Source organism: Poseidonibacter antarcticus (assembly GCF_003667345.1).
Lineage (GTDB): Bacteria > Campylobacterota > Campylobacteria > Campylobacterales > Arcobacteraceae > Poseidonibacter > Poseidonibacter antarcticus.
The window spans coordinates 1-95,186 of the sequence record NZ_RCWF01000009.1; the positions used below are offsets into that span (position 1 = coordinate 1).

Below are 95,186 nucleotides of genomic sequence, written 5' to 3' on the forward strand. Positions count from 1 at the left end.
TGTTGATTATGATTTAGAAGGTTCTTCTGCTTCTGATTATAAAGAATACTCTGCTACTTTAGCTTATACTTTTTAATTTTAGATAGTTTAGGAGTATAACTCCTAAACTATAAAACTAAATAAATTTTAATAATTTATTTAGTACTTTCAATCCAAGCACTTCCTATTACTTTTTGATCATCATAAAAAACTGCTAGTTGTCCAGAAGCAACACCAAAAGCTGGCTCTTTTAATGTAATATAAGCTTTTTCATTTTCTATTTTAACATCACAAGGAGTTGAATTTGATCTATATCTTAGTTTTACAGTTGCTGTAAACTCTTTATCATCAATAAACATATTAAGTCCACTTGTTACAACTTTATTTACTTCTAAAACTTCTTTTTTACCAACAACAATAGTATTTGTTTTAGGATTTAGTTCTTTTACAAAGTGTGGCTCATGAGCACCTTTTACAGTAAAGCCTTTTCTTTTTCCAATTGTATAGTGCATATAACCTTTATGCTCACCTATGACATTTCCTTTTTCATCTAAAACATCACCAGGCATATCAATATTTGCATGTCTAGAAATTACATCTGTATAAACCGTTTCTACAAAACAAATTTCTTGTGATTCATTTTTTTCTGTAATTCTTTTGTAGACGTTTGATAATGTTGCTCCAAATTTAACAATATCTTCTTTTTTATAAGTACTTAAAGGAAACATCATAAAAGGAAGTGCTTTTTTATCAACTTGTGATAAGAAATAACTTTGATCTTTAGTTTTATCATCAGCTTCATAAAAAAACTCACCATCAGTTTTTGCATAGTGTCCCGTTGCTAAAAATGAAGACCCATGTTCTTTAGCAAAATCAAGCATAGCACCAAATTTTATTTGTTTATTACATTTAACACATGGGTTTGGAGTTGTACCTTCTAAGTATGATTCTACAAAGTAGTCATAAATTTCTGCTGTGAATTTATCGCTTAAATCTAATAGATGATATTTTATATTTAGAAATTCAGCTACATCTTTTATATATCCAAGGTTTCTTTCGTGATATCCATCGTCTCTATTATGAAGTTTTAAATAAACACCTTCAACTTCGTAACCTTCTTTTTGTAGCATATAAGCAGTAACTGAAGAGTCAATTCCTCCACTCATACCTACCATTACTTTTGTTTTCATTTTAGTTGTAGTCACTTATAAATCCGCCACCTAGACAATATTTACCATCATATAAAACAAGACTTTGTCCTAAAGTTACAGCTCTTTGAGGCTTATCAAATTTAACTAATACTTTATCATCATTAGCTTCTACTACTGTACAAGCTTGTTTTTGTTGACGATAACGAACTTGTGCCATTAATTTATCACCAACTTTTGCAGGTTTTTCTAATACCCAATGCATATGAGTAGCTTGTACATTTTGGTTCATAAGTAAGGGGTGAATTGTATCTTGTACAATTGTTATAGTATTATTTTCTAAATCTTTTTTGGCTACATACCATGGCTCATGAATATGATTAGCAGATTCAGTCTCTTTAATACCACCAATACCAATACCTTTTCTTTGACCTAGCGTGTAACAAATTAGGCCTTTATGTCTTCCTATTACTTTTCCTGTTTCATCTATAAAATTACCAGGAATAGCTTTTAAATGTTGTGTTATGAATTCATCAAATTTTTGTTTACCAATAAAACATATTCCTGTACTATCTTTTTTATCACTTACGTGTAGTTTGTATTTAGTAGCTATTTCTCTAACTTCTTTTTTAGTTAGATCAGCAAGTGGAAATAAAGATTGCGATAATTGTTCACTTGATAATGCGTGTAAAAAATAAGTTTGATCTTTTGTATCATCTTTAGGAGTATCTAGTACATAATGGTCATCGTATTTAGCTATTTTTGCATAATGTCCTGTTGCAATCATATCTGCACCCATTTTTTTTGCTTCATTTAAAAATACAGTGAATTTAATCTCACGATTACAAAGTATATCAGGATTAGGTGTAAGCCCTTTTTTTAAACCTTCTAAAAATACATCAAAAACTTTAGTTCTGTATTCTTCGACAAAGTCTATACCTTTTACTTCAATTCCTAATATTTTACCAACTTTTTTTGCATCTTCAAACTCTATGCGATTTGGGCACTGGCTACCTTCTATTCCATATTCCCAATTACGCATAAATAAGCCTATTACTTCATATCCTTGTTCTTTTAGCAGTAAAGCAGTAACTGAAGAATCAACACCACCAGACATTCCTACAACAACTTTTTTTTTGTTCATGTTTTACCTTTAAAAAGTTCTTTTTTTAAGAACTGTAATTACAACTATATGTTGTTTTATATGTATTTTAAAGGAATAATCACTGACTCTCTATTTGCCCAATCTTTATGAGGGATAATTAATTTTTTTGTATTAATTTTTTTATTATCAAAAAATATTATATCTATATCCAAGGTTCTAGGCGCATCTTGAAAGGATCGCTTTCTTCCGAATTTATTTTCATATCTTTGCATTGCTTTTAAAAAGTCATTAGGACAAAGATTAGATTTAATCGCGATTATACCATTTAAAAAATCATTTTGTTCTAAAAACCCAAAGGGAGGATTTTTTAAAAGTGGTGAAGTTGAAAGTATAGTAAATCTTGAATCTTGTTTTAAACATAAGAGTAATTTATCAAATGTTCTTTTCATATTCCCAATATTTCCCCCAATACCAATTGTTACAGTATATTTTTTGTTTGAGGACTTTTTAAATATTTTTGGAAAATTAGGAGTATGGAAAAGTGTTAATTTATTAGTTAATTTTTTTTTCAAATTTTTCTCTTTTTATCTTGAAAAATTAAAGTTAACTTAAATACTCAAGTTTTATTTCTTTAATTTTTCTATATTTTCTAATTTTTAAAGTATTACAGCTTTTCCATTTTTCATGACAACCGTATCTTCAATTCTTACACCAAATTCTTTAGGTAAATAGATTCCAGGTTCAATTGTAAAAACCATATTATCTTCAATTATTACATCAGATTTAGAGTTGATATTTGGAAATTCATGAATATCAAGTCCTACCCCATGACCAGTACTGTGAATAAATCTATTTCCATATCCTGCTTTTTCAATTACAGAACGTGTTAGTGCGTCAATTTGCGAAGCTTTCATTCCAACTCTTGCATTTTCAATTGCATTTAATTGTGCTTTATAAACTAAGTCATATATTTTTTGATGTTTTTTGTTTTTAAACTTTTGTTCTCTTTTAAAAGTTAATTTTTCAAAGTTTGCAGATGTTACGCAAGTTCTATCTGAACAATATCTTTTATATTTAACTCCAGCATCAACTAGTATTAAATCATTTAATTTTAATCTTTTCTTTGTTGGAAGTGCATGAGGTTTTGCAGCATTTTCATTTATTGCAATTATTGGATCAAAGCTAAGGTCAAGTTTTCCACTTTGACTCATTTTTTCAATACCTTTAAAAAATAGATATTGTTCGCTTTGTTTATATCCATTTTTTCTTATAAACTTAGCTAAATCTTTAAAGCCATCACGGCCAAGTGTGGCAGCTTTTTTTAATAATTTTATTTCATCATCAGTTTTTATTATTCTTTTTTGTTTTGAAAAGTTTTCTTTTGGAACAAAAGTAGTTTTGATATTATTTGTCAATTTAATATATGTAGAGTATTTGAAATCATTTGGATCAAACATAATCTTTTTTATTTTGTTTTTTATTAAAATATCTTGTGCTGTTTGAATTAAGTTTGAAGACTCTATAACTTCACAATTTTTAGCAAATTCTTGTGCTTCTGTTGTATATCTAGCATCTGTAATAAAATAGTTATTTCCTTCAAGTGATATAAAAAGTACATTATCACAAGAAAAAGAAGCTTCAAAATATACTGCATTTTCATCTAGTAAAATAAAATTTTTCATAAATTTTTCATCCTTTGGTATGGTTTAACTTTAATTTTAATATAATCTTACCTAAATTTTATAAAAGGAATATAATATGAAAATAGCGGTAATTCAAGGACCAAACTTAAATATGTTAGGTATTAGAGAACAACACATTTACGGTCCAATGAACTTAGAACAAATTCACGATCAATTAAAAAATGCAGCAGCTCAAAATGGGGTTGAAGTAGAATTTTTCCAATCAAATTTAGAGGGTGAATTAGTTGATAGAATTCAAGAATGTTTAGGAACAGTTGATGGAATTATGATTAATCCAGCGGCATATTCTCACACATCTATTGCTATTAAAGATGCATTAAAAGCAGTTGAACTTCCAACAGTTGAAGTACATATCTCAAATATTTATAAAAGAGAAGAATTTAGACAAAAATCTCTTACAGCAGGATCTAGTACTGGTGTTATTTCTGGATTTGGACCATTTGGTTACCACATGGGATTAATTGCATTAATGCAAATTATTTCAGAAATTAAAGCTGTTGAAGAATCTCAACAAGAAGTAACTGAATAATTCAAAACAAATGAATATATTAAGTGCTAAGTGGGTTCTTACCTGCGATGAAAATTTTAGCATCATTGAAAATGGTGCTATTGTTTTTTCTGATGAAATAATTGATATTGATACAATCGAAAATATCCAAAAAAAATATCCCAATGAAGAAGTTTTAGAGCCTGAAGAGAATTCTGTTTTAATGCCTGGGCTTATAAATTCACATGTTCATTTAGAATTTTCTGCCAATTCAACTACTTTAAAATATGGTAATTTTATGGCATGGTTAAACTCTGTTATAAAAAATAGAGATACCTTAATAGAAAAAGCTACACAAAAACTTATCTCTACAAAACTTGATAGAATGAAAAAAACTGGAACTACAACAATTGGTGCAATTTCTTCATACTCTTTTGATATGGAAGCTTGTGTAAAATCACCTATTAATACTGTATTTTTTTGTGAAGTAATTGGAAGTAAAGCTGATATGGCTGATACACTTTTTGCAGATTTTAAAAGTAGACTAAGTGGAGCAAAACAAAATACTTCAAAAAGCTTTATTCCAGCAGTTGCTATTCATTCGCCTTATTCTGTGCATCCTTTTTTAGTAAGAGAAAGTATAGCTTTAGCAAAACTTGAGAATCTTGCAGTTTCAAGTCATTTTTTAGAATCACCAGAAGAGTTTGAGTGGTTACATAAAAATGAAGGCTTATTTATAGATTTTTTTAAAAACTTTTTAGGACAAAGTACAGCAGTTACAAAACCTATGGAATTTTTAAATCAGTTTTCAAATGTTAAAAATCTATCTTTTACACATTGTGTTGAAGCTAGTGATAATGACCTTGAAAAGATTAAATCTTTAAATGCTGTAATTAATCATTGTCCTACATCAAATAGGGTATTAAATAATTCTAAATTAGATTTATCAAGATTAAAAGATATTAAGTTTTCAATAGGAACTGATGGTTTAAGTTCAAATAATTCCTTATCTATGTTTGATGAGTTACGAACTGCTTTAATGATTCATTCAAATGAAAATGTAATTGAATTTTCTAAAACACTTTTAAAAGCAGCTACATTAAATGGTGCTATTGCTTTAGGATTGAATAAAGGAAGTTTAGAAAAACAAAAAGATGCAGATATTATATCTTTTAAAATGAATGATAAAATAGAAGATAAAGAAGATATTGCAATGCAAATTATTTTACATACAAAATCTGTAAATAAAACTATAATAGGAGGTAAAGTTGTTTGATTTTTTAAAGAAGTTATTTTCACCAATAATTGTTATATTAGATTTTATAACTAAATATTTTAAGACAATAGTATTTTTAACTATTATGTATTTCCTTGTTTATTCACCTAGTGATAAATTAAATGGAAATGGTACATTTGAAGTTGCTAACTTACAAAAGATAGAGCTTTTTGGTCCAATTTTGGATGTTAGTAATACGATGTTAGAAATAAAAAAAGCAAAAGATGATGAGAATATAAAAGGTGTTTTACTTGTAGTAAATTCTCCTGGAGGTGCTGTTGCTCCTTCTGTTGAATTAGCATATGCTATTAAAGAGCTTAAAGCTATTAAGCCTGTAGTTGTTTATGCAAGTGGAGTAATTGCTAGTGGTTCATATTATGCTTCTATTTGGAGTAATAAGATTATTGCAAATCCAGGATCTATGGTTGGTTCAATTGGTGTTATTATGCAAGGTCTTAATGCAGAAGAGTTAATGGAAAAAATTGGTATTTCTACACAAACTGTAAAAGCAGGAAAATATAAAGAATCAGGGACACCAACACGAAAATGGTTTGATTATGAAAAAGAACAATTACAAAGTGTTATAGATGATACATATAATATGTTTATCACTGATGTTGCTAATGCAAGAAAACTTGATGTGAAAAATTATACACAATTCGCTGATGCAAAAATATTTACAGCTTCACAAGCTAAGAAAGTTGGTTTAATTGATGAAGTAGGTACTATCTCAATAGCTGAAAAAAGTTTAGCAAAACTTTCTAACATTGACGATACAATTTGGAAAAAAGAAGATAAGTTTAATAAATTTATTAATAAATTTATTAGTGAAACTGCTTCAAAAGTTTCTATGAGTTTTATGAGTGGGTTGAAGGCGTATTAAACCTTTAATCTATTCATATTTTTAATAAATTATTCCCAAATGATTAATTGGGAATAATTATAAATAGTATCTTACCAACGTTTTTTAGTACGACGATTTGGAATTAATATAGGTAGTAATAATCCTAAAAGAAGACCTGCTCCAGCTACCATTCCACCATAAGTAAACCAACGCATCAATAGATCATTTTTTTTAGTGTCTAGTTTTGCATTTAAATCACGATTTAAGGCCTGAACTTCCTGTAATTGTTCTTTTAATGCTGCAGTTGTATTTTGCAAGTTAAGAACTTGATTATTACGAGCCTTTAAATTCTTTTCTAAACTTGCTTTATCATTATTAGCTTTATCACTAGCTTGACTTAATTGTAAGTTTAATTTTGCTAGTTCAGCTTCAAGTTTTGGTAGACGTTCTTTTAGACCTATAGTATTAGAAATATATTTTGAATTAATCCATCCACTTCTACCTTTTGAATCTTTTATTAAAGTAAAATCAGAATCTGCATTTTTTTTAATTACGTTAATATGCTCACCTGCATTAACACTACCAATGATTTTATATTTAGTACCAGGGCCTGAATGAATATAAGTATATAAATTGTCTGAGACATAACGAGTTGCTGCACTAGCATTTGAAAGTAAGCATAGAAGAGCTAATAATAGAAAAATTACCTTAGGCATCACTTAATAAATCCTTTTTGCATATTATAACTAATATAACATTGATGTTCAATCATAAACTTATTCTCTAGCTTTTGTCATCTCCTTTGGTTTAACATATTTTTCGAATTCTTCTTTTGTTAAAATATTTAAAGCAACTGCTTCTTCTTCAAGACTTGTATTATTTTTATATGCTGTTTTTGCTATTAATGCTGCTTTTTCATAACCTATATAGGGATTTAAAACAGTTACTAACATTAAAGAATTATTTAAATATTTTTCTATATTTTTTATATTTGCTTCTATTCCTATTGCACAATTATTGTTGAATGTTTTCATTGTATCACTTAATAGTCTAATAGATTGAAGTAGGTTATAAGCAATTACAGGTTTAAATACATTTAGTTCAAAGTTTCCTTGACTAGCAGCTATTGATATTGATGAATGATTTCCCATAACTTGAACAGCAACCATTGTCATAGCTTCACTTTGTGTAGGATTTACTTTTCCAGGCATAATAGAAGAACCAGGTTCATTTTGTGGAATACTAAGTTCGGCAATTGCACATCTAGGTCCACTTGATAACCATCTAATATCATTTGCTATTTTCATTAAATTTGAAGCTAATGCATTTAATGCTCCACTTAAAAATACTTCACCATCATGAGATGTTAATGCATGAAACTTATTTGGATGAGATTTAAACTCATATTTTGTATTGGTAATTTCATTTAAAACTTCACAAACCATAGGTGAAAAATCAGGATGAGAATTTAATCCTGTTCCAACAGCCGTTCCTCCAATTGCAAGTTCTTTAATGTATTTTATTGAATCATCAACTTGAGATAAGGCTTTTTCTAACATTTCAACATAAGCACTTATTTCTTGACCTAAGGTTAACGGAGTTGCATCTTGTAAATGTGTTCTTCCAATCTTTACAATATTTTCAAACTGTTTTACTTTTTTTTCAAATGTAGTTTTTAATATATTTATAGCAGGAATTAAATTATTTTGTAGTTCTAAGAGAAAAGCTATTCTCATTGCAGTAGGGTAGGTATCATTTGAGCTTTGACCTTTATTTACATCATCATTAGGATGTACGATTTTTTCAGTTCTAAAGTCATATCCTAGAAGTTCACTTGCTCTATTTGCAACAACTTCATTTACATTCATATTTGATTGCGTACCTGAACCCGTTTGCCATACGACAAGTGGAAAATTATTATCAAATTTACCTTCAATAATTTCTTCACAAGCTTTTGAAATAACTTCACATTTTTTATCATCTAATTTTATTAGTTTATTATTTACAATAGCACAAGCTTTTTTTAAATATGCAAAAGCTTTTATAATTTCTTTTGGCATTTTTTCATCACCAATAGGAAAGTTTTCTAAACTTCTTTGTGTTTGTGCTGCCCAATATTTATCATTAGGAACTTTAACCTCACCCATCGTATCTTTTTCAATTCTATATTTCATTTTAAATCCTTTCTTTGAAAATATACAAATATTAGCACAATTCATTAATAAATAATATCAATAATTTAAAAAGATTAAAAATAAAATAGATATAAAAAAAGCTAGAAGTAAAACTTCTAGCTTTTATATATTATCAAATTTAAATAAGATTATCTAATTTCACTAACAACTTTAAATGTGTCGTTTGCAATTACATATTCTTCATTTGTTGGAATAACAAAAATTCTTGAAGTAGAACTATTTGTAGCAATATCTCTTGCATCATGTCTTCTTTTATTATTTTTTGTTGGGTCTAAATTTAATCCCATACCATCAAGTCCAGAACAAACGATTTCTCTAATTAATGCAGAATTTTCTCCAATTCCACCTGTGAAACATAAAGCATCAATACCGTCAAGAGCAGCTACATAACCACCAACATATTTTTTGATATTATATGCAACCATTTCAACAGCTAATCTACATCTATCATCACCATTTTGCATACCCTCTAAAACTTCTCTTAAATCAGATGATTTTCCTGAAATTCCTAAGATACCAGATTCTTTATTCATAATATTTAATGCATCATCAATAGATATTTTTTCTTGAGTCATCATATATTGTAAAGCTCCAGCTCCAACATCACCAGATCTAGTACCCATCATTAAACCTTGAACAGGAGTAAGACCCATAGATGTATCAATACATTTACCATCTAATACAGCAGAAACAGAAGAACCATTTCCTAAGTGACAAACAACGATTCTAGTATTATATTTTTTATCTAACATTTGTCTAGCTTCATTTGAAACAAAGTAATGAGATGTTCCATGGAAACCATATTTTCTAATACCATGTTTTGTATACTGGTCATATGGTAGTGCATACATATAAGCATAATCAGGCATAGTTTGGTGGAATGCAGTATCAAATACAGCAACATTAGGTTTACCTGGCATTAATTCTTGACAAATTTCCATTCCTAGAATATTTGCAGGATTATGTAAAGGTGCTAGAGGAATTAATCTTTTCATTGTTTCAATTACTCTATCTGTTACAAGAACTGAACCTGAAAATTCTTCTCCCCCATGAACAGCTCTATGTCCAATAGCATCTATATCATTAATAGAGTCAATAACTTTACCTTCACCTGTAGTTAATGTAGATAAAACAGCTTCAATAGCTTCTTTATGTGTTGGCATAGAAACTTCTAATGTTAACTTTTTACCATCATTATATTCATGTTTTAATACACCATCAATACCAATTCTTTCACATAATCCAGAAGCAAAAACTTTTTTAATGATTGGATTCATTAATTGATACTTTAAAGATGAACTTCCTGCATTTAAGATAAATACTAACATATTATTATTCCTTTTATTAAGTTAAATTATTTAATTTGTGTTGCTGTAATAGCTACTAAGTTTGCGATATCTTCAATTGAACAACCACGAGAAAGGTCATTTACTGGTTTTGCTAAACCTTGAACAACTGGTCCATGGGCTGCAGCACCTGCAAATCTTTGAACTAATTTATATCCAATATTTCCAGATTGTAAATCAGGGAAAACTAAAACATTAGCTTTTCCAGCAACTTCAGATCCTGGTGCTTTTTTTGCTCCAATTGCTTCAACTATTGCTGCATCTGCTTGCATTTCCCCATCAAAAGAGAAGTTTACATGTCTATCTTCTAAAATATCAACTGCATATTGTACTTTATCAACTAGAGGATGATTTGCACTTCCTTTTGTTGAAAATGATAACATAGCAACTCTAGGTTCAAGTCCAACTACACTAGCAGCAGTTGCTGCAGTTGCACAAGCAATATCAGCTAATTGTTCAGCATTTGGTTCAGGAATTACTGCACAATCTGCAAAAAGAATTAATCCATTATCTCCAAATTTACCATCAGCAGTTTCCATAATAAACGCAGATGATACAGTATTAATACCAGGTGCAGTTTTAATTACATGAATAGCAGCTTTTAAAACATCAGCAGTTGGAGAATTTGAACCTGCAACTAAGCCATCAGCTTCACCAAGTCTTACCATCATACAACCAAAGAATCTAGGTTCAGTAGTCATTATTTCTGTAGCTTCTTCTTTTGTTAAACCTTTTTTCTTTCTAAGTTCAACTAATTCATTAATATATGTGTCAATATTATCAAATTTTTTAGGATCAATAATTGTTGCACCATCAATGTTTGCACCACATTTAATTGCATCTGCTTTAATTGTTTCTTCATTTCCAATCAAAATAACTTTAGCAGTTTTTTCTTCTAAAACTTGTTGTGTAGCTTTTAGTACTCTTTCGTCTTCTGGTTCTGGAAGAACTATCGTTCTAAGTTGTACCTTTGCTTTCTCTTTAATACTTTCAATTAAACCCATGTAAATTATCCTTTCTACTTATAACTTAATTTAAAGATTATAGTAAAAAAACATAGCAAAAACATAGCAATGTTTTTTATCTTTCATCAGTATATATTGTATATCTTTTTTTACAAAAAGTACATAAAATATACAATATATTTATAAAATAATAAAGATGTGAATTTTTGTAATAAAATATGTATTTAAAGGCTTTTTAGGATAGTTTTAATTTGTAGTATGTATAAAAATTGTACATGATGTATAAAAATAAGTGAAAATAATCTTTTTAACAAAAAGCTGTTTTAGCCTTTTGTTAATTCATAAGTATCTTTTGCAATAACTAATTCTTCATTAGTAGGAATTACATAGATTTTTACTTTAGAGTTTTTTGCATTAATTTCTCTACTTTTATCAGATTTAAGTAGATTTTTTTCTTGATCAATCAAAATACCCATAAATTCTAGTCCAGAACATACTTGTTTTCTAATTAGATCAGCATTTTCTCCAATTCCAGCAGTAAAACAAATTGCATCAACTCCTTCTAGTAATCCAGCATAAGAACAAATATATTTTTTAATTCTATTACATAACATTTTTATTGTAACTTGTGCTCTTTGATCATTTTCTAAGGATGCTCTTATAACTTCTCTTAAATCTGAACTAATTCCAGAAACTCCTAATATACCTGACTTCTTATTTAAATAATCAATTATTTGATGAGGAGTCATATGTTTTCTCTCCATTAAATATGGAATTACACCTGCGTCTATATCTCCACATCTAGTACCCATTACTAAACCTTCTAAAGGTGTAAGCCCCATAGATGTAGAAATAGATTTACCATCTTTAACAGCACAAACAGATGAACCATTTCCTAGATGACAAACAATAATTCTTGATTTTTCTTTTTTAAGTAATTTAATTGCTTCATTCGATACATAATAATGACTAGTTCCATGGAAACCATATTTTCGTAGATGATGTTGAGTATAATCCTCATGTGGTATAGCATATAGATAATTTTCTTCAGGCATTGTTTGATGAAATGCAGTATCAAATACGGCTACATTAGGAATAGTAGGCATAATTTCTTGACAGATTTTCATACCTAATATATTTGCAGGATTATGTAAAGGAGCAAGAGGGATAAGGTCTTCAATTTTTTTAATTACATCATCCGTAACAATAACAGATTTATCAAAATATTCTCCACCATGAACAACTCTATGTCCAATTGCATCAATTTCTTTTATTGAACTAATAACTTTAGTTTCATCATTTGTTAAAATTCTTAAGACTAGTTCTATAGCTTCTTTGTGTGTTGGAATTGGTAATTCAAAAGTTAATTTTTTATTTTCACCAATTTCGTGTTTTAAAACACCATCAATACCAATTCTTTCTACTAGACCACTAGCTTTTAATTCTCCACTTTGTGCATTAATTAATTGATATTTTAATGATGATGAACCAGCATTTAATACAAATACTAACATATAATTTTCCTTTTCTTTTTAAGTACTTAATGCTTTAATCTTAAAATTAAATTTATTTTTTATATTAAGCATACTTTATAAGTATAACATATTATCTTAAAACTAAATTTATTATTTTATTAAATTATAAGTATCCTGAGCAATTACAAATTCTTCATTTGTTGGAATTATAAAAATCTTAGTTTTCGAACTCTTTTTATTTATTTCTCTAGTCAAAGGAAGTAAAAGATTATTCTTTTCTTTATCTAATTCAATTCCCATAAATTCTAAATTAGCACAAACTTGTTCTCTTATTAAATTAGAATTTTCTCCAATACCAGCTGTAAAACAAATGGCATCAGCTCCACCTAATAATCCAGAATAAGCACATAAATATTTTCTAATTCGATTACACATCATATCTATTGTAACTTGCGCTCTTTGATCACCTTCACTAGCAGCACTTATAATTTCTCTTAAATCAGAACTAATTCCAGAAACTCCCAACATACCTGATTTTTTATTTAGATAATCAATTATTTGATGTGTATCCATTCCTTTTTTATCCATTAAATATGGAATGACACCAGCATCAATATCTCCACTTCTAGTGCCCATCATTAATCCACCAAGTGGTGTTAATCCCATAGTAGTATTTAAAGATTTTCCATCTTTCACTGCACAAATAGATGAACCATTTCCTAAGTGACAAACAATAATCTTAGTATTTCTTTTATTACCTAATAATTTAATGGCTTGTTGAGATACATAATAATGACTAGTACCATGAAATCCATATTTTCTTAAATAATGTTCTGTATAATCTTCATGTGGAACAGGAAATAAAAAATGAACTTCGGGCATTGTTTGGTGAAATGCTGTATCAAAAACTGCAACATTTGGAGTGTTTGGCATAAGATTTTGACAAATTTGCATACCTAAGATATTTGCAGGATTATGTAAGGGTGCAAGAGGAACAAGTTCTTCCATTTTTCTTAATACACTAGGCGTTACAATTACAGATTTATCAAAATATTCTCCACCGTGAGCTACTCTATGACCAATTGCTTTAATTTCTTTAATTGAGTCTATTACTTTTGTTTCCGCATGAGTTAATGTGTGTAAAATTAGATTAATAGCTTCTTTATGAGTTGGAATAGGACATTCAAAAGTTATTTTTTTATTCTCTCCAATTTCATGTTTTAAAATACCATCAATTCCAATTCTTTCAACCAATCCACTAGCTTTTACTTCTGCTGTTTGTGCATGAATTAATTGATATTTTAATGAAGATGAACCTGCATTTAATACAAATATTAACATATAATTTTCCTTTTAATTTTATAATTTATTTTAGTTTTACTTTTGAAAGATTTCTAAGTTTTACAAAAATCAATGAAGTCATTAATGCATCATTATAAGCATCATGTGTTCCCATCATTGGTATTTGTAAATCATTCATTATTGTGTTGAATCTTAAATCAATATTTGCTTGAGGTATTCTTTCAATTTTATAATCATAATAAATTGCTGATACTTCATAACATTTATTTGGTAACTTAATTCCGATTTTTGGTTTTAGATATTTATTTATCATTGCAATGTCAAATTCTAGAAAATATCCAACTAATGGTCTATTTCCAATGTATTGTATAAAATCTTCTATAACATTATCTATGTCTTCTGCTTCTTCCAAATCGCACTCTCTTATATGGTGTATCTTAATCGCATCAACAAGCAGTTTACTCTTTGGTTTTACAAATCTAACAAATTTCTTACTTGAAATTATTGTATTATTTTTAATAATAACAGCACCAATTGAGATAATATCATCAATTTTTCTATCTAATCCAGTTGTTTCACAATCAAAACAAACATATTCATCTTTATGAGGTTTATCAAAAAGATATAAGTATTTATCATATTTTAGATTTTTTTTATTAAAATAATTTGAGATACTCTTAAACATAATTCAACTTAAAATGATATTCTAATTTTTTCTTCAATTTATTTACAATTTTAAAAGAATCTTTTAATAAATCTTTTTCCATTGTATTTAAATCATTTGGATTAATATAATTGTCCATTTCTTCATTTTTATCTAGTTTCCCTAGATTGGATTTTAATCTTAAACTTGATAAAAAGTTAAATGACATTATTAATTCTTGTGCAGTTTCTTCTTCAAATACACCTTTTTTTGTTAATAATTCAATTCTTTTAGCTGTATCTGTTTTAAAAATTTTGTGCTCTAAACATAAAGATCTAATACTATGCACAATTAAAAAAATACCACCTTTTTTAATATTAAGCTCATTTTCGTGTTTAGTATCTTTCGAATCGAGAACAAAACCATCAAAAAACCCTAAAGGAACATCAAAATTTGTGATAACTTTTGCAAAACTTGCATTAAAAGTTTGTGAACTAGCACCAACTTTAAATAGATATTCTTTTAAGTCAATAATTAAATCTTCATTTCCTGATACACAATCAGCATCATAGAAAATTGCAGTATTCATTAAATTATCTGGATTTGCTTCGTTTACCCATGAATAAATTAAATCTTTAAATTCTGAAGTTTTCTTACACCAATAAGGATTTGAAACCATTATATTTCCTTCACATCTAGGAAAACCAAAATCAACTAATGTTTCAGTGAACAAATTTGTAAAAGTATATATTATTTCTATGTCTAATTTACAAACATCAGAAATAATTAAAGCATTATCTTGATCAGTTCTTAATATTTGTTCACCTCTTCCTTCACTTCCCATAACAACTAAACAAGAATTTTCAAATAATTCTTCTGGTGCTAATAATTTGTATAACTTATCTAATAATTTTTTATTTAATTGATTTATTAACTTTGAGATAAATTCTATTTTTACACCCTTTGCATTTAAGGATTTTATTATTTTAATAAAAGAATGAGATGCGATTTTTAGTTCTTCTACTGTTTCTGCTTGAACTATTTCATTTGAAACTGAAAAAATGTTTGTTGCAAAAAATGAAGACAAGGAAATTTGATCTAAAATTCCAATAATTTCTTCATCATCATTTTTTACAACAACTCTTTTTATTCCATATTTTGCCATTACTAATTGTGCATTAAATAAGAAATCATTTTCATTAACATAGATTAAACCTTTTGATGCAATTTTAATAACTTTTTCATCAAAGCTCATTCTTTTTAAAATTACTTTTTGTCTGAAATCAGAATCAGTAACAATATAAATTTCACCAGTTTCATCTTTTAAAAGTAAAGTAGGTACTTTTTCTCTTTTTATAATACTTGCAGCTTCAAAAATAGATTTTTTATAATCAGTAATTATTGCTTTGTGAATTTTTGCATCTTTTACTTTGGCAATCATAATATTTGCCATTTCTTTATTTTTTTCATTATCAATATTATTATTTAATTTTTGAGAAATAGTTTGAAAGAAGTAACTTTCTAATTCACTATTTTTATGTAATGTTTTAATAAATATCTCTTTTGGTAAAGAGTAGCAAATAGTTTCTTCTATTGTATAAAAGCTATTTTTTGAATAATTCTCAATCAACGAAACTGGATCAAAAATTTCGTTTACAGAGAACAATGAAAGTACTTCTTCATTGTTTTTTTCTTGAACAACACCTTTTAAAATAAAATAAAGATTTGTAGGATTAGTTGATTGTTTTTGTATTACTTCATCTTTTTTAAAATATACAATATCAATATTTTGGGCAAATTCTTCCAATTGAACTTTATCTAAATGTTCAAAAGGATGTATTTTTGTTATAAATGTTTTTTGTTCTAAAATACTCACTAAATTTTCCCTTAAGTTTAGTTACAATAATTATAATTAGAAATTATATATTAATATCTATTCAAAATAAGTAGTTTTAATATTATCAATAGCATTAAAATAGCAAAATAGATAATCTTGAGATATTATACATATATAAAATCGCAAGAAGTTTATAATATTAATTTAAATATGTAAAAGATATGTATAATTGTAGATTTGTAACAAAAAGTACTAATATAAATTATTTAATATAATATAAATTATTTATATTTATTTAAGATTTTAATGAATATAAATATAAGTAGTAATAATAAGTTTTAATTATATGTTACCAAAGAGAAAACTCTTTAGTAACATAGTTTATTTTTTAATGCTCAACTGCACCATCTGCACCAATACCAGTTTCTGCTCTGATAAGTTGTGCTTCATATGCATCTCTATCTTGTTTTGCTCTTTCTGAATTATCAGTAATTGAGAAGAACCAAATACTAATAAATGCAACAGTCACAGAGAATAATGCTGGATATTTATAAGGGAAAATTGCTTCTGCATTTCCTAAAATTTGAACCCATACAATTGGTCCTATAATTACAAGAACTACAGCTGTAGTTAATCCCATAATTCCACCAATAAATGCACCTCTTGTTGTTAATTTTGACCAATAAATTGATAAAAATAAAATAGGGAAGTTTGCTGATGCTGCAATTGCAAAAGCAAGTCCTACCATAAATGCAATATTTTGTTGTTCAAAAGCTATTCCTAGAATAACACCAACAATACCAATAACAATAGTAGCTCTTTTTGAAACTTTAATTTCTTGTTCTTCAGTTGCATTTGTATTGATAACAGATGCATAAAGGTCATGAGAAATTGCACTTGCCCCTGCTAGTGTAAGTCCAGAAACAACTGCTAAAATCGTAGCAAAAGAAACAGCTGAAATAAATCCTAAGAATATATTTCCACCTACCATATGTGATAAATGAACTGCTGCCATATTATTTCCACCGAATAATTTACCATCAACAAAGTATTCTGCACCTTCAGGAGAATTTAAAAATACAATTGCTCCTAAACCAATAACAGCAATAACTAAGTAGAAATAACCAATAAATCCTGTTGCATAAACAACTGATTTTCTAGCTTCTTTTGCATTCCCAACTGTAAAGAATCTCATTAGTACGTGAGGAAGACCAGCTGTTCCTAACATTAATGCAAGACCTAATGAAATTGCAGATATAGGATCAGAAATAAATCCACCAGGAGCCATAATCGCTTGTCCTTTTGTATGCGTTTCAACAGCTTTAGTTGCTAATGCTTCAAATGAGAATCCATAATGAGAAAGAACAATAAATGCCATAAATGTTACACCAGAAAGTAATAAAATAGCTTTAATAATTTGAACCCAAGTAGTTGCTAGCATTCCACCAAAAGTTACATATACAATCATCATAATACCAACAAGGATTACTGCATATTCATATTCTAAACCAAATAAAACTTGAATAAGTTTTCCTGATCCAACCATTTGTGCAATAAGATATAAAGTAACAACAGCTAATGAACCAAGTGCTGCTAAAGTTCTAATCTCTTTTTGACCAAGTCTATAAGCTGCAATATCAGCAAAAGTAAATTTACCTAAGTTTCTTAATTTTTCAGCCATTAAGAATAAAATTACAGGCCAACCAACTAAGAATCCAACTGCATAAATTAAACCATCATAACCGCTTAGATATACAAGTCCAGAAATACCAAGGAAAGATGCAGCAGACATATAATCACCTGCAATTGCCATACCATTTTGGAAACCAGTAATCCCTCCACCAGCTGTATAAAAGTCTGCTGCTGATTTTGTTCTCTTTGCTGCCCAATAAGTAATACCTAAAGTACCACCGACAAAAATGAAAAACATAATAATTGCAGGAATATTTAATTCTCTTTTTGTTGCTTCAAATGATGCATCCCCTGCAGCAAAAGCAGTAATTGCAAAAATAGAAATAAGTGCTAAAATTTTCAACATTATAATAAATCCTTTACGTCTTTTTTAATATCGTTTGTCAAGTCTTCAAATTCCCCATTTGCTCTTTTAACATAGATTAATGTAGTAATAAAACTAACAATAATAATACCTGCAGCAATTGGAAATGCTATAGTCATAACACCTTCTCCTGTTAACGTAGCTAAGATACTTGGATCAAATGCAATAGTTAAAATATATGCATAAAATATAACCAAAATAAAAATCGATAGTTTTAATGCAAAACCATTTCTTTTTGTAGTTAATTCCTTGTACTTAGGATTAGCTTTGATACGTTGTACTAACTCATCTTTCATTTTCTGCCTCCTTAATTTATTACTATAAATATAAATTGTACTAATACTTGATAAATAGATATTAGTAAAAAAGATATTATAATAAATGAATTTTATTATACTTATGTAAAAATTATGTTTAACTATGATTATGACTTTATAGGTGAATTTTAAGTGTAAATAATTTTATTGTAACTTTTTGAAGCGGTTTTTTTAAGATTATTTTATTTAATTGAGTAATTATTAATCAAGAGATTTTTAATTTGTATAAAAGGTTGTTTTTGCAGGAGTTAAATCTTTTAATTTCAAGAATATCATAGATGTCATAATTGCATCATTTAAGGCATCATGTTTCCCTAATCTTGGAATATCTAATTCTTTCATAATTGTATCAAATTTTAAATCAATAAATTCATATTCACTAGTTTTCTTTTTTGTTTTATAAAACATAGATGAAACCTCAATGCTTTCATTAGGAAGTTTAATACCAATATATTGTTTTGTATATTTTGAAATAATAGCAATATCAAATTCGATATAATATCCAACAATCGGTCTTGAACCTATGAAGTCTAATAATTTTAATATTGCTTCTTGTGGATTCACAGCATTTTCTAAATCAATAGGTCTGATATGATGAATTTTAATAGATTCTACACTAATATTTTTTGATGGTTTAACAAATATATTAAAAGTTTTTCTCATAAGAATTTTATTATTTTTTATATGAACAGCACCAATTGATAATATTTCATCTTTTCTTGAATTTAATCCAGTAGTTTCACAATCTAAACATACATATTCATTTTCTATTGATGTATCAAATAAAAAATCATATTTTTTATTTTTGAGTTTTTTTCTATTCCAGTTTTTAAAGAATTTATCAAACATTATAAAATCTTATCTATTTGAAATGAATAATTAATAAATTTTTTAAAATCATTTACAATTTTAAATGAGTCTTTTAATAAATCTCTTTCTATTTTCCCAAGAGTATGCGTATCAATTTCATTATTGATCTCTTTATTTTCAAGAATTTTATCTAATTGTGATTTTAGTCTTAATGTATTTACTACATCAAAAGCTTCTAATAATTCATCAGCTTTTTCTTTTTCAATAACTTGTTTTTGTTCTAAAATTTTTATTCTTTTTACAGTAGTTGTTTCTCTAATTTTTTCTCTTAATGCAAGCGATCTAATTCCTTGAACTATTGGAAATACTGCTGTTTTTTTAATATCAATATAATGAACTTTTGTCATAAAATTTGCAACTGTATTTGGTGTATCAAAAGCTAAAGTTGCTTTTGCAAAATATGCCATAAATACATCTTGATCATGAAGTTTTTGGAATAAATCATTTTTTAAATTAATTAAAAGATCTTTATCTCCAGCGACTGCAAATGAATCAAAAAATATTGCCAAATCCATATAATTATGCATATCAGGAGCTTCAATCCATCTTTTTGTTTCATTTTTATATTCACTTACTGTTTTACACCAAAATGGATTTGAAACCATTATATTCCCTTCACAAGGTGGATATCCAAAATCAATAAGATGTTCCGTTAATTTATTCATATATGGTCTATATAAATCAACATCAACACCATCTTTTATAACTAAAGCATTATCTTGATCTGTTTTTATTATTTGTTCATTTCTTCCTTCACTTCCCATTACAATTAAACATGCGTCATTTCTAAGTTCATTTGGTACTACAAGATCGTAAAGTTTTTGATAAACCTTTGTATTTAATTGACCAATTAAATTTGAGATATGATTTACTTTTACACCTTTTGCTTGTAAACTTTTAATAATATTAATTAAATCATTACTTGAGCTTTTTAATTCATCTATATTTTTAGCTTTTTTAATTTTTGTATCAACTACATAAGTATTATTAGCAAAATGTGATAAAACATCAATTTGTTCTAATACTCCAATCATTTCACCTTGATTATTTGTTACACCAATTCTTTTTATATTTCTTTTTATTAAAACTGTTAATGCCTCAAATAAATAATCGTCATTATATACTGTCATTAAAGGATAAATTGCTATATCATTTACAGGTATATCTAAAGTTCTACCTTCTAATAAAACTTTTACTTTAAGTAATGAATCTGTAATAATTCCATACGTATCATCATCTTTTTTTACAATAATAGTAGATGTTTTATAATTCATAGATTTTTCAATTGCATCAATTAATCTTGTATCTTGACTTACAATACAGGGCTCATGAATAATTGTATCATCTACTTTTGCAATCATAAAAGATGATAATTCTGAAGTATATTCTTTATCTTTTAATGTTTGTATCTTTTCTACAAGATTGTTTAAGAAGAAGTCTTTAAACTTTTGATTTTCTTCAATAAGTTTTAAAAAAGTAACTTTTTCCAGTTCATAACAGATTAAGTCTTCATGTACTTTAAAAGTATTTTTAGTTTCACTATATATCAATGAATTTGCATCAAATGAATCTTCTTGATGATAATCCATTACAACTTCATCATCAGAATATTCATAAACTGAACCTTTTATAATAATAAAAAAGTGAGATGATATTTTACTAGGACTTATTAATATTGAATTTTTAGGATAATATGCGATATCCATATGTTTAATACAGTTATTAATTTGATTTTTATTTAAAACTTCAAAAGGGTGTATATTAGAAAGAAAAGCTTCTTGATCTTGTAGGCTCATTTACGTTTCCTTGAGTTTAGTATTTTTTTATATTAATAAGTTTTAACATAAAAAAATACTAAAAGCATACCCAAAGGGTATACTTTTTAGTAAGATTTTTTAGTGATCAACTGCGTCACCAGCGCCTGAAGGAATTCTAATTCTCTCTACAAGCTCTTGAATTTCTTTAGGTGGTTCAGGAGTCATTCTAGAAACAATTAATGCTACTACTAAGTGAAGTAGTGTACCAACTGTACCAATACCTGTTGGAGCAATTCCAAATAACCAATCTTCTTTTACTCCGCCTAAGAATACAAAGTAGATAATGTAACTGAATGTGAAAATAAGACCAGTTAAAATACCAGCTATCGCACCTTCTTTATTCATTCTCTTATCAAATACTCCAAGGATAATTGTTGGGAAGAATGCTGCTGCTGCTAAACCAAATGCAAACGCAACAACTTGTGCAACAAATCCAGGAGGGTTAATTCCTAAGTATCCTGCGACACAAATTGCAGCTACAGCTGAAACTCTTGCCCACATTAACTCTGTTTTCTCATTTAATGTTGATTTACCAGTTTCTTTGTCTTTGTAAATAACTTGTCCAAGAAGATCATGTGAAATTGCAGAAGCAATTACAAGTAATAATCCTGCTGCTGTTGATAATGCTGCTGCAAGACCACCAGCTGCAATAAATGCAATTACCCAGTTAGGTAAGTTTGCAATTTCTGGATTCGCAAGTACCATGATATCTCTATCAACATATAACTCATTTGCAATTCCATTACCTTTAGCCATTTCAGCTTCATCTGCACCAGCTTTTGCATTAGTTACAAGTCTATGTCCATCTTCAGCTCTTTTATCACCATCAAATGCTGGTTTACCTTTAGCTCCGTCAAAAGCAGCTCCAGTAGCATATTGAATTTTACCATCGCCATTTCTATCATTCCATGCAATTAATCCACCATTTTCCCATGTTTTAAACCAATTCCCATCATTTCCTTCAATTTCACCATTTACAAACGCTTTATATTCAGTGTTTTGTAAGTTGTTAATTAAGTTAACTCTTGAGAATGCAGCAACTGAAGAAATAGTTGTATACATAATTGCAATAAATAATAATGCCCAACCAGCAGATATTCTAGCATCTTTAACAGTTGGAACTGTAAAGAATCTAACAATAACGTGAGGAAGTCCAGCAGTACCAAGCATTAAAGCTGTTGTAAGCATAAACATATTCCATAAGTTACCTGGCTGTGTATATTCAGTAAATCCAAGATCTGAAATAGATTGATCAAGTGCATGTAATAAATATGTTCCTTCAGGTATTACTGAAATTCCAGAATCAAATGCAAATGTAGTTGTTGCAAAAATACCTAATTGAGGTATAAATGTATCAGTAACTTGTAATGATAAGAAAATTGCAGGAATCATATATGCAAAAATCATAACAACATATTGAGCAACTTGTGTATATGTAATACCTTTCATTCCACCTAAAACAGAATAGAAGAAAACAATTGCCATACCAATTAATACACCTGTATTAACATCAACTTGTAAGAATCTAGAGAAAACGATTCCAACCCCTCTCATTTGTCCTGCAACATATGTAAATGAAACAAAAATAACTGCTACAACGGCAACTAATCTAGCTGTATCAGAATAATATCTATCACCAACAAAATCAGGAACTGTAAATTTACCAAATTTTCTCAAATAAGGAGCAAGTAACATTGCTAGTAGAACATATCCACCAGTCCAACCCATTAAATATGCTGAAGCATCAGAACCTTTGAAAGAAATAATACCTGCTAATGAGATAAATGAAGCTGCAGACATCCAGTCAGCTGCCGTTGCCATACCATTTGCAATTGGATGAACACCACCACCTGCAACATAGAAATCTTTAGTCGAACCAGCTTTTGCCCATAAAGCAATACCAATATAAACTGCAAAAGAAATACCTACAAATAGGTAAATTAATGATTGTAATTCCATTTTATAATCTCCTATTCGTGAACGCCGTATTTCTCATCAATTCCTGTCATTACTTTAACATAAACAAAAATTAATATTACAAATACATATATTGCACCTTGTTGTGCAAACCAAAATCCTAATTTAACACCACTAATCTCAATAGCGTTAAGTTCGTTAATAAATAAAATACCACAACCGAAAGAAACAATAAACCAAACTATAAGTAATTTGATAATCATAGCAATGTTTTCTTTCCAGTATGCTTCTGCTTTTTCTGGACTCATCCTGCTCTCCTTATTATTTTTATTAAATAATTTAATTATTTAATATTTTAACATTGAAAGTATATTAGTTGTAGATAGCAAAAAGGTAGCAATTGATTTTTTTTTGAGAAAGTTTTTTTTTAAGTTGGGTTGAGTATATAAAATAGTTTAAAGAACACCTATAAAATAGGTGTTCTAAACAGAATAATACCTATCAATTTTATAGCCTAATCCTCTAATATTTTTTATAAAGTCTTCTTTTAATGCTTTTTTCAATCGTGAAATTTCAGCTCTTATTGTTGGATTATCAATATTCTCTCCATCCCAGATATCAATTCTAAAACTTTCAAAGTCAACAATCATATTTATATTAAGGGCTAATATATGAATTATTTCCAATTGTTTTTTTGTTAAATTTTGTGGTTCACCATTAAAATATAAAGTTTGTGTATTTTTTGCATAAGAATAATTCTCAGAAAATCTTATATGTGACGTATTGCTTTGGTCTTTTTTTAATAATTGATTTATTTTTATTCCAAGTTCTTCAAGATGGAATGGTTTTTTAATATATTCACGACATCCTAAATCATATGCCTTAGAAATATCTTCAATATCAATTAATGCAGATATAAATATTGTTGGAATATATATCTTTTTGCTATTTAATTCACTTAATATTGTAAAACCATCTTTAGTTGGAACATTAATATCTAATATTAATAAATCAAATGAAGTATCAACTGAGTCAATAACTTCTTGTCCATCTGTAAAGCTTTCAACCATATGTCCAATACCTCTTAAATACTCACATATTGAGTTATTTAACATTAATTCATCTTCAAGTAGTAGTATCTTCATTTATTTTAAACCTATAAGTAAATTTTGTTTCTTTATCATTCGAATCTAATCTAATTGTAACTAAATTCTTGTCACATATCTCTTTTACAATTCTTAATCCCAGACCAAAACCACCTCTTGCAGAGTTTTCTCTATAAAAATCATCAAAGATTTTATTTTGATACTCAATTTTTTTTGAATGTGTAGTAATTGATAATTCAACTTCATTATCATTTAGATAATCTAATTTTACAAAAACAGGAGACTTAGAATAAGAATATTTAATCGCATTTGATAAATTATTGTCTATTACTCTTTGGAATTCTGTTTTATTAAATTTTATATATATATCATCTTTAATATTTCTTACTAAATATAATGAGTTAGATTTAGCAATTTCTGAAAAGAAATCTAATCTTTGTAGAACAATATCAGATAAGTTTAAATATTCTTTTTCATAAATCACACGATCTTTTTTTACTAGATAAGATAAATCATCGTAGATGTATTGAATTATCTTTGCACCTGATTCTATATGTGTTATATATTTATTTTCAGGTATTTTCATTTTAAGTAAATCAATATTTGTTTGTATTATTGATAAGGGTGTATTTATTTCATGAACAGAATGCTTTATAAACGTTTTTTGAGATTCTATAAGTTTTGTAAGTTCTTTTGTTTTTTCATCAACTTTATATTCAAGATTTTTATTTAAATCTTCAAGCATATGTGTTTTTAGTTTTATATTATTCATAGCATCTGTTGCATAATTTGCAATAACTTTAAATTCTCCAAAAATGATTCTATTTTGATTTATAGGTTCATCATTCTTTTGAGATTCTTTAAAATATTTTCCAATTTCTTTTACATCATTTAAAATAAGAATAGTTGCATTTTTATAAATAAATATAGAATAAAGAACTAGCATAATAGTTAGTGAGCTAATTTGTAATGTATAATCTGATATTTTTTGATTATATTCATTTTTTTTAGTTAAAACAAGTTTATCAATTTTATCTAAGTAAACACCTTTACCAATTGTCCATCCCCAGTTTTCATAAGAATTCGCATATGATATTTTTTTTACATGTTTTTTAATATTTTGTTTATACCAAACGTAATCTACATATCCACCTTTTGGTTTTTTAGAAATTTCTATTATCTCTTTTACAAGTTTTTTTCCATTGATATCAGTTAAATTAATTAAATTTTTACCTACTTTATTTTTATCAACAGGGTGATATAAAAATTTGCCTTTAAAGTCATAAATAAAAATGTATTCATTTCCATTGTCATTTATTCTTAATTTTTTTAATGCTAATAATATTTCTTTTTGTATTTGTTTAGTATTTTTTACATTTTTGTATTTTGAGTCATAATATCTAATAAAGTTGATTACAGAATTAACATCATTCTTTATTAATTCTTTTTGATTATTAGAATAATCAGATTTTAATGTAATAATCTTTTCTTGTAATTCTTCATGAGCATTGTCAATAATAATAAAGGTAAAAAAAGAAATTAATATAATAATAAAAACAATACTATAGACAATTAGATGATATAAACTTTTTGCTTTGAACATTTAAAATAATCCTAAATTTCATTTGATATATAAATATAGAGTATCTATTTTTTGTTAAAAAGTTACTTTGAAAAGATATAATTTGGAAGTTTAAAGATAAAGTTTTGGTGACCCGTGATGGATTCGAACCATCGGCCACCTCCTTAAAAGGGAGATGCTCTACCAGCTGAGCTAACGGGTCACAAAATAAAATAAAAAGGTGGCGCGGTAGAAGGGACTCGAACCCTCGACCTCCTACGTGACAGGCAGGCGTTCTAACCAACTAAACTACTACCGCGCTTAAAAATACTATAAAGATAAAATCTAAATAGATGTCACTGTTAAAATAAGATTTAAAAATCAATACCACTGTATTTTACGATTCTTAAAAATGGTGGTCGATAGAAGACTCGAACTTCTGACGTCTACCTTGTAAGGGTAGCGCTCTACCAACTGAGCTAATCGACCAAATAAATGTTAATGGTGATCCCTAGGGGATTCGAACCCCTATGGTAGGAATGAAAATCCTAAATCCTAACCATTAGATGAAGGGACCACAAATTTGTTTAACATTTATAAATGGTGACCCGTGATGGATTCGAACCATCGGCCACCTCCTTAAAAGGGAGATGCTCTACCAGCTGAGCTAACGGGTCACTTATATTTTAAGTTTATTTTCTTAAAATGGAGTGGAATTATAATAGATTTCTTTTTATTTGTCAATAGTTTTTTTAATAAATTTTAAAATTTTTAAAAGCCCCGTTTTTGCAGCTTGAATTTGTACTTCTTCTCGCGAGCCTTTAAAGTGATGAATATCAATTATTTTTTCACCAAGAGGACCGATACAACCGATTACTACTGTACCAACTGGTTTATCTTTTGAACCTCCTGAAGGACCTGCTATACCTGATACTGCTATTGCATATTGTGCTTCAAATTTTTTACTTACACCTTCAAGCATTTGGCTTACAACTTCTTTACTAACTGCTCCAAAGCTATTTAGTATGTTATTTTCTACGCCTAATTCTTGATGTTTGATATTATTAGAGTATGAAACAATTGCACCATTAAAAATATCTGATGAATTAGGTATTTTAGTAATCATATGGGCTATTAAACCACCTGTACATGATTCTGCTGTTGTAATTGATTGTTTTTTATCTCTTAGTATATTTTGAAGTTTTATCATATCTTCTTTATTAAAAATTTCATCATACATTCTATAATCCTTTAGAAGTAATTTATTATTTTGAAGTATATTTTAAATTTAGAATAAAGTAAGAGAGTATATCTCTTACTTTATAAGGGTATTATTTAGCTATTTCGTCTTCAGTTAAGTCTTTTAAGAATTGTTCTTCATTGAAATCTAAATTTAAGTAATCACAAACTACTTTTATATCTCTTTCTGCATTTCCTAAACAAGAAGTAGCACCTGGAGATGGAGTCATATTAAAGATAATACCATTACCTTCACTTAATGATGCTTCACCAAGCATTAATTTTTTCTCATCTTTATTTAGAACTTGAGGTCTAACACCACCAAATCCTTTTGCATATTCAATATCGTCTTTTGTTAATGATGGTACAATTTTTTTAGCATCTTTAACAAATAAACCTTTGTTTATACCTGGTACTTCAAATAAGAAGTTTTTAAATACATAATTTCTAATATCTGAATCTTTTAATAAATCCCAGAAGATTTTTAAAATACTTCCATCAAGATTTAATGTTTTTAAACATTGGAAGAATGATTTTCCACCTTTATATCTTTCTAATACTAGAAGAGCAAGAGCAGTTGGACCAAATCTTGTTTTACCATCTTCTAAAATATCTGGATCGCCATGAAGTGCAGCAAATGGTAATTTATCATTTTGAACCATATAAACTTTACCATTTAAGAATTTTCCACTTGTAATATAGAATGAACCTGCCATTGATAAAGAACCCATATGTTTACCATAACCCATTTTATGAGCTAAGAATAATGAGTGAGCACCTGCATTTACAACAACAAAATCTGCTGTATAAACAGTACCATTAACAGTTGTTAATTTATATTTTTCACCAACTCTTTCAATATCTTCTACTTCTGAGTTATAGAAAATATCTGTTGTTTTAGATTCATCAGCAGCTTGTCCTGCTTTTGCTAATTCATTTGTCATAGCTCCAAAGTCAACAGTAGTATATTGGTCACCTGTACCCATTGCTACAATTTCTTCTGGTCTATCAACCGTTTGAGCTTTATCCGCATAAACTAGTTTAGGCTCTAATTCTCTTAATTTTTCTTTATCCCATAATTCTAAATAAGGGAATAATTCTTTAAATTCATTATATCTATTAGTAATAAATTCAACTTCTTCTTTTCCAACACCTAAAGCCATTTTTTGATGTTTAAACATAATTTTATCTTGTAAATCATGTTGTAAACAGAACTTTTCAATCATTTTTGCAGTTCTTCTTGTAATTTTAGCTTTTTCTAAAGTATAGTTTGTTTCAATATCACCTACGTGAATTGTTTGAGAGTTACTAGTACCTTTTGAATTTAATGTAGCTAATGCTTCATACTTTTCTAACATACAAATATTTTTTGCCGTAGAATACTTTGCTAACTCGTAAAATAACGCCGCGCCAGAGATTCCTCCACCAACAATTACGACTTCATAATGTTTTTCGTTCATATATACTTCCTAATGTATTGTTTAATTATCGGAAAATTTTAGCACATTAAAGTTGTGCTTAAGCTAAATAAATATAGAAATTGTACAATAAATCAATAAAATATAGAGTTTGGTAACAGCAATTATTGTAATAAGAAATAGGGTAATGTACATTATTTATACATAATGTAAAATTATTGCACTTTTTACTATATTGGATTATATAAATTTTAATAAATTTTAGATATAATCGACGACTTAATGAAAAATAATAAATATGATAATTGAAGGTACTAAGAAAATGGATTATAAAGAGAGTTTACTACTACCAAAAACTGCGTTTCCAATGAGAGGGAATCTTCCTCAAAATGAACCAAAGAAATATAAACTTTGGGATGAACAAAATGTTTATGAAAAAATGAAAAAAAATAGAGTTGGAGCTCCAAGTTTTACTTTACATGATGGACCACCGTATGCTAATGGACATATTCATATTGGACATGCTTTAAATAAAATTTTAAAAGATATTATAAATAAATTTCACTATTTTGATGGAAAATCAATTAGATATGTTCCAGGTTGGGACTGTCATGGTTTACCAATTGAACAAAAAGTTGAAGAAAAAATTGGAAGTACAAAAAAGAAAGAACTTCCAAAATCTAAATTAAGACAATTATGTCGAGATCATGCTGGACGATTTGTAGATATTCAAAGAAATGAATTTAAACAATTAGGTGTTATTGCTGATTGGGAAAATCCTTATTTAACAATGGATTTTAAATTTGAAGCTAATATTTATAGAGAACTTTGTGCAATTGCAAAACAAGGTTTATTAATTCAAAGAAGCAAACCTGTTTATTGGTCATGGGCTGCACAAACTGCTCTTGCTGAAGCAGAAGTTGAGCATGAAGATAAAGTATCTCCATCTATTTATGTTGCTTTTAAACATGAAACTTTAGATGCAAGTATTGTTATTTGGACTACAACTCCTTGGACACTTCCTGCAAATGCTGGTATTTCACTTAATGGTGAAGAAAAGTATGTTTTAACAAGTGATAAATTTATTGTTGCTAAAAAATTATATAACTCACTTATTGAAAATGAAGTAATTTCAGGTGATATTGTAGAAACTATTAATCCAAATGATTTAGAAAATACTTTTGCAATTAATCCATTAAACGATAGAAAGTCTAAAATTATTTTAGGTGAACACGTAATGATGGATTCAGGTTCTGGAGCTGTTCATACTGCTCCTGGACATGGTGAAGATGATTATAAAGTAGGTTTAAAATATGACCTTGAAGTAATTATGCCTGTTGACGCTTTTGGAAAATATGACCAAACGATTGTAAGAGAAAAACTTTTTAAGAATACAGATAAATATTTAGGTATTAATGTATTTAAAGCAAATGAACCAATTTTAGAAGAGTTAGGTGATGCTTTATTAAAAAGAGTAGATATTACTCACTCATATCCACATTGTTGGAGAACGCATACACCAATTATTTTTAGAGCTACTAAACAATGGTTTATCTCTATTGATGATGAGTATGGAAAAGAAAAGAAAACACTAAGAGAAAATGCTCTTAAAGTTGTTGAAGATTTAACTTTCTATCCTGAATGGGGAAGAAATAGATTAAGAGCAATGTTAGATGGTCGTCCTGACTGGTGTATTTCAAGACAAAGAGATTGGGGTGTTCCAATTGCATTCTTTAGAAATAAAAAGACTGATACGATTATTTTTGATGAAGAAGTATTAACTCATACTGCTAAGATTTTTGAAGAAAAAGGTTGTGATGCTTGGTATGATTTATCAATTGAAGAGTTATTACCTGCTAATAGTGGATTAAATCCTGAAGATTTAGAAAAAACTTCAGATATTTTAGATGTATGGTTTGATTCAGGTTCAACTCAAAATGCAGTTTTAAGATCAGGAAATTATGATGCTGGTACTTTCCCTGCTGATATGTATTTAGAAGGAAGTGATCAACATAGAGGTTGGTTCCAATCTTCACTTTTAACAACTTTAGCTTCATCTGAAATTGCTCCTTATAAGTCAATTTTAACTCATGGATTCACTGTTGATGAAAAGGGTGAAAAAATGTCTAAATCAAAAGGAAATGTTATTGCTCCTGAAAAAGTTATGAAGCAATACGGTTCTGAGATTTTAAGACTATGGGTTGCTATGAGTGATTATCAATCAGATTTAAAAATATCTGATAATATTTTAAAACAAAATGCTGAACTTTATAGAAAGATTAGAAATACTGCTAGATTCTTACTTGCAAATGTAAGTGATTTAGAAGAAATTATTGCTGTTGATAAAATGGGTCCATTAGATAAATGGGTTCTTTCACGTGCAAAATCAGTATTTGATGAAATTGAAGAATCATTTAGAGTTTATGAATTTTCAAAAGGTTTAAATAAATTAAACAATTTCTTAGTTGTTGATTTATCTGGAATTTATCTTGATGTTTGTAAAGATAGATTATATTGTGATGATAAAAATGATATTCATAGACTAGCATCTCAAAGTGCTATGGCTTTAATTGCTAAGAAGTTAATTTCAACACTTGCTTGTATTTTAACATATACTATGGATGAATTATTAACTTATGCACCTGCTTTTATAAAACAAGATTGTGAAGATATTTTTGATTATAAAAAAGTAATTTTACCAGAAGTTGAAGTTTCTATTAATGCAGAAACATTATTATTAGCAAAAGAGAAATTCTCTGAAATAAAAGATGCATTAAGTAAAGAAAAAGTTATTAAATCAACACTTGAATTAGATATGTATACTAATAATGAAGATATTTTAAGTTTAAATAATACAGAATCAGCAGATTGGTTTATAATCTCTTCACTTTCTAGTGAAAAACAAGATAGTGAAGTATTAGGTTCATTTGAAATAGATGGAAGTATTTTTGAAGTTTATAAAGCTTCAATGCATAAATGTCCAAGATGTTGGAAATTCACTTCAACAAAAGAAGATTCTCTTTGTTCAAGATGTGAAGAAGTGATAAATTAGGAAATAATATGTTTCAAGAAGAAGTAACATTAACACTTGTATTCCAAACAATAGGAGTAATTTTAGCTCTTACTGCTGTTGGAATATATTTAGTTAAGAAAAAAGCAAAAGAGGTAAAATAATATGATGCCATTTACAGATGAGGACTTACTAGACCCTGTAAGTTCTATTATAAAAACAAAAATTGCTCCTATGCTAGCACGTGATGGTGGAGCTATTGAGTTATTAACTATTAAAAATGCAAGAGTATTTGTACAGTTACAAGGCTCATGTGTTGGCTGTAGTGCAAGTGGGAGTACTTTAAAATTTATTGTTGAAAAAGAACTAAAAGCTGCAATTCATCCTGACCTTGATATTGTAAATGTACCAGCTGGTATGGAAGATAAATTAGAGGAACTTTAATGATAAATGAAAGTAGATTATTAAATGAGGCAAATAGCTTTTTCTTACAAAAAGATTTTGAAAAAGCTTTATTTTTATATTCTCAATTATCATCAACTTTTAAAGAAAATAAAGAGTACCCAATTTATGCATTATTTTGTGATATTGCAAGTGAAGATGAAGAAAAAGCAATGTCACTTTATGATTATTTTTCTGTAGTTAAGGAAGAAAATTTAGATAATGCTATTGCTTATGTTGAAGATATTATTGATGCATATGATGGTGATATTGACAAAATGATGGAAGTTCTAAAAGAACTGAGTATTTCAACAGTTGATGCATTGGATGCTATTAAATATGAAGATTTTAAAAAACTTATAAACTCAAGAGGTTCTTTTAGAATCGCTTTTGAGGATATTATGTTTTCTACAAAAGTTGCAATTGAAAATAAAGATGATTTTTTTGATTTTGTTACTAAATTAATTGATAATGATTTTAATACTACAGCATATTCATATTTAGATGGTTTCAATGAATACTTTGCTTATGATGATGAAATTGAAAAACTATATAAACGATTAGAAGAGAAAAAAATTGCAATTAACAATCAACAATAAAATATTTACAGATAATTCAAATGAAGCAAATGAAAATGTTGCTTTTGTTCTTTCATCTCATAATGAGAGATTTAAACAAGGTGCAATTGATAATGGATGTAAAGAAATTATCAATTCATCTGATTTAAAAAATTATCTTGATATGTCAAGTATTAAGATTATTGGAATTACAGGAACAAATGGTAAAACTACAACAGCAGCTGCTATTTATTCTATTCTTTTAGATTTAGGTTACAAAGTTGCACTTCAAGGTACTCGTGGTTTTTATATAAATGATAAAAGAGTTGAAGAGTATTCTTTAACAACTCCAATGCAAATTGGAAACTTTGCACATATACAAAAAGCTATGGAAAATGATTGTGATTTTTTTGTTATGGAAGTTAGCTCTCATGCAATACAACAAAATAGAATCGAAGGTTTAAGTTTTGAGCTTAAAATTCATACTAATATTACAAGAGATCACTTAGATTATCATAAAACAATAGAAGAGTATATCAATATTAAAAATTCATTTTTTTCTGATGAGACTAAAAAACTAATCAATAAAGATGATAAAATAGTAAAATACAATGTAAAAAATGGATTTGCATATTCACTTGATGAACCTTCAACTTATAAAGTAGGGGCATATTCTTTTAAAAATGGAATGCATGTAATGTTTTCTTATTTTGGGGAAATGCATTCTTTCTCATCTTCTATGATGGGTATTTTTAATGTATACAATCTAATGGCAGCTTTAAGTGCTGTTCATATTACAACTTCTAAACCTTTAGATGAAATCTGTGAAGCACTTGAAAACTTTGCAGGAGTAAGTGGTAGAATGGAAATAATTTCATCTTCACCTCTTGTGATTGTAGATTTTGCACATACACCAGATGGAATGAAAGAAGTTTTACAAAGCTTTGCACATAAAGACATCATTTGTGTATTTGGAGCAGGTGGAGATAGAGATAAAGATAAACGACCTCTAATGGGACAAGTTGCTGCTAATTATGCAAAACATATAATCGTAACTAGTGATAACCCAAGATTTGAAGACCCTGATTTGATTATTGAAGATATTTTAAAAGGTATCAAAAACCATCAAAGCGTTCAAGTTGATGTAAATAGAAAATCAGCTATTAGAAAAGCAATTGATATGGCTGATGAAAATTCAGTTATTTTAATCCTTGGAAAAGGCGATGAAACTACTCAAATAATCTATGATAAAAAACTAGCATTTTCTGATAAAGAAGAAGTTTTGAAGTATTTGAATAAAGAGTAGAGGCTTTAGCCAGTTTTAAAAACTTTAATTTCAGCTTGAGCAAATACAACTTCAAGTGGTAGAACTTTAGTTTTACCACTTTTTAAATCATCTATTTTTTTATATACTCATAGTGGTTAAAATGATATTGTATGAGTTGTTGACTTTTTTATATATTAATTAACCCTTTATCTCAGATAAATTTCTAGTACATAATTTACCATTAAAACTATGAGTTTGTGTACAATATTATTTAAGATGACTATTGAATTGAAGCTCTAGTTTATAAAACACCTTTATTATTATTCTTTCATTTTTATTTATTTGAGGTATAAAAGCTCGAAGTTTTTACTTTTACACTTGTTTCTTCCATGTATTTTGTTAGATATATTAGTATATTATTTCAATAAATCAAAAAGTGTATTTTCTCCTTTTTTGATTTGTGAAACCCTACAATATTCATGTATGCTTTCAAGTAATTTATCTATATCATTGAAATAGTCTTTTACAAAATCATATCGCTTAACACTACTAAACTTTAGTATTATTTTACAAAATTCACTTGGTTTCATTCTCGATTTCTTCCATTCACTATATTTATGTTCATTACAAATAATGAACATCTCAATTTCAGGAGCTGTAATAATATTAATTACAGAAATCTTGTCTACATATGCTTTACTCAAGTTAAAATTTTCTTTTCTTGAATCCAAGATTCTTAATACAGTTATTTTTTCACTAAAACCTTTTCTTAAATATCTCTTTTCAAATTCTTTAGCAGCTCTACAACGAATTATCTCATTTTCTAATAATTGATCATTATTAAATATGAGCTTATTAGAATCTAATAATAATTCCATTATAGCCTGCTCTGCATTACCTTCACAAATACATGCTATATAGCCATCTAAATTCACGATTATTCTCCATATCTAATTAATGCTTTTTTAAACTCTATAAAAGATTCATATGCTGGTACAGTACCTTGTAGATACCCACTTTGATACAATTCACTTTTTTTGATGTCATTACGTTTTAATATATTAGAAAGATTTTCAACACTAATTCCACCATTATTTCTTGTGATATAAATATTGTCATTTCTCTCAAATTCATCTAATAATTCTGGGTAATGTGTAGATAATAAAATTACAGCACCTTTTCTATTCACCTTATGATTCATAAAAAATCTAACTAGTGTAACTGCAAGCTCTTTATTAAAATGATTTTCAATCTCATCAATAATTAAATATCCACCTTTAGCCAACACAAACATTGCATTAATAAAGACATTAATTCCTTTTATTGTTCCAGATGATAAATATTTTTGTAATTCAACTGGTGAGTTCATTAAAATTTCTTCTTTATTTTTAAATTTCAACTTAATTTCAACATCTTTACCTTCTTTTATAATATTAGATTTTAAATATTCAATACTTGAATCCAGAAATGTTATTAATTCATGTGGAAATTCTCCGAACATCCTAACTAAATTTATATTTGTCCAATTAATTAAATCCTCAAAATTAATTTTAATATTGTTCTTTTTATTTAAAGATATGATGATACTAACATCATCAGGTAAGTACTCTTCATCACCTTTTCTAAGTTGTATTGGTATTAAATCTGTGAAGTTAAATATATTTTTTTTTGTTTTAATACTCTTAATATCTTTTCTCCATAATTGCTCACTTTCAATAACAAATTTATCTTCAATTTCATCACTAAATTCACTCTTTATTATTGTTGTCTCTAATTTATATATAGAGTCTGAGAATATACTAAAGTAAATATCAAAAATAATTTTGTCTTTTCCTCTTAACCCATTTAATATACTATTGTTTTCTATCTTATTTATTGGTTCATTATTAAGCATTTGAATTATGAAAGAAATCACCTTTAATGTTGTTGTTTTACCTGATGCATTAATTCCAACAAATGCAATTGCATTATTTTGATAAATTTGTGGGGATATTTTATGCAACATTTCACTTTTATCATTCCTAACACGCTGTGTTGTCGTGAAATCAATTTCCAGATTTTTAGGAAATAATTTAAGACCATTTGCTTTTATTTTTAATATTTTCATAACTTAGAATTTTCCTTTTAAAACGAATAATATGTATTTATATTAAATGTAATGTAGCATATAAGTAAAAAGATTAAGCTTAAAACGTATATTATGTTTTAAAATAATTTTTGAGAAAACTAGAAATTATTTATAGACTATTATTCTGAACTAGGGAATTTCTTTTCTTTTAATAATGCCTAGTAAAAGAACATTTTTCTACTTGATAAAAAACCAAAGTATTTAAAAAATATTTTGCTAAGATATTCACAAAAAAAGGTTTAATCAATAAATATGTTTTCAAAATTTCTAGAATCTAACACAACATATCCAATTGCATTACAAGATTTTCCTACATGGCACAAGGGTATTGAGTATTTTGGTTTTTGGGCAATTGAAGTTTCAACTTTTGAGTGTCAAAATAAAATAAAAAGTTATCAGAATTATTTATCTTCTTTTTTACATCCTAATTATTTACGTCAAGCTCATATTACTTTGGTTGCTTCTGGTTTATTATCTGATGAGTATTTTTCTGAAGATTTACTAAAAAGACAAATCAACGAACTAGAAAAAAGTAATATCAAACAATTTTCTTTAAAATTAAAAGATTTTAATAGTTTTTCTACTTGTCCTTATCTTGCTATTGAGGATTCTTTTTCTAACTTGGATTTTATTCGTAAGGTTTTGAATAATACTTCAAAAGAGATTGATGCAGCTAATTATACGCCACATATTACTTTAGGGTTTTATAATAAAGAGTATAAAACATCTGAAATAGTTAAAAATATTTCTGATTTTTCTTTGCCTGATATTGAATTTAGAGTTGATAAAATAGTATTTGCTAAATATGAAACTAAAGATATTCAAGGTCCTTATGAAGTTTTACATCGTGTTAAGTTAAGTTGTTAAAACAAGGAATAAGTTTTATCTTATTCCTTTGTTTAAAATGAGTTAGTTTATTATAATTCGTGTTCCAAGTCAGATTCTGCTTTTGAAAGTAAAGCAAACTCTTCTTCTGCTGTTTTTGCAACTAAATGATTTTTACTATAGAAGAAGTAATATAAAGCTCCTAAAATATATAAAATAATTGTATAGTTGAAAGCTCTTGGATCAAAAGCATAAACTCCTGTTAATGCAATAATAGAAAGAACTAATGCAATAGATGATGTAAATACACCACCTGGTGTTTTATAAGGTCTTGGCATATCTGGATTTTTAATTCTTAATAAAATATGACTTAATGCCATAAGTGCATAAGAAATTGTAGCTCCAACAACAGCCATTCCTAAAATTAAATCACCTTCTTGTGTTAATGAAGCCAAAAATCCTATGATACCTGGAATGATTAAAGCCCAAGTTGGAGTTTTTTTCTTACTTGTAAGTGATAAAAATTGTGGTACATAACCAGCTCTTGAAAGTGCAAATACTAATCTACTATAACCATAAATAATAGAGAAGAAAGAAGCTACTAATCCTGCTAATGCAAGTACATTTACCATAGTTCCTAATGTTTCATTTCCTGTTGCATTTAATGCATCAACTAAAGGAACAGCACTTTTACCAATTGTATCAGCTCCTGCTGCACCTGCTACTAAGAATACAACTAAAACAGCTGTAAATAATAAGAATATCATTGCCCCAATAATACCTTTTGGAACATCTTTAGCTGGGTCTTTTGCTTCTTCTGCTGCCAAAGGAACACCTTCAACTGCTAAGAACAACCACATACCAAATGGTAATGCAGCCCAAACTCCATACCAACCCATTGGTAAGAATTCACTAGCACCAAAAGCTTCTGTAGAAACTGCTATATCAAATAAGTTTGAAGAATCAAAATGTCCAAAAAGTGAAACAGCTGTAGCAATAATTGCAAACACAGCTAAGGCACTAATAATCATCATAGTTTTTAAAGCTTCACCCGCACCAATCAAATGAATACTAATAAATACAATATAAAAAAGAGCATATATAATAGGTCCATTTATTCCTATGAGTGATTCAACCGCTGAACCTATAAAAATTACAATAGCAGCTGGTGCTAATGCATATTCGATTAATATGGCAAGTCCTGTTAGAAATCCACCTGCTGGTCCCATTACTTGTCTTGCAAAACTATATCCACCACCTGCTGCTGGAATTGATGCTGACATTTCTGCTAGTGATAATACTAAACATAAATACATTATTGCCATTAAAGAAGCAGCAATAGCAAATCCTCCCCATCCTGCTTCTGCAATACCAAAATTCCATCCTGCAAAATCACCTGATATTACATATGAGATTCCAAGCCCTGTTAATAATAACCAACCAGCTGTTCCTTTTTTTAATTGTCTTTTTTCAAGATATTCTTTACTTATGTGAGCTTTGCTCATTTATAATCCTTTATTTTATAAGAAAATTTTCATTATTGATACTACTTTCTAGTGTATCATCGCTTGTTCTATCTTTTAGATTTACTCCTGATAGTTCTAATCTTCTGGCTTCGTTTAATAAATACATTGTTTTTTTTACTGCCTCCTCATAAGACAATCCATCTGAACGAACATTTGATATACAATTTCTATTTGCATCTGTAAGTCCTACTTTTGGATTATATGTAAGATATAAACCAAGACTATCTGGGGAACTTAGTCCTGGTCTTTCACCAATTAATACTAAAGTCATTCTTGCTTTTAATATTTCTCCTACTTCATCTCCTACGGCTACTCTTCCTTGATGAACAATTGTAATAGGAGCTAGTTTCCATTGATTTTTATCTTTAGCTAGGGCATGAGATAAGATTTGAATATAATTTACTGCATTTTCTTTTATTGCTAAAGAAGAAAGTCCATCTACTATAACAATGGATAAATCATAAGGAACTCTTGTTTGATCAATACTTTTTGATAATAATTTACAAGAATTAGAATCTAATCTTCTACCTAAATCAGGTCTTTGTAAATAAGTAACTCTATTTACTGCTTGAGAATGTAATAAAATAGGAGAATATCCATCTTGAAAAAGCTCACTTGTATCTGTATTACTTAATAAATTAACATTTACAGATATTTTATTTAATTGATCAACAACGTGTTCTGTATCTAAGGGTAAATGAACTGCATCTTGTGCTTGCGCATGTGCTAATTGAAAATCCAATAAGTGATTTGTTGGAATACTAACTCCTGTTCTACCCAGTCCAATTCTAGCTTCTGTATGTTCTCTTAAAAAAGCCCATGGGTTTTGAATAACAGTTGTTTCTTTATCTTGTTTTATTAAATCAGACATAATTAATTTCCTATTACTTTTTGTAAAGAAGCAGAAAAACTTTTTGGAATATCATCATTTAAAATGTAATTATTTGCATCTTTAAAAATTTCCATTTTTTCTAACCAAAGTTTAAATTCAGGAGCAGGGTCAAGATTCAATACTCTTCTTGCATATAATGCATCATGAAAAGATGTTGTTTGATAGTTAAGCATAATATCATCAGACCCTGGAATACCCATAATAAAATTACATCCAGCAACTCCTAAAAGTGTTAATAAATTATCCATATCATTTTGATCTGCATCGGCATGATTTGTATAACAAATATCACAACCCATTGGTAAACCTAAAAGCTTTCCACAAAAATGATCTTCTAATCCAGCTCTTGTAATCTCTTTTCCATCAAATAAATATTCAGGACCAATAAAACCAACAACAGTATTTACTAATAATGGATCAAACTCTTTTGCAACTGCATAAGCTCTAACCTCACAAGTTTGTTGATCTAATCCAAAGTTTGCATTTGCTGATAAAGAACTTCCTTGTCCTGTTTCAAAATACATTACATTATTTCCAACTGATCCACGATTTAAAGATAAAGCTGCATCATGTGCTTCTTTTAGAATATTTAAGTTTACACCAAAGCTTGTATTTGTAGCTTCTGTTCCACCAATTGATTGAAAAACTAAATCAACAGGTGCTTTTTTGTTAATAGCTTCTATAGTATTTGTTACATGAGTTAAAACACACGATTGTGTTGGTATTTCATATTTGTTTATTACATCATTCATTAGATTTATTAGTTTGATAGATTGTTCTACATTATCTGTAGCTGGGTTAATTCCAATAACAGCATCACCATTTGCATATAATAATCCATCTAGCATACTAGTTGCAATACCCATCATATCATCAGTAGGATGATTTGGTTGTAACCTTGTAGACAAGTGTCCTTCTAGTCCAATTGTATTATTAAAAGATGTAATAACAGGACATTTTTTAGCAACCATTATCAGCTCTTGGTTTCGCATTATTTTACTAACAGCTGCTACCATTTCAGGTGTCATTCCTGGTCTTGCTTTTTTTATTAATTCTTTAGAAGTATAATCACTTAGTAACCAGTTTCTAAATTCACCAACATTTAAATCTGAAATTATTTTGAAAGCTTCTTTATCGTGTTTATCAATAATTAATCTTGTAATCTCATCGTTTTCATATGGAATTAAAAGATCTTCAAGAAAAGTTTTTAAAGGAACTTCAGAAAGTCTCATTTGTGCAATAGCTCTTTCTTGGGAAGAATCAGCACAAACACCAGCTAACATATCCCCAGCTCTTTTAGGTGTTGCTTTTGCCATTAAATCCGCTAAATTTTTAAAAAGGTAAGTTCTATTTCCTTTTTTTATTTTGTAAGAATGTTTCATGATTCTAATAAATACATTTTATACATATTTATTCCTTATTTTCATAATTTTTTATTAAGAGTGTAAGCATACATCTATTCTATAGCTTGAATATAGCATATAAATTATATTTTTAAAACATAAAAATAGTATGTAAATTATACAAATATTTGAAAAATGGAATTTGTAGTGAATTTTAACTAGTATTTACTAGTTAAATAAAATAGAGATTAAATTAAATTATTAGAATAGTTTTTTTACTTTTTTACTCTTTATTTTTTAAGTAAATAAATAAAATTAGAAATAATACAGCAAAAAACAGTGGATAAAAGAAGAGATAATCTTTTAATATTATTTTATTCTGGTCAATTTTAGATTTTTCAAGATTATTGATATTTTCATAAATAGCACTTAAATCTTCTTTTGAATAAGCAGTATATGATTTTGCATTTGATGACGATGAAATATAATTTAAAACTTCTTTATTTGAGTTTCCTATTCCTATTGTGTAAGCTTTTATATTATATTTTTTTAGTAGTTTCATTACTACTTTAAGTGGTATTTTACTAGCATTATCAGTTCCATCACTTAAAACTATAATTACATTTGATTTTGCTTTTTTATCTTTTAGGATATGTACACTTTTTGCAATGGAATCTATTAGTGCTGTTTGATTTCCAATCATTCCTACTTCTAAATAATCTATTATTTCTCTTTGTGTATCTTTATCAAAGCTTAGAGGACTTGCCATCATTACAGAATCACCAAATATTACTAAACCTATATTATCTGAGGGTCTTTTTTGCATAAAATCTTTTACAATCTCTTTTACAACATCAAATCTATTTTTTGTTTTATCATTTTTATCTAAATCATTATAATTCATAGAACCACTTGCATCAAGATCTAATAATATATTTATTCCATCATTTTTTATTAATTGTGTGTCATTTATTTTTATAGGTGAGGCTAGGGCGATTATAGAAAGTATAATAATTGAAAATTTTAATATACTCATTAGCATACTAGACTTTTGATTTGATTTTTGAAATATATTTAAATGTGGAATAAAATAACTAGGACTCTTTGCTTTACAATATATTGAACAAAATATAAATACTAAAATCAATAATAAGACATAAGGAAATTCAAAACTAATATCATTAAACATCAATTATTCCTAAAAGTGTATTTAGTTTGTTTTTTATATCTGTAGTTATATTTGGTACATTTTTTTTATATTTATATTCTTCAAGTTCATTTATTAGCTCATTTGCTAATATCTTCTCTCTTTTGTTTTGTGCTAGAATTCTAATATATTTGGTAATTGTATAAGCATCTTTTTTTGAATCTTTAAACTCTATATTTTTTAAAATATCAAAATAGATTTTTCTTTGATTTACTTTTTTATTTTTAAAATATTTGATAATAAAGATGATAATAATCAAAGTTAGTAATAATGCTACAAAAATTAATCCATAATAAATAAATATACTATTATCAGGAATTTTGACAATATCTTTTATATCATGTATTTTTGAAGCTATATCTTCATTCATTATCTTAAAAGTCCTATTAATTTTTTTGTAGCATCTTCATTTGTATAGATTTTGACAAATCTAATTGCATTATCTTGTAAATGAGTAAATAACTTGTGGTCATTTTCTTTTACTTTTTTTATATAGTTAATAATTGTATCTTTATTTAAAATACCTTCAAAATTTTGATTTGTAGCAGGGTCATTAAAATTTACATTTCCTAATTCATTTGGTTCTTCTTCAAACTTATCTCGAACTATAATTACAAATATCTCATGCTTTTTACTTAATAGTTTTAAATCAAGTTTTTCAATATCAAAAAAATCTCCAATAAAAAAAATGATAGATTTATGATGTATTTTTTTAAATAAATCATTTGTAAGATAATCATAATCAATATTTTTACCAATTACATTATAATCATAAAGTTGTTGTGCCATAAAATTTACATTAAATATTTTTTTTGATTTTTTAGTACAAAGTTCGCAGGTTTCATTTGCTATATATGAAGCAAAAGGGTCACCTTGTTTTACACAAATAAATCCTAAAATACTTGCAATTTCAGTTATAAGTTCTTGTTTAAACTTGTTTGTTCCAAAATAAGTAGAACCATTTAGCAAAGATACAATTTTTATATTTAGCTCTTTTTGTGAGTGAAAAACTTTGACAAATGGTTTTTGCATTTTGGCAGATATAACCCAGTCGATATTTTTTACATCTTCACCATATTCATACTCTTTTAGTTCACAAAAATCGTAACCTTCGCCTTTTTGAAATGAGACATTATTTCCTATGATTTCTGAAAAAACTTGTTTTTTAGTTTTTATGAGTATTTTTTTTAAAGCTTGATTCATTTTTATGGAATATTAACTTTCTCAATAATTTTTTGAATAATAGTATCAACATCAATTTCTTTCGCTTGTGCTTCATAAGTTAAAATAATTCTATGTCTTAGTACATTTTTTATAACCATAGTTACATCAAGTGGTGAAACAAAATCATTACCTCTTATAAATGCATTTGCTTTTACAGCTTTAAACATATCAATTGTAGCTCTTGGACTTGCTCCAAAGTGAATTAACTCGTCTAATTCTTCAAGCTCATAATCTTTTGGATTTCTTGATGCATCAATTATATTTACAATATACTCTTCAAGTTCTTTATCAATATGTATATTTTGAACCTCTTTTTTAAGTAGTTCTAGTGTTTGTTTATCCATTATCTTTTCTATTTTTTCAAAAGAGTTCATAGTAACTTTTTTTGCTATTTCATACTCTTCTTCTTTATTATTATAATTTACAACAATTTTAAACATAAATCTATCAAGTTGTGCTTCAGGTAAACTATATGCACCTTCTTGTTCGATTGGATTTTGAGTAGCTAGTACTAAAAATGGAGTATCAATTTTAAATGTATCATCAGCAATTGTAACTTGTCTTTCTTGCATAACTTCAAGTAGGGCTGATTGTACTTTTGCAGGTGCTCTATTAATTTCATCTGCTAATAAAAGATTTGTAAATATAGGACCTTTTTTTATTTTAAACTCAGCAGTTTTCATATCATAGATTTGAGCACCTACAATATCACTTGGTAATAAATCAGGTGTAAACTGAACTCTTTTAAAGTTTAAATCAATTGCATCTGATACAGCTTTTACAGCAGTTGTCTTAGCAAGTCCTGGAACACCTTCTAATAATATATGACCAGAAGTTAGTAATCCTATTATAATAGAATCAATCATCTCCTCTTGACCTATTACACCTTTATGAATTTCTTTTTTTAAGTTTATAAGTTTGTCGTGAAGACTCAAGTTACTTCCTTGATTTTTTTGATTTTCTATTCTATCGAATAAGTTATAAATAATATATTTAAATCTTTTATAATCTCTTATACTTTATTTTTTGGGAATATGATTTTGAATAAGGCACCATTGTTATTTACATATTCAAAATTACCTGCTAGTTGTAATTTTGAAATATTGTTTATCAATTTTAGTCCTAATGTTTTATTTTGATAAATATTTATATCACTTGAAATACCTTTTCCATTATCTTTTATTTCTAATATGTAAAAAGAATTATCTTCTTTTACTGAAATATTTAATATAGGATTTGGATTATTTACAAAAGCATATTTAAAAGCATTTGTTATAATCTCATTTAAAATTAATGCACAAGGTATTGTTTTTTCAATATCTAAAAAAATATTATCTATATTCAAAATAACCTTTACATCTTTTGTATTTTTGTATGTTTTTGAAATTTCATTTACTAAAGTATCAATATAAAATTTCATATGAATTTGATTAAAATTATTTGATTCGTAAAGCATTCTATGGACTAGTTCCATAGTGTAAATTCTTTCTTGAATATCATTTAAAATATTTTTTGTATTAGTGTCTTTTATTTTTAATTGTTGAAGTTTAATTAAACTAATTGTTAATGCTAAATTATTTTTTACTCTATGATGTATTTCTTGTAATAATATATCTTTATCTTCTAATGATTTTTTTAACTCATCTATTTTAAAAAGTTTTTTAAATAAAAAGTAAGTTACAAGAATTGTAAAAAATAAAGTCATTAAAAAAAGTAGAAAATTACTCAAAATTAACCACTTTTATTTTATATCCTAATTCATATAAGTTTTCAAATATATTTGTACCAAGTTTTATTTTTAATCTATAAATCAATGTTCGGAGTCTTCCTTTATCATAAATACTTTCTCTCCATATATATGTAGAAATTCGTTCAAAATTTACTATTTTACCTGGTCTCTCACACATAATTTCAAATAACTTTTTTTCATTTTTGGTAAGTTTTATTTGCTTATTGTCTTTATATAATTCTGATTTACTAATATCAAACTTAATATTTTCATCAATGTGTATGTATTTACTTTCTATTATTTTATAACTGTTTTTATTTTTAAAGAAAAAGTTATGTTTATGTATTGCCATATTTATTGTAATTTTTAATTCTTTATCTCTACATGGTTTGAGTAAATATCCATAAGGTTCACATTCCATTGCTTCTTTAATAGTTTTATCATTTGAATATGATGTAAGAAAAATTATAGGTATTTTTAATGTTTTCCATATCTCATTAGCGGCTGTTATCCCTGAACTTGACGCTAAGTTTATATCCATAAGTATAATATCAGGGATATTATTTCTTGCATGTGAAATTGCTCTTTTAGTATTTGATTCAATTCCACTTACCATAAAACCCATTTGGCTTAAACTTAGTTCTAAAGCCATTGCTAAAACAATTTCATCTTCTACTATTAAAACATTTATTTCATTATCAAGTTGTTTTAAATTTGTTAAATTATGCACTAAATACCTTTTTGTGATTATTTTGTGATTTTTATTGGTTATGATACTCACTATCATTTAAAAATTAGTTTAAATAAGGAAAAAAATGAAAGAAAATAAAAAAATTATATTAAGTTTATCGTTAGCTGCAAGTATGGCGATAAGTACTACACAAGCAAAAGCTGAATCTTTAGGAGAAGTTTCTGTAACAGATACAGCTTTTGAGTCACAAGTAAAAAGTATCACATCTTCTAGGTTAGAAAAGTTACAAGCAAATGATGTTAAAGATATTTTAAAATCACTTCCAAGTGTAATAGTAGATGGTAGTGCAAGATATTCACAAAAAGTTTATGTAAGAGGTTTAGAAGATAAATCTTCAAATATTACAATTGATGGTGCAAAAATGTCAGGACAACTTTTTCATCATTCAGGTGATCAAACAATTGATGCAGAGATGTTAAAAATTGGTTCAATTGAACTTGGTCCAAATTCTGCTTTAAGTGGAGCTGGTGTAATAAATGGTTCATTTATTTATGAAACAAAAGATCCAAGTGATTTTTTAGAAGAGGGTGAAACTTTTGGTGGAAAAATTTCTGCTGGTTATGAAAGTGGATATGAAAGAAAAAAAACAAGTGTTGCAGTTTTCTCAAAACTTAATGACAAAATTGAGTTTGTTGGAATCGGAAATATTACAGAAGATGGTGAATTACATACTCCTTCAAGTCAAACAATTACATCAAAAGAAAGTAAGCTAAAAAGTGGTTTACTAAAAGTGGTTTTTAAACCAAATGAATATAATACTATTAAATTAGCATATAATACATACAATGATGGTGGAGATAGACAACTTTCAGGTGAAAAACCAGGAAATGATGAAACTAATCCATATAATGAAATAACAAGAGATACTTATACATTAAATTATACTTATGCTCCTGATAATGAATTGGTAAAAATAGAAGCAAAAGCTTATTCAAATACTCAAAAGTTAGTTAGAGATTCATTAACAGAAGATTATAGTACAAATGGTGTAGTTGATGGAGATTTAATTCAACCTGAAAGAACTTATGAAAATAAAGTTGTAGGTTTTGATTTAAGAAATAGTTCAATTTTAAGTAATCATCTAATTACTTATGGTGTTGATTATTCTAAAGAAGAACAATCAAAAACAGCTGATGGTTTAGCTGTTTATTCAACAGGTTCAAGAGCAGGGGAAACTGAAGTTTCAAGTGTTGCTGGAAAAGGTGAAATTGAAGCTTATGGTCTTTATTTAGAAGATGAAATTGATTTAGATAGATTAGTTTTAAATATTGGTGCAAGATATGATGTTCATGAATTAGGTGGCTTTTATAGTGGTAAATTTGAGCAACTATCTCCAAAATTTAAATCTTCTTATCAAGCAACAGATAAATTAAAATTAAGAGCAGCCTATGGACGAATTTTTAAAGGTCCAAGTTTAGGTGAAACATTAATGTTGAATGATAATATTGTTCAATCTGATGATACTCAACCACAAACTGGTAATAACTATGAAGTTGGGTTTGATTATGATTTATCACATGCTTTAAATGCAGATAGTTCTATCTTTGGTTTTACAGCATTTACTTATAATGTAGATAACTATTTACATCCAACAAAAAATGGTGCTATAGAAGCACAATCAGATATGAAAATATGGGGATTAGAAACTGTATTTAAATATCAAAAAGACAAATTTGGCTTAAATGCAAGTCATACTTATACAGATGGTGAAGATAAATCTTTAGAAGATGGTTCAGTTATTGATCCACGAACTGCTAAAATTCATACATTTAAAGTTGGACTAGATTATCAAGCAACAGCTAATTTATTCTTAAACTACAGCGGTGAATTTGTTCCAGGGAATAAATATCAATATAAAGTTGATGAAAAAGTAAAAAGAAGTGGTTATGCTGTTCATAATGTAAGTGCAAGTTATGATATTACTGCAATAAAAGGTGCAAAAGTTAGCTTTGGTATAGATAATGTTTTAGATAAAAAATTCACTAGACATACAGCCTTTGGTACATATTTTGGTAATGAAGGTTATACTGCTTATGAAGTTGGAAGAAACTTTAAAGTTAATTTATCATATAAATTTTAATAAATAATAACAACAATATATTTATGAAAAAATGCGAATTCTCATAAACTAAACAATAAGTTTGCGATTTCTTATTGTTCTTCTATGGAAAACACTACTTATTTCCTTTGTAGTGTTTTCTTTATCTTTATTAAATATTCTTAAAATAAAAACTAAAGCTTTATATAGTAAAATCATTAAAACATAAAAGGACATATCATGCGTGAAAAAAAAAGTGATAAATTAGCTGTTTTAATTGATGCAGATAATGCACAAGCTTCAATAATTGCAGAACTTCTAGCTGAGGTATCAAAATTTGGAACAGCAAGTATAAAAAGAGCATATGGAGATTGGACAACACCAAATCTTAAAAAATGGAAAGAGTACTTACACAAATATGCAATTCAACCTGTTCAACAATTCGCTTATACAAGTGGAAAAAATGCAACAGATTCTTCACTTATAATTGATGCAATGGATATTTTACATGAGAGTGAACTTGATGGATTTTGTTTAATTTCATCAGATAGTGATTTTACTAGACTTGCTACAAGAATAAGAGAATCTGGATTAGTTGTATATGGTTTTGGTGAGAAAAAAACTCCTGAAGCTTTTATTGCAGCTTGTGATAAATTTGTATTTACTGAAATTTTAAGAGAAAAAGATGTTCCTACTCAAAAATCTGAATCAAATATATCAACTTTAAAGCCAATTATTGTTTCAGCTATAAATGCAGTCTCAAAAGATGATGGATGGGCTAGATTATCAAATGTAGGTTCATATATAAATAAAAATAATCCATCATTTGATCCAAGAAATTATGGATATGAAAAACTTGGTAAATTAATATATGATTTAAATTATATTATTGTTGATGAAAGAGAGTTTAATGATCACTCATCTAATGTACATATTTATATAAAATTACGATAATCTTTTTACTTAAACAAACTTTAAAATATCTTTAGGTAAAATCTCGGTTCTAATTTTATATTAGAAACCTCACATGTATCATTCCTGGTATGGGTTGTGACTAGATTTATCTAGACATTAAGGGATACAGAGGCTAAACCCAAATTTAAAATATACAAGGAAATTGTCATGGTTACAATGAAAGATTTATTAGAATGTGGTGTACATTTCGGACACCAAACTAGAAGATGGAATCCAAAAATGAAAAAATTCATTTTCGGTGTAAGAAAAAATATTTATATTATTGACTTACAAAAAACATTAAGATACTTTAGATATACATATAATGTAGTTAGAGATAGAGCTGCTGCTGGTGAAACAATGATTTTCGTAGGTACTAAAAAACAAGCTAGTGAAGCTGTTAAAAGAGCTGCAGAGAATTGTAATATGCCGTACGTTAACCACAGATGGTTAGGTGGAATGTTAACTAACTACGGAACAATTAAAAAATCAATTAGAAAATTAGAAATTATTAAAAAAATGAGAGAAGAAGGTCAATTAGACTTACTTACTAAAAAAGAAGCATTAATGCTTACTAGAAAAGAAACTAAGTTAGAATTATACCTTGGTGGAATTAAAGAAATGCACACTATCCCTGATATGATGTTCGTTCTTGATGCTGTTAAAGAAAAAATTGCTATTCAAGAAGCAAGAAGATTAGGAATTACTGTTGTTGCTCCTTTAGATACTAACTGTGATCCTGACTTAGTTGATTTACCAATTCCAGGTAATGATGATGCAATTAGATCAATTCAACTATTTTGTAATGAAATGGCTGCAGCTATGAATGAAGGTAAAGCTTCAAGAGAAGAAGAAGTTGAAGAAGAAGCACCTGTTTCTACTGACGAAGCAGCAGAAGTTGTAGCTGAAGCAGTAGCTGAAGGTGAAACTGAAACTAAAACTGAGGAAGCGTAATTATGGCAGGAGCTACTCCAAAATTAATTAAAGAATTAAGAGAAAAATCTGGTGCAGGTATGCTTGATTGTAAAAATGCTTTAAATGAGTGTGATGGTGATATTGAAAAATCAATCCAACACTTAAGAGAAGCTGGATTAGGTAAAGCTGCTAAAAAAGCTGGAAATATTGCTGCTGAAGGTGTTATTGCTGTTAAAGTTAACGCTGATAATACACAAGCTACAATGTTAGAACTTAACGCACAAACAGATTTCGTTGCAAAAAATGAAAACTTTTTAAACTTAACGCAAGAGATTGTATCTCATGCGCAAGAAAATAACATTATTGATGCTGTTGCACTTGCTGCTTCATCAATCAATGGTGTTGATTTCAATGAGTTTTTAAATGGTAAAATTGCAACAATCGGTGAAAACTTAGTTGCAAGAAAAGTTGCTGCAGTATCTGGTGATGTTGTAAACGCTTATGTTCATACAAATGGTAGAGTTGGTGTTTTATTAGCTGCAACTTGTGATGAAGCTGCTAAAGATAAAACTAAAGCATTATTAAAATCACTTGCAATGCATGCATCAGCAATGAAACCTACAGTAATTGCATATACTGATTTAGATCCAGAATTTGTTGAATCTGAAAACAGAGCAATTATTGCAGAAATTGAAGCTGAAAATGATGAGTTAGTTAGATTAAAAAAACCATTAAAAAACATCCCTCAATTTGTATCTAGATCACAATTGACTGAAGCTGCTATTGAAACTGAAAAAGCATCAATGAGAGCTAAATTAATTGAGCAAGGTAAACCTGAAAAAATTCTTGATAATATTATCAAAGGTCAAATTGCTAGATGGATTGATGATAACTGTCAATTAGATAATAGATTAGCTTTATTATCTCAAGCTTATGTAATGGATGATAAAAAATCTGTTGAAGAAGCAATTGCAGATGTTGATGCATCTATTAAAATCACTTCTTACATCAGATTTGAACTTGGTGAAGGAATTGAGAAAAAAGAAGAAGATTTTGCTGCAGAAGTTGCTGCACAAATGGCTAAATAGTATATTTAAACTTCTTAAAAAATAAAGGATCAGAACTATGAGTGAAAAGAATCTAGAAAAGTCACTCATGGATGATGACCTTTTATTACAAGCTAACAATATTTCTCACAAGTTCGATTATGAACTTTTTAATAATATAACATTATCTTTAAAAAAACAAGAATCAATTGCAATTATAGGAATGAGTGGTAGTGGAAAATCTACACTTTTAAATATTCTTAGTTCACTACTAAAACCTATTGAAGGTGAAGTATTATTCAATGACGAAGAAATTTATTCTTTAAAGCAAAAAAAACTTTTAAATATTAGAAGAAAAGATTTTGGTATTATTTTTCAAGCACATTATCTTTTTAGAGGATTTTCAGCAAGTGAAAATTTAGATATTGCTACACTTTTAAGTGGAGAAGAATTATCAAAAAAATTACTTAAAGATTTGAAAATTGACCATGTATTAACTCAAAGTGTTGGAGAATTAAGTGGTGGGCAACAACAAAGACTTTCAATTGCAAGAATTATGACTAAAAAACCAAGAATAATATTTGCTGATGAACCAACTGGAAATTTAGATAAAGATACAGCTAATATTGTAATGGATACACTATTTAATTATATTAAAAACAATGATGCGGGGTTAATACTTGTTACTCATGAAAGCGAATTAGCTGATAAATGTGATAAAGTATATAAACTAGAAGATTTAGTATTACAGGAGTTAAAATGAATTTATTGTTGATATGTGAAACGGCAATAATAGAGCAGATTTTTTCACTTGTTTGTAAAAAACTAAATATTGATTTGGTTATGAAAAAAACGAATGATGTTAATGAAAAGTTTGATTTAATTGTTGTAGATCAAAATTTTGTTGATGATAAATTTAATATAATTAAGCAGTTTTCAAAAAAATTAGGAGCCATTTCTAGTGAAGAATTACCTTTTGATAAAGCAAGAGATTTTATAATTCCTAGACCATTCTTACCTACTAAATTACAAGAAATATTAATAGAACAATTTGAAGAAATTAAAAAAGATGAACATTCTTCTAGTATAAATAATTATACTAATACTACAGCAAGCAATGATGAGTATGAAGAAGATGAGGATGTAACTGTACCTATTATTACAGATTATGTTGAATCTTTAGCTGAAGATGTTTATTTAGATATTGAAGAAGAGAATGATGAGAGTATAGTTAATATTGCATCTTTAAAAAATGGTGGAATTTTAGATGATTCTGAATTGTCTAAAATAAATAATATTTTAAAAGAAGAAGTAATTCATAATGAAATTGTTATGAATAAAAATGATTGGAAAGATATTTCTGATATTATTGATGATGCATTAGATGAAGTAAAAGAATATGAATTTGATTTAGATGAAGAAGCTAAAAACAATACAAATAATCAGTTAAAACTTGTTTTAACTGATTATAATATTAACGAACTAAAGCCTTTACTTGAAAAACTTAACCAAGAAATAATTGATAAACTTTCTCAAGGAGAGAGTATTGATATTAGGCTTATGTTAAAGGATGAAAAAGTTGATTAATGAAAAAAAAGGTGCAATATTAATATTATCAGGACCAAGTGGTTGTGGTAAATCTACTTTATTAAAAGAAGTATATAAACAAATTGATGATTATTATTTTTCAATTTCTACAACTACAAGACAACCAAGAGTTGGTGAAGTAAATGGAGTAGATTATTTTTTTGTGTCAAAAGAAGATTTTGAAAAGGATATTGAAAAGGATAATTTTTTAGAATATGCACTTGTTCATGGAAATTATTATGGAACATCTCTTACACCAATTAAAAAAGCGCTTGAAGAAAAAAAGTTAGTAATCTTTGATATTGATGTACAAGGTCATGAACTAGTTAGAAATAAATTAGACTCTATTGTTACATCTGTATTTATTACTACTCCATCTTTAAAAGTATTAGAAGATAGATTACATAGTAGAAATACAGATAATAAAACTGTAATTGAAAATAGAATTAAAAATGCAAAAGTAGAAGTTGAACATTTTAGAAATTATGATTATTTAATAATAAATGATGATTTGGAAGAAGCTTCAAAACAATTAGTTTCAATAGCTAATATTATAAGAATTAAAACTAAATTATTTGATAAAAACTCTATAGTATCAAGTTGGTTATAAAAACCTACTTGATTTTTTCATATGCTACAGGCTTATCAAAATAGTAGCCTTGGCAATAATCTATTCCTAACTCTTTAACTTTTTCATAAATTTCTTTACTTGATACATATTCAGCAACAGTATTTACTTTAAAATCTTTTGAAAAATTAACAATTGTATTTACAATAATTTCTAAATCTTTAGAAGTAGTTATATTTTCAATTAAAGATCCATCAATCTTTACAAAATCAATATTAAGTAGTGTTAATAAATTAAAGTTAGAATATCCAGCTCCAAAATCATCGACTCCTACATTACAATTAAATTTCCTTACATTTGTAATAAATTTTGTTACTTGATTAAAATCAGAGATTTCTTCAGATTCAAGAATTTCAAATTCTAATAAATGTGTATATTCTTTATTTTTTTCTAATATATCATATATAAAAGCAGTTGTTTCTTCATTTGCAATATCATCAAATGAAACATTAACTGAAACTCTTTTATTTTTATTTTTAATTAATTCAAAAGAATCATTAATAATTATCTTAATAATATTAGGATATAGTTTTGTTCTTTTAGCAACATCTAAAAAATTTACAGGAGCAATTTCTTCTCCTTCATGTGTTATATATCTTATTAAGGCTTCATATTTATATACTTCTTGTGTTTTTGCATTTACAATTGCTTGAAAGTATGCTTTAAATAAATTATCTCTAAATCCTACTTTTACTTGTTTAACCCATTTGATATTTTCTTCAAAAGATTGTTGAATATTAAATGATTCATTATATACCATGATTCTTTGAAGTTTTGATCTTGCATAGTTGATAACTCTTTGGGAATATTTATATGCTCTTGCTCCATCACCTGTTGCAATACCAATAGTAATATTAATATCTATTTCATCATCATTAATATATAAAGAATCTTTCTCTATTTTATCAGCAAAAGCACAACATAATTTATAAAAAGAATCTACGTCTAATTCTTGTTTTAAAGATACAATAGCAAATTTATCTGCATCCATTCTATATATAGTAAAATCAGTACTTTTGAAAAAAGCTTTTAGGGATTTGGCTAGTTCATATAATATTACATCACCATTTTTTTCACCAAAAAGGTCATTTATTGTTGAAAACTCATCAATATCTAAAAGACCCATTAATCCATACTTACTATTTTCAATATCTTTTTTTAGCCTATTTCTATTTGGAAGATTAGTTAAATTATCAATATATAAATCTTTTAATTCATGATAAAGTAAAGATTGTGACATAACTTGTAAAAGTTTTGATATATCTATTGGTTTTAAAACGTATTTATCTACACCTATATCAATAGCTTCTAAAAGATATTCTTTATTTGAAAAAGCTGTTGCAACTATAATAGGAATATTTAAATTTATTTTTTTTATTTCTTTAACCATCTCTAAACCATTTAGAATTGGCATATTTACGTCAGTAATAATTAGGTCTATTTCATTTTCATGCTCTTTAAATAAGTCAAGACCTTCTTGGCCATTTTCAGCAATGAATTGTTTTTTTGTAAAACCTTTTAAAATTTGATGAGTTACTTCTCTCAAATCTTTTTCATCTTCTGCGTATAAGATAGTAATATTTTTTAGTATTGATATATTGTTTATCATTAAGAATCACTCCAATGTTATTAGGGTATAATAACATATTCTAACATAATAAACTAAGTGTAATTTAATAAATAACAAAATAAGAATAGGAATCTCTCTGTGTCCCAAGTAAAATGTAATCACTGTCATCTAAGTTTTGATGAGGAAATAATGATAAAAGAAGGTGACTTAAACTTCTGTTGTAAAGGCTGTCAAGGAGTTTATCATATACTTCAAGATGATGGATTAAACTCTTTTTATGATAAATTAGGTAATAAAACCATCTCTCCTCCTCTTAATTTAGTAGATGATGATATTTCAAAATTTGATACAAAAAGTTTTATGAAGAACTATGTTCATACAACAAAAGAAGGATTTAATGAAGTTGATTTAATAATTGAAGGAATTCATTGTGCAGCTTGTGTTTGGCTAAATGAAAAAATACTTCATGATACAGTAGGCTTAGTTGATGCAAATATTAATTTTACAACTAATAAGGCAAAAGTCATTTGGGATGGCGATGAATTAAAACTATCAGATATTATTTTGAGAATTCGTGCCATTGGATATAATGCCTATGCTTATGATTCTTCCATAGCCGATGAAAAAGCAACAAAAGCAAAGCGTGAATATTTTATTAAAATGATGGTTGCAGTTATTGCAAGTATGAATATTATGATGTTAAGTGTTGCAAAATATACAGGCTTTTTTACAGGAATTACTCCTGAAGTAATGCATATGATTCATATTGGTGAATTTTTATTATCAACGCCTGTATTATTTTATTCTGGTTGGGTATTTTACAAGGGTGCATATTATGGACTAAAAAATAGAATCTTAAATATGGATTTCTTGGTAAGTTCTGGTGCAACTCTTACATATATTTACTCCTTATTTATTCTTTTTGGTGCAAAAGGTGAGAGTTACTTTGATTCTGTTGCTATGATTATTACTTTTGTATTAGTTGGTAAATATCTTGAAGTTATAGGAAAAAAATCTGCTGTTGATACTCTTGATAAAATAAAATCATCATTACCACTTGAAGCTACAATAATAGATGGTGATAATAAAAAACAAGTTGCTTTAAATAATATAAATATTGGTGATATTGTAGAAATAAAAACAGGTGAAAAAGTCCCTGTTGATGGAATGATTATAAAAGGTGAGGGTGCTTTTGATGAAGCAAGTTTAACAGGTGAATCTATTCCTATTTTTAAAAAAAGAGGTGATACTGTTTATAGTGGAACTGTAAATTCAAATAACTTAATTCAATTTGTAGTTACAAAAGATTTTAAAAACTCTACTTTCTCATCAATTGTTACGCTACTTGAAGACTCACTAAATTCTAAGCCAAAAATACAAGATACAGCAAATGAAGTTTCAAAAGGTTTTACTGTTACTATTTTAACACTATCTATTCTTACTTTTTTAGTTTGGTATTTCTTTGGATTAGATTTAGGTTTTGATTATGATGGAACAAGTCATTTTGAGAAATCTTTTATAGTTGCTATTTCTGTAATTGTAATAGCTTGTCCTTGTGCTTTAGCACTTGCAACGCCAATAGCTAGTTTAATTGGAATATCTGAGTTAGCAAAAAAAGGCTTGTTATTTAAAGAAGCTAAGTTTATTGAATCACTAGCAAAAGCAAATACAGTAGTTTTTGATAAAACAGGAACCTTAACAAAGGGTGAACTTTCTGTTGTAAAAGCAAATATCTTAAAAGATACTAGTGATAATTTGAATTTATTATATTCTTTATTAGGTTCTTCAACACATCCAATTAGTAAATCTCTTAAAAAGTATTTAGAATCAAAGTATGATTTAAAAGCAAAAGAATTATCTGATATAACAAATATTGATGCAAGAGGAATGAGTGCTATTTTCAAAGATGCAAATGAAAATGAATTTAAATTACTTGGTGGTAATTTAGATTTAATTGAAGATGAAAATATTAAGCATAATTTAAACCCACAAAATAGTGTATATGTTTTTGCAATAAATAATGAAGTAATAGCTACGTTTGAATTAATTGATGAAGTAAAAGATTATGCTCTTGATTTAGTAAAATATTTACAAAGTAATAAAATAGATGTTGTTATGTTAACAGGAGATAATGAAAATGTTGCTTCAACAATTGCAAATGAATTAAATATTAAAACTTATTATTCATCTCAAACACCGATATCAAAAGCAGATTTTATAAATAAGCTAAAAGAAGAAGATAAAATGGTAATAATGGTAGGTGATGGTGTAAATGATAGTATTGCATTATCAAATGCTGATGTTGCAATTGCAATGGGTACATCTGCTGATATTTCTATGGAAGTTTCAGATATTGTTTTATTAAACTCTTCTCTGACTTCGTTAAAAGATGCTTTTACAATTTCAAAAAGAACATATAAGTTTATAAAGCAAAATTTAGGTATATCTTTATTATATAATCTTATAACAATACCTTTTGCGATGTTTGGATATGTAATACCTTTAGTTGCAGCTTTATCTATGAGTTTAAGCTCACTAATAGTAGTACTAAATTCTCTTAGAATAAAAATGAAATAGGAATAAAAATGATAGATGATACACTTTTTTTTATGTTAATAGTTGGAATAATAATCTCAGCAGCGCTTCTTCTTATTTTTGTTTGGGCTGCAAAAACTGGTCAATTTGATGACTCTAATAAATTAATCGATGGAATGTTATTTGATAGTCCTGAAGATTTAAATGATGCAATTAAACAAGAAAAGAAAAAAGAAGAAGCAAAGAAAGCTAAAATATTAAAAATGAAAAAAAAAGAAGTTAGTCAAAAAGATGACTAACTTCTAAAAAAGAAATTATTTCATTGCTGAAATTTGTTTTGCTAAATCTTCGATATCAGCATCAGAAAGTCTTGCAACTTGACCTTTCATAACACCTTTCATAACACCACCGTAACTACCATCTTTATAACCATGTAATGCAGCACTAATTTTAGCAACATCCCAACCAGCAATAATTTGTGATTTTCCTAATGCTGGTTTTTCAGCTTTTTGCCCATGACACGCAGCACATGCAGCAAAAGATGCAGCAGATAATGTTAATGCCGCAGATGCAGCTACTAATGTAGTTAATACAAGTTTTTTCATTTTTTCTCCTTAAATTTGAAGCTATAGTTTAGCTTTTTATTCATTTTCCTTAGCTTAATAATTTATATTACAAGTTAAGTATTAGAAATATTTTTACAAGTAATTGTATAGTAATTGTGTATTTAAAAAATTTAGCTTTTGCAAATATAAAGGCATATTTTTATATAGTATCTTTTTAATTAAAGGTATCTTATTGAATAAAGAATTGATTTTAAATATTAAAAATTTAAATTTCTCATATAAAGAAAATATTCCAATCTACAAAGATTTTGATTTGTCTTTATACAAAGGGGAACTAGTTACTATTTTTGGGAAAAGTGGAAGTGGGAAAACTACACTTTTTGAGCTTATTATGGGAACGCTAAAACCTAAGAGTGGAAGTATTGAAAAAAAAGATTTAAGTTTGATATTTCAAGATCCATATAACTCTTTTCATCCAACATACACAATTATTGAACAAATAAATGATGTAGTACAAAGAGATTTTAAAGACGAGGTTGAAAGTTTTTTAATTGAATTAAATTTAGAAAAAAATTTACTTAATAAAAAACCTCATGAGTTAAGTGGAGGACAGTTACAAAGATGTTCAATTTTAAGAGCACTTTTGATGAAACCAAAACTTTTACTAGTTGATGAACCAACATCAGCACTTGATAATATAATTGCCTATGATGTAATGAAACTTCTTATAAAATATTTAGATTCATGTGCAATTTTATTAATAACTCATGATTTAGATATGGCAAAATGGTGTAGCGATAAAATAATAAGGTTAGAAGATAATGCAAAAAACTAATAAAGCAATAGTACTACTTAATATGGGTGGGGCTAGAAATAAGTCCGAACTAAAAATGTTTTTAACAAATATGTTTAATGATAAAAATATACTAACAGTAAATCCAGTTTTACGAAAGTTAATAGCATTTTTTATAGTAAAATCAAGACTTGATTCTGCATGGAAAAATTATGAATTAATAGGAAATGAATCACCAATAAATAAACTAACAGAACAATTAGTAAATAATGTTAATGAAAAAATAGGTGAATACAAAACTTACCAAGTTATGAGGTATACTCCACCTTTTGCGCAAGATGTGATAAAACAAATGAAAGAAGATGGAATAGAAGAGGTAATACTATTCCCTCTATATCCTCAATATTCAACTACAACTACAAAGTCATCATTAGAAGATTTTGAAAAATATGCAAAAGATTCTTTTAAAACTAAAATAATTGAACCTTTCTATAAAAACAGAATGTTTAATGAGTGTATTATAAATGAAATTATTTCAAAGTTAGAAAATCCAAAAGAATTCAATCTTATTTTCTCAGCACACGGACTTCCTCAAAAGATTGTAGACTCAGGTGATCCTTATGAAAAACAAATGAATGAACACGTAGAAATCTTATCAAATATGCTAAAAGCAAAAGGTATTGAATTTAAGTCAATTTCTCTAGCTTATCAATCAAAAGTAGGTCCATTAAAATGGTTAGAACCTTCACTTGATGATGCTTTAAAAGATTTCAAAGATGATAATGTTCTTATTTATCCTATTGCTTTTATTGTTGATAACTCTGAAACAGATTTTGAACTTAGTATTGAGTACAAAGAAATTGCAGAAGAAATTGGAATAAATAAATATAAAGTATGTAAATGTGTAAATGCAAGTAATGAATTTGTTTCTACAATTGCAAATATTATAAAATAGGGAAATAGATGAACGAAGAAATATTATTAAAAATCGCACATGACTCAATCAAATGTAGGTTTGATGAAACTTTTAAAATAGATAAAGAAGAACTACTTAAACAATATCCATTTTTGGAAGAACCTGCTGCTTGTTTTGTAACGATTAATTTAAATAAAGAATTAAGAGGGTGTATAGGAAGTTTAGAAGCTTATGATATGTTAATTGATGATTTAATATCAAATGCTTACAATGCTGCTTTTTTAGATCCAAGATTTTTAGAACTAACAAAAGAAGAATATGAAAATATTGAATTAGAAATATCAATTTTAACTCCTGCTATGAAACTAGAATACTCTAGTTTAGAGGATTTAAAATCAAAAATAAAAATCGGAGTTCATGGAGTAGTTATAACAAATGAAGAAGAACGCTCTACATTTTTACCACAAGTATGGGAACAATATCCAACTTTTGAAGAGTTTTTTGAAAAACTTTTATATAAAGGAAGTTTTGAAGAAAATGCACTTGAAACTGGTATTGATGTATTAGTTTATGAAGTTATAAAAGTAAAATAAATGAATATAAGAAAAACTGTTGTTTCTGGAAGTTTTTATCCAAATGATAAAGATGAATTAATAGAGTTAATCAACAGTTTTTCAAAAGACATTAATCAAAAATATGAAAATACTTTTGAACATATAAATGCAATTATAACACCACATGCTGGATATATTTATAGTGGATACCTTGCAAATCTATCTTTTAATCTAGCTTCAAAACAAAATCCTAAAAGAGTAATAGTAATAGGACCTTCACATCAAGCATATTTTGAAGGTTCTAGTATTTGCCTTGATGATTTTTATGAAACACCATTAGGAAATATAAAAATAGATACAAAACTTTCAAAACAAATCCTTCAAAAATATGATTTTATAAATCAAAATGAAGAAACAGCTTTTGAACACTCAAGTGAAACACAAGCACCTTTTATAAAATACTATTTTCCAAAAGCACAATTAATAGAAATAGTTTACGCCAATCAAGATATAAATATTCTTTGTACTTTAATAAATGAATTAATTTTAAATAAAGATAATTTAATAGTAATTAGTTCAGATTTAAGTCACTTTCACACCCTAGAAGATGCAAAAAAATTAGATGAAAATTGTATAAGTGCAATTAATCAAAAAGATATAAATAAACTAAATATCTGTGAAGCTTGCGGAAAAATTGGAATAAGTGCAATACTAAAATCAGCAATAAAAAACTCACTAAAAACAAAAGTTTTAGATTATGCTACTAGTTTTGATATTAATAATGATAAATCTAGTGTTGTAGGATATACAACTGCTTTGATAGGAGAGTAGATGTTTTTATTTAAAAAAATTGTTTCGGCTTTTTTACTACCTCTTCCTATTGGTCTTTTTTTACTTTTAATTGCTTTTTATTTTTTGATGAGAAATTCATATAAAAAAGCAAAGGTATTTTTATTTTTAGGGCTTTCTTGGTTTGTTCTTTTATCTTTTCAGCCAATTTCAAATGCGATTATCAGCCCTTTAGAAAACTCATATAAAGCATTATTAGAAATACCAAAAGTACAGTATATTTTAGTTTTAGGTTCAGGACATAAAACAAATGAAAACTTAAGTATTACATCACAATTAGGAAGTACTGCTGTTGTTAGATTAAATGAAGGTATTAAAATTTATAAAAAACTTGATAATGCAAAACTAATAGTTTCAGGATATAAAGGCTTTGATAAAAATTATCACTCTTTTATGAGTAAAAAACTTGCACTTGATTTAGGAATTAAAAAAGAAAATATTATAAAAATGGATAAGCCAAAAGATACAAGACAAGAAGCTATTGAAGCCAAAAAAATCATTGGAACAAATCCTTTTATTCTTGTAACAAGTGCTTCTCATATGAAACGCTCGATGTTATTATTTGAAAAACTTGGATTAAAGCCAATTGCGGCACCTACTTATCATTTAGCAAAGGAAGAAAAAAACTTTTCTTCTATCTTTTCAAGTGAAAACTTATATAAAGTTAAAGTTGCTTTTCATGAATACTTAGGACTAATATGGGCTTATCTTAAAGGATATATTTGATACAATTGCGACTTTGTTGCAACGAAAGGCAAAACTTGGAAATACTTAATATAAAAAATCTATCATACTCTTATAAAAATAACTTTAAAGTACTAGAAAATGTAAACTTAACTGTACAAGACGATGATTTTCTAGCGATAATCGGTCCAAATGGTGGAGGAAAATCTACACTTTTGAAACTAATTTTAGGATTAATAAAACCTCAAAGTGGGGAAATATTAAAAAATATTAAAAATGAATTAATAGGTTATGTTCCCCAAAATACAAATCTAAATACAGATTTTCCTATAACTGCTCTTGAAGTGGTTTTGATGGGATATATTGGAAATAAAAAAAGACTTTTTGGATATAGCAAAGAAGATAGAATAAATGCTATGGATTCTTTAGAAAAAGTTGGAATGAAAGATTTTTCAAATAGAAAAATAGGTGATTTAAGTGGAGGACAAAGACAAAGAGTACTTATAGCAAGAGCTTTATGTACTAATCCTAAACTTATGCTTTTAGATGAACCAACTGCAAGTATTGATGTAAAAGGTCAAAATGAGATTTATGAATTATTAAAACAGTTAAATAAATCAATTTGTATTGTAGTTGTTAGTCACGATATTTCAGTATTGTTAAACTACGCTAAAAATGTTGCACATATAAATAAGAATCTTGTTTATCACAAGTTAGAAAGTATACAAAAAGATATACATACAGTTGATGAGCATTTATGTGAAGTTGAGCTTTTAAAAGCTTTAGGAAAAACACAAACTTGTTGTGATCATAAGCAAAAGTAGGGACGAAAATGTTAGAAATATTAGAATATAGTTTTATACAAAACGCTTTGATAGCAGGAATTTTAATTTCAATTGCTGCTGGAATTATGGGTTCACTTGTAGTTGTGAATAAAATCACTTTTTTAACAGGTGGAATTGCTCATAGTTCTTATGGTGGAATTGGAATTGCAATTTATTTAGGGTTACCCGTACTTTTAGGTGCAACAGTTTTTGCAGTGATTACAGCAGTTATCATAGCTATTCTAACTTTAAATAATAGAAATAGAGCAGATGCAATAATAGGAATGATGTGGGCTTTTGGTATGGCAGTTGGTATTATATTTGTGGATTTAACACCTGGATATAATGTAGACTTGATGTCATATTTATTTGGTTCAATTATTGCAGTATCAAGTGATGATATATTTTATATGGGAATTTTAGATGTTGTAATTGTTTCTATTGTTGTATTCTTTTATAAAGAAATATTAGCAGTATCTTATGATAGTCAATTTGCAAAATTAAGAGGTGTAAATACAGAGTTCTTTTATATATTGATTTTAGTATTAGCATCTTTATGTGTAGTAGCAGCGATTAAAGCAGTTGGACTTATACTTGTTATTGCATTACTTACAATACCTACATATTTAGCAGAAGCATTTTCAACTAAATTATCTCAAATGATGATAATAAGCTCAATATTTGCGTGTATTTTTACACTTAGTGGATTAGTGATTTCTTATATATATGATATTAGTTCAGGTGCAAGTATTATCATCTCAGCTGTAGTAATACTTACACTTGTGAAACTAATAAAAAGAAAATAGAAATATATTCTATATCTTTAGCTATAATTATAAAAATTTAAAAAACGGAATTACTAAAATGATTGAAAATAAAAAAATAAAACAGACAACAGAAGATGTAAAAATAAATGAACATATTTATGTAGGTGAAATAAATAAACTTGCAGTTTATAGAAAAAGTGAACCAGGTTTATATTTGGTTAGTGATGATAGAGAAGAAGTTTTACTTCCAAATGCCTATGTTACAAATGAAATGGAATTGGGTTCTTTTTTAGATGTATTTATTTATACAGATAGTGAAGATAGATTAGTAGCAACTACTCTTGACCCTTATCTTTATGTAAATGAGTTTGCATATCTTGAAATTGTTGATACTGCTGCTTTTGGTGCATTTGTTGATATTGGACTTCCTAAAGATATATTAGTTCCAAAAAATAAACAAAGAAGTATTTTTCACAAAGGTCATAGTAAAGTTCTAAAAATGATTTTAGACGAAAAAACTGATAGATTAATTTGTACTGAAAAATATACCTTAGAGCAAAATATAAAAAATTTAGAAGAAAAAGATGAGGTAGAAATACTTGTTTATTCTAAAACTCCTCTTGGATATAAAGTTATTGTAAATGATTTATATGATGGAATGATTTTCCATACTGAAATATTTGAAAATGTATATTTTGGAGATAGAAAAAGAGCTTATATTAAAAAGATTAGAGATGATAATAAATTAGATATATCTCTTCAAGAAATTGGGAAAAAAATAAAAGATGATAAAGTTTTAGAAATCTTAAAGCAAAAAGGTGGAAAAATGGATTTTACTTATAAAAGTGATGCCGAAGATATTAAAAAAGTTTTTGGTATTAGTAAAAAAGCATTTAAAGCAACATTGACAAAACTATTAAATGAAGACAAAATTGTATTAGAAAGTAATTGTATCAAAATTAAATAGAGCAGTTATATAGTAATTAAGACAAAATTTATCCGAATTTATTATAATGTCTAGAAATATTAAAAATCAAAGGAAATAATATGGCAACAACAATGTTAAAAGGTAATGAAGTACAATTAAGTGGAGCTGATGTAAAAGTTGGAGATATTGCACCTGTAGTAACAGTAGTAGCAAAAGATTTAAAAGATGTTCAAGTTGGTGGTAAAAACGAAAAATCACAAATCGTGGTAGTTGTTCCATCTTTAGATACAGCTGTTTGTGCATCTGAAACTAGAAAATTCAATGAAGAAGCTGCAAAAGTTGAAAATGCTGAAGTAATCGTTGTATCTATGGATTTACCATTTGCAATGGGTAGATTTTGTACAACAGAAGGTATTGAAAACTTAACTGTAGGTTCTGATTTTAGAGCAAAAGCATTCTCTAAATCTTACGGTGTTTTAATTGCATCAGGACCATTAGCAGGTGTTGCTTGTAGAGCAGTTTTTGTTATTAATGCTGATGGAATCATTACTTATAAAGAAATTTGTCCAGAAATTACAGAAGAACCAAATTACGAAGCTGCAATCGCTGCTTTAAGTCTTGCTGCACCAGTTGCACAAGCATCTTCTTGTTGTGGTGGGGGAGCTTGTTAATTCAAGTTTCTTAACAAAAAGGTCACTTTTTTAAGTGACCTTTTTATCTTTTTAAAATAAAATCCTTTATATAACACACACTTAAATTAACCTCTAAACACACTCTTTATACTAAATATATATAATCATAATATAAAAGAAATCAAAGGCTAAATTATGAATATAATAAAAAAACGATCTTGGGATATTTCTTCTAGTGAAGTTACTCCTGAAGAATTATTTAACAAAAGAAGAAACTTTTTAAAACTAGGAGCAGCTTCATTAGTCTCTTCAGGAGCATTGATAGAAGCATTAGCAAAAGATAATATTCCTGTAGCTAATTTAAAATATTTAAAAGATAAAAATATCAATAATTTAAAATTAAATACTTATGAACAAATTACAACATATAATAATTTTTATGAATTCACAACATCAAAAACAGCTGTACAAGATTTAGCACATACTTTAAATACTGATAATTGGGAGATTGAAATTGATGGTTTAGTTGAAAAACCTATGAAAATACAATTAAATGATTTAACAAAAAACTTTACAATTGAAGAGAGAATATATAGATTTAGATGTGTTGAGGGTTGGTCTATGGTTGTTCCTTGGAATGGGTTTTCTTTAGCAGATTTAGTTAAATTTGCTAAACCATTATCTAGTGCAAAATATATTAGATTTGAAACAAAATATGATGAAGAGATGTTTCCAGATCAATCACGTGGTGTTTTTGCAACAATTGATTATCCTTATGTTGAAGGTTTGAGAATGGATGAGGCTATGAATGAATTATCTTTTTTAGCAACTGGACTTTATGGTTCAACGCTTCCTAAACAAAATGGTGCGCCTTTAAGATTAGTTATTCCTTGGAAATATGGATTTAAATCTATTAAATCTATATCAAAAATATCATTTGTAGATGAAGAACCTATTAATACATGGCAAAAAACAAATAAAAGAGAGTATGGATTTTTTGCAAATGTAAATCCAAATGTTGATCACCCAAGGTGGTCTCAAAAAAGAGAACGTGTTTTAGGAAAGTTCTTAAAACAAAAAACCCTAATGTACAATGGTTATGAAAAAGAAGTAGCACATATGTATAAGGGAATGGATTTAAGAAAGTTTATATAATGAAACGATTATTTATTTACTTAATAATGCTTTTACCCTTAGTGTTATTAAGTACACAAATTTTATATTTTGAAAATGTAGCGGACCCTATAAAATATATTTATACGGTAACAGGTGTAAGTGCAACTGTTATACTATTTTTATCGATTTTAATTTCATTATTCAAAAAACCAATTAATTTTATGAAATATAGAAGATTAATAGGTTTATTTGGATTTTTCTATGCATTTTTACATTTGATTAATTTTGTAGTTTTTGATGCAGAATTAGATTTTATATTCATAATAGAAGAAACACTTGATAAGCCATTTATTTATTTAGGAATGCTTGCATTTTTTATACTTTTATTTATGACAATTACATCTACAAAAAGATTGTTTAAAAAGTATAAGAGTTATCATCAGTTTGTATATGTAGCATTGATTTTAATTACAATTCATTTTATAATGGCACAAAAATCAATAAATATAATGCAATTAATGTATATAGTAATGATTTTTATAATAGCTTATTGTAAGCTTTTACAAAAAATTATAGAGAAAAATAAAAAATTAAGATAGTACTTTTAAATATTAAAATATTTAAAAGTACATATCTTTTATTAGTTTGAGTTATTTTTAAGTTGTTCTAAAAGACCGTGTAAATCTCCTAAAACCCAAACACTTTGAATTTTACCTTCATAAAATTTAAAGAATGTAGCACCATTATACATAAGTCTACTATTCGTTGCTTCAAAGTTTAGTAAGTTTCCTGAGTGTCTACCTGCATAAATAGCTCTAACTGCGATACTATTATCATCTACAACCCATTGAGTTATACTGTGAAATAAATCTGGAATACCTGTATGAATAGTATCCATATAAGATTCAAACTGTTTTTTACCTTCACATTCTACACCTAACGAACCATAAAATATGATATTGTCATCGAAAAGAATATCAATATAGTCTTTATTCTTTTTATTCCAAAGTTCTTCATAATATAAATTTACTAGATCTTTATTTGTTGGTTTTTTCATAATCTAATCCTCTTCCTCTTTTTCACCGTAATGCTTGTCTTTTATAAATGCTATATCTAAAAATCCATATTCATCATACTCATCATAATCAAAAGTAAAGTGTTTGGGATAGCCTAACTTTACTAATTCTTCATCTATATTTTCTTCAGTCAAACGATTTTTAACTCTTTGCATTATATAGTTAACATCTTTTTCATCCACATTAATAGATAATAATTCATATTTAATTGATAAATTTAGATTATTTGTCATAATAAACCAATATTTTTAGTATTTTCAGTATTTGCAATTTTTAAAAGTGCAGAAGCAATTATTGCAAGTGATATTTTTTTTAACATTTAAACTCCTATATAACAAACTTTAACTTTGATATAAGCTTCATTTGTTAGTATAAAAGTACTCACTATTTCAGAGTACAACAAAATTTCCAGAAACTTTATTTAACTACGCACGGCCAAATGCAAAAATGTAGTTTCTGGAAATACTATAAAACTTTATTTCTTTTTGAATATGTTATTATAAACTATAAAAAAAAGAAAAAAGCTAAAAAAAATCTTAAGTTGCTTTAATTTTAATAAAAAACCCTATTTTCTTTATAAATATACATATATTTTATTTCTTTTATATAATTTAAAATAATAATATCATTATAAGTAGTTTAAGTTAACTATCCATTAATTTTTTATTATACTTTAGTTAATTGTAGCTGTGTATAATTTTCCTATAGATAAGTTGACGCAGCGACTTATTTATTTAGTAGAATTTTAAGATGATTTTCTTAAATATAAATAATTTTTTTATATTTCCTTATAAAAATGGTGCCTATATATAACGGCACCTTTTTTTTTACCCAAAATTTCCCTCTAATAAAATCAATAACTCTTTTATGCTAGTATTCCAAAATAAAAAACTATCATAAAGAATCAAATAAGCTATGCCATTATCAAATTTAAATCAAGAACAATTAAGTGCAGCAACCTGTCCTAAGGGATATAATTTAATTATTGCAAGTGCTGGAACTGGGAAAACTTCTACAATAGTAGGAAGAATAGCAAATTTAATAAATAATGGAACAAAGCCAGAAGAAATTCTTTTATTAACTTTTACAAATAAAGCTGCTGCTGAAATGGTTCAAAGAGTTGCTAAGTTTTTTGGAAAAGATATTGCTAAACGAATAATGGCAGGGACATTTCATTCAGTTTCGTATAAATTACTAAAACAATTAAATATAAATATTAGTCTAAAACAACCAAATGAATTAAAAACACTATTCAAGTCTGTTTATGAAAAAAGAGTCTTCTTTGATAGAGATGATGAGGCAAACCCTTATGATGGAGGATATTTATATGATATGTATTCTTTATATCTTAACTCAAATACAGGTGAAGATTTTGCTACTTGGATAAAAGATAGAAATGCTTCTCATGAAATATATACACTGATATATGAGGATGTAGTTGCAGAATTTAATGAATTAAAGACCAAATATGCTTACGCAAACTTTGATGATTTGCTTACAATAATGTTAGAAAAGCTTAAAACAGAAGAGTTCAATTTTAAAGAAGTATTAGTAGATGAATATCAAGATACAAATCCTTTACAAGGTAGACTTTTGGATGGTTTTAAACCTGATTCTTTATTTTGTGTGGGTGATTATGACCAAAGTATTTATGCATTTAATGGTTCTGATATTGGAATTATCTCAACATTTGCAAAAAGATATGAAAATGCAACTGTTTTTACATTAAGAAAAAACTATCGTTCTACAAAGCCAATATTGGATTTAGCTACAAAAGTAATTGAATACAATGATAGGATTTATGAGAAAAACTTGGAAGTTGTAAGAACTGATGAAACTATAAAACCTAAGCTACTTGCTTTTAATGAATTATTTGCTCAATATCAATATATATCACAATTGATTTCAAAAAGTACTGCACCTCATAACGATATTGCAATAATTTATAGAAATAATTCAAGTGCCGATGGAATAGAAGCAAATTTACGGGAATATGAGATTCCTGCAAAAAGAAAAGGTGGAATGTCTTTTTTTGATTCTGTTGAAATAAAGTTTATATTAGATGTTTTAGTTATGCAACTTTCACACAATGATATGATGGCTTTTATTCATGTTTTAGAGCATGGAAAAGGAATTGGAAAAGCAATAGCAAAAGATATTTTTGATGCTTTAATAAAACTAGGAGATGGAGATATATTAGTAGGTCTATTTCAACCTAATCCAGATATAAAGAATCCTTATGATACTAAAAAAGTAAAGAATAGACAATTAGGCTTATTTGATGATTTCTTAGAATTAGGTTCTATTTCAAAATTCAAAGATTGTAGCTTTGAAGAGGCTTTTTTATCAAATCCAATTTTGAAACATCCAAAACTAAGTGTAGATGGTGGTAAATATATATATGATTTTTATTTATTAATGAAACACTTACGAAGAACAAAAAATCCAGAATCATTAATTGGAAGTATAAATTCATCAATGATGTATTCAAAATTAAAAGATTTCTTATCAACTAAAAGAGCAACAGCAAAGGATGGAACAGTAAATCCAAATCAAAAAACAAAATCACTTTCTAAAATAAATAGAAAATGTATGTTATTAAAAAACTTATCAAGAAATTTTAAAGAATTATCAAAATTTATTAACTCAATGATTTTAGGCGGTTCTGAAATGAGTGAAGGCGATGGAGTTAACTTATTATCAGTTCACGCTAGTAAAGGTTTGGAGTTTAAAGAAGTCTATGTTATTGATTTAATGGATGGAAGATTTCCTAATAGAAAGCTAATGAGTAAGGGTGGAAGCCTAGAAGAAGAGAGACGACTTTTTTATGTTGCTGTTACACGTGCAAAAGATGTATTGTATTTATCTTATGCAAAATTTGACAGAATCAAAAAAATGGCATTTGTAGCATCACCTTTTTTAAGAGAAGCTGGTTTGGTAAAAGATGATGAGAAAACTTCTATATAATATCAAATTTGGTATATTAAATAATGTTTGGATATAATCGCGCATAATAAAGCAATATAGGATTTTTAATGAGCGAAAAATACGAACCATCAAAAGTAGAAGATAGTTACTATAAAATCTGGGAAGATAGAGGCTATTTCGAAATTGAAGGAAATAAAGATATACAAGAACTAGATGAAAATGGAAAAGCTAAAACTTTTTCAATTATGATGCCACCACCAAATGTAACAGGAAGCTTACATATAGGTCACGCACTTACATTTACACTTCAAGATATTATCACAAGATATAAAAGAATGGATGGTTTCAAAACTCTTTGGCAACCAGGAACAGACCACGCAGGAATTGCAACACAAAATGTTGTTGAAAAACAACTTCTAGCTGAAGGTACTACAAAAGAAGAAATAGGACGTGAAAAATTTCTTGAACGAGCTTGGCTACAAAAAGAAACTTCAGGTGGAAATATCGTTCACCAAATGAGAAAACTAGGAGTTACTCCTGCTTGGAAACGTGAAAGATTTACAATGGACGAAGGTCTAAAAGAAGCAGTAAAAGAAGCTTTTGTATCTTTATACAACGAAGGACATATTTCTCAAAACAACTATATGGTTAACTGGTGTACACACGATGGTGCATTATCAGATATTGAAGTTGAACACGAAGAAGTAAATGGTAAGTTTTATACTATGATTTACAAATTTGCTGATGGTTCAGGGCAACTAGAAGTTGCAACAACAAGACCTGAAACATACTTTGGTGATACTGCTATTATGGTTCATCCTGATGATTCAAGATATTCAGATATTGTAGGAAAAGAAGTATTATTACCACTAACTAATAGAAAAATCAAAGTTATTACAGATACTCATGTTGATATGGAATTTGGAACAGGTGTTGTAAAAGTAACGCCAGCACATGATCAAAATGATTATGAAGTAGGTAAAAGACACGATTTAGAATTTATCAAAGTATTCGATGAACAAGGTATTTTAAATGATTATTGTGGAGAGTTTAAAGGTTTAGAAAGACTTGAAGCTAGACCAATTATTGTAAAAGCTTTACAAGATGCTGGTTATATTATAAAAATTGAAGACCATGTTCATCAAGTAGGGCATTGTTATAGATGTAAAAATATTGTTGAACCTTTTATTTCTCAACAATGGTTTCTAGATGAAAAAGTTGCAAAATCTTCAATAGAAAAAACAAAAGCTCATAATAATTTTCATCCACAACATTGGATTAATTCATATACAGCATGGATGGATGAGTTAAGACCTTGGTGTATCTCTAGACAATTATGGTGGGGACATAGAATTCCTGTTTTTACTTGTACTTCTTGTAATCACGAATGGGCTGATAAAAGAGATGAACCTGGAGTTTGTCCAAAATGTGGTTCAAAACATATAACACAAGATCCTGATGTACTTGATACGTGGTTCTCTTCTGCTTTATGGGCAATGTCACCACTTGGTTGGGGAAACAATGGTAAATTAGAAGACTTATATAATGAATCTGATATGAAAGATTTCTATCCAAATTCATTGCTTATTACTGGTTTTGATATTATGTTCTTTTGGGTTGCTAGAATGATGATGATGGGAGATCACTTTACAGGTGAATTACCATTTAAAGATATTTATATGCATGCATTAGTTAGAGATGAAACAGGTGCAAAAATGTCTAAATCAAAAGGAAATGTAATTGACCCACTTGATATGGTTGAAGAGCATTCTGCTGATATTATTAGATTTACACTTGCATACTTAGCTGTTCAAGGTAGAGATATTAAACTAGGTGCTAAAAACTTAGAGCAATTTAGAAACTTTACTAATAAACTTTACAATGCGACAAATTTCTTACAGTTAAATGTTGATACATTTGCTGATTTAAAAGATATTGAGATTAAAACTCCTCTTGGAAAATATATGCAAAGTAGATTATCTCATGCAGTTGATGAGGTAAGAGAATCACTAGAAGCATTCAAATTTAATGAATCTGCTTCAATTCTTTACAAATTTGTATGGACTGAATTTTGTGATTGGGGTATTGAGTATTCTAAAGGTTCAAAAGAATCTATTATAGAACTTGGTGCAATTTTCAAAGAAACTCTTAAAATGGTAAGTCCATTTATGCCATTTATTTCTGATTATTTATATCATAAACTATCAGGAACTTCATTAGAAGAGGGTGATAAATCATTAATGATTTGTAACTTCCCAAAAGAAATAAAAAAAGATGAGCAAATTGAAGCTATGTTTGCTATTATTGAAGAAGCAATTACAGCACTTAGACGTGCAAAAGTTGTTATTGATATGGGTAACTCAAAAATTGCAAAAGCTTATATCAAATTAGATAAACAAATTGATATTGATATTGCAAAACCATTTATTGAAAAACTTGGAAAAGTTGAAAATATTGAATTTGTAGATGCTAAAGTTGAAAACTCAATTACAGATGTATCTGATAATTTAGAAGTATATCTTCCTACAAGTGAAATTGATATGAGTCCAATTATTGATAAATTAACTAAGCAACAAGCTAAAACGCAAAAAGAATTTGATAAACTAAATGGAATGTTATCAAATGAAAGATTTGTAGCAAATGCTCCTGAATCAGTTGTTCTTGAAAATAAACAAGCATTAGTAGATGCACAAACAAAATTAGAAAAAATTAAAAGTGAATTAGAGGCTATTTCTTAGATAAATTCTAAAAGGAGTATAAAGTGATTAGTAAATTAATAAAATATTTTTTTATATTATTCTTTGTATTCCTTTTTCATGGATGTGGTTTTACTAAGCAAAGTATTAAAAGTCTTGCTCAAAGTAATTCTGCAACTGAAATAACAAATTATAAAAATGAAACAATAAGAGCTCTATTAGAATATAAAAGAAAGTTAGATTTACGAAATCCTAACTCATATAATAAAAGCCTATCAAAGAATATAGTTCATCAAATCAAAACAAATCAAGATTATATAAATATTTCTCAATATGGAAAAGAGTTAAAAACATATAATGAATATTTATATTATGCATTTTTACCGCAAGATGTGGGAAATAGAAATGACTTTTTGATTTTAGGTTTATATAAATTGATATATAAAGCTTATGGTTTAGAAGATGATTATAAGTTTACAGCTTTTGAGCATAATAAAAATGAACTGCAAAAACTTTATCAATACTTACAAGTTGTTAGATGGAAAATAAGAACGCAAAAAGACAATAATGGTAAATATCTTTTTAATACTTGGCAAAATAATTGGCAAATCGAATTATTACAAAAAGATGATAGTAATCTAAATATTATAAGAGATTTAGAGTATATAAAATCAAATAAAGAGAGTATTTATTCTCATTCAAACTTTTCTTTTGAGATACTTCTTTCACGAATATTATTAAATGTAGAATATACATTAAGAAAGATAAATATCGAACCTTTTGCTATGAGTAGTTCTGCTATTAAAAGTTTTATATTTATTCTATAAAGTAAAGTTTTTAAACTTTACTTATATTTTCTTTTCTTAATTTATGTGTGATTGTATAAAGTACGGGTAAATAAATAAGATTTAAAATCGTTCCCCAAGCAAGTCCAAAACCTAAAGCAATTGCAATTGGTTGGAAAATAACAGCTTGACCTGTTGGAAAGAATATAAGTGAACTCATTCCTATTAGTGTTGTAATTGATGTAATAATAATCGGTCTAAATCTTTTAGTAGCTCTTAAAAATATCTCTTCTAGATTCTCTGCTTTTTTAAGATATGTCATCATAATAATTCCATCATTAATAACAACACCAGCTAATCCTAAAGCCCCAATCATTGAAGGCATAGATAAGTTTAATCCCATCATTTTATGACCTACTAATACACCTAAAATTGAAAAAGGAATAATACTCATAACAATAAATGTTTCTCTAAAAGAGTTAAATAAATAAAGCATAGATAGCATAATAAGAACAATAGCAAGTGCTGAAGCTAAAAGCATATCTCTTTTTAATTCTGCTTTCTTTTGTGCCTCACCTTTAAATATTAATTTAATTCCATCTTCTTTTAGCTTATTTAATAATGGTTGTAATTTTTCAAGTACTTCAGTAGAAGTTATAATATCAGGGTCTACATTTGCAAAAATATAAAAGTTCTTTTCACCTTGGTCTTTTATAAGTTGTTCAAATGCTCTAATAGTATTAAGTTCAACTATTTGGTCTAAAGCTACATAAGTACCATCACTTAAAGGTATTTGTGTATTTTTAAAAGCTTCAAAATCATCTTTGTTTTTTGATTCTATTTTTATATCTAACATCTCTTTTTCATCAAAAGATACACCTTTTTTCTTTAATAAATAAAGATTTGAAAGATATGAACCTATAAATGATTCTGTTATTCCTAGTGTTTGTCCATATTGATTTACTTTTAATTTAATTTCATCTATTCCAAATTTTAATGAGTTTGAAACTGATGTAATTCCATTGAGTTTATTAACTTCTAAAGTTAATTCATCTATTGCTTTTATAATCATTTGACTATCTGGTGAAACTAATCCTATTTTTACGTCAGCTTTTATAGGTCCAACTCTTTGCTCTAAGACACCAATTTCTTCTAAATTATATTTTTCTTTATAATTTTGTTCTTCTAAAAACTTTTGTAGATTACGTGCAATTTCTTTTGATTTTAGGGTTCTTGTTCTTCCTTCTTCATCATAATAAAAACTAAGATAAGGAGTAATATATCTATCTAAAAAGTTAGCTGCTTTTAGTTTTTGAAGTTCAACAGTCATATACATAACATAAGGAAAGTTTTCTGTATTATTCCCTGTATCTTTTCTATATCCTGCAACAGAATCAATACTTCGTATAGCAAATTCATCTCTTTTTTGTATTAAATCTTTTTCTATTTCTTGAACAATTTTAAAAGACTCTTCAAGTGTAGTATTTGCATTTGCTTTCATAGAAATTTTCACATCAGTTGCATCAAAATTTGGAAACATTTGGAATTTTGAACTTTTAATTTCCATAAATGTTGCAAGAGGAACAAGTATTATAAAAATAGTAAGAAATGTCTTTTTCCATTTCATAAAAAAGTGAATAATCAAATTATATACTTTATTTGCCTTTTCCCAAGAAGTAACTTTTGCACCAGTTTTTAGAGTATGTGCTGCGTGAATTGGAAGGAAAATAAATGATTCAATCAAAGAAGCCACAACCAAGGCACTAAGTGCAATAGGAATAAGCTTCATAACTTCACCCATTGTTCCACTAATCATTAATACAGGAAGGAATGAAAATAGTGTAGTAAGAGATGCAATGGTTACAGGTTTAACCATTTCACTAGCACCTTTTACAGCAGCTTCTTTAGGTGATAACCCTTCTTCTATATGTTGTTGAATATTTTCACTTACAACAATAGCATCATCTACGACAATACCAATTGCAATTAAAACTCCAACAAGTGAAATCATATTTATTGAATAACCACTAAAATACATATAAATAGCTGCGATTACAAATGATGTTGGAATACCAAGTGCGATAATTGCAGACATTCTAAAGTTGATTAAAATCATTACCAAAATAGTAATTAGTATAATTCCTAATAAAATATTTGACACAACTATATTTAATCTATCTGTAATTCTTTCACTATTATCATCCGCAATTGTTATCGTAATATCAGGGTTTTTCTTATTTACCTCTGGTAATAAATTTTTAATCTTTTGTGCAAGAACTATTGCATCTGAAGTATCAGATTGTTCAATAGCAAGTGAAAGTGCATTTTGTCCATTAAAAGAATAAAGCGTGGAAGAATCTTCATATTTCTTTGAAATTTGAGCAATATCTTTTACATAAATATTAGTATTAGATAATTTAATTAATGTATTTCCAAAATCTTTTGCATTTTTTGCACCATTGTATGTAGAAATATAATAATGCTTTTTGGGATCTTCTATTTTACCAACGGGAAAGATATAAGATAAAGTTGAAATTGCTGTAAAAACTTCACTTTTATTTAAATTTAATGCATCTATTTTTTTATCATCAATTAAAACTTCAAAATATTTATCTGAATCTCCAAAAATTGTAACATCATCTATTCCTGTAATTCCAAGAATTTGACTTTTTAAAGTATCTGCAAAAGGTTTTAATTCATCTGTTGAATATTTTTTAGAAGTAAGAGTTACATCTATTAGTGATCTTGAACGATTAAGGACATTAACAGTTGGTTCATCCATATCTGATGGTAGATTTGTTTTAATAAGTGCAATAGCATCTTTTACTTTATCTGCTTCATTATACTTGTTTTTGCCCTTTTTTAATTCTAGAACAATACTAAAAGAACCAGGACTAATAACAGTTGTCATAGTATCAACACTATCAATGTTTTTTATATTATCTTCAATTTCAACAACAGCCATTTTATCTAGAATATCGACAGAAGCTCCACTATATGAACCTTTTATTGAAATCATATCCAATTCAAAACTTGGAAATATCTCTTTAGGAGTTTTAGTATAAGACCAAATACCTATAGCAAATACTAATATAAAAAGAGTATAATTAACCCTTGAATTTTCTACAAAAAATTTTAAAACTTTATCAAACATTATAATCCTTATTTAAAGACAAATTATAATATATCATTATTAACATTGTATTAATATTTTTATGTAAAAAAAAACAAAGGAAAAAGAATTGAACAAAGAATCGATAATTAATTTTGAAAATATTTATGTAAGTTATGAATTACAACCAATATTAGAAGAAATAAATCTTAAAATAAAAGAAGGTGAACATTGGACTATATTAGGTTCAAATGGAAGTGGTAAATCTACTTTAATAAAACTAATTTCAAATGATCTATATCCAAATACTAAATATCCACACAAAAAAGAGATTTTTGGAAAAGCAAGATGGAGTATTTTTGATTTAAAGAAAAATCTTGGAATTATTACAAATGATTTACATAATTATTTTGCTATGCATGGAAAGTTTTTAACAGCATACGAAGTAATTTTAAGTGGATATTTTAGTAGTGTTGGTGTTTTCTCTCATCAAGATTTTACGCAAGAACAACACGAAAAAGCATTAGAAGTTTTAGAGTTCTTAGAAATCTCACATATGAAAGATAAAAAAGTTCATCAAATGAGTACAGGACAATTAAGAAGATGTATTATAGGTCGGGCATTAATTCATAAACCAAAAGCATTTATATTAGATGAACCAACTGTTGGACTTGATATAAAATCACAAGATAGCTTTATAAAACTAATTCGTAAGCTTTCTAAAAAAGCTTCAATTATTTTAGTTACTCATCATATTGAAGAAATATTTCCAGAGGTTTCAAATGTTGCATTGATATACAATAAAAGAATTTATAAACAAGGTCTTAAAAAAGATATTTTAAATTCAGAAAATCTTTCAGAAATTTTTGAGATTGATATTAAACTTGAAGAAGAAAATAACAGATATTATATTAAAAGTATAAATTAAAAAAATAAAATAAGCAAGTAGTCTACCTACTTGCTCCATAAAGTTTAAATTTTTTAATGATTTCTAAATCTTCTTGATCTTCTACATTTTCAGCTAATACCTTAATATTTAAAAGTGTTGATAACTCTTGGATAGATTCAACAAAACTTTGTTTTGAGTTATCATTACAAATATTAGAAGTATAATTTCTAGCTAGCCTAATATAATCAAGATTAAAATCTTTAATATTATTTAAGGGAATAAATTTACTTTCAAATCTTTTAATAATAATTTTTGCACCACATTTGTGTATTTCATCTGCAAAAAATTTAAATTTATCCATATCTTTTGCAACAGCATAAGCAGTAATTGAAAATACTAATTGATTAGCAATTTTTTTATGTTTTAATACGATATTTTCAATCCAAGCAATAAAAGCAGTGTTATTTATTGATTCTAATGATAAATTTATTGATATATTATGCTTAACTTTTTTAACTAAAATATGATTAATTACTTTCGTAATTACTTTTTTATCAAAATCAATTACTTTTTCATATTTTTCAGCAATTGAAACAAATGTACCAATAGGTATATCTATACCCTCTTTATCTTTAGTACTTGTAAATGCTTCTTGCATAACTAATTTATCTGAATTATCTAATAATTTTGCATCACCAATATATTTAACACTAAATTTTGAATTATCAATAATATCAAAGATTAACTCTTTCCATGATTGCATATCTCGTGATAAATCATTTGAATCTCCAAGATAAGCTTCATTTGTTCCTATTAATGTAGCTTTTTGATAAGCTTCATTGGCTGTTTGTAACATTTGTGGAATTGTACCAATTGGATTAAAAGGAGTAGCTCCAATATGTGCGATATCTTTTTTATTAAATTTAATAGTTAATTCTTCTAAATTATTTTGTAAAAGTTTAGTAAATTTTATAGTATCTTCATAAGAAAAACTTTCTCCAATTAATGCAAATTCAGAACCAAAAAATCTATAAGCGGTTATTTTTTTATTTTCCATAGATATTTTAGTTAAATTATTTGCAAACTCTTTTATAAAGTTATTAACTTCTTTGTTTGTATGTGATTTTGCAAAAGTTGCTAAATCAAATATTTTAATTATAAAAATATATCCTGTTGATTTATGAATAAACATACTTTTCATATCAGTTTCAAAGTTTTGTTTTAAACTAAGTCCAGTTAACTCATCGTGTGATAATCTTTTTGTACTATTTTCTAGGTTATTATTTAATCTATTTATAATTGATTCAATTTTACTAGACATATCATTCATTGCAATTGCTACATGTTTAATTTCAGTAGTCCATGGAAGTTTTTTTATTACCCCAAATTTACCAATAGAAATATCATTTGCAAGTTTTTCTATTCTTTTTAATGGTTTTAAAATATATTGAACAAATGTAAATAAAATAGTCATAGATATTATAAATGCAATTATTGCATAGATTAGTGCACTTTTAACTTGTTCATATAATTTTGCATAAGCATCACCTGAATTTGCGCTAACATAAATAATAGCAGTTGTCTGCCATCCATCACTAATTTGACTACTTTTTTCTTGAAGATTAATTGGAATCATATTTATAAACCAATTTGGAACATAATCAAATTTAATAGGTCTTGTTACTTTTGTAATAACTTTATGCATGTTTATTATTGAACTTGTATTAATTTTTTTACCAATTTTATTTGTTGCAGTAAAATTAAATATAATATTACCACCATTTTTATATCGTTTACTTGGTATATAAGTGTAAGAATCTTCTTGATTTTCAATAATAGGGGCTTCTTCATTTTCCAAAGCAGATAGTTCTTGTGCTATTTCACTATCAGATATAACCTTTTCTATTTTACCAAATGATGGATCAATTTTTAAATTAGATATTTCCCATGAAGAATTATCTAAGTCCAAATTAGCTTCGATTAGTTGTGATTGTGTTACAGTAAAGTAGGCATTCTCTAGTCTAATCTCTTTATAAAATCCGCTATCTGCAATTGCTGATATCATCGATTTAACTTCTGAATCTTCTTTATCTTTTAATAATGTTTTAATGCTCATCCCTAAAGATGTAGCTGTATCTTGCGCTTTAGTGATAGATTCTAATTCTAAGTATTCTTTAGTATTTTTGACACTGATAATAAAATTACCCGTAAAAATCATAAAAAAAATAAAAGCTGTTATTATGTATAGTTGTTTTGATAAAGACATTTTTCTTCCTTTTTTTAAATTCTATTCATTAGATTTTTCCAAGATCTGAGATTATTTTTCCCTATTCTAATTGAACCTTTATTTTTAGCTTGCCATAATCCGCTTGCATTAAAACTATAAATTGGTTTTAAATCTTTTCTTCTAGTTGCAAGTTTTAATTTTTTATTTATATTATCTAATATAATAGGAGTAGAATTTGCTTTATGATAATAAGTTAATACCATATGTGCTTGTTCAAATTTACTGTGAATTCTTTTATATTTTACATAAGTGATTCTAAGTTTACTATCAGGTACTCCAATTTTTCTAAGACTAAAGTATTTAGCTATTGCATAATCTTCACAATCTCCTGCAGCAGTTCCCATAAATTCAAATGGAGTTGCCCAATAATCTTTTTTATGCCAATGTCTTGAGTCAGTTTTATATTTAATTTTATTAAAAAAATCATTTACATTTTTTAACTTGTGTAATATTTTTTTATTTTTTGAAGTTTGAAGCATTGCATCCCATTTCTCTACGCGTAATTTTGCATTTTTACCATATTTAATTGAAATAGAGTTAAGTTTTGATTTAGATATGAAAAATGTTCTTGATGCAATGGTGGAAATAGTAATAAAGGAAAGAATCAAAAAAGATATTAATAATACTTTTTTCAAATTATTTCCTTTATAAGTAATTTATTTTTAGAGTTTATTTTAGTAAATTTTTAATTTCGTCTTCACTAATTTTATCATTATCATATTTAATAGCGATAATTTTTTCAGTATTATTTATATACCATTCATCAATATCTGCTTTTTCTAATTTAGAACTATTATCTAAGTTATATTCATCAATTGGTAAGTAGATAAATTTCTTTTTTTCTGGATTTGGCATAGTTACAATTAAAATTGCCCATAATAAACAAATAACTGCAATTACAATAACTAGTGTTGATAAAGAAACATCTTCATAGAAAATACCACCAATAACACCACCTAAGAAAGTTCCTAAGTAACCAAATGAATTAAAGATTCCTAAAACTAAACCTCTTTGATGTACTTTTGCAAATTTTGATGCAAGTGATTGCATAATTGGTTCGTGCATATTAAATCCAATAAAGAAAATAACAACACCAATAGCAAATACAGTAGCAGAACTTGAGAAACCAATTACTAAATAAGAGATTGCAAAAAATATAATACCAATAATTAAAATTTCTTTGAATTTACCTTTTTTCTCAGCAAATACAGCAGCAGGACCCATTGCTAAAACCCCAAAAATCATTGCAGGTACATAAACTTTCCATAATTCTGATAATTCCCAAGAAAAGTTTTTGATTAAAACCATTGGAATAATCATAAATGCAAACGTCATTAAACCTTTTTGTAAAAAGTTTGTAATATTCATTTTTATTGAATTGGCATTTAAAAGTATTTCACCTAAATTTGCTTTTTTATTGTAAGTGTGTGTAATATGTGGTGGATTTGGTACTTTTTTTAATAAAACAAAAATTGAAACTAAAGCTAAAACCATCGTTATATAAAATAATGACTCAATACCAAAAGCAGCACCTAAAGTAGGACCAGCAACCATTGATATAGCAAAAGCACCTGCGATACTCATACCCATCATAGCCATTGCTTTTGGTCTTTGTTCTTCTTTTACTAAATCACTAATCATTGCAGTTACAACAGCACCAATAGCACCTGCACCTTGTAAAAGTCTACCCAACATCAAAGTATAAATATCTGTTGATATTGCACAAATTAAAGAACCAATAGCAAAAAGGATTAATCCCATTACAATTGTTCCTTTTCTTCCTAGCTTATCACTCATAACTCCAAATGGAACTTGAAAAATCATTTGAGTAAGTGCATAACCACCAATTACGATTCCAACTAGAGTAGTTGTAGAACCTTCTAAATTCATAGCATATACAGAAATAACTGGTAAAACTAGAAATAAACCTAAAAATCTTAGTGCAATAATTGAACTAAGTGGTAAAATTGATTTAAACATATATAATCCTAAACATAATATAATTAGCGCTGATTATATATAATTTATGTTAATAATAGGTTGAAAAGGAAAAAAGTGAGAATAGTTTTAGCTTCAGGAAATAAGGGAAAAATAAAAGAATTTGAAAAATTAATGCCAAATGATGATGTTGTAGCATTTAAAGAAATATTAGGTGATATTGAAATTATTGAGGATAAAGATAGTTTTAAAGGTAATGCAATTAAAAAAGCACAAACAATTTATGAGGAATTATTAAAAAAAGGTATAAATGATATCATAGTAATTTCTGATGATTCAGGAATTTCTGTACCTGCTTTAAATAATGAGCCAGGTATTTATTCAGCAAGATATGCAGGTCTTAATGCAAGTGATAAAGAAAATAATGAAAAATTAATTAAAAATCTAAAAGAAAGAAATTTAGAAAAAACACCAGCTTTTTATACAGCTTGTATCGCAATCATTTATCAAGGATATACATATACAGTTCATGGATGGATGCATGGAAATGTAATAAATGAACAAAAAGGTGAGGGTGGTTTTGGCTATGATCCAATGTTTATACCTAAAGATTTTGATAAAACATTAGGCGAGTTAGGATATGAAGCAAAAAAAGAGTTTTCACATAGAACAAAAGCTTTAAATCTTGCTAAAAAAGTTTTGGATGTGATTATTTAATAAATTTTTCGTGTAATGAAATATCAAACTCTTTTGCTTTAACAAATAAGTTTATTGTATATGAAGAGTTTGATTCTTTTATTATATCTGCGTAAATATTAAAGATATTATCTTTGATTTCTAAATGAGTTATATCTGTTAAATCTATTGAGTTTATATAAGATTTTAAAAATTCTTTATGATTTTTTGCTTGAATATATAAATACTGATTTTGTAAGTTTGTATTTCTTAAGGATTTTGTTTCTAAAATTGATATAGCTAAATATGAAAATATTGATAATAAAAATACAGTAATAAGTAAGGTGAAAGATTTTTTCATACTTAATTTAGATTTCATAATCTAATTTTCCAATTTTCTTTTGCTAAATCTTTTATTTCAAGAGAAACTTCATAATATGTAGCTTTTTTAATGATACTAAAATCACTTACATTTTCTAATAATATTTTATTTTGATAGTAAATAGTATTATTTTCATATGAAAGATTATGCTCTAAATCTATATTGTTTTTTTGTAAAAAAATCTTAGTTGATAATAAATCAAGTTTTAAAATCTCTATATTTTGAACTGTTTTATTAGTTTGAAATAACTCTTTAGATAAATATGTTGAGTTTATTATGACAATTGAAGAAATTATTATCGTTAAAATAACTTCTAATAAACTAAAACTATTTTTCATACTTAAAAATCTTTATATCATCATTTTCAAAAGAATATTTTTTTACTAAAATTTGTTCTTCTGTAGTATTGTTTTTTATAATACGTATCTCTTTTATAGGTTCTGCTATAAAATTAGTATAGTTATTCGTGTCAAAGTCATTTTCTAATGAATTTAATAAAGCAGAAGTATTAATAGCTTTTTCATCATAATAAGATGAGTTTAAAAAACCACTTATTATGATGATAAGTATTGTCATACTTATTAATGTTTCAAAAAGTGTAAAACTATTTTTTGCCAAACTCTACAGCTTTAGAATAAGCAGCATTTATAGCTTTTATCATCGAATCTCTGACAGCACCTTCTTCAAGTTTTACATAACCAGCAGCAGTAGTCCCTCCAGGACTCATTACAGAATCTTTGATAATGGCAGGATGTGTATGCTCTAATAATGAAGCAGTACCACTAAATAATCCTTGAACTAATTGTCTACTTAAATTTCGTTCAAGTCCTGCATTTACCGCACCATCACTTATTGCTTCAGCAATTAATGCTAAAAAAGCAGGACCCGAACCTGCTATTGCAGTTGCAATATCAAGTTGATTTTCAGTATTTACCCATAATGTTTTACCAATTGATGCACAAATATCAAGTGCTATATTTTTTGCTTCTTTATCACCTGTAATTGTTGTCATTGAATTTTGAACAGAAGCTGCAACATTTGGCATAGTTCTTATATAATATTTTGATTTTATTTGTTTTCTAAGTGAATCTAACGTAGTTCCTGCTAGAATAGATAATAATATATTTGCTTCACCTGTAAGTCTTGCTGAAACACTTTGTAATGCATATGGTTTTACACAAAATAAAACATTTTTACCCTCAATACTTTCTTGATCTTCCAATGTTTTAATTGTAATTTCTGGAATGTTTTCTTGAATTGCTTTTAACTTATTCTCATCTCTCCCTACCATTTCTACTTCATGATTTTTAACTAAACCACGGGCTAAAGATTGTGCCATAATCCCATTACCGATTAAAGTAAGTTTCATAATATTGCCTTTTAAATTATTTTTAATATTATAGCAAATATTTCCTAAGCAAATATTAGATAAAATACAATCTTTATAATAAAGGATATTTATATGATTAATAACTTAAAAATTAAAAGTTTAGTCTTAGTGCTTACATCAGTTTTTGTTTTTACAGCTTGTTCAAGTAAAAATGAAGTGACAGAATATAACAAACCTGCACTTTATTGGTATAATAAAATGTTAACTCAAATATCAGCTGGTAGCTTAGATGAAGCAGATGATACATATACATCATTAGAAAGTGAACATAGAAATTCACCATTAATTGCAACATCATTGCTTATTTTAGTAAACAGTCATATTGATGAAGAAGAGTATTCTTTAGCAAACTTTTATTTAGATGAATATATAAAAAGATTTGCGCTTAGTAAAAATATTGATTATGCTAGATATTTAAAAATTAAAGCAAACTTCTTAGGTTTTACTTATCAATTAAGAGATCAAGAACTTGTAGAAAATACAATCAAAGATATTGCAGATTTCCAAGCTAGATATAAAGGCTCACCATATATGCCACTAGTTGATACAATTAATGCAAGATTATATATGGCAAAAGCTTCATTAGATTTATCTATTGCAAATCTTTATGAGAAAAAAGGGAAGAAACAAGCAGTAGCTTTTTATAATGAAAAAGTTAAAGAATCTTGGATTAATCCAGAAGAAATAGAACCTGTAAATGTTCCATATTACAGATCAATTTTTGAATAATATAATAAATTTTAGGAGTCAAAATACATGGAATTAGAAAATTACGATAAATTTCCACAGGATATCCCTTTAATAATAGAGGATGAAATATTTTTATATCCATTTATGATAGCACCTCTTTTCTTAAGTAATGAAGATAATATTAAAGCAGTTGAAACTGCAATTGAAGAAAACAAATTAGTTATAGTTGCTGTTTCAAAAAATGGCGGTGAAGATAAAAGAGAAGATAACTCTTTTTATGATGTTGGTGTTGTTGGAAATATCATGAGAAAAGTATCTTTACCAGATGGTAAAGTAAAGGTACTTTTTCAAGGTTTAGCAAAAGGAAGTATAAAAGAATTTAATGAAAATAATCCTCTTTTTGCAAATGTTAATATTTTAGTAAATAAAGAGTTTAATGAAGAAAGTATTAAATCTGTAGTTTCAGTTCTAATAGAACAAATTAAAAAACTTTCAAGATTAAATTCAAAATTTCCAGCTGATTTAATTAAAACAATTGAAGAAAATGAAGATCCAATAAGAATTGCAGATTTAATATCATCTGTATTAAAAGTTAAAAAAGATGAAGCTTATCTTTTATTTTCTCAAACAGATATTGAAAAAAGATTATTAGATATTATAGAAGTTGTAAAAAAAGAGATTGAATCTTATAAAATTCAAAAAGAAATTACTCAAAAAGTAAATTCAAAAATTGAAAAAACTCATAAAGATTACTTTTTAAAAGAGCAAATAAAAGCAATTAATCAAGAATTAGGTACTGATAATAAAAAAGATGAAGAAATAAAAGCATATTCTAAAAAGTTAAAAAAGCTTAAAAAACATATGCCAAAAGATGGATATAAAGAAGTTAAAAAACAAATTGATAAATTAAGTAGAATGCATCAAGATTCACCAGATGCTTCTCTTTTACAAACTTATATCGAACAAGTATTGGATATTCCATTTGGGAAATTTGCAAATGAAGAAATTTCTGTTGCAAATGTTGAAGAGCAATTAAACAAAGATCACTATTCTTTATTTAAAGCAAAAGAGCGAATTTCAGAATTTTTTGCAGTAAAAGAATTACTTGAAAAAAGAAAGATTAAAAACTTAAAATCAAGAGGTACTGTTTTATGTTTTGTAGGACCTCCTGGTGTTGGTAAAACTTCTTTAGCAAACTCAATTTCAAAAGCACTTAAAAGACCACTTGTAAGAATTGCACTTGGTGGAATGGAAGATGTTAATGAATTAAGAGGACATAGAAGAACATATGTTGGTGCAATGCCTGGACGACTTGTAAAAGGTCTTGTTGATGCAAAAACTATGAATCCTGTTATGGTTTTAGATGAAATAGATAAATTAGGAGCAAACAATAGAGGTGATCCAACAGCTGTAATGTTAGAAATTCTTGACCCGGAACAAAATAATGAGTTTAGAGATTTATACTTAAATTTTCCAATTGATTTATCTCAAACTATTTTTGTTTCAACAGCAAATGATGCAAGAAGAATTCCTGCACCACTTAGAGATAGAATGGAGTTTATTGAAATTTCTTCATATACTCCAAATGAAAAATATCATATTGCCAAAGATTACCTAATTCCTCAAGAGTTAGAAAAACATGGATTGAAAAAAAGTGAAATATCTTTATCTAAAGCTACTATCGAAATGATTATTGCAAAGTATACTAGAGAAGCTGGTGTTCGTAATTTAAGACGAGTATTTGCTAAATTATTTAGAAAAGCAGTTAAAAAGATATTAAGTGATGAAAAAGTTACAAAAGTTACTATTTCTACTAAAAACTTAAAAGAATACTTAGAAAATCCAATTTTTGAAATTGACCCAGCTGAAAAGAAAAATTCAATTGGAATTGCAAATGGATTAGCATGGACAGCAGTAGGTGGAGATGTTTTAAAATCTGAGGCTATTAAGTTAAAAGGTAAAGGTATTTTATCTGTTACTGGAAATTTAGGTGATGTTATGAAAGAATCATCTAGAATCTCTTTTTCAGTTGTAAAAGTTTTAATTGATAATGGAAGTTTAAAAATTAATAATTCTATTATTCCAAAAACAGCTAAAGAAAAAGAAGAAAAAACAGAAGTAGATTCTAGTGAAGTTTATAAAAGATATGATATTCACTTACATATTCCAGAAGGTGCAACTCCAAAAGATGGACCAAGTGCTGGTATTACAATGGCATTAACAATTGCTTCAATATTAACAGAGAGACCAATTATCTCTGATATTGCAATGACAGGAGAGCTTACTCTTTCTGGAAAAGTTTTACCAATTGGTGGATTAAAAGAAAAATTAATTGCAGCATTCAAAGCAAAAATGACTAAGGCTTTAATTCCTAGAAAGAACTTCGAGAGAGATTTAGATGATATTCCTGAAGAAGTTAAAAAAGCAATGGAAATAAAACCTGTTGATGTAATAGAAGATGTTCTTAAAGAGGCATTGGTTTAGAATTCTCTTATGAAAAGAAATAGAAGACAAAGTACAATAATAAACAATTTTTTTACTTTGGCTTCTATTATTATAATTACTATTACTTTAGTTATATATTTAACTTATATGCGTGATAGTAAAGATGATATAAATGATGAAAAGATATTTATAACAAAAGAAAAAGTAATTCCTCTTGAATGTGAAGATAGTACTTCTATCTCAAAACTATTTAATCAAAAGCTTTTAAATAAGTCTATTAATGCATTAAATAAAGGTTATTATAAATTAGATGGTGGTTATACTAAATCTTTAAATTCTAAATCAATTATAGAAGACTTTATATCTATTAGTGAAATAGATGATTATTTTATAAAATCAATTGGTAAAAAAGCAAAAAATGATATTAAGAAATTTTTAACTATTAATTATGAAATAATTGAAAATGATAAAGAAAAAAAAGTAGATTTAACTAAAAAAATTAAGTTTAAAGCAGGAACAATTAGAGCATCTTTTAGAGCTAATTTTATAGAAATTTTTGTATTTTCAAAAGATTTTAAATTTTATGATAAAAAAGAAATACAATCTATAATAGATTGTACAATAAAGGTATACAAGAATAATGCTAAAAAGTATAAGTAAAAAAGATTTTACAGCAACAAATGTCTTAATTATAATCACAATTTTAATGTATATAGTTCAAATTAATATACCAAGAGGTGGATTGTATTTAGGATTAAATATGAATTTCACCGTAAATGAACTTTGGTGGCAACCTCTATCTTCTATGTTTGCACATGGTGGGCTAGGTCATTTAGGTATGAATATGTTTGTATTGTACCAATTTGGTAATTTAATAGAAAGAGCAAGAGGTGCTAAAGAGTTAGTACTGCTATATCTTGTATGTGGAATATTAACATCGCTTGGTTCTTTTGCTTATATTTACTATCTTGATAATTATGTGAATTTAGTAGGAGCATCAGGAGCTATTTGTGCATTATTAGGTTATGTAGCTTTTTACGATAAAGCACAAAGAAGTGGAATAATTACTTGGATATTACTAATCTCAGTTGCACCACTACTTATTGGACTTCCAATTGCTTGGTATGCTCACTTTATAGGTTTAGCGTTAGGATTTATTTACGCAATAATTAGAAAGTAATTTTCTTCTTATTGCATAAAATAAGTTACAATACCCATAACTACTAGTACCAAAACTAAAGTCAAAAAAACATCTTTTAATGTAACTGTTGGATTTAAAATTCCACAATATGGACACTGTCTTTTTTTGGGTTCTATTTCTCTTTTACAATTTTTACAAGTTGCTATTTTATATCCTTTTTATTGAATAATATCTTTTATGTACTATATAATCACTTAATAAAAAATATTGCATTTTGTAATAAAAAACCAGATTCTGATTTTATTTTAATATAATACAATTTATAAACTAGGAGAGTGTATTGTTTATTCATTTAGATTTAGATTGTTTCTTTGTATCTGCTCATAGAACTTTGGATGAGAGCTTACTTCATATTCCCGTTGCTGTTGGAGGAAGAAGTAATCTTAATATTTTTTCATCAAAAAAAGAGATAAGAAAAATATCTTCAAATGATGGTGCTTTCGTATCTTCGATATTAACAAATGAAGGTCAAAAAACATTTAAAGAGTATTTTGTTGATGAAAATGGAAAGATTAGAGGAATAATAACTACATCTTCGTATGAAGCAAGAGCTTATGGAGTTAAAACTGCAATGAGTGTAAATGAAGCTCTAACATTATGTCCACATCTCAAAATGCTCTCTCCAAATTATCCTTTGTATCATGAATTATCACAAAAATTAAAAGAGTTATTAGTAAAAGAAATTCCACTAGTTGAGCAGTTTTCAATAGATGAATTTTTTGGAGATTTAAGTGGATATATAGAAGAAGATGAAGTTGTGCCCTTTGCTTATAGAATAAAAAATAAAATACAAAAAGAGTTAGGGCTTCCTATCTCAATAGGAATTGCAAATACAAAATATCTTTCAAAACTGATTACAGAATATGCAAAACCAGATGGTGTTAAATATGTAAGTAAAGATAATATTGGTAATTTTATAAGAAATATACCAATTGCCGAATTTCCAGGAATTGGAAAAGCTTTTCAAGAAAGACTAAAGGGTTATGGTATTAAAACTCTTGGTGATATTAAAAATAAAAGAGAGCTTTTTTATTCATGGAAAAAGCCAGGAATTGACTTATATAATCGTGTATGTGGGATTAGAGATACAAAACTTACTACATTTAGAGAAAAAAAATCAATTGGAATAGGGCGAACATTTGATTGTATTTATGATAGAACAGAACTTAGAAGAAGGGTTTGTATACTTTCTAGATATCTTTGTTTTTTAGTGAAAAAATCAAATGTAAATCCTTTAACCTATACAATAAAAATCAAATATGAATCAAATCAAAAATCAAAAAATTATGTAAATGTAAATACAATTTTTAATGAACTTGATTTTAAAAATCATATGACAAAACTTTTTGATGAAAATGATACTCATCCAAGTCATGGAGTTGTTCAATTAAATATAAGTGTAATAAACTTTGCTAAAGCAAATGAATTTACATATAATATTTTTGAATATGAAAATGATATTAAAAAAAGTAAATTAACAAATCAAATGCAAAAATTAAGAAATAAATATGGAATAGATATTATTAAAACTGCATTTGAGATTAAAGAAGAAAAAGATAAATAGAATTAAATTCTATTTATCTTCTTGAACTAAAACTTGTTCATCATCATTTTTTAACATAAGAGTTTGAGTAGGATATGCAAAATCACAATTATTCTTTTTAACTAATTGATCAATTTTAATTAAAACATCCTCTTTTGTAGTTAGCCAATCTTCCCAATCAGGACTTCTTGAAAAACAATATATTAAAATATTAATAGAAGAAGCACCGTATTCATCGATATAAACAAGTAGCGTTCTTTTAACTCCATCCAAATCCTCTCTTTTAATTGCTTCAAATCTTCTAGTATGACTTATAATTGAGTTTTTGCTAGATGCAATATGTGGGTGATCTTCTAACATATCATGTATATCATTTTTTAATTGAATAATATCTTCCATTTTACTTTGATATGTAACACCTAAAGTCATTTTTATTCTTCTACCAATTTTTCTTTTTGACCAGTTAATAATATCTGTATTAGCTAATTGTGTATTTGGAACAGTAATCATAGCATTATCAAATGTTCTAATTCTTGTTGTTCTCATTCTAATATCAACAACAGTTCCTTCAACTGAACTTGTTTTTATCCAATCACCTTGTGAAAAAGAATTATCAGTCATAATATTTAATGAACCAAAGAAGTTAGCAAGTGTATCTTTTGCTGCTAATGCAATCGCGATACCACCAACTCCAAGTGATGCAGCAATTGCTTTTATATCAATTCCTAATTGCATAAATAAAAATAAAATCACTAATAAAATCAGAATAATTTTTATAATTCTTAAAATAAAAACAATCATCTCTTTTCTAACATTAGGATATTTTTCTAATAAATTATGAGCATAAATATTTATACTATTATTTAAAATAGCATATAGTCCCCATGTAAGTAATGCCATATACGTTGTATTAATCCATGGCATAATTTTTGTAATTAGTTCAGGGTCATTGATTAAAATATAAAGAGATATTTGAATTCCAAGTAAATATAAACTATATTTTAGTGGACTATCAATAGACATTCTTAAATATTGTCTAATAACATCACTATCTTCATCTTCATTTTTTGCGAAAAATTTTGATATGATAATAGCAAATAAGCTAATAATTTTAATATTTAATAATCTAAATACTAACATTATCAATATAACAACAACAATCTCACCAATTGAAAATTTCAAATAATAAGATGTAAGACCAGAAATAAATGATATACCATAAATTGAATCAATTTTATTTACTAAATATTGTAAGTTAAACTCATCAATAAAAAAGTTTGTTTGTCTATACATTGACATATTTTCAAGTAAGTATTGTAAGATAAAATTTTGCAAATGGTTTTGGTTATAAAGTTCAATATAATTCTCAGTAAAAGCTATGGATATCTTATTTTTATTTTTTGATTCTTTTTCATAAAGTTCTGCATATTTATAAATTAGTGATTTTTGTAAATCTGAAATATTATCTTTTAAAAGTTTTTCAAAATATTTTCTATCTTTATATTCTTGCTTGGCTAATATGATTTTTTTTAAAGTTTCTTCATATTTAAATTCTTGTGTTAAAGTTTCTTTTTTTAATTCATCTCTTTTAACTGCAAGGGAATTGTTTTCAATTTTATTAATATTAATTTTGTTTGATAATAAATTAATTTGTTTTTTATACTCTTTTTCATCAAAAGTGAAAGATAAATATTTTTCATTGTTTATATTTTCTATTACTGTATTTAAGAGTATATTCTGTTTTTCTATTTGTTCCTCTACTGAACCTTTTATTTCAGTTATATTGTTTTTTTCATCAAAAATATCGGTTAATGGTTCTTTCTTTTCTTCTACTTTAGTATCTGTTTTAGTTAAGGGAAGGGATTCTTTTTTAATATCTTCTGCATATAAAAAAATTGGGATTAATAATATTAGCAGTATCTTACAAAATAGGTTTAAACTCATTTATTCTCCATAATAATTATTTTAATTAAGTATTATTATATGATTTTTAGGCTTATTTCTAACTATATGTTTTGAGTATGAAGTATAATTAAGATCTTATTGCAATAAAAGAAAAAGTTAGATCTATATGTATTTTTAAATTAATGCAAAAAATATTGTATAATGAAATAAATAGGAATTAAAATGATTAAAGAAAATAAGAAAAACTTCAAAGTGGAATTGATACTGATATTATTTACTTTTGGAGTAATATTCTCTTTTATCTTAACTAATAAAATTTTATTTGGCGAAAAAGTACAAAACATTGCTCTTTCTAATTCAATAAATATTTATTATGAAAAAAATAGAATTTTTGAAGAATTTTTAGATTTATCTAGAAACCAACTTAATGCTATTAATAAATCAAATTATTTTAAAGAGTTTATTTCTTCAGGGGATATTAATAAAACAAAAGATTTATTTTTAGCACTAGCAAGAACTTCTCCTGATATTATGCAATTAAGATATATTGATAAGAATGGGAATGAAATTTTAAGAGTAGAAAGAGAAAAAATTGCATCTTCAATATATTTAATACCAAAAAAGCAGTTACAAAATAAAAAAAATAGATACTACTTTATGAATTCATTAAAAATGCCTTATGAAAAGGTTTGGTTTTCAAATTTAGATTTAAATATAGAGAATAAAAAAGTAGAAATCCCTTTTAATCCAACACTTAGAGCAATTTTACCAATACAGAAAAATGACAGTTTTAATGGTATTATAATTATTAACTATTTTATGGAAGATTTTTTAAATACATTAAAAGAAAATACTATTTATAATACTATTCTATTTGACAAAAATGGAAATACTTTAATACATTATGAAAAAGATAAAAATTGGGGGCTTTACTTAAAAGAGAAATATAATCTTAATAAAGAATATGGAAAAGAAATAAAAGAAGTTTTAGAAAATGGTGAATATGAAGATAAAAAAGTATTTATTAAAAAATTTGATTTTGATATTTCCAATGACTTATATATGCTTTTTAAATTAAAAGATAAATATCTTGTGCAGTTAAAGAAAGAGCAAATAAAAGAATATATTGTAGTGTCTTTTATAGTACTTATCTTAGCATTAATTGCATCAATATTCTTATCAAAACTTTTTAATAATATGTCTAAGACTATTTCTAAAACAGGAGATAGACTAAAAGAGGCATCAGATTTAGTAAAACTTAGCTATTACAAATATAATTATAAAGATAGGTTAATAACCTTTGATGATAATTTTTTTAAATTATTAAATTATAATGATATTGAAAAAAAATCTTATCATTTAAATGAATTAAAAGAATTTCTTAACGAAGATTTTTTAAATCACTTAAAAATAAAGATTGCTGATATTAAATATGAAGATTCTTTAGAATTTGTAAATTACACAAAAGATAATAAAAAATTAAATTTTTTTACAAAGTTTAGAGCTATTTATGAAAATAATAAAATTATTGAACTTGAAGGTATCTTTCAAGATATCACAAAACAAAAAACATTAATGAAATCTTTTGAAGAAGCAAAAAATGAAGCAGAAGATGCAAATCAAGCTAAAAGTAAGTTTCTTGCTAATATGAGTCATGAAATAAGAACACCTTTAAATGGTATAATTGGTCTAAATAAATTGGCATTACAATCAAATCCAAGTTCAAGAATTAAAGAATTTTTATTAAAATCGGAAGTTTCATCTCTAGCATTGTTAAATGTAATAAATGATATATTAGATTATTCTAAAATTGAAGCAAGAAAGTTAAGTTTAGAAAAAACAAGTTTTGAATTTGATAAATTACTTTTAAATGTAACTAATCTATTTGATTATGAAGCATATAAGAAAGAAATAGATTTACATATAGATTATGATAATAATATACCTAAAGTATTACTAGGTGATCCCCATAGAATTACACAAATTCTTAATAATCTTGTAGGTAATGCTGTTAAATTCACTAATTCAGGTTATATAGAAATTAAGACAACACTAATTGAAAAAAACGATGATAACTTAATCTTAAAATGTAGTGTAAAAGATAGTGGTATTGGTATGAATAAGGAAGAACAAAAGAAATTATTTAAATCTTTTTCACAAGTTGATAATTCAACTACACGAATTTATGGTGGTACTGGTCTAGGTTTAACCATAACAAAAGAATTAGTTGAATTAATGAATGGAAATATTGAAGTGATAAGTGAAAAAGGTTTAGGAACAGTCTTCACCTTTAGCTTGAATTTGTCTTATGAAAATATTTATGGATTAGATAATACTCATTTTAAAAATAAGAATTTTTTATTAATAGATGATAATGAAATAGATATAAGGCTTATTGAAAATATCTTAGAATCATGGGGAGTTAAATCATCAAGTTGTTTAAATGCAAATGATGCATTAATTAAACTTGAAAGTAATTCAAGTTTTGATTATATTTTGGTTGATTGGATTATGCCTGGACTTGATGGTGTTGATTTTATAAAAGAATTGAAAAAAAGAAATCTAGAAAACTGCCCAAAAATTATTATGGTTACAGCATATGAGGAGGATAGTCTAAAAGTGAAGTTAAAAGAAAAAGAAGTATCTGTTAATAATATCTTAAGAAAACCTTTTACTCCATCTTCAATATATAATGTTCTAATAGATCTTGAAAATACTAATAAAGATAAGTTAATAATAGATAATAAAAAACAGAATGATTATATAATTGATGCTAAAATATTAGTAGTAGAAGATAATAATATTAATCAATTAATATGTGAACAAATGCTTAAAAAATTTGGAATAACAGTTACTCTAGCAAATGATGGAATTGAAGCTATAGAAATATGTAAAAAAAATCATTTTGATATGATTCTAATGGATTTACATATGCCTAGAATGAATGGATTTGATTCAACTAAACATATTAGGGAATTTGATAAAAAAACTCCAATAATTGCATTAACAGCAGCTGTTATGAGTGAAGATAAAATATTGTCAAATGAGGTGGGAATGCAAGAACATTTATCAAAACCTATAGATTTTGATGAATTGATTAGATGTATAAATAAATATTTACCTAATTTAATAAATAAAAAAGAACCTATAAAAAAAGAAAAAATGATAAATAAACATTTAGACTTAGATGAATTATTATATAGAGTGGGAAGTGAGAATTTAATAAATGAGTTATTAGAAAAATTTGTTAATACTTATTCTGATTATAATATAGAATTAAACAGTAGTTTTAAAACAGAAGAATTTGAAAAAAATATACATAAATTAAAAGGTGTAAGTGGGAATCTTGCTTTAAAAATTTTATTTACAAAATGTATAGAAATTGAAAAAGAAAGTATTTTGGAAAATAAAAGAAAGCTCTTAGATGAATTATTACTTGAACTAGATGAAGTAATAAGTATTATAAAGAATATGAAAAAAATTTAAAATTAATATGGTGCGAATAGAGGGATTTGAACCCTCACACCGTTAAGTACAAGCCCCTCAAGCCTGCGTGTCTACCGTTCCACCACATTCGCATATTAATTAAAAAAAGGATTTTACAGTTTAATGATATAAATTATGCTTAAGTTGTATCATTAAACTGTAAAAATAATTATCTTTAATACTACAAAAACTAATAAAAATCCCCAAAAACCATAAATTAACAAATTTAAGTTTATTTAAAGTAAATCCTCTTGACAAAGAGAGAAAAAAGTTCTATAATTCCCGTCCAATTTAAGTGACACCAAGTGTTACGAGAAATGGATGATCTTTAACAATGTAATTTAAGTTTG

Annotated in this window: 85 protein-coding genes and 6 tRNA genes; 39 read left to right on the forward strand and 52 right to left on the reverse strand. The window is 26.8% G+C overall.

The window, feature by feature from the left end:
• Positions 1-134: 134 nt before the first annotated feature.
• The 4 genes from mnmA (D9T19_RS10650) to D9T19_RS10665 all read right to left on the reverse strand — a co-directional run bounded on the left by mnmA (D9T19_RS10650) (position 135) and on the right by D9T19_RS10665 (position 3,914).
• A complete protein-coding gene (mnmA, locus tag D9T19_RS10650; protein WP_121628220.1) occupies positions 135-1,169 on the reverse strand; it encodes a tRNA 2-thiouridine(34) synthase MnmA in 1,035 nt (344 codons plus the stop codon).
• 1 nt (position 1,170) lies between these two features.
• Positions 1,171-2,271: a tRNA 2-thiouridine(34) synthase MnmA gene (gene mnmA / locus D9T19_RS10655; RefSeq protein WP_121628221.1), complete on the reverse strand. Its 1,101-nt coding sequence runs from the start codon at positions 2,269-2,271 to the stop codon at positions 1,171-1,173.
• A 56-nt stretch (positions 2,272-2,327) separates the two neighbouring features.
• A complete protein-coding gene (gene folK / locus D9T19_RS10660; RefSeq protein ID WP_121628222.1) occupies positions 2,328-2,804 on the reverse strand; it encodes a 2-amino-4-hydroxy-6-hydroxymethyldihydropteridine diphosphokinase in 477 nt (158 codons plus the stop codon).
• Between the two features lie 84 nt (positions 2,805-2,888).
• Positions 2,889-3,914, reverse strand: coding sequence for a M24 family metallopeptidase (locus tag D9T19_RS10665; RefSeq protein WP_121628223.1), 1,026 nt, complete (start codon positions 3,912-3,914; stop codon positions 2,889-2,891).
• Positions 3,915-3,990: 76 nt separating this feature from the next.
• Between D9T19_RS10665 and aroQ the strand changes: the two genes are divergently transcribed.
• Genes aroQ through sppA form a run of 3 tightly spaced genes read left to right on the forward strand, consistent with a single transcriptional unit; the run spans position 3,991 to position 6,581 of the window.
• The gene (aroQ, locus tag D9T19_RS10670; protein ID WP_121628224.1) at positions 3,991-4,464 is read left to right on the forward strand and encodes a type II 3-dehydroquinate dehydratase; all 474 of its coding nucleotides are present in this window, start codon (positions 3,991-3,993) and stop codon (positions 4,462-4,464) included.
• 10 nt (positions 4,465-4,474) lie between these two features.
• Complete coding sequence (gene mqnF / locus D9T19_RS10675) at positions 4,475-5,698, forward strand: aminofutalosine deaminase family hydrolase (protein WP_121628225.1); 1,224 nt, start codon at positions 4,475-4,477, stop codon at positions 5,696-5,698.
• Positions 5,691-6,581 carry a signal peptide peptidase SppA gene (gene sppA / locus D9T19_RS10680; RefSeq protein ID WP_121628226.1) on the forward strand — a complete coding sequence of 297 codons (891 nt, stop codon included), beginning with the start codon at positions 5,691-5,693 and terminating at the stop codon, positions 6,579-6,581. Before mqnF ends, sppA begins: the two co-directional genes overlap by 8 nt.
• A 71-nt stretch (positions 6,582-6,652) precedes the next feature.
• Here the strand turns inward: sppA and D9T19_RS10685 are convergent, their stop codons facing one another.
• From D9T19_RS10685 to D9T19_RS10795, 23 genes are all read right to left on the reverse strand, one after another.
• The gene (locus tag D9T19_RS10685; protein ID WP_121628227.1) at positions 6,653-7,258 is read right to left on the reverse strand and encodes a TIGR04211 family SH3 domain-containing protein; all 606 of its coding nucleotides are present in this window, start codon (positions 7,256-7,258) and stop codon (positions 6,653-6,655) included.
• Between the two features lie 60 nt (positions 7,259-7,318).
• Positions 7,319-8,716 carry a class II fumarate hydratase gene (fumC, locus tag D9T19_RS10690; RefSeq protein ID WP_121628228.1) on the reverse strand — a complete coding sequence of 466 codons (1,398 nt, stop codon included), beginning with the start codon at positions 8,714-8,716 and terminating at the stop codon, positions 7,319-7,321.
• Positions 8,717-8,865: 149 nt separating this feature from the next.
• On the reverse strand, positions 8,866-10,065 hold the full coding sequence (locus tag D9T19_RS10695; RefSeq protein ID WP_121628229.1) for an acetate/propionate family kinase: 1,200 nt from the start codon (positions 10,063-10,065) through the stop codon (positions 8,866-8,868).
• A 26-nt stretch (positions 10,066-10,091) separates the two neighbouring features.
• Positions 10,092-11,087, reverse strand: a complete 996-nt coding sequence (gene pta, locus D9T19_RS10700) for a phosphate acetyltransferase (protein WP_121628230.1) — start codon at positions 11,085-11,087, stop codon at positions 10,092-10,094.
• A gap of 284 nt (positions 11,088-11,371) precedes the next feature.
• Positions 11,372-12,562, reverse strand: a complete 1,191-nt coding sequence (locus D9T19_RS10705; protein ID WP_121628231.1) for an acetate kinase — start codon at positions 12,560-12,562, stop codon at positions 11,372-11,374.
• A gap of 111 nt (positions 12,563-12,673) precedes the next feature.
• Positions 12,674-13,864: an acetate/propionate family kinase gene (locus D9T19_RS10710; protein WP_121628232.1), complete on the reverse strand. Its 1,191-nt coding sequence runs from the start codon at positions 13,862-13,864 to the stop codon at positions 12,674-12,676.
• Positions 13,865-13,889: 25 nt separating this feature from the next.
• Positions 13,890-14,510 carry a 3'-5' exonuclease gene (locus D9T19_RS10715; RefSeq protein WP_121628233.1) on the reverse strand — a complete coding sequence of 207 codons (621 nt, stop codon included), beginning with the start codon at positions 14,508-14,510 and terminating at the stop codon, positions 13,890-13,892.
• On the reverse strand, positions 14,503-16,344 hold the full coding sequence (locus D9T19_RS10720) for a putative nucleotidyltransferase substrate binding domain-containing protein (RefSeq protein WP_121628234.1): 1,842 nt from the start codon (positions 16,342-16,344) through the stop codon (positions 14,503-14,505). The genes D9T19_RS10715 and D9T19_RS10720 overlap by 8 nt, the downstream gene beginning before the upstream one ends.
• 349 nt (positions 16,345-16,693) lie before the next feature.
• On the reverse strand, positions 16,694-18,343 hold the full coding sequence (locus tag D9T19_RS10725) for a cation acetate symporter (RefSeq protein ID WP_121628235.1): 1,650 nt from the start codon (positions 18,341-18,343) through the stop codon (positions 16,694-16,696).
• Positions 18,343-18,657 carry a DUF485 domain-containing protein gene (locus D9T19_RS10730; protein ID WP_121628236.1) on the reverse strand — a complete coding sequence of 105 codons (315 nt, stop codon included), beginning with the start codon at positions 18,655-18,657 and terminating at the stop codon, positions 18,343-18,345. The genes D9T19_RS10725 and D9T19_RS10730 overlap by 1 nt, the downstream gene beginning before the upstream one ends.
• A gap of 237 nt (positions 18,658-18,894) precedes the next feature.
• A complete protein-coding gene (locus D9T19_RS10735) occupies positions 18,895-19,527 on the reverse strand; it encodes a 3'-5' exonuclease (RefSeq protein ID WP_121628237.1) in 633 nt (210 codons plus the stop codon).
• Positions 19,527-21,344, reverse strand: coding sequence for a DUF294 nucleotidyltransferase-like domain-containing protein (locus tag D9T19_RS10740; protein WP_121628238.1), 1,818 nt, complete (start codon positions 21,342-21,344; stop codon positions 19,527-19,529). The genes D9T19_RS10735 and D9T19_RS10740 overlap by 1 nt, the downstream gene beginning before the upstream one ends.
• Positions 21,345-21,443: 99 nt before the next feature.
• Entirely contained in the window at positions 21,444-23,324 is a 1,881-nt protein-coding gene (locus D9T19_RS10745; RefSeq protein WP_121628239.1) for a sodium:solute symporter family protein, read from the reverse strand.
• An 11-nt stretch (positions 23,325-23,335) separates the two neighbouring features.
• Positions 23,336-23,590: a DUF4212 domain-containing protein gene (locus D9T19_RS10750; RefSeq protein ID WP_121628240.1), complete on the reverse strand. Its 255-nt coding sequence runs from the start codon at positions 23,588-23,590 to the stop codon at positions 23,336-23,338.
• Between the two features lie 174 nt (positions 23,591-23,764).
• A complete protein-coding gene (locus D9T19_RS10755; RefSeq protein ID WP_121628241.1) occupies positions 23,765-24,427 on the reverse strand; it encodes a response regulator transcription factor in 663 nt (220 codons plus the stop codon).
• Entirely contained in the window at positions 24,408-25,991 is a 1,584-nt protein-coding gene (locus D9T19_RS10760; RefSeq protein ID WP_121628242.1) for a sensor histidine kinase, read from the reverse strand. Before D9T19_RS10760 ends, D9T19_RS10755 begins: the two co-directional genes overlap by 20 nt.
• Before the next feature lie 105 nt (positions 25,992-26,096).
• Positions 26,097-26,172, reverse strand: a tRNA-Lys gene (locus tag D9T19_RS10765).
• Between the two features lie 19 nt (positions 26,173-26,191).
• Positions 26,192-26,268, reverse strand: a tRNA-Asp gene (locus tag D9T19_RS10770).
• Positions 26,269-26,362: 94 nt separating this feature from the next.
• Positions 26,363-26,438, reverse strand: a tRNA-Val gene (locus tag D9T19_RS10775).
• Between the two features lie 13 nt (positions 26,439-26,451).
• A tRNA-Glu gene (locus D9T19_RS10780) sits at positions 26,452-26,526 on the reverse strand.
• 24 nt (positions 26,527-26,550) lie between these two features.
• Positions 26,551-26,626 (reverse strand) — tRNA-Lys (locus D9T19_RS10785).
• Between the two features lie 56 nt (positions 26,627-26,682).
• Positions 26,683-27,189 (reverse strand): CinA family protein, encoded by a 507-nt coding sequence (locus D9T19_RS10790; protein ID WP_121628243.1) that lies wholly within the window; start codon positions 27,187-27,189, stop codon positions 26,683-26,685.
• Between the two features lie 91 nt (positions 27,190-27,280).
• Positions 27,281-28,648, reverse strand: coding sequence for an FAD-dependent oxidoreductase (locus tag D9T19_RS10795; RefSeq protein WP_121628244.1), 1,368 nt, complete (start codon positions 28,646-28,648; stop codon positions 27,281-27,283).
• 280 nt (positions 28,649-28,928) lie between these two features.
• Here D9T19_RS10795 and ileS point away from each other — a divergent pair, with 280 nt between their 5' ends.
• The 4 genes from ileS (at position 28,929) to D9T19_RS10815 (ending at position 33,920) form a co-directional block, all read left to right on the forward strand.
• On the forward strand, positions 28,929-31,658 hold the full coding sequence (gene ileS, locus D9T19_RS10800; RefSeq protein WP_121628245.1) for an isoleucine--tRNA ligase: 2,730 nt from the start codon (positions 28,929-28,931) through the stop codon (positions 31,656-31,658).
• Between the two features lie 123 nt (positions 31,659-31,781).
• On the forward strand, positions 31,782-32,060 hold the full coding sequence (locus tag D9T19_RS10805; RefSeq protein WP_121628246.1) for a NifU family protein: 279 nt from the start codon (positions 31,782-31,784) through the stop codon (positions 32,058-32,060).
• Entirely contained in the window at positions 32,060-32,656 is a 597-nt protein-coding gene (locus D9T19_RS10810; RefSeq protein ID WP_121628247.1) for a hypothetical protein, read from the forward strand. Before D9T19_RS10805 ends, D9T19_RS10810 begins: the two co-directional genes overlap by 1 nt.
• Positions 32,634-33,920, forward strand: coding sequence for a UDP-N-acetylmuramoyl-L-alanyl-D-glutamate--2,6-diaminopimelate ligase (locus tag D9T19_RS10815; RefSeq protein ID WP_121628248.1), 1,287 nt, complete (start codon positions 32,634-32,636; stop codon positions 33,918-33,920). Before D9T19_RS10810 ends, D9T19_RS10815 begins: the two co-directional genes overlap by 23 nt.
• 377 nt (positions 33,921-34,297) lie before the next feature.
• Here D9T19_RS10815 and D9T19_RS10820 read toward each other — a convergent pair whose 3' ends face one another.
• Both D9T19_RS10820 and D9T19_RS10825 read right to left on the reverse strand, forming a co-directional pair.
• A complete protein-coding gene (locus tag D9T19_RS10820) occupies positions 34,298-34,816 on the reverse strand; it encodes a hypothetical protein (RefSeq protein WP_121628249.1) in 519 nt (172 codons plus the stop codon).
• A 2-nt stretch (positions 34,817-34,818) separates the two neighbouring features.
• Entirely contained in the window at positions 34,819-35,988 is a 1,170-nt protein-coding gene (locus tag D9T19_RS10825; RefSeq protein WP_121628250.1) for an AAA family ATPase, read from the reverse strand.
• 273 nt (positions 35,989-36,261) lie between these two features.
• On the opposite strand from D9T19_RS10825, the gene D9T19_RS10830 reads away from it, so the two are divergent.
• On the forward strand, positions 36,262-36,876 hold the full coding sequence (locus tag D9T19_RS10830; protein ID WP_121628251.1) for a 2'-5' RNA ligase family protein: 615 nt from the start codon (positions 36,262-36,264) through the stop codon (positions 36,874-36,876).
• 50 nt (positions 36,877-36,926) lie between these two features.
• Here the strand turns inward: D9T19_RS10830 and eat are convergent, their stop codons facing one another.
• The 9 genes from eat to D9T19_RS10875 form a co-directional block, all read right to left on the reverse strand.
• Complete coding sequence (eat, locus tag D9T19_RS10835; protein ID WP_121628252.1) at positions 36,927-38,339, reverse strand: ethanolamine permease; 1,413 nt, start codon at positions 38,337-38,339, stop codon at positions 36,927-36,929.
• 10 nt (positions 38,340-38,349) lie between these two features.
• Positions 38,350-39,231 (reverse strand): ethanolamine ammonia-lyase subunit EutC, encoded by an 882-nt coding sequence (gene eutC / locus D9T19_RS10840; RefSeq protein WP_121628253.1) that lies wholly within the window; start codon positions 39,229-39,231, stop codon positions 38,350-38,352.
• 2 nt (positions 39,232-39,233) lie between these two features.
• Positions 39,234-40,568: an ethanolamine ammonia-lyase subunit EutB gene (locus D9T19_RS10845; protein WP_438942777.1), complete on the reverse strand. Its 1,335-nt coding sequence runs from the start codon at positions 40,566-40,568 to the stop codon at positions 39,234-39,236.
• A 310-nt stretch (positions 40,569-40,878) separates the two neighbouring features.
• Positions 40,879-41,784 carry a VWA domain-containing protein gene (locus tag D9T19_RS10850; protein WP_121628255.1) on the reverse strand — a complete coding sequence of 302 codons (906 nt, stop codon included), beginning with the start codon at positions 41,782-41,784 and terminating at the stop codon, positions 40,879-40,881.
• Entirely contained in the window at positions 41,777-42,172 is a 396-nt protein-coding gene (locus D9T19_RS10855; protein ID WP_121628256.1) for a hypothetical protein, read from the reverse strand. Before D9T19_RS10855 ends, D9T19_RS10850 begins: the two co-directional genes overlap by 8 nt.
• Positions 42,172-43,005 carry a DUF58 domain-containing protein gene (locus D9T19_RS10860; RefSeq protein WP_121628257.1) on the reverse strand — a complete coding sequence of 278 codons (834 nt, stop codon included), beginning with the start codon at positions 43,003-43,005 and terminating at the stop codon, positions 42,172-42,174. The genes D9T19_RS10855 and D9T19_RS10860 overlap by 1 nt, the downstream gene beginning before the upstream one ends.
• A gap of 2 nt (positions 43,006-43,007) precedes the next feature.
• Positions 43,008-43,961 carry an AAA family ATPase gene (locus tag D9T19_RS10865; RefSeq protein WP_121628258.1) on the reverse strand — a complete coding sequence of 318 codons (954 nt, stop codon included), beginning with the start codon at positions 43,959-43,961 and terminating at the stop codon, positions 43,008-43,010.
• Positions 43,962-44,038: 77 nt separating this feature from the next.
• Complete coding sequence (locus tag D9T19_RS10870; RefSeq protein ID WP_121628259.1) at positions 44,039-44,755, reverse strand: sensor histidine kinase; 717 nt, start codon at positions 44,753-44,755, stop codon at positions 44,039-44,041.
• The gene (locus D9T19_RS10875; protein ID WP_228198002.1) at positions 44,748-45,485 is read right to left on the reverse strand and encodes a response regulator; all 738 of its coding nucleotides are present in this window, start codon (positions 45,483-45,485) and stop codon (positions 44,748-44,750) included. The genes D9T19_RS10870 and D9T19_RS10875 overlap by 8 nt, the downstream gene beginning before the upstream one ends.
• Before the next feature lie 85 nt (positions 45,486-45,570).
• Between D9T19_RS10875 and D9T19_RS10880 the strand changes: the two genes are divergently transcribed.
• The 7 genes from D9T19_RS10880 (at position 45,571) to gmk (ending at position 52,656) form a co-directional block, all read left to right on the forward strand.
• Positions 45,571-47,586 carry a TonB-dependent receptor domain-containing protein gene (locus D9T19_RS10880; protein WP_121628261.1) on the forward strand — a complete coding sequence of 672 codons (2,016 nt, stop codon included), beginning with the start codon at positions 45,571-45,573 and terminating at the stop codon, positions 47,584-47,586.
• Positions 47,587-47,784: 198 nt separating this feature from the next.
• Complete coding sequence (locus D9T19_RS10885) at positions 47,785-48,498, forward strand: NYN domain-containing protein (protein ID WP_121628262.1); 714 nt, start codon at positions 47,785-47,787, stop codon at positions 48,496-48,498.
• A gap of 168 nt (positions 48,499-48,666) precedes the next feature.
• Entirely contained in the window at positions 48,667-49,452 is a 786-nt protein-coding gene (gene rpsB, locus D9T19_RS10890; RefSeq protein ID WP_121628263.1) for a 30S ribosomal protein S2, read from the forward strand.
• A gap of 2 nt (positions 49,453-49,454) precedes the next feature.
• Positions 49,455-50,501, forward strand: coding sequence for a translation elongation factor Ts (gene tsf, locus D9T19_RS10895; protein WP_121628264.1), 1,047 nt, complete (start codon positions 49,455-49,457; stop codon positions 50,499-50,501).
• A 37-nt stretch (positions 50,502-50,538) separates the two neighbouring features.
• Positions 50,539-51,222, forward strand: coding sequence for an ABC transporter ATP-binding protein (locus tag D9T19_RS10900; RefSeq protein WP_121628265.1), 684 nt, complete (start codon positions 50,539-50,541; stop codon positions 51,220-51,222).
• Positions 51,219-52,046 (forward strand): hypothetical protein, encoded by an 828-nt coding sequence (locus tag D9T19_RS10905; protein WP_121628266.1) that lies wholly within the window; start codon positions 51,219-51,221, stop codon positions 52,044-52,046. Before D9T19_RS10900 ends, D9T19_RS10905 begins: the two co-directional genes overlap by 4 nt.
• Complete coding sequence (gene gmk, locus D9T19_RS10910; protein ID WP_121628302.1) at positions 52,042-52,656, forward strand: guanylate kinase; 615 nt, start codon at positions 52,042-52,044, stop codon at positions 52,654-52,656. The genes D9T19_RS10905 and gmk overlap by 5 nt, the downstream gene beginning before the upstream one ends.
• 4 nt (positions 52,657-52,660) lie before the next feature.
• Here the strand turns inward: gmk and D9T19_RS10915 are convergent, their stop codons facing one another.
• Positions 52,661-54,283, reverse strand: coding sequence for an EAL domain-containing response regulator (locus D9T19_RS10915; RefSeq protein WP_121628267.1), 1,623 nt, complete (start codon positions 54,281-54,283; stop codon positions 52,661-52,663).
• Between the two features lie 99 nt (positions 54,284-54,382).
• Between D9T19_RS10915 and D9T19_RS10920 the strand changes: the two genes are divergently transcribed.
• A complete protein-coding gene (locus tag D9T19_RS10920) occupies positions 54,383-56,821 on the forward strand; it encodes a heavy metal translocating P-type ATPase (protein WP_121628268.1) in 2,439 nt (812 codons plus the stop codon).
• A gap of 8 nt (positions 56,822-56,829) precedes the next feature.
• Positions 56,830-57,078: a cbb3-type cytochrome oxidase assembly protein CcoS gene (gene ccoS, locus D9T19_RS10925; RefSeq protein ID WP_121628269.1), complete on the forward strand. Its 249-nt coding sequence runs from the start codon at positions 56,830-56,832 to the stop codon at positions 57,076-57,078.
• 15 nt (positions 57,079-57,093) lie between these two features.
• On the opposite strand, the gene D9T19_RS10930 is transcribed toward ccoS, so the two are convergent.
• Entirely contained in the window at positions 57,094-57,384 is a 291-nt protein-coding gene (locus D9T19_RS10930) for a c-type cytochrome (RefSeq protein ID WP_121628270.1), read from the reverse strand.
• 193 nt (positions 57,385-57,577) lie between these two features.
• On the opposite strand from D9T19_RS10930, the gene D9T19_RS10935 reads away from it, so the two are divergent.
• From D9T19_RS10935 to D9T19_RS10985, 11 genes are all read left to right on the forward strand, one after another.
• The gene (locus tag D9T19_RS10935; RefSeq protein ID WP_121628271.1) at positions 57,578-58,180 is read left to right on the forward strand and encodes an ATP-binding cassette domain-containing protein; all 603 of its coding nucleotides are present in this window, start codon (positions 57,578-57,580) and stop codon (positions 58,178-58,180) included.
• Positions 58,167-59,093 carry a ferrochelatase gene (gene hemH / locus D9T19_RS10940; RefSeq protein ID WP_121628272.1) on the forward strand — a complete coding sequence of 309 codons (927 nt, stop codon included), beginning with the start codon at positions 58,167-58,169 and terminating at the stop codon, positions 59,091-59,093. Before D9T19_RS10935 ends, hemH begins: the two co-directional genes overlap by 14 nt.
• Positions 59,094-59,101: 8 nt before the next feature.
• Positions 59,102-59,647 (forward strand): AmmeMemoRadiSam system protein A, encoded by a 546-nt coding sequence (amrA, locus tag D9T19_RS10945; protein WP_121628273.1) that lies wholly within the window; start codon positions 59,102-59,104, stop codon positions 59,645-59,647.
• Positions 59,648-60,439 carry an AmmeMemoRadiSam system protein B gene (amrB, locus tag D9T19_RS10950; RefSeq protein WP_121628274.1) on the forward strand — a complete coding sequence of 264 codons (792 nt, stop codon included), beginning with the start codon at positions 59,648-59,650 and terminating at the stop codon, positions 60,437-60,439. It abuts the gene before it with no gap.
• On the forward strand, positions 60,440-61,183 hold the full coding sequence (locus D9T19_RS10955) for an ElyC/SanA/YdcF family protein (RefSeq protein ID WP_121628275.1): 744 nt from the start codon (positions 60,440-60,442) through the stop codon (positions 61,181-61,183).
• A gap of 35 nt (positions 61,184-61,218) precedes the next feature.
• The gene (locus tag D9T19_RS10960) at positions 61,219-61,965 is read left to right on the forward strand and encodes a metal ABC transporter ATP-binding protein (protein ID WP_121628276.1); all 747 of its coding nucleotides are present in this window, start codon (positions 61,219-61,221) and stop codon (positions 61,963-61,965) included.
• 8 nt (positions 61,966-61,973) lie between these two features.
• Complete coding sequence (locus D9T19_RS10965; protein WP_121628277.1) at positions 61,974-62,771, forward strand: metal ABC transporter permease; 798 nt, start codon at positions 61,974-61,976, stop codon at positions 62,769-62,771.
• A 103-nt stretch (positions 62,772-62,874) separates the two neighbouring features.
• Positions 62,875-63,699, forward strand: a complete 825-nt coding sequence (locus D9T19_RS10970; RefSeq protein ID WP_121628303.1) for a CvfB family protein — start codon at positions 62,875-62,877, stop codon at positions 63,697-63,699.
• Between the two features lie 80 nt (positions 63,700-63,779).
• Positions 63,780-64,331, forward strand: a complete 552-nt coding sequence (prx-suh, locus tag D9T19_RS10975; protein WP_121628278.1) for a thiol peroxidase Prx-SUH — start codon at positions 63,780-63,782, stop codon at positions 64,329-64,331.
• Positions 64,332-64,487: 156 nt separating this feature from the next.
• Positions 64,488-65,447 (forward strand): protein-methionine-sulfoxide reductase catalytic subunit MsrP, encoded by a 960-nt coding sequence (msrP, locus tag D9T19_RS10980; protein WP_121628279.1) that lies wholly within the window; start codon positions 64,488-64,490, stop codon positions 65,445-65,447.
• Positions 65,447-66,007, forward strand: a complete 561-nt coding sequence (locus D9T19_RS10985; RefSeq protein ID WP_121628280.1) for a protein-methionine-sulfoxide reductase heme-binding subunit MsrQ — start codon at positions 65,447-65,449, stop codon at positions 66,005-66,007. The genes msrP and D9T19_RS10985 overlap by 1 nt, the downstream gene beginning before the upstream one ends.
• A 41-nt stretch (positions 66,008-66,048) precedes the next feature.
• Here the strand turns inward: D9T19_RS10985 and D9T19_RS10990 are convergent, their stop codons facing one another.
• A complete protein-coding gene (locus D9T19_RS10990) occupies positions 66,049-66,465 on the reverse strand; it encodes an ester cyclase (RefSeq protein WP_121628281.1) in 417 nt (138 codons plus the stop codon).
• Positions 66,466-66,468: 3 nt separating this feature from the next.
• Positions 66,469-66,717, reverse strand: a complete 249-nt coding sequence (locus D9T19_RS10995; RefSeq protein WP_121628282.1) for a hypothetical protein — start codon at positions 66,715-66,717, stop codon at positions 66,469-66,471.
• 682 nt (positions 66,718-67,399) lie between these two features.
• On the opposite strand from D9T19_RS10995, the gene D9T19_RS11000 reads away from it, so the two are divergent.
• The 3 genes from D9T19_RS11000 (at position 67,400) to D9T19_RS11010 (ending at position 72,935) form a co-directional block, all read left to right on the forward strand.
• Positions 67,400-69,451 (forward strand): ATP-dependent helicase, encoded by a 2,052-nt coding sequence (locus tag D9T19_RS11000; protein WP_121628283.1) that lies wholly within the window; start codon positions 67,400-67,402, stop codon positions 69,449-69,451.
• 68 nt (positions 69,452-69,519) lie between these two features.
• On the forward strand, positions 69,520-72,150 hold the full coding sequence (locus D9T19_RS11005) for a valine--tRNA ligase (protein WP_121628284.1): 2,631 nt from the start codon (positions 69,520-69,522) through the stop codon (positions 72,148-72,150).
• A gap of 23 nt (positions 72,151-72,173) precedes the next feature.
• Positions 72,174-72,935, forward strand: a complete 762-nt coding sequence (locus D9T19_RS11010) for a hypothetical protein (RefSeq protein WP_121628285.1) — start codon at positions 72,174-72,176, stop codon at positions 72,933-72,935.
• Between the two features lie 10 nt (positions 72,936-72,945).
• Here the strand turns inward: D9T19_RS11010 and D9T19_RS11015 are convergent, their stop codons facing one another.
• Entirely contained in the window at positions 72,946-76,047 is a 3,102-nt protein-coding gene (locus D9T19_RS11015) for an efflux RND transporter permease subunit (RefSeq protein ID WP_121628286.1), read from the reverse strand.
• 88 nt (positions 76,048-76,135) lie between these two features.
• Here D9T19_RS11015 and D9T19_RS11020 point away from each other — a divergent pair, with 88 nt between their 5' ends.
• Positions 76,136-76,933, forward strand: coding sequence for an ABC transporter ATP-binding protein (locus D9T19_RS11020; protein WP_121628287.1), 798 nt, complete (start codon positions 76,136-76,138; stop codon positions 76,931-76,933).
• A 22-nt stretch (positions 76,934-76,955) separates the two neighbouring features.
• On the opposite strand, the gene D9T19_RS11025 is transcribed toward D9T19_RS11020, so the two are convergent.
• Genes D9T19_RS11025 through D9T19_RS11035 form a run of 3 tightly spaced genes read right to left on the reverse strand, consistent with a single transcriptional unit; the run spans position 76,956 to position 81,161 of the window.
• Positions 76,956-79,160, reverse strand: a complete 2,205-nt coding sequence (locus tag D9T19_RS11025; RefSeq protein WP_121628288.1) for a bifunctional diguanylate cyclase/phosphodiesterase — start codon at positions 79,158-79,160, stop codon at positions 76,956-76,958.
• A gap of 14 nt (positions 79,161-79,174) precedes the next feature.
• Positions 79,175-79,816 carry a transglutaminase-like cysteine peptidase gene (locus D9T19_RS11030; protein WP_121628289.1) on the reverse strand — a complete coding sequence of 214 codons (642 nt, stop codon included), beginning with the start codon at positions 79,814-79,816 and terminating at the stop codon, positions 79,175-79,177.
• A 34-nt stretch (positions 79,817-79,850) separates the two neighbouring features.
• Positions 79,851-81,161: an MFS transporter gene (locus D9T19_RS11035; protein WP_121628290.1), complete on the reverse strand. Its 1,311-nt coding sequence runs from the start codon at positions 81,159-81,161 to the stop codon at positions 79,851-79,853.
• A 75-nt stretch (positions 81,162-81,236) separates the two neighbouring features.
• Here D9T19_RS11035 and rdgB point away from each other — a divergent pair, with 75 nt between their 5' ends.
• On the forward strand, positions 81,237-81,836 hold the full coding sequence (rdgB, locus tag D9T19_RS11040) for an RdgB/HAM1 family non-canonical purine NTP pyrophosphatase (RefSeq protein WP_121628291.1): 600 nt from the start codon (positions 81,237-81,239) through the stop codon (positions 81,834-81,836).
• Here the strand turns inward: rdgB and D9T19_RS11045 are convergent.
• The 4 genes from D9T19_RS11045 to D9T19_RS11060 are packed head-to-tail and all read right to left on the reverse strand — an operon-like array spanning position 81,829 to position 83,545.
• Positions 81,829-82,173, reverse strand: coding sequence for a hypothetical protein (locus tag D9T19_RS11045; protein WP_205588713.1), 345 nt, complete (start codon positions 82,171-82,173; stop codon positions 81,829-81,831). The two genes, rdgB and D9T19_RS11045, sit on opposite strands and share 8 nt — an antisense overlap.
• The gene (locus tag D9T19_RS11050) at positions 82,170-82,514 is read right to left on the reverse strand and encodes a hypothetical protein (protein ID WP_121628292.1); all 345 of its coding nucleotides are present in this window, start codon (positions 82,512-82,514) and stop codon (positions 82,170-82,172) included. Before D9T19_RS11050 ends, D9T19_RS11045 begins: the two co-directional genes overlap by 4 nt.
• Positions 82,504-82,794 carry a hypothetical protein gene (locus D9T19_RS11055; RefSeq protein ID WP_121628293.1) on the reverse strand — a complete coding sequence of 97 codons (291 nt, stop codon included), beginning with the start codon at positions 82,792-82,794 and terminating at the stop codon, positions 82,504-82,506. The genes D9T19_RS11050 and D9T19_RS11055 overlap by 11 nt, the downstream gene beginning before the upstream one ends.
• The gene (locus D9T19_RS11060) at positions 82,781-83,545 is read right to left on the reverse strand and encodes a pyrroline-5-carboxylate reductase (protein ID WP_121628294.1); all 765 of its coding nucleotides are present in this window, start codon (positions 83,543-83,545) and stop codon (positions 82,781-82,783) included. Before D9T19_RS11060 ends, D9T19_RS11055 begins: the two co-directional genes overlap by 14 nt.
• Before the next feature lie 93 nt (positions 83,546-83,638).
• On the opposite strand from D9T19_RS11060, the gene D9T19_RS11065 reads away from it, so the two are divergent.
• From D9T19_RS11065 to D9T19_RS11085, 5 genes are all read left to right on the forward strand, one after another.
• A complete protein-coding gene (locus D9T19_RS11065) occupies positions 83,639-84,295 on the forward strand; it encodes an outer membrane protein assembly factor BamD (RefSeq protein ID WP_121628295.1) in 657 nt (218 codons plus the stop codon).
• Positions 84,296-84,322: 27 nt separating this feature from the next.
• Entirely contained in the window at positions 84,323-86,740 is a 2,418-nt protein-coding gene (lon, locus tag D9T19_RS11070) for an endopeptidase La (RefSeq protein ID WP_121628296.1), read from the forward strand.
• Between the two features lie 9 nt (positions 86,741-86,749).
• Positions 86,750-87,361 (forward strand): hypothetical protein, encoded by a 612-nt coding sequence (locus D9T19_RS11075; RefSeq protein WP_121628297.1) that lies wholly within the window; start codon positions 86,750-86,752, stop codon positions 87,359-87,361.
• Entirely contained in the window at positions 87,342-87,881 is a 540-nt protein-coding gene (locus D9T19_RS11080; protein ID WP_121628298.1) for a rhomboid family intramembrane serine protease, read from the forward strand. Before D9T19_RS11075 ends, D9T19_RS11080 begins: the two co-directional genes overlap by 20 nt.
• Positions 87,882-88,182: 301 nt before the next feature.
• Entirely contained in the window at positions 88,183-89,466 is a 1,284-nt protein-coding gene (locus tag D9T19_RS11085; RefSeq protein WP_121628299.1) for a Y-family DNA polymerase, read from the forward strand.
• A 9-nt stretch (positions 89,467-89,475) separates the two neighbouring features.
• On the opposite strand, the gene D9T19_RS11090 is transcribed toward D9T19_RS11085, so the two are convergent.
• Positions 89,476-91,389 (reverse strand): mechanosensitive ion channel family protein, encoded by a 1,914-nt coding sequence (locus tag D9T19_RS11090; RefSeq protein WP_121628300.1) that lies wholly within the window; start codon positions 91,387-91,389, stop codon positions 89,476-89,478.
• A gap of 183 nt (positions 91,390-91,572) precedes the next feature.
• On the opposite strand from D9T19_RS11090, the gene D9T19_RS11095 reads away from it, so the two are divergent.
• Positions 91,573-94,836, forward strand: coding sequence for a response regulator (locus D9T19_RS11095; protein ID WP_121628301.1), 3,264 nt, complete (start codon positions 91,573-91,575; stop codon positions 94,834-94,836).
• Between the two features lie 8 nt (positions 94,837-94,844).
• Here D9T19_RS11095 and D9T19_RS11100 read toward each other — a convergent pair.
• Positions 94,845-94,928: transfer RNA gene (locus D9T19_RS11100), tRNA-Leu, on the reverse strand.
• Positions 94,929-95,186 lie beyond the last annotated feature (258 nt).

Coding starts and splice junctions, on each gene's coding strand:
- D9T19_RS10695 (WP_121628229.1), bottom strand. CDS start 10,065: ATGTTAGTATTTATCTTAAATGCAGGAAGTTCATCTTTAAAGTATCAA.
- D9T19_RS10760 (WP_121628242.1), bottom strand. CDS start 25,991: ATGTTCAAAGCAAAAAGTTTATATCATCTAATTGTCTATAGTATTGTT.
- D9T19_RS10740 (WP_121628238.1), bottom strand. CDS start 21,344: ATGAGCCTACAAGATCAAGAAGCTTTTCTTTCTAATATACACCCTTTT.
- D9T19_RS11090 (WP_121628300.1), bottom strand. CDS start 91,389: ATGAGTTTAAACCTATTTTGTAAGATACTGCTAATATTATTAATCCCA.
- D9T19_RS11015 (WP_121628286.1), bottom strand. CDS start 76,047: ATGTTTGATAAAGTTTTAAAATTTTTTGTAGAAAATTCAAGGGTTAAT.
- msrP (WP_121628279.1), top strand. CDS start 64,488: ATGAATATAATAAAAAAACGATCTTGGGATATTTCTTCTAGTGAAGTT.
- D9T19_RS10985 (WP_121628280.1), top strand. CDS start 65,447: ATGAAACGATTATTTATTTACTTAATAATGCTTTTACCCTTAGTGTTA.
- D9T19_RS11050 (WP_121628292.1), bottom strand. CDS start 82,514: ATGAAAAATAGTTTTAGTTTATTAGAAGTTATTTTAACGATAATAATT.
- D9T19_RS10885 (WP_121628262.1), top strand. CDS start 47,785: ATGCGTGAAAAAAAAAGTGATAAATTAGCTGTTTTAATTGATGCAGAT.
- D9T19_RS10930 (WP_121628270.1), bottom strand. CDS start 57,384: ATGAAAAAACTTGTATTAACTACATTAGTAGCTGCATCTGCGGCATTA.
- tsf (WP_121628264.1), top strand. CDS start 49,455: ATGGCAGGAGCTACTCCAAAATTAATTAAAGAATTAAGAGAAAAATCT.
- eutC (WP_121628253.1), bottom strand. CDS start 39,231: ATGTCTGATTTAATAAAACAAGATAAAGAAACAACTGTTATTCAAAAC.
- D9T19_RS10790 (WP_121628243.1), bottom strand. CDS start 27,189: ATGTATGATGAAATTTTTAATAAAGAAGATATGATAAAACTTCAAAAT.
- prx-suh (WP_121628278.1), top strand. CDS start 63,780: ATGGCAACAACAATGTTAAAAGGTAATGAAGTACAATTAAGTGGAGCT.
- D9T19_RS11045 (WP_205588713.1), bottom strand. CDS start 82,173: ATGAAATCTAAATTAAGTATGAAAAAATCTTTCACCTTACTTATTACT.
- fumC (WP_121628228.1), bottom strand. CDS start 8,716: ATGAAATATAGAATTGAAAAAGATACGATGGGTGAGGTTAAAGTTCCT.
- ccoS (WP_121628269.1), top strand. CDS start 56,830: ATGATAGATGATACACTTTTTTTTATGTTAATAGTTGGAATAATAATC.
- rpsB (WP_121628263.1), top strand. CDS start 48,667: ATGGTTACAATGAAAGATTTATTAGAATGTGGTGTACATTTCGGACAC.
- D9T19_RS10850 (WP_121628255.1), bottom strand. CDS start 41,784: ATGTTTAATGATATTAGTTTTGAATTTCCTTATGTCTTATTATTGATT.
- D9T19_RS10880 (WP_121628261.1), top strand. CDS start 45,571: ATGAAAGAAAATAAAAAAATTATATTAAGTTTATCGTTAGCTGCAAGT.
- D9T19_RS10705 (WP_121628231.1), bottom strand. CDS start 12,562: ATGTTAGTATTTGTATTAAATGCTGGTTCATCATCATTAAAATATCAA.
- mqnF (WP_121628225.1), top strand. CDS start 4,475: ATGAATATATTAAGTGCTAAGTGGGTTCTTACCTGCGATGAAAATTTT.
- D9T19_RS10730 (WP_121628236.1), bottom strand. CDS start 18,657: ATGAAAGATGAGTTAGTACAACGTATCAAAGCTAATCCTAAGTACAAG.
- D9T19_RS10755 (WP_121628241.1), bottom strand. CDS start 24,427: ATGAAGATACTACTACTTGAAGATGAATTAATGTTAAATAACTCAATA.
- D9T19_RS11075 (WP_121628297.1), top strand. CDS start 86,750: ATGAAAAGAAATAGAAGACAAAGTACAATAATAAACAATTTTTTTACT.
- D9T19_RS10855 (WP_121628256.1), bottom strand. CDS start 42,172: ATGAATGAAGATATAGCTTCAAAAATACATGATATAAAAGATATTGTC.
- D9T19_RS11005 (WP_121628284.1), top strand. CDS start 69,520: ATGAGCGAAAAATACGAACCATCAAAAGTAGAAGATAGTTACTATAAA.
- eat (WP_121628252.1), bottom strand. CDS start 38,339: ATGAGCAAAGCTCACATAAGTAAAGAATATCTTGAAAAAAGACAATTA.
- aroQ (WP_121628224.1), top strand. CDS start 3,991: ATGAAAATAGCGGTAATTCAAGGACCAAACTTAAATATGTTAGGTATT.
- mnmA (WP_121628221.1), bottom strand. CDS start 2,271: ATGAACAAAAAAAAAGTTGTTGTAGGAATGTCTGGTGGTGTTGATTCT.
- D9T19_RS10955 (WP_121628275.1), top strand. CDS start 60,440: ATGTTTTTATTTAAAAAAATTGTTTCGGCTTTTTTACTACCTCTTCCT.
- D9T19_RS10665 (WP_121628223.1), bottom strand. CDS start 3,914: ATGAAAAATTTTATTTTACTAGATGAAAATGCAGTATATTTTGAAGCT.
- D9T19_RS11000 (WP_121628283.1), top strand. CDS start 67,400: ATGCCATTATCAAATTTAAATCAAGAACAATTAAGTGCAGCAACCTGT.
- D9T19_RS11065 (WP_121628295.1), top strand. CDS start 83,639: ATGATTAATAACTTAAAAATTAAAAGTTTAGTCTTAGTGCTTACATCA.
- D9T19_RS10900 (WP_121628265.1), top strand. CDS start 50,539: ATGAGTGAAAAGAATCTAGAAAAGTCACTCATGGATGATGACCTTTTA.
- D9T19_RS11080 (WP_121628298.1), top strand. CDS start 87,342: ATGCTAAAAAGTATAAGTAAAAAAGATTTTACAGCAACAAATGTCTTA.
- D9T19_RS10725 (WP_121628235.1), bottom strand. CDS start 18,343: ATGTTGAAAATTTTAGCACTTATTTCTATTTTTGCAATTACTGCTTTT.
- D9T19_RS10795 (WP_121628244.1), bottom strand. CDS start 28,648: ATGAACGAAAAACATTATGAAGTCGTAATTGTTGGTGGAGGAATCTCT.
- pta (WP_121628230.1), bottom strand. CDS start 11,087: ATGGGTTTAATTGAAAGTATTAAAGAGAAAGCAAAGGTACAACTTAGA.
- amrA (WP_121628273.1), top strand. CDS start 59,102: ATGAACGAAGAAATATTATTAAAAATCGCACATGACTCAATCAAATGT.
- mnmA (WP_121628220.1), bottom strand. CDS start 1,169: ATGAAAACAAAAGTAATGGTAGGTATGAGTGGAGGAATTGACTCTTCA.
- D9T19_RS10685 (WP_121628227.1), bottom strand. CDS start 7,258: ATGCCTAAGGTAATTTTTCTATTATTAGCTCTTCTATGCTTACTTTCA.
- D9T19_RS10735 (WP_121628237.1), bottom strand. CDS start 19,527: ATGTTTGATAAATTCTTTAAAAACTGGAATAGAAAAAAACTCAAAAAT.
- D9T19_RS10905 (WP_121628266.1), top strand. CDS start 51,219: ATGAATTTATTGTTGATATGTGAAACGGCAATAATAGAGCAGATTTTT.
- D9T19_RS10825 (WP_121628250.1), bottom strand. CDS start 35,988: ATGAAAATATTAAAAATAAAAGCAAATGGTCTTAAATTATTTCCTAAA.
- D9T19_RS10995 (WP_121628282.1), bottom strand. CDS start 66,717: ATGACAAATAATCTAAATTTATCAATTAAATATGAATTATTATCTATT.
- D9T19_RS10860 (WP_121628257.1), bottom strand. CDS start 43,005: ATGAATCAAGCTTTAAAAAAAATACTCATAAAAACTAAAAAACAAGTT.
- D9T19_RS10990 (WP_121628281.1), bottom strand. CDS start 66,465: ATGAAAAAACCAACAAATAAAGATCTAGTAAATTTATATTATGAAGAA.
- D9T19_RS10715 (WP_121628233.1), bottom strand. CDS start 14,510: ATGTTTAAGAGTATCTCAAATTATTTTAATAAAAAAAATCTAAAATAT.
- D9T19_RS11025 (WP_121628288.1), bottom strand. CDS start 79,160: ATGTCTTTATCAAAACAACTATACATAATAACAGCTTTTATTTTTTTT.
- D9T19_RS11035 (WP_121628290.1), bottom strand. CDS start 81,161: ATGTTTAAATCAATTTTACCACTTAGTTCAATTATTGCACTAAGATTT.
- amrB (WP_121628274.1), top strand. CDS start 59,648: ATGAATATAAGAAAAACTGTTGTTTCTGGAAGTTTTTATCCAAATGAT.
- D9T19_RS10915 (WP_121628267.1), bottom strand. CDS start 54,283: ATGATAAACAATATATCAATACTAAAAAATATTACTATCTTATACGCA.
- D9T19_RS10830 (WP_121628251.1), top strand. CDS start 36,262: ATGTTTTCAAAATTTCTAGAATCTAACACAACATATCCAATTGCATTA.
- D9T19_RS10710 (WP_121628232.1), bottom strand. CDS start 13,864: ATGTTAATATTTGTATTAAATGCAGGTTCATCTTCATTAAAATATCAA.
- ileS (WP_121628245.1), top strand. CDS start 28,929: ATGGATTATAAAGAGAGTTTACTACTACCAAAAACTGCGTTTCCAATG.
- hemH (WP_121628272.1), top strand. CDS start 58,167: ATGCAAAAAACTAATAAAGCAATAGTACTACTTAATATGGGTGGGGCT.
- lon (WP_121628296.1), top strand. CDS start 84,323: ATGGAATTAGAAAATTACGATAAATTTCCACAGGATATCCCTTTAATA.
- D9T19_RS10845 (WP_438942777.1), bottom strand. CDS start 40,568: ATGGCAAAAGCAACACCTAAAAGAGCTGGGGATATGTTAGCTGGTGTT.
- D9T19_RS11095 (WP_121628301.1), top strand. CDS start 91,573: ATGATTAAAGAAAATAAGAAAAACTTCAAAGTGGAATTGATACTGATA.
- D9T19_RS11060 (WP_121628294.1), bottom strand. CDS start 83,545: ATGAAACTTACTTTAATCGGTAATGGGATTATGGCACAATCTTTAGCC.
- D9T19_RS10750 (WP_121628240.1), bottom strand. CDS start 23,590: ATGAGTCCAGAAAAAGCAGAAGCATACTGGAAAGAAAACATTGCTATG.
- D9T19_RS10810 (WP_121628247.1), top strand. CDS start 32,060: ATGATAAATGAAAGTAGATTATTAAATGAGGCAAATAGCTTTTTCTTA.
- D9T19_RS10805 (WP_121628246.1), top strand. CDS start 31,782: ATGATGCCATTTACAGATGAGGACTTACTAGACCCTGTAAGTTCTATT.
- D9T19_RS10965 (WP_121628277.1), top strand. CDS start 61,974: ATGTTAGAAATATTAGAATATAGTTTTATACAAAACGCTTTGATAGCA.
- D9T19_RS10745 (WP_121628239.1), bottom strand. CDS start 23,324: ATGGAATTACAATCATTAATTTACCTATTTGTAGGTATTTCTTTTGCA.